The sequence below is a fragment of the Colwellia sp. KS18-150 genome (assembly GCF_057551365.1).
Genome location: NZ_BAAJMC010000001.1, coordinates 1 through 115,343 on the forward strand (window position 1 = coordinate 1; position 115,343 = coordinate 115,343).

The window sequence follows — 115,343 nt, forward strand, 5'->3', positions numbered from 1 at the left end:
AAAGTGGAGCGTGTCCACTTTATCGGGGGAAGATCACAAATAACAGTTGGTTTTTGCTCCTTCGTCGCTTATTTTAGCTAAGCATTTATGCGCCCATTAGTAAGGCGTTATTTATAGTTCTTCTGGCTTGTTTTAATAAAACTCATAAAACCTTAAGCCTCTTATTTTAATTGACTTTGTTGACTTAAATGACCTACCTGTTATTTATTTGGCATGACTACATTATGTCTACATGCAAAATAACCAAGTCTTTTTGTAGACAAGCTTGTACTTCCCGACAAAGGAAAAGCTTTTTATCGTGACTCCGAACTAAAAGGTTTTGCTGTTCGTGTCACTCAATGTGGGAGTAAAGTGTTTGTCTTAGAGAAACACATCAACCTAAAACTCAAACGAATAATCCTTGGGCGCTATCCTGAGAACAGCGTTGAAATTGCACGTAAAGAAGCGCTTAAATATCTAGGTGAGCTAGCAACAGGAATTAATCCTATTGCTAAACGTAAAGACCAACTAATCAATCTTGCCTTTGATGCTTCATTTGATACCGAAACAGGTGCATGCAAATTAGGTTTTTGTGATGGAAATATTATTCAAACCAGTAAAGACTTAATGTTTAAAGATCAGAGAATACTAACGCGGTTTTTTAATTGGCGCTTAGAAAAAGAAAACGTAGTTTGTGATAACTTGGAGCTCTGTAAATAACTGTACTAATTACGTTTTGCTACACGACAATATTCTATAAGGCTATGTGCAACAATTGACTAAATCCACATCTGATCTAGTGAGCTACAACCCTTCATTATTTTACTATGGTTATGGTATTATCTACCTTTTTTAGTTTAATGCTCAAGGTTTTAAATGCTTAATGTTGCCAAGAAAGAAAGTGATTTGAATAAAATATTCACTTTATTGTCAAAAAAAAATTATATAAAAGCAAAATCCATTTCTGAAAGAAAACTCAAAAAAGAACCTGGTAATGTGGATTTATTACACGCTTTAGGTGTATCACTTTTTCATTTAAATAGAAGTGAAGAAGCCATCTTATATCTTAAAAAAGCCATTCGTATTAATGAAAGTCGATCAGATATACTTAATAGCCTAGCTCAGATTTATAGAAAAACCGATAAAGTTAGAGCAACAGAGTATCTTGAAAAAGCAGTCGAACTAAACCCGTCTCCTGTTTATTTGAGTGATTTAGCAACAGTGCAATCTCAATTAGGCTTTTCGAGTAAAGCTATCGTTACGGTTAAAAGAAGCCTAATGATAGATAATACCTATCAAGCAGGTTGGAAGTTACTATGTCAATTATTGTTAGATAATGATCATTTTTTAGAGTGTTTAGAATATGTGGAAAATATACCGAAGAACGATAAAGACTATTATAAGATTTCTCTTGATTCGCATATTGAATTAAATAATTATTCACAAGTAATAGAGTTACTAAACTCATTATTACTCATGCCAAATCTACCTGATAGTTATCTAGTTTTTGCGATTGAAACATTGATTAAATTGGGCGATGAAGAAAGGGCAAAAAAAATATTCGTTACGTCAACTTCAACTAAACTAAAAAATATTTTGCATTTAAAGCTGCGATTGGAAGAGTTATCAGAAGGAGAGCTACTTCAAATAGAGAAAAGAGTCTTAGGTCTTATCGATACAGAAAATGTAAATTCTCATCTCCTTTTCAGTTTAGCTAATTTATATAAAAAAAATGACAGAGCAAAATGGATTTATTTTTTGGATCTTGCTAATAAGAAAAATAAGTTTGTTTATAATGAAAACGAAACTCTTTCATGGTTTGATAGAGCAACAGATGCATTACAAAAGCAGATAATATCTTCGACAAAGATAAAATCATCAGTACCAATATTTATAGTAGGTATGCCTCGTTCAGGTACTACCTTAACTGAGAGTATTTTAGGAGCTCATTCCAATTGTTTTGCATGTGGAGAGTCAAACGCATTACAAATAGCTTTTAACAAGTTTCACACAAATAAAGATTTCATTGACGAAAATAGGCTTTGGGAATTTATTGATTTATTGGAAGATAATAAAGAATTAGATTTGTCCCCAATTGCATTGCATTATTTAAAGTTAATAAGAAAGCATGACAATCAAGCTAATCATTTAATTGATAAAATGCCTCATAACTTTGTTTACACTGCACTATTACCCAGTTTATTTCCCCATGCAAAATTTATTCATGTAATTCGAAATCCAATAGCTAATATTCTATCAATATTTGAACAAAACTTTGAAAGTTTTCATAGTTACGGTAGCGATTTGTCAACTTTGGTTAAGTACTATAAAAAGTATCAAGAATATATGGAGTCTTCATTAAAGCTTGTTTCAAATGATTGTGTTTATTCCTTACAATATGAAAGTTTGGTAGAAAATACTGAAGATGAAGTTCGAAAGTTGCTCGATTATTGTAATTTGCCCTTCGAACAATCCTGCTTGGAGTTCAATAAGCACAAACGAGTGGTTAAAACAGCAAGTGCAATGCAAATACGAGAAGCTATTTATAAAACGTCTTTAAAGCCTTGGAAAGGCTTAGAAGAAGAGTTAAGTCTAGTGTTGGATGCTTTTCCTAGTTCAATTGAATAATTTAGTTCTTTTTGAAATTAACTTGTTAAAGCTGTGTGCTAATAATACTTTTGTCGCGCTAAAATAAGTGCACAAGAGAAACTCTGAGCAACATGAAGAATAACTTTTTGCAATAATAAGTTGGTTGTTTTACATTTAACCCCATACTTTAGCCAATTACTGCATAGCCTGTTCTTTTTAAGTTATCGTTTACAATAAAAGCCGTCAACTTCATAGTGCATTGAAGTTAAAGGGGTAAATCAATGCGCCTGTATGGTTAGTTTTTATAAACACTAAATATTCAGGAGGAAGTATCTTGCTCACAGATAAAATTTTAAAACTTAAAAAACCTTTAATATTTATTGCGCTGCTTTTTTTTCTATTGATTGATTATCAGTTAATTAATTCAATTTTCTTTAAAAAAGAACTTGATGTTATGTATATTCAAAGTGAATTGAGTTTTGGAACAATCTCTAATATAAGCATGTTTATTGTTATTAATTTATTAGTATTATTTTTTATTATTCTACTTCTAAAAAAGAAGTAATATTCCCATTATCAGGGGATAAGGTTTTAATTATGGCAAAGCTCTTATTGCCAATATTAATTATATTTTTCTTTAGTGGTTGTAGTACGACTAAAGAGAAAGAGCCTCAAGGTTTTGCGATTACATCTTTTTCTCAAGGAAAAATGAAAAAAATAGATGATGAATATCTAATTTATGAAGAAAGAAAAGAAATGAATTATGGTATAGAAAATATAACAAGGCAATTAAACGAAAATAAAGCAGTTGGCTTTTTGCTCATGCCTTGTTAATTTTAGCTAGCAATCTTTCGCCCATTATTAGGACGTTTGTAGCACGAAGGATTCGTGAATATGAGTAAACAAAAAGCATTTTGGTCAATATGGATATTCTTTACTTTTTTCGTCGTAATATTTTTTTACTCTGTGGGTGAGTTAGAGCAAATGGATTTTGGTAAATCTTTAATTTTAACCGCTATTCCTTTAATTGTTGCTTTTCCAATTTATCGCTGGGTAAAAAGCAATGATGACTTTAGCTAACTAGCCACATAACAAACACTCAAGCGAGACTATGAAGTTATCTAATTAGAAAATAATAAAATGTCCTTTAATGTGGGCGTATACGCAAAGGAGTTTGCATGAAGCTTTACCCGGTGAATATCGTTATTTTAACCGCCTTATTTTCAACCTCATGTGCAACCAATAGCGGGAGAGAGGTTTCTTGCAATTTTAGTTCGGGTGCGCAATATAGTGAGCATGATAGAGAGAAATCTTTTTCTGAAAACTTATTTAATGATTTATTTACGGGGCTTTTCAATATAGCTATTCAAGGCACACACCGTGCAGTATCACCAGATACCTATGACTCGTGTAAAAAAGCTAAAAAAGATATTAATACTTGTATTGATTCTGACGGAAACAGTAAAGAAAACTGTAAGTTAACACAATAAAGTATATTGAAATAATGGGTGTAATAAGCGCTTAAACAAGGATAAAGTGCATTGGCTTTGGTTCCTTTACTTGCGTATCAGTCAACTGTTTTTGCCTCTTATAGGGGTGTTGGTAACCTCACGTTCGGAGTGAATAAACTATGAAATGTTCTGTCTATATAGCAACAAGTGTTGATGGTTATATTGCAACCTCAGATGGTAGTGTTGATTGGCTGCATGGCGCTGGTAATTCTGAAGCTGATATGTCTATAAACCCAGACATGGGATTTAATAACTTTATCAGTAGTGTTGACTGTATGATCATGGGAAGAAAATGTATGGAAGCCATTTCATCATTTAACTTGTCAGCGGAACAATGGCCGTATGGTGACAAAAAAATTTATGTATTAAGTAAAACTCTCACAACTCCGCCTGAAAATCTTATGGGCAAGGTTGAAATCTATTCTGGTGATATACCACCGCTACTTGAGCTCCTTGAGCGTACTGGCTTCAAACATGCGTACATAGATGGTGGTACAACAATTACTTCTTTTATTAACCTCAAACTTATCGACGAAATGACAATAACCCAAGCTCCAATCATTCTCGGCGGTGGTATACCTCTTTTTGGTAAAATCACAAATCCGTTTAAATTGGTAAGTGCTGAGTCTGTAGCATTTCCAAATGAGTTTGTTCAAATTAAGTACAAGGTAGATTATTCATAACAAGTGGCTTGAAACGGTAATAACAGTTGGTTTTTGTTTCTTCGTCGCGTATTTTAACCCATTTTAATTTGCCCATTTTTAGGGCTTAGCATACAGGATAATATCAGTGATAGAACGCAAGCGTGGTGTTTATAATGGACGTAATAAGTCCTCTGCATATAAAGATTTAGTGTGGACTGTAGCAACATCGTCAGACACCTCTTTAGATATTAAAGGGCAAACTAGGTTAACTTTAGACACCATTCAAGATAACCTGATTGAACTGGGTAGCGATAAAACTCGAATAGTATCTGCTCAAGTTTATATTGCTGATATGAATGATAAACCAGCGATGGATTTAGTCTGGTGTGAATGGTTTGGCGAAAACCCTCAAGATTGGCCACAACGCGCTTGTTTAGGTGTGAGCCTTGAAGGCGATGTATTAATTGAGATAACAGTCACAGCTGTGCGTTAATGCACTGAAAGTGACTGCTTAAAAGCTAAAGTACGGCTAACACATTTGAGCTTATTAAGATTTACCTGTTAACAATGACTATTAATTTGGTGGATATGGAAACTTCTAAATACGTAAATGAAGATGGTTTTTGGATGCATTGCGAAGTAGCAAGCCTACTCATTAATGAGCTTGGTATTAACCCACACACAAAACATCATATAAGAGGTGCGGTGAGGGAGGCTTCAAATAAAGCGACAGATCAAAAAGGATCTGGAAAGAATATAGCATCATCAATAAGTCAGTCAGCACACACTCAAATTTTAAACGGCATAACGAAAGGGCTTGTGTTAGAGCACGTAGTACCAATAAGTTATATAAATAAATGTGTTTTAAGTTTAAACGATGTAACAAAAGAGAGTGTAGGTCGAGTTATACAAAAATGGACTACTCTGTCTGTAATCACGGTACAAGAGCATCAAAAGTTGAGTGACTTAAAACTTAATAAGGAAATGCCTTTAGATTGGGATGGCGTAAATAAATTTTCTAGATATGAAAAGGCAAATATTGAGTTAATAAACATTAGCTATAAATCTGCAATGAAAAACCCTAAACAAATCACTCAATACTTAAGTTGAGCCTGACTTCCCTCAGCTAAACAAACTCTCGGCAAATCAATGAAACATCTTTATCACTCAGCGTTTCCTTGGTTAACCCACAAAATATTCCTGTTGCTGTTTTTTGGTTAAATTTGCAGTTGCTACACACACCAAAAGCACTTCTGCCTGTGGTATTTTGGTAATTCTTTAATATTTGAGCCAACAAATCGGCAGTTTCTTGCTGACTTATATCCGGCAAGCCAGAAATAGCATCACTAAATTTTTTAGGCGGGCATGTTCGTGATAAAAATTGCTGACCTTGAGCTGTTACTTTTAAATGAGTTATGCGCTTATCGGTTTTGTCTTTCTCTCGGGCAATAAGCGCTTTGCTTTCTAGTATTTTTAATGACTGTGAGACAGTGCCTTTAGTTAACCCTAAAAACTCAGTGACTGCTAACGTGGTGTCAGAATAACGATTGCAAGTTGATAAGTAATACAAGGCCTCTTGTTGCACAGGTTGCAAACCTAGCTCTTGCCCTTCTGCACGTGTTTCTTGACGAAGTAAATTCGCCAGTCGTTCAATTAGGTTAAATAATTCATCGTTCATAAAACGATAGTATCGAGTCAAAACATATTTGACAAGTAAATATTTCTCGTGTTTAAATAAATATAGTTTCGATACGAAACTATATTTATTAAACTACTCGGAGAAAGCAATGAAAAGATCAAATCCCGTTATCGCCACAGTTTTAACTGGGCTATTAACAACATTATTATTTGCAAGTTATAGCCATGCCCACAATAAACATCAAGGTCACATTCAGGCGGCTGAGTCAGCTAAAGTAAGTGCAGAATTCGATATAGTGCACGCAAAAGTCACTACTCAAGGTTCGCATATTGTTTTCCAACAAGTAGTAAAAGGAGAAGTGGGCACTAAAATCCCTACCGCTAACGGGCAATTGGCGGGGGCAAATGTTTATAGCTATGTTTGGCCTACGTCATTAAATAGTAGCGCTGTTGGCTTTGAAGCGGATCAAGGCATATTAGCGTTGGCGCTAACCATTCATCCTGACTTTGATGATACCCCTTTATACGATGAAGATAATGACGGTAACAAAACCAATGATGGTGATAAATGGCATAGCCATTGGGTGGTGTTAGTACCCGACAATGCCTGTGGTGATGGCGCTTTAAAAGTAAAAGATATTGAAGCGGGCACTTCGCCAAAGTTGCCGATTACTTGGCCAGAGTTACCAATATTTATCGACAGTCCGGGATTTGACTTTTCTTTAGAGGAATCAGAAGTTTTAGTCAAAGTACCACTTTCTGCCATAGGTTTTCATGATGATTTCTCATTCGATGGTGTAACTGCCGGTTTGAGAGTTAATCAACAAGTACATGCACCACTACTTTGTGTCAGTGAGGTATTTGATATTGCCTCTGGAGATTTAAGTTTACCGGGCAAAAGCCAATAATTTTAAACACTATAATTGAGGAAATAATCATGCAAATTCACGTTTATGATACCCATGTTCATACTACGGCGGGTGACTATGTACATTTCGATGTGCTGGTTAACGACGAGAATGTCAGCCTAGTAAAGCAATACGCGCAGCATTATTTAGAAAGCTTAGGGATTGAAGTTAATAATATTAAACAAAGTCGCTGCAATTTTTGTCATAGTGAAGTGGCTAACCCTGAGGTTCAAGATAATATAGTAACTAAAGGGCACAGTATTATTCGTTTAAAATAACCAATAAAGATAGATGATTAATGAGCAGGAGATAGCTTTTTACACTCATCATAATGTTAAAAACTTTTATCGCTTATCGTTGTAAAACCGTACCTTAAGTCGATGATTTGGCGTATCAATAGCGATAAAAGTTATGCTATGGTTATGCCTTACTAGCCTAGGTTTTTGGTAATTAACAAATTAACTAAGACCCTGGCTTTTAGCTAACTCACTATGATGACTAGTTACTCAGGGAGTCATTGTGATGAAAGTTTTTTTTAAAGGGAGGAGGTATAAATGGATTTATCCAAAATTACGGATAATGGCGAAATTCGGAAATATATTAGCTTGTTATACTCCGAACTTTTTGATCAAGATGCCGTTCCTTCTGAAGCTGTATTTGACAATATCTTCTCGCAACTGAAAGATCCGAATAATAGTCACGATGCTTACTCCTTAAAGAAAAACAATGAAACCGTAGCGTTTTTTACTTTGAGTGAATCCTTTTCGATATTTGCCCACGGAAAATATGGGATTATTAATGAATTGTGGGTAAATAAAAACTTTAGATCGACAGGTGTAGGAAAAACGGTCATTCAAGAGATACTTAATATTGCTACTCAAAGGGGGTGGAAAAGAGTAGATGTTTCAGCTCCCGCTGATGAGAAATGGGATAGAACTTTTAATTTTTACCAAAAAAGCGGCTTTACTTTTACAGGAAGAAAATTAAAGGTTTGCTTGTAATGAAAAGACGAAAGATACTTTAGTAGTAACTTTTTCGTTAAGCTACATTAACCAAACAATTAGTTACCTCTTTGTGGGTAAAAATTTAAAGGAATATTTTATGAAATTATGGATAATATCATTATTGTTAATTATATCTGCGTGTACCTATTCAGGTGGGGGTAGTGCTGTAAATCAGCAAGATTGCTCTCAAGTACAAAGAGAATGTGTCAGTGGCGTTTATAGTGAATGGTTTCAAGCAAATAATGAGATAGCTTGTACTTGCTCATGATAACCATCATTTTAAAGGCGAATTAATACAGTTAGCTGCATTGTTACTTTGCAGCTTAATTTTAGTCTCCCGTCATTAGGTTGATTAGCTTGTGTTGTTAGATATGAGTAAACTTCTCAACGGGCCTTGTATGCCATTAATGGCTAGGTAAACTTAAATGGATATTCGAACCATATCTTGGCAACAAACAATCCCACTTCGTCACCGTGTATTATGGCCTAGCAAGCCTCCAGAATTTTGCCATATTGAAGGTGATTCAGCAGGCGTACATTTTGGTGTATTCATCAATGAAGCGCTTGTTTGTGTTGCGTCTGTCTATGTTGAAAAGCATAAAGCTCGTTTGAGAAAATTTGCTACCGATAAGCAATTTCAAAGCCAAGGTATAGGCTCAAAACTGCTAACACATATGATAAATTATTTTAAAGATTCACCCATTAAATATTTTTGGTGTGATGCTAGAGAAACAGCAGTAGGTTTTTATCAGCGTTTTGGTATGACTCAGTGTGGAGAACGGTTTTACAAAGCAGATATCGCTTATTTCAAAATGGAAGTTGCCTTATAATCTCTGGTGCAAGCATACCCATACTGGTTGACTTAACACCCCTCGTTGTTAAATTTTCCAACCGTTATTTACCCATTCAAGGAGTATATTTAAATGCCTCATGTAGAAATTAAGTATTCTAATAATTTGGATTTAGATACCAAAGAAGTTTTTGATGTTATTGAGGGAATTATTAACAAAAAAGACGCTAGTGCAGGCGAATGTAAATCAAGAGCTTACCCTTGCGCTGAGTATAAATACACTCACATTCTGGTGACGATATCGTTATTAACTAAGCCTCATAGAGATCAAGAGTTCACGTTACAATTAAGCAGTGAGCTTGAGCAAGCCATTAAACTTCACCTCAAACAAAGTTTATATTTTTCATTAAATATTGAATACAGCCTCGCTTATTACACAACAAACATTCATCGTGTCGATGGCGATTTACTCGATGACATCCATAGTTAGCATTTATAAGAAAGCAATAATAGTGCGTTTAGCTAGTGCAGATAACCGTTTATTATTGCTCTAGTATTGCTTCTTTCGTTCAATTAGTTTTTACTTGTAATATAAGTAGTTAGTTATTAATAAAGGAAACAGAATGGGATATGGTTATTTGGCTTTGGCAATTGTTTCAGAAGTTATTGCAACATTTGCTCTAAAGGAATCTGATGGCTTTACACATTCAACCTCTAGCACTATCTGTGTGATTGGCTATATAGCGGCATTCTATTTTTTATCATTAGTGTTAAAAACAGTTCCTGTAGGCATCGCCTATGCTATTTGGGCGGGCATGGGGATTTTTTTAATTGCATCAATTAGCGCTATTATATACAAGCAAATACCTGATATCCCAGCAATAATTGGTATGTTATTAATATTGTCAGGTGTTGTAGTTATCAATGTATTTTCAAACACAGCCAGTCATTAAACGTTTTAAAGCACAGTAGTCATGCCAAAATACCGGTGCTTTCCTGCGCATTTTTGTAATGTTAGTTTTTGTTACACATTGAAGTCGTTTTTGGGCATTATTTTATGTTAACTTTGATCGTCGCTAATTACGGGTTGAGTCATGAATAATTTACAAAAAATAGGTGGTATTGCCGCACTTTTAGAAGCTGCTATTTATATATCAGCGTTTGTTTTTTTTGGTGCTTTTTGGGAATACCCAATCAATGCAGATAATACACAAAAACTTACTTTTCTTACTCATCATCACGCAATTTTATCGATAGTTAATTTAACTATGTATGTTGTCTTTGGTATCTTTTTAGCTGTATTAGTTTTAGCTATTCATCAACGTCTCAAGACCAAGGCGCCTCACTTATCCGAAATAGCTTCTGTCTTTGGTATTATTTGGGTTGGTCTTGTCATTGCAAGCGGCATGATTGCCACGGTAGGTTTGGGTGCAGTAATCGAGCTGTCAGGACAAAATACAGAGCAAGCAATGACGCTATGGCGGGTGATTAATACTATCGTTGAGGGGCTTGGCGGGGGCAATGAAATTGTTGGTGGCTTATGGGTTCTTTTACTAAGTGCCGCAAGTATAAAAATTAATGAGTTTTCTAAATCGTTAAACTATTTCGGTCTCTTTATTGGTGTTGTTGGTATTCTTACCGTTTACCCTGCTGACATACTGACTGAGATATTTGGTTTAACTCAAATCATATGGTTCTCATGGTTAGGGGGATTTATGGTTGCGAACAGTAAAGTTAATTAGAGCATTATACGTAAAACCTTGTGTTTGTAATCCCACTTTATCAACAGAAAAGCACGAGATATAATTGACGCAGCCCTTTTATTCGGTGTTAATTTTCAGTGTTACCCGCAATAAAGACAGCCCAAAGATGGATTATTTTATATGCGCATTAAAGAAATATGCGACTCCAATGGACGAGCACGAATAAGATAATACTAGATCTTTGTATGATTATTAATGCTATTTTGGCTGTACTTGGTTTGGACATTCTTTAGCTGTGTTCATACTTGGCGCTATTGGAACGCACCTTGCCCATAGGGAGTGGCTAATGCTTGCTGTGCTTCTATCATAGCCCTAATTGCCTTTTGGCGTGGTTGGCAGGGTCGAGAAGAGGTTGATAGTAAATCTAAAAGGTCAATTAACATAGATTAAAAAGTTAGCCTTTGCTTGTGCATGAGCCTTTTAATCGAACAACCAATATGCTCGTATATTACAACAAGACAACGATATTGCACTTACCAGTACTTCATCTAGTAAAGGTAAAGTAGTTAAATTGCTTTATATGCTGAAAATAATGATAAACATGTGGGAAATGTGTTTGTTGGGTGGTGATTTAAACACCTTTAGCATTTATGTTATATTTGAGTATAATAATCATACTTACTTTATATACGGATATTGTTTACAACTTATGCACAATATTTTTCAATATGTGATCAAGAAAAGTTTCGTCAAATTATTTTCTATTTCTCTAATTGCTATATCTACTCAAGTATCTGCGGATTCTACTTATGTTGGGCTTGATTACAGTATGGCTGATATAGATCTCGCTAGTAATAATGCCAGACCTAGTGCTATCGGTATACGTGCAGGTGTTAGCAATAATAATATGGCATTTGAAGCACAGTATTTAAGAGGAAACACCGATAGTCTTTACCGTATGGAATTCGATTTAGAACAAAGTACTGCGTTATATTTTGTTATGCAATCAGACATCAGAGAGGGTTTCGGCATGGATGTTTCTATAGGTTATGCTATGACCGAAATGACAGTTTCAGGTCCAGAAGAAACCTATAATGGCTCCGATCATTATAATGGGTTTTCGTGGGGAATATCTATGCATCAACAAATCCCTTATTTTGAACAGGCTAGTGTCAGGCTTGGCTATCAATCACTTTACCAAGATAGTCATATCGAAATTACCAACATCTCCCTTGGTTTTACCTATAACTTTTAATCACTTTTTAAACTGGTATGTTCATGAACTCAATGAAAAATTTATCTAAAGTAGTATTGGTGAGTTTAGTTAGCACCATTTCCTTATTAACTGGTTGTGATTCTGACAATAACTCTGCAGAACTTGCCAGAGCGGTAGAATTAGAAAGCCAACGAGCACTAGGCACCATAATTGAAACAGTCACTATTGTTAATGATCAAATACGTTTAATAGCCGGCGAAACACATCAGTTGAGTGCAACAGGTATAGATAGTAATGGTGAAACTAGAGATGTAACCGATGAGCTAATTTGGACGTCAAGTGATAGTAATATTGCCAAGGTAAGTAGTAGTGGTTTAGTGACTGCTGTAGAAAACTCGGATGTTGACCAGGGTAGGGTAATTATTACAGGCACTACCATTAATGATATTTTTTCTGAAGGTGAAATCTCTGTAAGCGATGTTGCTGTCAGTGCTATAACATTAAAACAAACTTCGCCGGAAACTGGCGATATTAATACTTGTATTAATGCCAGTGTTTCTGGAGATGTCAGCTATTTAGATGGTTATATCGCGTTGAATACAGTAAAAGATATGAGCTTTACTCTCGATAAAGATAGTACTGCAACTATCAGTGGTGAGGGCATTTTATATACTTCGGCGGAGGGTATAGAAAGCACTACCATAACAGCAACAATTGATAATGTTAGCACTCAATTGAACGTAACAGCTAATTCTGAAAATTTAGATAATATTAGGGTATTTCTTGAAGATGAAGATGAGGAAATTAGTACTATCACTTTAAACATTGGTGACCGTGTACAGTTTTTTGCTCAAGCCGAGCTTATTGAAAGTGTATCAGAAGATACTTACGATATTGGCTCAAGTGTTAATTGGTTGCAATATGATACAGATATACTGGGCATTACTGAAACAACCGATGAGAATGAAGATTTTGAGAGTGACTATGATTATAACTTTAAAGGTACAGTGTTAGCACTTACAAAAGGTATTACTGAGCTCTCGGCAAGTTGTGGTGGCATTGAAAATAATATTATTGTTATTGTAGAAGGTGATGCTGAACTGGAAAGTATACAAATAACTGATGCAGATGAAGAGATTGTTGATAATAGCATTATTATAAGCCCATTAGATACTATTGAAATCACACTAACCGCTTTATATGGCAGTACACCAACGAGTCTAAACATAACTGAGTTTTCTAGTTGGGAAATAATTGGTGATGATATTGTTACACTCGAACTCATTAATTTTGGAACTAGTGAAGCTTATTATGAACTTACCAGCACTTCATCTAGTGAAGGTAGTGTAGTTATATTAGCTACTTACAAAGACATAATTACCAGCCTTTCTATTGAAATAGAAGAGTAGTGTTTACCCTGCTGACATACTGACTGAGATATTTGGTTTAACTCAAATCATATGGTTCTCATGGTTAGGTTTGGTTATGCTCAAGGGTAAATAATATATTCGTTAACAGAATAAAGGCGAGATATTTGATTACTTTGAGAGCCTTTTATCTTCAGAATCACTTTTAAGCTGGGCATTAGGTGATTAAATGGATCCATTAGAACAAGCTAATAATTACAACCAAATAGCTAGCCACTGGGCTAGTAATAGCTTTAATCGCGATAATGGTATTGCACAGCATAAACGGGCTTTGCAATGGGTTGAGAATAAAGAAAACGCAATTGATATAGGTTGTGGTAGTAGTGGCCGTATTATCGATGTCTTGTTAAATGATGGTTTTTTGGTGGAAGGTTTAGATTTTTCCATCGAAATGCTAAATATTGCTCGGCAACAGCACCCTGATCTTCAGTTTTATCATGCGGATATTTGCCAGTGGAGTTTTCCTAAAAAGTATGACTTTATTTCTGCATGGGATAGTGTCTGGCACGCTCCGTTAGCAGAGCAAGAAAATATACTCAGGAAACTCTGTCATGCTTTAGCCCCAAAAGGGATTTTAATTTATACCAGTGGTGCGGTGGATGAGCCTGGTGATGGCAGTAATGAATTTCTTGGTCAAGCGCTTTATCATGCCGCTATAGGTATACCTGCAATATTAACTATTATTAATGAATGTAATTGTATTTGCAGGCATTTAGAAAATGATGATTGGCCTAATCGTCATTTGTATCTGATCATTCAGCGTAAAGACACCTGATTAAAGAAGACAATAGATTCTCGCCTATATGAGGTGCGATATCCTTAGGAGGAATCAATGGTGATTATCAAGTTTAATGTTTTTGGTAAATCAATGTCGGTTCTTAAAAAAGATAATGAATGGCAACTGTATAATGAATCAGATACTGGAATTCGCTCTCGGGTTTATGATGTTGTCATCCCATCAGATTTAGATGTTACAGAGCTGGATACTTACCTTGATGATATTTATCATGAATATTCATCAGATAAGCACCCTAACGTTATTAAAATCAGTTAGGTGATAGCAACTTAGCGCACACCTAGCGTTAACTAGCCTCAACTTGGGAGAAGAGGTTGCTACATATACTGTTCAAAAAATGCCACAACACTGCTTTCTGCTTTTTCTTGGTCATGCTGCCATAGTCGGGTATGACGACCACCTTCTGCCTGCCAGAATAACTTGGGCTCTTTAGCTGCAGCATATAAGCGTTCGCCATGACTAAAATCAACCGTTTCATCGGCTGTACCATGCATTATGTATACTGGGCGAGGAGATATCTGACCGATATAGGTTTCTGGGTTTATTTCATCGCTGTCTAAATCACCACGCCATTCAAAAAGTGTTTCTACGACTGGCATTAATGGGTATTTAGGCATGCCATGCATCTTTTCGGCTTGCTCAGTTAATACGTCCATACTATGTGCATAACCGCCGCTAAATACACCTACTTTAACACGCGGGTCTTTTGCCATGACGATAATGCCGGTGGCGGCTCCCATCGAAAAGCCCATTAAACCAATTTCTTCTATGCCCTTATCTTTTTCCAAATAGGTTAAGGCGGCGGTAACATCTTTTTTCTCATGGTAACTCATGGTGGAGATGATATTAGGCTCTTGGCGAGGGTGACGCATATCAAACGCCAATACATTATAACCAGCAGCGAGTAAGGGTTTTGCGTAACGCATGCCCTCAGTGCGATCAGCGCCACGGCCATGAACTAATAATATCGCTTTTTTAGTGTCTTCGCCTGTGGTCGCCATATACCAACCGGGTAAAGTTAAGCCGTCCTCACTGGTAAAAGAGACATCTTCAAAGCTAATGTCTTGTGTGCTCGGGTCACCACAAAACACATAGTGCTCTTGATTACATTCATAAATACCAAGTTGTAATATAACCGATGAAAAATACCAACCGGCAGCCAATATAAGTGAGAATGAAATCACAATAAGAGACAAGAATAGTTTTTTTAACATAATTACTTTACCGTTAAGTGAGTGTAAGTGTTTATACGGATTAACATCATCATTAAAATATTGTTGATGATGAATTTTTAGCTAACTCTGCAAATTGTGGTGTACGTTTTTCAGCTTTTGCTTTAAATGATTCCATCATATCGTTTTGCGGTTGATACATACCGCTTTGCCAAACCGACATATAATTTAAGCTATCAGCAACGGAATGATCGCGGGCGTAGTTAATCATTTCTTTACAGCCAGCTACCGCTAAAGGAGAGCGCTCAGCAATTTCTTTCGCTATGTCCATCACAGCACTTAACATAGTGTTGTGATCTTCAAATACTTTATTGACTAAACCCGCTTCCATTGCTTCTTGAGCAAACATTCTGCGGCCGGTATACGCTAACTCTTTGACTAAGCCCATTTGAATGATTTTTGGTAAGCGTTGTAACGTGCCTAAATCTGCAGTCATGCCTAGTTTAGTTTCTTCAATACTAAAAAAGGCATCACTGGTGCAATATCGACAGTCAGCAGCGCTGATCATATCTACTGCGCCACCAATACAGCCACCTTGAATAGCCATTAGTACCGGCATTCTCACTTGCTCTAAGGCATTGAAACAAGCTTGTAGCTGTAACACTAAGCGACGTAGTTTTTCATGCTTACGGCCGAGTTCAAGCTCTTCGTCGTCGCTATTATGAGTAAATACCGATAAATCCATACCGGCACAAAAATGCTTGCCTGTTGATGAAATAACAATGACACGCGCGGCGGATTCGTTATTTATTTCATGAATCACTTGTGGAAATTCTTGCCAAAAGTCGAGATTCATAGCGTTAAATTCATCAGCACGATTTAGCTTAATGTGTGCAATTTTATCTACCACTTCCAGCGTTATCGTTTTATAGCAAGCATTGTTACTCATTCGTTATCCTATATTTTTATAATTTGATTGGTGTCGGCTTCTATGGCGCTATCTAGCGCAGACAATATTGCTTGGCGTTCTTTCAATTTAGTGCCATGGTGGGCTGCAAAATTCAACGTTTGCATTTGCTTAGCAACGGCTTGTGCTGTTTCTATTAACTGTGCAGGTTCAACAACTTTATCTAGAAAACCCGCCGCTATGGCGTCTTCAGGTGAATAGAGCTCAGCATTGATTACAGAGCGAGTTAAGTAATTTCTAGGAATACGGTTACGGGCTATTTCTATGCCAGCATTGTGCATAGTCATACCAATGGCAACTTCATTTAAGCCTATTTTAAATTTGCCAGCACAGCCAATGCGATAATCACAACTTAACAATAAGAAAGCGCCTTTAGCGATGGCGTGGCCACTACAAGCAGCAATGATAGGTGTTGGGAAAGACAGTAATCTTCGAGATAATTTAGAGCCCAAGGTTACTAAGCCAATAGCAGCTTCAGGACTTTCTTTCATGGTGTTAAGGTCAAAACCGCCCGATAATATACCCGGCTGGCCAGTGAATATCACCACGGCTTGGTTTTTCTCGGCGTCGTCTAACGCAGTGTTTACTTCTTCTATCACCTGATGAGAAATGGCATTTACTTTGCCATTATTGAGTGTAATGGTATGTACGTTATCGTTTATTTCTACACTAATTGTTTCCATAGTTTTACCTAATTCTCTGTTGCTAGTTTTTAATGCTAAGGTAGCTATCCGTGAGCCATTGCCACTTGATACGCTTTTCTTTGCTGGATGTTACTAAGATAGTTGTTAATACAGGGTTTGTCATCGATAAGTTGTAGGCTATGGGCAAATTCTAAGATGATTGTCATCATAATATCTGCTGCGGTAAATGTGTCTGCGGCAAAATAGTTTTGCTTTGCTAAAGTTTGTTCAATGTAGTTAAAGTCTACAGCGATTTCTTTGGCAATATAACGATCTAGCGGCTTAGTGCCATCTCGTGATTCCATTTTCATCAATAAACTTGCGATGACAGGTAATGCTAAAGAACCTTCGGCAAAATGTAACCATTCTAGATATTGATAATAGTGATGCTCACTATTCAATGGCCTCAATTTACACTCAGTGTTTTTATTCAATAAATACTCTGTGATAGCCCCTGATTCGCAAAGGGTGATGTCGCCATCGACAATAACAGGCGCTTTGGCAAGAGGGTGTATTTCACGCAAGCTTTGAGGGGCTAAATTGGTTACTGGATCACGCTCGTGAATCACTAATTCATATGGCATATTAAGCTCTTCTAGCAACCAAATAACTCTTTTAGAACGTGACTTTTTTAAATGATGAACCGTTATCATTAGCTGTATTCCTTAATTTTTATTATTCACCAGTGATTCTTGATTCACTGATAATTGGGCTGATTTATTATTTGCAGCGGCATTGAATTTACCTTTGAAAAACCGAACAAGAATGCCGGCAGTAAAGAACATGATTAAGGTATAAATAGCTGGTGCGAACGACATTTTATAGTTCGCTAATAGTGTTAATGCCATAAACATAGACAAGGTACTATTTTGCAAGCCGACTTCCATGGTAATTGAAGTTCTTTGGGCTAAAGATAAACCAAACCATTTACTTGAGTAATAGCCTAACGCCATAGTGGAAATATTTAGTAACAAGGCAACAGGCCCTGTGGCAATAAAGGCGGTTAAGACAATGTTTTGCTGGATGTAAGTTAAAAAGATAATTAAAAGTGTTAAAAATAAAATGCCAAATTTAGAGACGTAAGTTTTAGAGTTATCGGCAAATTTAGGGAAGTAACGCTTGATCAACATACCAATACCAATAGGCACTATGGTTAACTTCATTAAACTTATCATGGTGGGGATAATAGGTAATTCAAAACCATTACCTTCGCCCATAAAGTGCACCATAGATAAATTGAGTATTACGGGAATACTAAAAACTGTGAGTAAACTGGCCACTGCCGTCATTGTTACCGATAACGCGACATCACCTTTTGCTAAATGTGAAAATAAATTTGAGGTTGTTCCCCCAGGGCACAGAACCAACAACATAACACCCACCGCATATTCAGGCTCCAGCGGCATAATATTGGCGAGTACAAAGCCAATAATTGGTAGGAAAATAAGCTGATTAACTAAGCCAATACTGACTGCTTTTGGGTAAGTTAATACTCTTTTAAAATCATTTACAACAAGAGACAAGCCCATACCCATCATGATTAAGAAAATACAAATGGGGATGATCTGTGTATTAACTAAGGTGACTAGCTCTACATTTTGCATAGTTTACTCACTTGTTATGGTTTTATTAAAAACGGTTGTTATAAAGAGACTATTTGCCCCACTGACGCATCGGCTTTTCCTGATAATACTTGTTGATATATTGAGGCTAAATGCTCTTTATTAGTAGTGTGCGCAATAGACAATATTGAGCGACAAAATTGAATATAGCCTTGCAACGAAGTACCTATTTTAGCCATGGCAGCACCAGTACCCCACTCAACGCTACGTTTTCTTAGTTGTGTTGGAGCAAAAAAGAACACGGGTTTAGCGCCAGGCAGAGGCTCATTAGTAACAATATCATTGTGATGAGTAACGCCTATTCGACACGAGTAGCGTATTTGCTCACCAAAATGGTGATGGATAGATGATAAAGCCGTTTGGCTGCCCGCCATATCAACCACGATTGATGGAATACTGCCATCAAGGTGTACTATGTCTTCATAGCTGACTACTTTTTCATAACAACCAAGTGATTGAACAAAGGCCTTATTGGCTGCAGAAGTAATGCCTATGGCAGCTTGCTCGCCTCGCTCTAAAATGGCAAAAGCTAGGGCGATACTGGTTTTACTTGATGCGCTAGTAATTAGGTATTGCTGAGCATTGAAATATTGATTGTCATACATAAAATCATCCACAAGCCACGAAGTGGTAAATAAACCACGTAGCAATATTTCAAAATCTTCGTTATTAGCCTGATAGAAAGGATTTTTGCTAATGCGTTCGTAAGTAGAATATAACGGTGACTGCTCAAGTCGATTAGGACTGATATCAGAGAATTTACTTAAAGATTGTCGCCCCGCTAATATTTTAAAATGAGTCGCCATGGGCATAAAACCCCATACTCTTTCACCTACTTGAATATGTTCACAGTTTGAAGCCACAACGTCGGCATATCCCATGGCGGGTAATCGCCCCCATTCCTCTTGTTCAAGTGTGTTTTCAGTAGGGAAAAATTGCCAGTAACCTAGCTCATCACCGGCAATACCATAACTGATATTATTCGCGGTAAGGGCAAATTTACTGACTTTAAGTAACACTTCTTCATCCTTAAGTGCTTTGGGAATAGTTAAAGGTACAATACGAGTTTTACCAAGATTATTTTTCGCCACTTCAAAGGCGATTGCTTGGTTAGTGGGAGTGTCAACTGTCGTCATAATGAACCTTTATTTTTATTGTTTTTGTAAATCAGGCTTAATTACCTGAATTTGGCTTAATAAATGAAGCAATTGCCTGATTGACCTCATCGGCTTGTTCATGGTGTAACCAATGACTTGCTTGTGGAAAACGGATAATGCTGCAATCGGCCACATACTGTTCAACACCATCAAGCACTTCGTTAACGAATGCTTTGTCTTGCTCTCCCCAGAGTATGAGGGTGGGGCAATCAATACGGATATTAGGAATAGTAATTTCTGAGCTAGCTTTTAAAGGGCTGTTTTGCTGTGGTGTTTTGTTACTTAGTTTTTGATCATCAGAACGGCTTTGTTCATTTTTGGCTAGTTGCGGCATTGCTCGATAATATTGCAACATGCCTTTAATGGCACCGGGTTGGCTCCATATTTGGCGATATTTGTCTTTTGCTTTTTCGGTAAAAACATCATCGCGGACACTCACTAACATTTTCTCGCTTAGATATTGATAGTTATTTTTTGACAGTAAGTCCTCAGCATCATTGTTAATAAACTCATGAATATAGGCACTCTTTTTAGCTTGAATGGGGTTGTTGAGCATTTCACGAGTAAAAGTGCTGGGATGTGCGGCATTAAGGATCACAAGTTTGTTAATTAACTGTGGGTGGAATGCTGCCAATGGCCATGCGATGGCGCCGCCCCAGTCATGAGCAATTAAGTACACTTTTTGATTTGGACTGATTGTGGCGATAAATTTGGCTAAAACGCTAATTAAATTAGGAACGCTATAAAAGTGTAAATCGGTTGGTTTATCACTTAAATTATAACCGGGTAGATCAGGTGCGATAACACGGAAATCATTAGAAAAGCATTCTAATTGTTGTTGCCATGTGCCCCAATATTCAGGAAAACCATGCAAAAAAACTAGCGTCGATACATCACCCTTGCTGACTGATTCGCAACCTGAGTCAACATAATGAATATTTATGCCATCAAGGTTCGTGTATTTATGCGCGAGCTTCATTATTAGTTTTACTGACGACTAATTAAAAAAAGCGACAGCACTGTCTAGTGTTGCTCGATCAGTTTTAGTCTTATTAATAGCGGCATCATTATCAGCGTAACCAAATGACATACCAAATAAAATACCGCGCTCATCAGGTAAGTTTAATATTTTTCTAACGGGGTCTGGAAATTGCCCTAAAGCGCCTTGCATACAGTTATCTATGCCTTGTTCTTTTAACAGCAATGAAAGTGTTTGCGCGTAAATACCTAAATCAACGGCGCCCATGATGTCTAAGTATTTATCCATTGTGAAAAATACTGCATAAGGAGCATCAAAAAATTGCCAGTTACGGACCATAGACATTTGACGGGCTTTTTTGTCTTCTCTAGCAACACCGATTGAGCTATACAAAGCATTGGCTGAGCCAAACTGACGCTCTCGGTGAATACCTTCATATTGTGGTAACCAATTAAAGTCAGGATTGGGCTTACCGCCACTCATTAGCGTTTGCATAAACTCTGTTTTGAGTGATTCTTGCGTTTCCCCTGAAACAACACAAATTTGCCAAGGCTGAACATTACAGTTTGACGGGGAAAGTTGAGCACTCGAAAAAACTTCAGTGAGGGTACTTTCAGGAATTTTTTTATCTAAAAATGCACGAATAGAGACACGATTTTTAAGTAGTTGTTCAACAGACATAATTATCCTTTTTTTATTGTGTAGGTTTAGCTCTGTTTTAGAGGTGTTCTCAAACAGGTATCTGATGATTTATATCTTTTATAATATCGATGCTATCTGGACGTATTGAATTTAACCAATGAATAATGCTTATAGGTATCTATAAGTATTTTAAATAGTGTTGGTTGTTTTTATCGCGTTATCGTTTTTATAAGGAGTAGTGACAAGAAGAAAGCTCTTATTTCATGCAGGCAGATCACAGACCGTGGAAAAACAATCTCGGAAAACTGACAAGGCGACATTATCTTGCAAACTATAATATTTTAGAATTGTGGGTCATAAGTATTATTCATTTGGATAATGGTTGTAAGTAACTTAGCATTTATACATTAATCAATTTAGTTGGAGAAAGGTAAATGCCTGAGTACAAAGCCCCGGTGCGAGATATTAAGTTTGTAATGCAAGAGTTGCTTAATTGTGAGAGTCATTACCAACGATTAGGCTATGAAGATGCAAGCCTTGATATGATTGACGCAATTATTGGTGAAGCGGCTAAACTCGCCGAGCAAGTTGTTGCGCCATTAAATCAAACGGGTGATCAACAAGGTTGTAGTTGGGATGATGGCGTGGTTACTACTCCGGATGGCTTCAAAGCCGCTTACGACCAATATGTTGAAGGTGGTTGGCCAACAATCTCGCAATCAACAGACTTTGGTGGTCAGGGTTTACCTCACTCATTAAATATTACTGTGGGTGAAATGTTTTCATCGGCAAATCACAGCTTTGCTATGTACCCAGGATTAAGCCATGGTGCATTGGCTACGATTGAAGCCCATGGTAGTGACTTACAAAAGCAACAATTTATGCCTGAATTAGTTGCTGGCACATGGACAGGCACCATGTGTTTAACTGAGCCTCATTGTGGTACTGATTTAGGCATGCTGCGTACTAAAGCAGAGAAAAATGCTGATGGTAGTTACTCATTAACAGGGACAAAAATCTTTATCTCTGCTGGTGAGCATGATTTATCAGGCAACATTGTGCATATTGTTATTGCCAGAATTCCTGGTGCACCGGCGGGTAATAAAGGTATTTCATTATTTATTGTTCCTAAATTTAATGTCAATGACGATGGTTCTATTGCGGAGCGTAATGGGGTGAGCTGTGGCTCTATCGAACATAAAATGGGGATCAATGCTAATGCTACGTGTGTGATTAACTTTGACGGCGCTAAAGGTTACCTGATTGGTGAAGAAAATCGTGGCCTTATGTGTATGTTCACTTTTATGAATGCAGCACGTATTGGTGTAGCGAGTGAAAGTACTGCTGCAGCTGAAGCTTCTTTTCAAGGTGCATTAGCCTACGCGAAAGATCGCTTGCAAATGCGTTCTATTAGCGGTGTTAAAAACCCTGATGGACCTGCAGATCCTATTATTGTTCATCCTGATGTACGTCGAATGTTGTTAACACAAAAGTCTGTTGCTGAAGGGGGGCGAGCACTGGTTAGTTACCTTGCGCAATTAGTAGATATCGGTCATGCAGAAAAAGATGAGGCGATAAAAGCTGATGCAGACACTAAACTGGCTTTATTAACACCAATAGCGAAAGCTTTCTTATCTGAGCTAGCTTTTGAATCTACCAGTCATGGTGTACAAGTTTTTGGTGGTCATGGCTTTATTAAAGAGTGGGGCATGGAACAACTAATGCGTGATACGAAAATTAGTTGTATATATGAAGGCACCACAGGTATTCAGGCGTTGGATTTATTAGCTCGTAAGATCCTTGGTACTCAAGGAGAAATACTCAAACCTTTTGCTAATGATATGAAAAGCTTTTGCCAAGAAAATTTTGATACCCCTGAAATGGCCGAGTTTATTAAACCTATTATGGCTTACGCGAAAGAGTGGCAAGAGCTTACTGTGGCAATTGGCGCTAAAGCGCAGAAGAATCCAGATGAGATTGGTGGCGCTTCAGTCGACTACTTAATGTATTCAGGTTACGTCACTTTAGCCTTTATCTGGGCAAAAATGGCGAAAGTCGCTTTTGATAAAATAGCAGCAGGTATTGAAGATACAGCTTTTTACCAAGCTAAAATTAAAACCGCTCAGTTTTACATGCAACGTATGTTACCTAGAGCTAAAGGTCATGCTGCTTGTATTGATAATGGTGCAAGTTCGATGATGTCACTTAGCAGCGAAGAATTTTCCTTTTAGCTAGGGCGAACGATAGACATTAGCTAATGTCGTTCTCTATCCATAAAAGAACAACACAACTTAATTACCTATCTATATCAACCACAATCAGTTTCCTGCTTGTGGTTTTAGCTGTTTTTCTCTTTTTAAATTGCTGATTCAGTAGAGGTGCCGTCAGTAAACTGCGTATTAACTACTTGTTAACCGTACTGCAACGTAAACTATTATTTATTTGAATAGTTATTAATAAGAATTATTCATTGGTTTAATTTGTGAACAAGATTTAGCATGAATTAGTCGGGTAATATGGTGAATAAATAACCATAGTAGCAATGCTTGAGCAAAAAGAGCGCAAAAGCGCCAAAGAATTATAAAAATTATAGTGATAAATGTTAGTACGCAATGGGGAATTATATGAACAATAAGTTTAAATTATTTAAGCACTCTTTAATTACATTATCAGTTGTAGGGGCGCTAGGCTCTACAGCTTACGCTCAAGAAGAAGCAACCAGCGGGGCAGCTGAAGAAGAAGCCGTAGAACGCATTATGGTAACCGCTTCTAAACGACTAAAAGGCTTACAAGAATCTCCGGTGGCCATCACAGTGGTGAGCGGTGTTGATATCGAACAAAGTAAGGTCATGGATATTAATGATCTACAAACGTTGGTACCAACACTCAGAGTAACACCGCTTCAACGCTCTACTAATACTAACTTCTCTATTCGTGGTTTCGGTAACGGTACAAATAATACTGGTATTGAGCCTTCTGTTGGTGTTTTCATTGATGGTGTATATCGCTCTCGTGCCGCTGCTCAAATTGGTGACTTACCAAGACTTCAGCAAATAGAAGTTTTAAGTGGCCCGCAAAGTACGCTATTTGGTAAAAACGCTTCTGCAGGTGTTATCAGTGTTCGCACTGCAGCACCTTCTCATGATTTAGAAGGAAAAATTGAAGCCGGTTTAGGTAACTATAATCAACAACAAATGAAAGGTTATATATCAGGTGGCGTAACTGATAACTTAGCCTTAAGCTTTTCTGGTGGCTTTAACACTCGAGACGGTTATACCGAGAGTGTCGTTGGTTTGGATGAGCTTAATAATAGCGATCGCTGGAATATTCGTGGTCAAGCGCTATATGAGCCGACAGATGATGTTACGGTGAGATTTATAGCTGATTACAGTGAAATTGATGAAGCATGTTGTACTGTTGCCGATATTATTAATGGTCCAACTACAGCCGCTGTTCAGGCATTAGGCGGAACAGTACTTAGTGACGAAGACCCGTTTATTTATAAGTCAGCATTAAATGTTAATCCAGATAATACTGTTGAAGATGGTGGTATATCTGTGCAAGTGGATGTTGATTTTGATGGTTACTATTTGACTTCAATTACCGCTTTTAGAAATAACGAATCAGGTTATTACAGCGATGTTGATTACACCTCGTTAGATATTTTACGCGAAGGTGGCCATACAGAAATTGATACCTTCACCCAAGAGTTTCGTTTAACGTCTACTGACATTCAAACCTTAGAGTGGATGATTGGTGCCTATATTTTCCAAGAAGACGTGACCACAGGTGATACATTGACGTATGGCAAAGACATGAGAAATTATTTTGATGTCTTAATGGCTGCTGGTGGCGCCCCAGGTTTGTTAGGTTCTGTTGAGGGGGTTTATGGTATTGATAATGGTACCTTCTTCCAATCAGATACCATGGTTAATTCTGAATTTGATCAAAGTAATACTGCGTATTCAATTTTTGCTAACTTTGATTATCATATTACTGATCAGTTAACGGCAATTTTTGGTGCAAGTTATACCAATGATGAAAAAGACCTGAAAATTACACAAACGAATACTGATGTATTCTCGGGCATGGATTTAGATACCGAGTTAACTCTTTTTGGTGTGCCAATTGGTATGTTGCCTCCACTTGCTCCGGCAGTACCGACGTTAAAAGGCTTACAGTTTTTACCACCTATGCTTGAACTACCAAATTCGGTGGAAGAAGACAGCACGTCTGATAGTAAAACAACCTGGTCAATGCGTTTAGCGTATGAAGTGAATAACAATATTAACTTATTTGCTTCTGCTGCAACTGGCTTTAAAGCAACATCTTGGAATTTATCTCGTTACTCTAGCCCGTTTATGGCAGATCAAGCGGCAATAGAAAGTGCAGGTATTGCTGAGCCTAATCAGGTTTATGGTGGCCGTTATGCTAAGCCAGAAGAGGCTATGGTTTATGAACTAGGTATGAAAGCGCGTTTTTCTCAAGGTGCGTTTAATATCACAATATTTGATCAAACCATTGAAGAATTTCAATCGTCAATATTTATTGGTACCGGTTATGTGTTAGCTAATGCAGGTAAACAAAGTACCAAAGGTATTGAATTTGATTCAGTATATAATCCAACAGAAAACTGGTCATTCAGTTTAGCGGGTACTTTCCTTGACCCAGTTTACGACTCATTCGTTGGTGCATCTGGCTTAGACGGACCGGTAGATTTGTCAGGCGAACAACCGGCAGGCATACATGAGCAAAGTATTACCGCAGGTATCGCTTATAACTTTGAATTTGATAATGGCGCTTATGGTTATGTGCGCACTGATTATTTATATGAAAGCGAAGTACATATTGTTGAAAATGTTCCTGAGTCTATTACTCGTGAAGTTAATTCAGTAAATGCTAGTGCGGGCTTAACGTTTGACAATGGCGTAAGTGTACAACTTTGGGTGAGAAACTTGACCAATGATGAGTACTTCTTATCGTCTTTCCCACCACCGATTCAAGCAGGTAGTTTCAATGGTTACCCTAACCAACCTCGTACTTACGGCGCGACAGTGTCTTATGAGTTTTAAGAGCGCGGTTATCTAACGATCGTTTGGTTTGTTGCTACTCTAGCGGTAGCGCATTCTTGCTTGGCCACTATTATTGTGAAATTAACTCACAATAACAGTGGCCTTTTTTATGGAGAGCTGTTTGTGGGGGGCAATAATGAGAAACACGATATGCGATAACCCATCGAGCAATTAATTTACAATGATTTGTAACTACGCATTATGTTTGAGCTTATCAATCAGCAAATAAGATTACGTCTAATGGTTGCTTGACCAGAAAGTCGATCTAAATTCATGAGTAAAAATCACGCCACTAACGTTCACTTTGATACGAAACTATACGTTCAACCATAGATTAAAATATGAACTTTTGATGATAATTTCTGTCAATGAGTCGTTAAGTCTGAATATTCACTGTTAAATAATATTTATGCTTTTACCTTATTGGTTTAACTTTCTTAATACGCTAGAAAAATCAAATTTATAGTCCGCTATGTCAGCTTGATGGGATAAGGTAAATTGCCTAAAATCCACCTTGCTCCAGTCTGGTTTATTCAGCAATACTTGATAGTTATCAATATTGTTCCGATCTATTAGTTGTAATTCAAAAGAAGGTGACTTGCTGGCATTAATAAAGGCTGGTTTATCATTGTTATGATCGTATATTTTGACTAAAGCCCATGCTGTTTGCATAAAATGGCCACCGACACTAGCAGTGTAGCGGTTTTCTTTGATTGCTTGTAATGCTTCAGTAGCCCAGTCAAAACCTCCAACAAACAAGTCCTTGTTAATTATTTTTCCTTGTTGTTCTGCTATATCTACTACACCTAATGCCATTATGTCTGCGGCAGCCCAAACGATTGATATATTACTATAACGCTTTAATAAGCCATTAAATTTATCAGCGGCCAATTTCCTTTCCCAGTGAGCATTAACAATTTGAGCTAGAACAAAGTTACGACTTTGTTGTTCAAGTTCTGTAATCAGTCCAGCATTACGATCACTTGATTGACCACTAAAGTCACCTGTAATTCCTAGTACATTAAAACTATCGGTAATAGGTTGATTATTATTACTTGCCTTAAATAATGAATTAGCGAGTAATTGCCCCGCCTTTTTATTATCATGATAAATTTCCCCTAACCAGAATTTAAACTTACCTCCGGGATGTCCCAAATCTAAATTTACATCAGTGAAAACCGTTTTTTCTATTGTAACGAAAGGAATGTTTGCTTGTTCTAGTTTGGTAAATGTATCCTGTACTGTGCCATCAAAAGGTAAAAATATTATGTAATCTGGCTTAGTCTCTTGTTTGATTATTTGGTTGATCACCTGCTTTTGAAGTAGTCGGTGACCACCACTGTTATAAATTGTCAATTGGATATTGAGATCATTTGCCGCAGATATTGCGACTTGATTGACTCGTTGCCAGAAAGGACTGTCATCTATGGTTGGGTTGATAAAAGCTACTTCTATACAATAAACTGAGTATGTATGCATTATGGCGAAAAGAAATAGAATTTTTTTCATTGTTATTTATCAATACTTTTGAGATATATTTTACAGTATAGTTTAAAATCACGATAGTGAATCTGATGGATAACCTAAGAGCTGAAGTGTTGTTATTGATTCAACTAGCCTCCCTTTAACCGACAGAAATGTTCAGGTTGCATACATCAGATGGTGACTGTTTTCTAATTGAGTTTGAACAGTTCACAATAATTATGCCTTATACTAACTGACCAGAATAGAAATGCATAAAAAACAAATAATGAAATACCTCTTTTTGTATCAAAGTGACAATTTCTTAGTTTGTCTTTGATAGGCAATTTAATACTTCTTTAAAGCTCTATTTTTACGTTCAATAATCGGCAACTATGAGCTTAAACTTGCCCCACAAATGAGCAAGAAGCTTCAGTTAGTATTGCCCTGAGACATTCATGGATTCACAAAAGCTAATGACGGCTATGGGCTAGCAGTTGACGCAACGAACAACCTGTAGCTAGCGTCAGCTTAGCGCACTTAGTTGCTTTTGACGAAAAATTATCATTATTTTCTACAGCTCAGGAAATCATTGAACAAACCTTGTCCCTATTTATGGTGACTTACATTGTAATTAATAGTGCTTTAAAGAAGCTCATCAGCAATGGCTAAGAGTTTATTTCGCATCCAGTTATTGACAGGATCATGCTCGGCTTGTTTATGCCAGTACATGTGCACTGGCAGCAAGGGTACTTCAAAAGGTAAAGGCACTACGCAAACGGGCATTTGATCTTTTAATAGATTGGCGTAAGCATTTGGCATAGTGAGTAACATGTCACAACGACTAATGACGCTAGTGGCGGCAAAGTAATGTTCGCACTGTAAAGCGACTTTTCGAGCAACACCATGTTTTGCCAAGGCCATATCAACTATGTCTACTTTTGAATCTTTTAGAGTGACGACGGCGTGTGATGCTTCAATATAGCGCTTTAAGGTCATATCTTTGAGGATTGGGTGTCCTTGTCGGCATATTAATGAGAAATGTTCATTACACACCAGAGTACTGGAGATATTACTGCTGGTGGGCGTTAGCATATCAATAACTATGTCTAAATCTTGTTGCTCTAATGATTTTTCCATGTCTACGCGGGATACTTGTCGACTATTGATGGTGATATTGGGGGTATTTTGTATTAAGTCAGTGATGAGCGTTGGAAAGAAGATGGACTCTAAAATATCACGAAAACCGAATTTAATAACACGTTGATGAGCACTGATATCAAATGCTTGATTATCCGACAAGGTAGACTCAAGCACCGCTAGAGATTCAATGACTTGTGGGATGATTTTTTGACATAACGAAGAGGGCACCATTTTACGGCCATGGCGTATAAATAACTCGTCTTCAAACTTGTCACGTAACCTAGAAAGCGCATGGCTGACAGCGGGTTGGGTCAAGTGTAACTTACTCGCGGCGGCAGTTATTGACCCTTCTTGATAAACAGTTTTTAACACTAAAAATAAATTAAAATCAATTTTACCATGCATCATATTAATATATGCCCATTAGTTAACATCACTTTTATTTATTTTAGGAGTTATTAGACTAAAGTCAATTAGTCCTTTGGAAGATGAAAAGATGAGTAATGATTTAAAAGAGCAAGCAAAGCGTATGACCATAGGCAGTGATAAGTTCACCATTCCTATGCCGCCAACTTTTAATAACCTACAAGCGCAGCAGCAATATGAGAAACAACGTCTCGCTGCTGGCTTTCGTGTTTTTGCATTGCATGGCTTTGATGAAGGTTTAGCAGGACATATAACTCAACGTGATTGTATTGATACCGAGACTTTTTGGGTGAATCCTGTCGGGATGCATTTTGCTCACATCAAAGCCTCTGATTTAGTGCGTGTGGATCACCAAGGCAATATTGTTGAAGGAAACTCAGCTATCAATAATGCTGCTTTTGCCATTCATTCTCGAATTCATATGGCGCGTCCTGATGTCAATGCGGTGGCTCATGCTCATACGCAATATGGCCGAGCATTTTCAGCATTAGGAGAGTTACTAAAACCCATTTCACAAGACGCCTGCGTGTTTTATGAAAATCACAGTGTGTTTGACGTATTTACTGGCGTAGTCGCTGAGCTTGACGAAGGCGATATGATTGCTGAGTCATTAGGTACAAAAGCTGCCGTTATTTTACAAAACCATGGTTTATTAACCGTAGGGAAATCACTTGATGCCGCCGTTGCTAACTTTGCTATGATGGATAGTTGCTGCCATAGTCAGTTATTGGCACAAGCTGCAGGTGAATTAAAGTTAATTAGTCATGACATTGCCATAAAAACGCGTAGTGCTAATGGCTCAGATTTGGTTACTTGGGGAAATTTTCAGCCCTTGTATCAAGTAGTGTCAGCACAAGATAACAGCTTTTTAGATTAGTTTAGTCGAACGACAACAAGCGCACTGCAAATGAAAATATTATAAAGATAAGTAGAGGTAATGATGGTAGCAAAAATAGATATAACTACGGTGCAAACAAATGCCGATATGGCCAAAGCCGACGCCACAAGCATTACGACCGAACAGTTACCTAATTCTATCTATGACGCTATTGTTAGTTCTGCAGAGCGCTTTCCTGACAAAACCGCTATTCGTTATATTCTCGATGGTGACTGTATTGGGCCCAAACAAATCCCATTCGCTAAAAAAGCCATTCATCAATTATTGAAAATGGTAAAAGGGAAGTCGTTTGCAGCGCCTTATCGAGAAATTAATTATCGAGAAATTGCCCAATCGGTTACCAAAGTCAGTAATGCCTTACATGCATTTGGTCTTGGCCGAAAAGATGTCACCTCGATTATTTTGCCTAATTTTCCAGAAATGTATTTTTCTTTATGGGGAGCTGGCACTACAGGCATTGCAAATCCAATTAACCCATTACTTGAAGCAAATATTATTAAAGAAATAATCACCACCGCAGGCAGTAAAGTGTTAATTGCTTTAGGGCCTGTCCCGGGTAGTGATATTTGGCAAAAAACATTACAAATAAAAGATGAAATACCCTCACTTGAAGCTGTGATTAGTTTATTTGGTGATGACATTCCCGTCTCTGAGACGAATAAAGTACCGGTATATAGCTTTGAAAAACTACTCGCCAAACAAAGTGGCCAGCAGTTAAAAGCGAGTAAACCTTGCCTGCAAGATATCTGTTCGTATTTTCATACTGGCGGTACAACCGGTCTGCCAAAGTTAGCAAAACACTTACACCTAAACGAGCTTACTAATGCCGGGCAAATGAATATCGTTTCTCCTATGGCTCATGACGATACTTTACTGATTGGCTTGCCGATATTTCATGTTAATGCTGCTATTACAGGATTGGCTTCGGTGATGTTGGGCTCTACTATTTTATTAACTGGCCCCTCTGGATTTAGAGGTAAGCATATTATTAAGAACTTATTAACTATTCTTGATAACTTTAATGTCGCTTTCATGACGGCAGTTCCGACAGTGTATGCGGGTTTGTTACAACATTTATCTAGTGAAGGCATTACGCCTAAACGTCCCAAAAATATGAAGTTAGCCATTTGTGGTGCGGCGCCTCTATCACCAGACTTACAAACAAAGTTTATTAAGCAAACTAATATCAATTTAGTTGAAGGTTATGGCTCTACGGAAGGAACCGCTGTAACTACTATCATGCCAGTGAATTCAGTCGCCACAGAAACAGCCGTTGGAATAACCATTCCCGGTATGGCATTGCATATAGGTGACATCGACGAACATGGACAATTAAAGCAGTTGTGTGAAGAAGGAGAGGTGGGTGAAATTTTGATTGCGGGTAATAATGTTTTCCCAGGTTATGTTGATGAACAGCACAATAAAAATTTATGGGTAAATGTGCCATCAGGTGAAAAAATGGTGCGTACCGGTGATCTGGGTAAAGTAGACAAACATGGCTATTTATCATTATGTGGCCGTCAAAAAGAACTGATTATTCGTGGTGGTCATAATATTGATCCAAAAATGATTGAAGATGTCGCCGCGGCTCACCCAGACGTTTTATTAGCCGCAGCTGTACCTCGCCCTGATGGTTATTCTGGCGAATTACCTGTTTTGTATGTCACCTTAGTTGAAAACAGCACAACGACCGTTACTGAGCTCGACGTCTTTATGAAAGATAATGTACCTGAGCGGGCGGCTATGCCTAAAATGATCAATATTATTGAAGAAATGCCGCTAACAGCTGTGGGTAAAATGTTTAAACCTGCCTTGGTGTGTGAAGAAATCAAGCAAGTTATAAATATTGCCCTAGCAACTCAGTTTACGAAGCAACAGCTTCAAATCGACGTAGAGCCGGATAAAAAACGCGGCATTGTCGCCACTATCAAAATAGCTTGTGCAGATGAAGTGAATACTCAAGCGACCGTAAAAGCACTATTAGCTGATTATGCTTTTTATTACCAAGTAGTGTGTAGCGAGAATATAGTGTCGGAGGCGGTTTAAAATGGAAGCCTCAATATTTACAGAAGTTTTATTGCCCATAGCCCTAGCACTAATCATGTTCGGCATGGGGTTAAGCTTAACGGTTCAAGATTTTACTCGGCTAGGTAAAGCACCTATAGCCATTGGTGTCGGATTATTAGGGCAAATAATTTTAATGCCATTAGTCGCTTTTGGTATTTGTGTCTTATTTGAATTAGACACTGCTTTGGCGGTTGGTTTGATGATCTTGGCGGCTTGTCCTGGCGGCACTATGTCAAATGTTTGTAGCCAATTGGCAAAAGCTAATTTAGCTTTGTCGGTGAGTTTAACCGGTATTGCCACTATGATATGTGTTTTCTCAACACCGTTTATTATTCAATTCTCGGTTCAGTATTTTGCTGGCGAGCAAGCAATCGCATTTTCTTTATTGCAAACAGCATTGGGATTATTTGTCGTTACTTTGGTACCGGTAATTATTGGCATTTGTTGTCGGCACTATGCGCAGTCATTGGCCATTAAAACGGAAGTGTATTTTAGAAGATTTTCGTTATTTTTTATGGTTGCTATGATTATCGCACTGGTGATTAAAGAACGTGATCTCTTGGTTAGCTCTTTTGAGCAGGTATTCTTTGCTTGTATCGCCTTAAATTTTATTTCAATTATTATGGGGTTACTATTGGCTAAAACGTTCAGCTTATCTTTTGTAGATTCGTTAACCTTGGGAATTGAAGTGGGTATTCAAAATGCTACCTTAGCTATTTTAATTGCGATTAGCTTTTTAAACGCGCCAGAATTTGCGGTATCAGCAGGGGTTTATGGTCTTGCAATGTTCATCGGGCCAATGTTGTTAGTACTTTGGGCTAAAACAGTGCGAAATAATAAACAAAACGCAGAGGTTGCTACGAGCTAAACACTCTTTGCACTGCTTTTCGTAACCATACTAAGGCATCGTCTTGTTCGGTATTTTGATGCCAGTATAAATTGGTAGACACACTGGGTACGCTATAAGGTATCGGACGAATAACTAAATCATCATCAAGCAGTTTTTTAGCGATCAGCGAAGGTAGGGTGAGTAAATATTGCGAGCCTTTAAGTAACTCTTTAGCGGTTTGATAACTTTGACAACGAATATCCACCGAACGATTAATGCCTTGTTGTAAAAAAGAAAAATCTTCTACTACTACACCCGTAGCGCGATTTGAAACGGCAATATGTTTTGCCAGTAAATAGTTTTCTTGGCTAATGTTATTTACTTGCTGATGCTGCTTACTTAATAAAATACTAAACTCATCACTTGACAGATTTAAATGTTTAATGGGCGTTTTTAGCGGTAAGGCAATATCAATAGCAATATCTATTTGGTTAGTGGCTAATAATCTCGACATATCCTCACGTTGGAACTTACTACTAATTAACTTCGCATTTGGCGCCTCTAAAGTTAATATTTTTTGTAATTTGGGTAATACCAGCGACTCATAGGCTTCATGAGTGGCTAGCTTAAAAGTTTGCCCGGTGCGTGATAAATCAAAATCACCACAGGCTTGTAAAATTTGCCGTAACTTCTCTAAGGTATCTAACAGTTGCGGCGCCATACGCTGACAAGCAGGGGTAGGTTGCATCACTTGCCCTTGTCGGGTGAATAACTCATCGTTAAGTACAATACGCAAACGCTTCATCGCATGACTTACCGCAGAAGGGCTAATAAAGAGGATTTTGGCGGCTAAACTCATATTGCGCTCTTGATAAATACACTCAAAAACCTTAAGCAAATTAAAGTCTAATTGGTGAACTTTTTTAGCTTCAATCATGGTGGCTTGTCACTTATATCTATTGTGAATTTGATTCATGGTATGTTAGCAATATATTTCACTTAATTCATCATTGAACATGTTTTATGATGAATTATCACTGCATGACAATGCAATCTATCCTAGTTAGAGAAATACTATGAACTTTGAACCTAGTGCTAAAAGCCAAGATTACTTAACCCGACTGAAAGCCTTTATGGATGAACATGTTTATCCTATTGAGGAAGACATTTTAGCTGAAAATAAACGTCTGAATGAGTCGCCAGACTGGCGCACGTGGCAAGTTCCTTCTCAAATAGAGCCATTAAAAGCAAAAGCACAACAGGCAGGGTTGTGGAATTTATTTTTACCTGATTCAGATTTGGCACAAGGGTTAACGTGTTTAGAGTATGCACCGTTAGCAGAGCAAACGGGTCGTAGTTTAATCGCGCCTGAAATCTTTAACTGTAATGCTCCCGATACCGGCAATATGGAAGTGCTATATCATTTTGGTAACGAAGCACAAAAAGCGCAATGGTTAACGCCATTATTAGCGGGTGAGATACGTTCAGTATTTGGTATGACAGAGCCAGATGTCGCTTCATCTGATGCCACTAACATGGAGGCCACTATAAAAGTAGACGGAGATGACCTCATTCTAAATGGCACCAAGTGGTGGAGTACAGGTTTAGGGCATCCGAATGCAAAAGTTGCCATTTTTATGGGCTTATCAAATCCAGAAAATGATAAACACAGTCAGCATTCGATGGTGATAGTGCCACTAGACACACAAGGGGTAACGATAAAACGCATGTTAACTGCTTGTGGTGATTACGATGCACCGTTTGGTCATGGCGAAATGGTATTCACTGATGTACGTGTACCGAAAGAAAACTTAATTATGGGTTTAGGCAAAGGCTTTGCTATCGCCCAAGGTCGCTTAGGACCAGGACGTATTCATCACTGTATGCGTGCGATTGGCGCGGCTGAGCGCTCACTTGAAATTATGATCAAACGCGGCTTATCACGTACTGCGTTTGGCAAACCATTAATTAAACTGGGTGGAAATTTAGAGCGAGTCGCACAAGCGAGAATGGCGATAGATCAAGCTCGGTTACTTACCTTACATGCGGCGTGGAAAATAGATACTCAAGGGGTAAAACACGCCATGACTGAAATATCGAGTATCAAAGTAGTGGTGCCGAATATGCTACAGCAAGTGTCTGATATGGCAATACAAATGCTTGGTGGCGCAGGTGTCAGTTCAGATTTTCCTGTGGCTTCTTTCAATGCCATGGGCCGAATTTTACGCCTAGCTGATGGCCCTGATGAAGTGCATATGGGTATGGTTTCTCGCCTTGAATTGAAAAAATATACCTAACAATAAGTGATGACCATGAAAACACGATTATTGATCACAGGTGGCGCGACAGGTTTAGGAAAATCAATGGCCTTAGCGTGGGCAGAAAATCATCCTTCAGAGATAAATATTTGTATTGCCGATATTAACCAAGAACGTGGTGATGCAACGGTAGCTGAGCTGAAAGCGCTTGGCGCTGAGGCTTTCTACGCCCATTGTGATATTACTCAGCAAAAAGATATCGACAAGCTGCGTGCTGAAATACTAGCGAAATGGCAAGGACTCGATATTGTTATTAACAATGCTGGCGTTGCTTCAGGTGGTTCATTAGTTGGGGAAAATATTGCTCAGTGGCAATGGGTGTTAGACATCAACTTGTTGGGCATGGTGCGGGTCAGTCAAACTTTCTATCCTGATTTTAAAGCGCAAGGTCATGGTTATTTCATTAATATTGCTTCACAAGCTGGCTTGACGCCTATTCCGTTTATGAATAGTTATAACGCGGTTAAAGCTGCGGTAGTGGGATTTTCAGAAACCATGAAGCTGGAAATGGCGTTTGATAACATTGATGTTAGTGTGGTTTGTCCAAGCTTTTTTAAAACCAATTTAGATGAGTCGATGCGTACCAGTGAGCCGGCAATGAAAAAAATGTTAGCTCGAGCGTTTGATAAATCAGACCTTAGTGCAGAACAAGTCGCAACTAGCATCTATCAGCAAGCACAGCAGCGGCGGTTTTTAATACTGACGCATAAGTTGGGTAAGCAAGCTTTTCTTATGAAGAAGTTGCTACCGACAGCAATGTACATCAAAAGCATGTTAAAGAAGACTAAGCAAATGAAGCGTTTGCGTGAGACCAAATAAGGTAAATATGAGTAGTAAATTATTAGATCAAGCTAAACAAGTTCGTAGCGGTGAAGAATTAGATATTAAAGCGGTACATCATTGGCTACAAGCGCATATAGCAGACTTATCCGTTATGATGCCTACCGTTACCCAGTACGCTGGCGGTGCGTCTAACTGGACTTATTGTTTAGATTACCCTGAACAATCGCTTATTTTGCGCCGAGGCCCTGAAGGCACTAAAGCCAAAGGCGCCCATGATATGGGACGTGAATATCGTTTACAGGATTCCCTTCGCCCAGTATATAACTATGTACCTGAAATGAAGGCGTTCTGTGAAGATGAAACGGTTATTGGTACCGACTTTTATGTTATGGAAAAACTCACTGGCATCATCCCACGTAAAAACTTACCGAAAGGGTTATCGGTAACGCCAGCGCAAACAAAGCAACTGTGTGAAAACGTGTTAGATTGTTTAGTTGAGCTTCATCAAGTTGATTATAAAAAAGCTGGTTTAAGTCATTTAGGTAAGGGCGAAGGTTACACAAAGCGGCAAATTCAAGGTTGGAGTGAGCGCTATACAAAGGCTAAAACTTGGAACGTGCCGTCGGGTCAATTTGTCATGAAGTGGTTAGCTGAGAATATGCCTGCTAAAGAGCGCATTTGTATTACTCATAATGACTTTCGATTTGATAATGTTGTACTTGATGCTAACGACTATACCAAGGTATTGGGAGTGTTAGATTGGGAGTTAGCGACGCTTGGTGACCCGTTAATGGATTTAGGTAACACCTTAGCTTATTGGGTTGAGCCGGGAGATGATTTTTTAGCGCAATCTACAAGGCGTCAACCCACCCATTTAGCAGGTATGTTAACCCGAAAAGAAGTTGTCGCTTATTACTGTAAAAAAATGAATATTACCGTGGATGATTTTACTTTTTATGAGGTCTATGGCTTATTTCGTTTAGCGGGCATTGTGCAGCAAATATATTATCGATATCACCATAAACAAACTAACAATCCAGCCTTTAAACATTTCTGGGTATTTGTGCATTATTTATTGCATCGATGCAAAAAAGCCATCAAGCAACAAGGCAAACATTAACAAGGAAAGTAGTAATGACAGTGATTTATTTAATTAGGCATGGACAAGCGAGTGTCAGCGCTGATGATTACGATCAATTATCTAATAAAGGTATTGCTCAGGCGAAACTATTAGGGCCGTATTTACAAAAAAAAGTACCGTTGCCCACTAGCATAGTGACCGGTGCTATGGCGCGGCATAAACAAACGGCTGATAATAGCTTAGCTGCTTTTGCTTTACCGTCAGAAGTAATGTCGGTGCCTCGTCATGAAGATAACCGCTGGAATGAATATGATCATCAAAATATTCTCAAAGTCTCTAATGCTGAGCTGGCAACACCGACGAATATCAAGCAATACTTAGCGACGAAAGACAATCCTGCTGAGGCGTTTAAAGCGCTGTTTATCAATGCGGTAGAACAATGGATGCAAAGTGAAGAGTCTGGGCAATATAGTGAGTCATTCGCATACTTCTCACAAAGGATCATTGCCGCGTTAACGCAAATCGTTGCACAAACCCCAAAAGGTAATGTTATTGTTTATACCTCGGGCGGCCCTATAGGCCTTATTGTTTGTCATATATTGGGGTTACCCCTAACGCGGTTTATGGACATTAACTGGAATTTAGTGAATGGTGGTATTACTAAAATTATTACCCAAGGAAAAGAGCGTAAATTGATACTTTCTACCCTTAACGAACATGATGTTTTTGAGCAAGGGATGGAGAAAGAGTTTCTGACCTATACCTAGGTTTTTAAAAAGTAAAACACGATAAAAATAATTAACAAATTACTGGAAAACAACATGACACGTCAAAATATATTAATTACTGGAGCAAGCTCTGGGCTAGGTAAGGGTATGGCCATTCAGTTTGCCAAGCAAGGTCGTAATTTAGCGCTTTGTGCTCGCCGTATTGAAAACCTTGAAACGTTAAAGGAAGAGCTTGAACAAATTAATCCCAGTATTACTGTGGTAATAAAAACCCTTGATGTAAATGACCATACTGCCGTTTTTGAAGTGTTTAACGCCTTTAAAGAAGAATTAGGCAGTATTGATAGAGTGATTATTAATGCAGGTATGGGAAAAGGTGCCTCAATCGGTACTGGCTATTTTCATGCGAATAAACAAACGGCAGAAACCAACTTTATTGCGGCTATTGCACAAGCAGAAGCGGCGATGGAAATTTTTAGGGCGCAAAATAGTGGTCACCTTGTCACTATTTCATCAATCAGTGCTGTGCGCGGTTTTAGACGAGCCATGACAGTATACGCAGCGACGAAAGCTGCGATCACTTCACTCACTGAAGGTATTCGCATTGACGTAATGGACACACCAATAAAAGTAAGCTGTGTTCATCCTGGTTTTATTCGCAGTGAAATTAACGAAAAAGTAAAAACTGTGCCCTTTATTGTTGATACTGAAACTGGCTGTAAAGCGCTAGTAAAAGCGATTAATCAAGAAAAAGCCAACAGCTTTGTACCCAGCTGGCCTTGGGCTATTTTACATTGGTTCTTACGTATTGCCCCTTTGAGTACCTTGAAAAAAATGAGTTAGTTTTGAGGCGTAATGATAGTAGATCGCTATCTAATACCTGTCATGCGTTTTAACGTTTCATCTTTATCGATGAAATGATGTTTGATTGCCCCAGCCGCATGCAATACGGATAATGCGATCAACGCATAGGCGATATATTCATGTATAAGGCCGGCGATATCTGCTTGATTAGTAAATAGCTCGCCTAGTGAAGGTACGCTAAACCAATTGAATACTTCGATAGCGCGATTATCTGCTGTAGATATTAAATAGCCACTGAACATTAAAATAATCAGCAATGTGTAAATGGCAATATGGGCAACTTTTGAGGCTACTTTTACCGCTGGACTATGGCTAGCAAGTGGCTTAGGAACTGGCTGTGTTACTCGCCATATAAGTCTAAAGAGGGTTGCTATTAATAATAAAATACCAACACTTTTATGCCAATAAGGTGCGGTTTTATACCATGCACTATAATAGCTAAGATCAACCATCCAAAAGCCGACAGCAAATAAACCAATCACAGCAATTGCCGATAGCCAGTGTAAGGTTTTGCTAATGAAGCCATAGCTTGTTTCAGTATTATTCCACATAGGTTTTCTCAAAATTTCAGTAATAAGGACATTATAAATAACCTATCTTAGGCAATACATACTCGTTTAAGTAAAGGGTAGTTGCAAATATTGAAATCATTAGGCTATGAAATGTAGCAAAACGCCCACGTTAAGTGGGCGTCATTATAATTTATATCACAATGAGTTTATTGACGAATACCTTCAATATGTAACTCAAGATCAACTTTACCAAAATCCATTTTGAAGCCAAAATCTCCCATCGAGATTGAAGTAGTACCGCTAAAGCCTAGACGGTAGCCGCCCCATGGGTCATCACCTTCACCTTTTTTTACTGCATCAATAACGAGTGTTTTAGTAACACCGTGTAAGGTGAAGTCACCTGTGATGGCTAATTTACCATTACCTTTATCTTCAACTTTAGTTGAAGTAAAAGTGGCAGTACCAAATTTAGAGGCGTCTAAAAAGTCATCAGAGCGTAAATGCTTATCGCGCTCAGCATGGTTAGAATCAACACTAGTGGTGTCAATTGACACGTTAATTTTTGAAGCGGCAATATTTGCTTCATCGTAGGAGAAGTTACCACTAAAAGTATTAAAACGACCCGTTAGTGTACTAAAGCCCATATGACTAGTGCTAAAGTTAATTGAAGCATGAGCGCCTTGAGTATCAATAGCGTAATCAGCAGCGAAAGCAGGTGTTAACATGGTGGTAGACAATAATGCCGTAGCAATTAATAATTTTTTCATTTTTCTTCCTAAATGTTTGGTTTATTGCCAATAAGCGGCGTTATGTAATTGCATGTATAGTATCAATATAGCTTAATGCAATAAATGACAAACAAGTAAATGATAATTGCATTTAATGTAACAATTGATGAGTAAATTAGTGGCCAATCGTTTATGTTATGGTTGTGCTCGCTAAAAGTTACCCTTAAGGTTGTGTAACAATTCTTATTTTCTGTATGGATAATTACTTATAATGCAACAATATGATTTGATTGCTTTACGCAGCTTTATCACTGTGGTGGATACAGGTAGCTTTAACCAAGCCGCTGAACAGTTAATGGCTAGTACTGCTGCAGTAAGTCGGCGAATTTCCAGTTTAGAAACGGCTTTAGGGGTGAGATTACTTAACCGGACCACCAGAAAAGTTGATTTAACAGAGTCGGGTAAGCAATTTTATCATGATGTCATCAATGTTTTTCATTCCCTTGAAGAAGCGGAAGAGCGTCTTCTGCAAGGACGTGAAACGATTAAAGGTACTCTGCGAATTGCAACAGGGTTAAGTTTTGGTATGACATGCTTGTCACCCCTTTTACCCGCATTTATGAAACAACACCCAGAGCTTGAAATACAACTGCAGCTTGAAGAGGGGACTACAGATTTAGTCGCCGAAAGTATTGATGTCGCCTTGCGAATTGGCGAACTAAAAGACTCGTCACTAGTGGCTACACGGATTGCAGATATACCGTTAAATTTTGTTGCCTCTCCTGAATACATTGAGCAGCATGGTGAGCCGAAAACGCCGGAAGATTTAGTCCACCATAATTGTTTACGATACAATGCTGCCAGTAATCGCTATAGTTATGTGTTCAACCGAGATAATATCCAACAGAACATAGATGTGAGCGGCAGTTTATCAACCAATAATGGTGAAGTGTTAAGAGAAGCTGCTATCAATGGTATTGGTATCACCTTGATGCCGGTCTTTATTATCAAAGAAGCTATGGAAAAAGGTCAGCTTAAAGTAATTCTGTCTGAGTATTCACCCCAGCCTTTTGGTTTATATGCGGTTAAACTATCGCGAAAATTCACACCTGCTAAGGTAAATACCTTTATTGAATATTTAAAGAGCAACCTTGATAACAATGGTTTGTTAGCTAAATAAACGTATTTTCACAGGATGGTTTTGTCGATCACATACCCTACTAAGTGCAATAATTAGTTTTTATAAACGCCTTTTCTACGAACAATTTGTTCTCGCCCTTTTAAGTTTACCTTGTATTGCAATTTGCAACTTAGCTATTCTTTAAATGCAAAATAAGCAGGTAAATATTATTTTCTATTAACTGTTACCTATAGAATTAATCAGGTAATCAGTACCTTATATCATCATCCTCCCTCTGGTACAGCAATTGCAAATATCTGTTATCTGCGCATGATTATTGTGATTAGTAGTTAGTCAACATTCACAAATTATCATAACGTTCACTTATTTTGTAAGGGGTATCTGAGATGCTTACTGAAAAAAAAGTCCTGATAGTTGATGATGAAGAAGGTGTAAGGCATGCACTGATTCGAGGTATAAAGCGTAAGTTTAATCAGTCTAATATGCACGTTTCTATTGTTGAGGCATGTAATGGTGAAGAAGCGATTGCACTGGCCAATGATACTGAACCAGATCTCATTTTAATGGATATTCGCATGCCTGTGATGAATGGCTTAAAAGCATGTCGTATATTGCGAAGTGACAGTAAATTTGCGGCAACAAAAATCATCATTCTCACCTGCGAAATCACAGAAGAAAGTGAAGGCTTACTTTCAGGTGCAGATGACTATGTGATTAAACCTTTTGATATTAAAACCTTGTTAATTCGTATCGAACGAGGTTTGTGTCAGCCTGCTATTGCTGCTCAAGTGAACATGACAGATTCATTTGGCGCAATATCCAAAGAATGCTTTTTCCAAACTTGTTTACAGTATGAAATTGCGCGAGCAAAACGCTTTCAGCATTCATTAAGTTTTATCTTGTTGCGAATCTCTACTGGTGATTTCGAGGCAATAGAGTCCTCTATTGAAGGGCAATTAATTCAAGTCTTGATGCGACGAACTTCAGATAAAGTGATTCACTGGGGTAAGCAAACTTTTGCTATTTTACTCACCGAAACCGACGCGAATGATGCCACACTCGTTGCAAAAAACATTACTGAGCAACTTGAAAATAAACCTCTGCTGCTTCGAGCATTTATCGGTATTGCTAATTTAGAAGATACCTTATGCGATGACTTAATTGGTAATGCCGAGTCCTCATTACGGGAGTCTGTACGTACCGGTAATATTATTTTGAATCGTCTAGCGGTTTGTTAAGGGTATTTACCAATTGAGAGAGTTGTTATGAGGATAGTTTTGTTTTTATTGATGCTATTTTTAGCCCCGAGTAATGCCAAGGTGACTGATAATTTACGTTGGAGTATAGATGCAAGTGCACGATTTAATAACAATATTGCTGCAGATAACAAAAGTGCTATTTATGCGTTGGGCTTAGATACTCATAAGGTATTCACTGCAAGTGACGGCGACATTGGCTATGCGGTAGGGCAATTTTATTTTACCAAATTATCCAATCAAACACCTGTACCTTGGTTATTTGACTCTGAAGATGATAGCCGGCTAATTATTAGAGAAGCGCATGTAAATTACACAGATACGTCTATCTGGATGCCAAATATAAGGCTAGGGCATTTCACTTTACCCTTTGGCTTAGAAGAAAGTATAGACACCAATGGTCGTTTACTAGATTATCATCACGGAAAAAACTTAGGCACTAAACTGGATTGGGGCTTGGGGTTAAATAAAGTACTTAAGCATGTTGAATACAATGTGAGCTATACATTGGGCGGGAAGGATAAAGCGAAATCAATTGATGGTTCATATGCCGTTACAGGACGAATTGGCACCTTAAGTCATCATAACTTTGTCTTTGGTTTATCTCTTTTGCAGGCAAAAATAGATCAAGTAACAAGAAAACGCGCTTCTATTGACTGGCAGTATTATTACGGAACATGGGGGTTACTTGGCGAGATTGCATTGGGAGAAGAAAAGCAACAAGAATCAGCCTGGCAAAGTGAACAGTATTATTTGCTGGAGCTAAATAAAACCGCCATCAGTGAGCAATTAAAAGTGTATGGGCAATTAGTGATAACCGACAAAGAAAAAGCGGTTAATACTGAGAAAATAATGAATATTGGTGCTAGCTATCAAATTAATGGCCAGCTCGAATTTAGTTTATCGAGTCGTAAACAAATCAGCTCCCCTGAATCCAGTGTTAAACAGGACCTTTTCAGGGCTCAATTAAGATATAGGTTCTAATATGAAAGCTATCACACTATTTTTATTACTCATGTCGTTATCTCAGGTAGTTAACGCGATAGCCTATTGCTCTTTACGGGATCCTGTTGCCCAAATTGCGCAATTATTTCCACATAAAACTAACCAACTCTCCATTGTGAAAGAGGTTAATGAAGACACCAGGCAAAGTGTCAAGCAAGCTTTGCCAAGTAATGATTTGCATTTTAGTGAATTAGGGCAGCATACTTTATATGTAGCAATGGAAGCAGGCGAAGCCCTTGGTTATATCCATGTGCGCTCAGAGCAAAGTGAATGGGGCTTGGTTGAGATTGTTTGGGCGCTTGATAAACACCTAACTATAATTGATTTCGCTTTTCAGCGTTGTCGTAGCCCTAAAAAGGCAATAATTGAAGATGAACAGTTTAAAAGTATGTTTATCGGTCAAGATTTTCAATCATTAAAAGCATTGCTAAATAGTGATGGTGTATCTGTAAACCATAATGAGTTTATAGCGGCAAAAAAGGCACCAGAGCTTGCTAACGTAGTGATGAGATGTGCTTTGAAAACCTTGTTAATTACTGATTTACTTTGGCGAGATGAATTGCAAAAAATCAAACATAAATAAATTTTTAACTTAATAACAGTGAGTAAGGGATGAGGATATCGAATTGTAATCAGTTACTAGCTATATCAACACTACTTTCAGGTGTCATTATTTTTACAACACTTTGGGGGCAATATCAAAAAGTTGAAACCTTATCGAGAAACCATTTTGAATCTCGTTTATTGGTGCAAACGATCGATCACCTTTTTACCATGTCGCAAACTTGGCTAACGACGCAAGATTTATTGTTCTCAGATAGGCAAACCTATTTAGCCAAAGGTATTAACGAGCAATCAAGTCAATTGTTGCAGTTACTAGACAGTGTTGAGAGCAAAGTCGTAGATGAAACTAGTCTTAAAGTTATAGGGCAATTAATTAGTGCGATACAACGAAATGATGCGATTGTTAGTTCTTTTACTCAATTATCAAAAGAGAATATCTTTGTGTGGCAAGAGCAGGTTGCAGCATCTGATCATGTCACCACTGAATATGTGGCAAACTTAGAAAAAATTTATGCTCAGTTATCTTCAAAAAGCAATGACTTAGCTTCGAAATTAAACAGTCAAAACCGATCGTTAAGTATCTTAACTTGGCTGTTAATCGTTCTCTATTTAGTGATTATTTTGGCCTTAGTCACTTGGGTTAGTAAATATATTGTTAAGCCGATAGAAAATATCACAGAACTTGCTCAACAAGCGATTCACAATGGCAGCTCTCTAGAGTTTAGGCAGACCAATGCACCGAAAGAGATTATTAATTTATCTACAGCCATACAGCAGTTTACTCAGCATATCACCATTGAAAAGCAAAAGACCGAACAAGAGCATCTAAACGTAATAAGTGTTAACGAAAAGATCAGCACCATTATGGGTACCATTCCTTGTACTCTACTACTACTTGATGAACAAGGAATCATCACTGAGTGTAATAGCGAAGCAGAAAAATTATTCCTTGCCGTAAAGTCGGATATTATTGCCCAGCCCGTTAGTGAGTTTTTACCAACCTTGGCGACAATTGAGGGTGAGTTTGATGCAGAGTCGGCTTTAAACAACATGGAAGAGTCATTGTTATCGCCAAAATTTGAAAACCCTCATATTGAATTTTCAGGTCGTAAAATCACGTTAGAGTCAGGGGTTAATTATCTCATTACTATTAGTGATATTAATGAGCGAAAGCATAGTCAAAAAGCGTTGTCAGCCCTTAATGAGCAATTAATGAATGCCGAAAAGCTAGCGTCAATAGGTCAGTTATCAGCGGGTATTGCCCATGAAATTAATAACCCTGTAGGCTTTATACGCAGCAATCTAGATATTTTAAAAGACTACTTTATTCCTATCGTTTCTTACATAAAGTTGGCGAATAGCCATAATGAAAATACCCGTGTTAAAGAGTTATATGAGGAGCAAGACTTAGCGTATATCGTTGATGATATAGAGCCTTTAATTACTTCTACTTTAGACGGAGCTGCGCGGGTAAGTAAAATTATTAAAGATTTAGGCAATTACGCTCATGTGGATAATAAAGACCCTGAGTTGGTCGATATTGATAACTTGGTGGAGCAAAGCTTAACTTTAGTCGCCAACGAATTGAAATATAAAGTCGAGATTAACAAGTCTTTAGAGGCGAATGTACAAGTGCTCGGTTTTTCTCAAAAATTATTGCAGGTTTTTATTAATATGCTGGTAAATGCCTCTCATGCGATTGAAAATAAAGGCAATGTATTCATTCAGTCTTGTGTGTGTGATGGTGAAGTGAAATTGAGCTTTCAAGATGATGGCTCAGGAATTTCTCAGCTTAATCTTAAACATATTTTCGACCCATTTTTTACCACTAAGCCTGTAGGTAAAGGCACAGGTTTAGGGCTACATATAGTTAGATCAATCATTGATGATCATCAAGGGCGTATTGACGTTAGCTCAGTTATTTCTCAAGGCACAAAATTTGATATTTATTTACCTATCCACCAAAAATAAGTAGAGTTAATTATAGCGAAAATGGTTATTTATAGCGGAGTATTCATTGGTTGACGCAAGTGTTTGGATTCAATTAGGGGTTATCAGTATTTACGGCGCTAGCTTAGATGCAGACTCACATTGTCATCATGCAATACAAATCATCTGGCCGGAAAGTCATTCTGTTTGTCGCATTAATGGTGGCAATATTAATGGCCCAGTCATTATTGATTCGAATATTGAGCATCAATTACAGATGTCGGGGGGATGGGTATTATTGGTTGAGCCAAAAAGCTTATTAGGAGAAACGCTCGTTTCACGGTTAGCTGGCAACGCTTATCGAAGCTTCGAACTAGCCCCTTTTTCTAGCGAGAACAAGCCCTCTCAAAAAGACGATTTAGCCTTCTTGCTTGCACCTTTGTTTAAGGCGTTGAGCTTAAGTCAGCACTCAATTAGCGTTAATGCTAGTCAGGTAAAAGATCAACGTATCGGACAGTTAATCGCAAAACTAGATTTTTGCTTACAGGGAGATTGTCTCAAACCTGCAAGTTGGCGAGCAAGTGATGTCGCTAGTCAATTAGCCTTATCTGAAAGTCGTTTTCTCCACCTGTTTAAGGATGAATTAGAGATACCTTGGCGACCATACCTATTATGGCGACGGATGATATGTGCGCTACAAGCAATGGTTATAGGTGACTCGGCTACCAATGCGGCATACAAGTCAGGGTTTTCCGACAGCGCTCATTTAAGTCGCACCTTCAAGAAAACTTTTGGTATGACGATTAGGCAGGCTCAGGCTTTATTTAGTAAAACTTAGCTTAGCTAACTTAACACTAGGTTAGCTAGTTCATTCAATTTATCTTATTACAGAGAAACTATTCTAGGCTTATGACAACAACATAAGCTTAGGTTTCCTATGACAACACAACCAACAGAATATTTACAAACAACTTCAATGCTGGACTTTAACCATCCCGATATTCAACATTTAATTACTCAACGACAATGGCGAAGTTTGTCGGAGTATGAGGCGATTGGAGAAATTTATCACTTCGTACGAGATGAAATAACCTTCGGCTATAACCGTGATGATCGTTTATCAGCGAGTCAAGTGCTGCAAGATGGTTATGGTCAATGTAATACCAAAGGCACTTTATTAATGGCCTTACTCAGGGCTGTAGGTATATCAACTCGTTTTCATGGTTTCACTATTTTTAATACCTTACAGCGCGGCGCTATTCCCAATTATTTATTTTTCTTTGCACCTGAGCGAATTATCCATAGTTGGGTAGAAGTATACCATGAAGGGCAGTGGCTAAATTTAGAAGGATACATTATCGATAAAGCCTATTTAACAAAAATACAGCAAAGTTTTGCTCAGAAAAATAAAGGTTTTTCTGGCTATGGCATCGCGACTAAATGTTTGCTCAATCCTGATATTGATTGGCGAGGGAAAGATACTTATATTCAAAGTGAAGGCATTGCCGATGACTTTGGTGAATATAGTCAGCCTGATAATTTCTATCAAAATTATGGTAGCAATTTATCCGGTCTTAAAAAAATACTCTTTCGTTTTGTGATACGCCATTTAATGAATACCAACGTTAAAAATATTCGTGCTCATGGGATTAGTTAGCAAGAGAGCCTTAATAAAAAGCCTGAACTCTTGTTCAGGCTTTTGTGTTTTCAATCGCTGTTAAATTTCAACCGCTAGTGAGTTACTTTTACTTCAGAGAATGTCGCTTCGTAAATATCTGTTGAGCTTTCATTCGGCTTTTCCTGCGGGTATAGACCTGCTTTAAAATAGAAATCGGCATTTTTCCAGTCGTTACTTAATTCATTACCAAAAGTAATGGTTTCTGTTACGCCACCAGCAGAAAGCTCAATGCCTGAATCTGTCATTTTTATGGTGTAACTCCAAAAGTCAGAAGAATCAACATACCCTAAATAAACGTTATTAGGAGTCGAACTGTCAGGACTTTGATTATAAATAACACGAACAGGTTTACTGTCACCTTCCCAATGTAGTTTGATTGTTGCATAACTTATATCATGACCATGAATTTGACCCACCACAACTTTAGTGGTGTCGGCATTGAAGTCATCGATGCGAACCGTAGCTGTTAAGGTGTGATCGCCGCCATATGACCAGTTTGCTTCACTAGTGGTTCCACAAGGAGTCCAGTCATATAATTCTCGTAACTCAGAGCGAATGTATGAAGTATTTGGTGTTTTACCATCTAAGTTCATTGGTACTTTAAAGTGTAAACCTTCGCTGTCTGACCAGAAATAATCATTAGCTAAATCAGTATCAAAGGTGTCATCTGTACAGCCACTTGGTTGGATCTCTGCAGCGCTACTCGTATTACCATCACCGTAATAGGTATCACCGTTTACAGGCATGGTAACTTTCCATCCATCCCAGTCAAAGCCAGTCGTTGGACTTGTTTCTTTACTTAACTCAAGCCAATTAATGTTAAAGTCGCTACCAGTAACATCAATGCGTAAAATGTGGTTACCAGCAGTTAAGTTACCTAAATCAACCGTCTTTGTTGTCCATGTTTGCCAGTTTCCGGTATTGCCAACACTAACATTACCTTTTTCACTACCATCAACCGACAGTGTAAAAGCGCCGGTTGATTTTGATGAAGCAACACGGATATCAGCAGTATAAGTACCTGAACTTGTAACGCTAATTGGGTACTCTAACCATTCGCTAGATTTTATCCAACCGACATTATAGCCGCCACCATCGTCTGTCGTCGCTTGCACATCGACATCGTCACTGCGATATGCTTTACCAGCATTACCAGAGGTCGTGTCATAGTAGTCATCATAATTTTCAGCTTCAATGATGCCAGGAACACTGGTATAAACCGTAGAGCCACCATCAATAAATTCTACATCGGTAATGCTATTCCAAGTGTTTGAGCTATTACCATAGCCTTGAATTCGAAAATATCGAGCTGATGTATCACCAGCAAAAGTAAAGGTTTCTAAACCAGTAGTATTGCCGGCACTGCCACCACCTGATTTATCAACTAAGGTTGTCCAGCTCGAGGCATTATCAGAGCTTTGTATTTTGAAATAAGTATTGCGCTCATTGCCTTTATAAAAGGCGATATTTAACGCACTTAAACTAGTCGCAGAACCAAAATCATATTGCAACCACTGACTGCCATCATTGCCATTAGCAGACCAACGCGTACTAAATGTTGGGTCGTTATCAATGGTATTGGCAGCGATATTACCATCATTACCGTTATCAGATATCGATGTTGGAGTTGCGGCAATTGAGTAGCTACTGAAAGTAATTGCCGTTGTAGCTAAGGCAAATTTGAGATGTTTGTTGATATTTTTATTCATCATATCCTCATTATAATTATTGTTGTTAACTTGATATTTTTATCAAAAGTCAAAAGAGTTTAAAGCTTTAAATATGAAACACAAACCCTTTGGTAATACCAATATTTTTTGTGTTATTTGTTATTGGTTACCCAATTAACGGTAGTGTATATTTTTGGTAAATACAAATAAATTACCTGAGTTTCTAACACGAACATACTCGTACGATAATTAACGTTACTGTTTGTGTTTGTTTTTATTGGTTTTGTTGTGTTTATTGTTTTTGGTTATATTATAGTAGTGAGTATTGATACAAATGTTAAATTTAAGATTTTTAGTTGATTTATATATTTTTTTGGTAAACCAATTTGCTTGTTCTGTCTATTGGGTTTTATTTTATGGTTACCCAATTTGTCTTGCTTTAACCTGTCAGGATTTAGGTAATAAATAACTTATATAAGTTTCATTTGTCTGAGAAGAATTTACTGGTACAGTAGTGGTAGTTTAATTTTAATGGATTGATTTAATGAAAATTTATGAAACTCGTACTGCGCCTAATCCTCGTCGAGTGCGCATCTTTCTTGCTGAAAAAGGTATAGATATTGAGTATGTGCAGTTAGATATACTAGCGGGTGAAAACCTAACATCAGCAATCAAAACCAAAAACCCCACCACTAAAGTGCCCTTTTTAGAATTAGATGATGGTAGTTGTATTGGAGAAACTGTCGCTATTTGTCGTTATTTTGAAGAAAATCATGCGGAAAATCCATTAATGGGGCGTACCGCACTAGAAAAATCTCAAGTGGAAATGTGGCAGCGACAAGTTGAATTTTATTTTATGTTACCCATTGGTATGTGTTTTCAACACACCAGTGGCTATTTTAAAGACAGAATGACACCTGTAGAAGAGTGGGGAGTTGAGTCAGGTAAAAATGCGTTAAACTACCTAACGGAACTAAATGAGCACCTTGCCCATTCCACTTATTTAGTTGGTGATTATTTTAGTATTGCTGATATTACCTTGTTATGTGCAATAGATTTTGCTCGCGTTGTTAAAATCCGCCCTAGTGATGAACTCACACATTTATTAGCATGGTATGAGAAAGTCTCTGCACGACAAAGCTATAGCGCTTAGACTGATAAGTTTATTTTTAAGGAATAAATATGATTGATTTATATACGGCAGCTACGCCAAATGGTTGGAAAGCCTCGGTGGCTTTAGAAGAAATGGCACTTGATTATAAGGTACATGCTATTGACTTAATGAGTGGAGAGCAAAAATCAGCTGAGTTTTTGCAGCTTTGCCCTAACGGCAGAATTCCTGCAATAGTCGATCGAAGTAATGATGATTTTTCGGTATTTGAAACTGGTGCAATCATGGTATACCTTGCTGAAAAGTCAGGTAAATACTTACCCAAAGATCAAAAAGGTCGATCACAAGTGATGCAATGGTTGATGTTTCAAATGAGTGGTATTGGGCCTATGATGGGGCAAGCGAATGTGTTTTATCGTTACTTTCCTGAAAAAATTCAACCGGTGATCGACCGTTATCAAAATGAAGTGAAAAGATTGTTTTCAGTATTGGATAAACAACTTCTCGACAGTGAATACTTAACGGCGGAATATTCTATTGCCGATATGGCTAATTGGTGCTGGGTACATACACATGATTGGTCAGGCGTCAGTTTAGACGAATACCCGCACCTAACTCGCTGGGTTGAGTCGATTGCTAAACGACCTGCGGTACAAAAAGGAATTCTAATTCCAGAGCCTATCAATGTCGACAAAGAAGCCTTTATTAAAGGGGCTAGAAATATCGTGACTAAATAACCTTTTAGTCGAATTATCAATTATTCATTGAAAGTGTTTTTAGTTTTACTGACTTATGTACACTAATTAAAAAAGCTAGCATGTAGCCTTTTTCTAGGTGAGTTTTATCAATGCTACTTTTTAGACGTATTATAACCATAGTGTTTGTTAGTTTTTTATTTGCCTCATTTGCTAAAGCAAGTGATGAGCATGTTTCATCAATCGTGGTGCAAGCTGATGAAATACAATGGGGGTATTTAAATCCACTGCGTGGTGATAAAAGTCCTGCAGCAGCAGATTTGTGGGGGGATAGAAGTAAAAACCAAGCCACAGGTATGCTAGTAAAATTTAATAAGAGCTTTTCTTCACCGCCACATATTCACAATATTTCTTACCGTGGCATCGTTATAGATGGTTTTATGCATAATGACGATCCAAAGGCTGCAACGACTTGGATGCCTGTGGGATCTTTTTGGACACAACCTGCGGGTGAAAATCATATTACTGCGGCTGATGGCCAAAGCAATATGATTTATTTAGAAATTGATAGTGGCCCGTATTTAGTTAAACCAACCACTGAACAGTTTGATAATGGTGAGCGAGCAATTAATCTTGATAAGAGTAACCTTGTTTGGCTGAGCCAAGATGATGTTAGGTTTGTTAACGTTAGTGACGTTGAGGTTACTCCACTTTGGGGCAGTACCAAGCCTAATGAATTAGGCGGCATGTTAGTTAAGTTACCTGCAGGGTTTAAAGGCTTTATTAACTCGAAAGGTAAAGAATTTCGTGCTGTGGTGATTAAAGGGCAAGTTACTTATCAATCGACAGAAGTTCTTCAGCCTAAAAAGTTATCGCCAGGCAGTTACTTCAGTTCAGTAACAGCCTTCACTCACCAATTAAATAGTCGTGAAGAAGCTCTGGTTTATATTCGCACCACGGGTAAATTTAAAGTGCAGCTGGATTAAGCCGCTTGGTCAAATAAAAGACTAAACATCCTTTAAGAACGAGGTAAACTTGAATCGATTACACCTGATTAGGGTTTACTAAGTCATTAAAGACAATAAATATTAACACTAAGCTTAATACAATCAAAAATAGCGACAACCATTTACCCCAGCTCATATTTTTACTTGCCGCACGCCAATATTTACCTTGTGGATTTGGCTCATTTCTATCAACTTTTGCGACTCTCATGCCATATAGGTAGGTACCTGTTACGGCTAAAGTGCTTAAAATAACGCCAAAAATGAAATATATAATTTTTGAGGGCATTCCAGCAAATGTGCCGAAATGAAGTGGATCTGCTGCTTCAGAAATGCGTGCATGAATAGATAAATCTTCCCCTCGATTTAGTACTAATTGTTCTCCAGAGTATGGATTAAAGCTAATCATGTTAGCTCTAGGCCTCACTAAGATGGTATTTGCTTGGCCTTGAAAAATTATACCTGCTCCGTTTCTTTGGCCCAGAACTACCTTCTGTATTTTAAGCTCGGGAAATTGTAACCTTGTTGTAGCAAGCATTTTATTAAATACTGCCACACTTGGCATTTTTACTTCAGTGTGTATTTGTTGTTCTTGTTGGCTAAGCTGAGGTTGTACTTTTCCTCGGTCTGGATAGCTAGCTTTTAGTCCTAACACTTCGACTAAATACCAGAGACCAGTTATAGAGAGGACTATAATTAACCATATACTCCAAACTCCCAATAAACGATGCATGTCGGCCCAGAAAAATTTTCGGTGATTTCGACGAGGCATTCTAAAAAAACCACGCCACCATTGCCTATATACAACAAAACTAGTGAGCAAAGAGAGCACCATGAGTATTGCAACGGTACTGACAATGGGAACACCTATTTTAGTGGGCAACATTAAATGGCGATGTACCATCCTAAAAAAACGTTGCCAGTTATACCAACGGCCGTCACCTAAATATTCACCGGTACTCGGGTGGAAAAAATTGCGATGAAAACTATCTTCGGTTTGATAAAAAACTAATTCGGCACTAAACCAAGGATCTAGTGGTGCTTGAATATGTAACAACCTTTTATTAGGGTGCTTGGCTTTTGCTTGCTGATAAATAGCTGACCAATCGGTATTATCAACTGTAGCGCTATCCACACGTAATGCAGGATTTGTCAGCCAGTCTATTTCATGAGAAAGAACAGCTAAGGTGCCAGTAATTAGAATAAAACAAATAAAGATAGAAATTTTAATTCCTACCCAACTGTGTAGTTTAAACCATTTTGCTCTATTCATTGTTTGCTCAAGTTTGGATGCTAAGCTTGGGTTAAGAAAATAATAAAGGCCCTTGATATAGGGCCGTTATTAATTAACTTGGAAGCTATTATTCAAAGTGATAAGTAACAGCCAAACCAAACTGACGCGGTGCACCACCTCGAACTGAGACACTTCCATCGCTAGCGGCGGAGTTCATTTGTAGATAAAACTTGTCAGTTAAGTTAGTAACATATGCGTCGATTACAAAGTTTTCAGCTTCATAACCGGCTTTTAAGTTAACTAAGGTGCGTGCGTTCAATTCCGTTGTATTGCTAAAATCTGCCCACATGCTGTCTTGATAGTTGATATTCCCACTGACATATATGGCTTCTGTTAAATAGACACGAGCACCAATGGCGGCTGTTAGATCCGGTGAGTATACAAAGTCTTTACCGCTTAAATCACCTTCAGTTGAGCTAATAAAGTCAGTAAATTCAGTATGAGCATAACCTGTACTTGCAAAAATACTGACATCATCAGTTAATGTGTAATGAAATTCTGCTTCCACACCATAAATTTCTGATTCACCGGCGTTAACCGTTAAGCAGTTGTAAATATTGTCAGGAGCACACTGAGTGACTTGTTGATCGGTCCAATCACCATAATAAGCATTTGCATTAAACACAAGATCACCATTTAGCCATAATGAACGATAGGCTATTTCAAAGTTGTCCAAATACTCAGGAGCATATTCGCTTTGCTCTCCCACTAAGTTAAGTTCAGCACCACCTGCGCGATAGCCTTGTTTGTAAAAAGCACTTAATGACATATCATCATTGATATCATAAGTAATACCAACTTGTGGTAAAAAGGCATCGTATTCTGCATTACGTTCAGGGTACTGAGTAGTCGTAAGTTGTGAGTTCAAAGCGGCATTAACTTGGCTGACACCACCTTGAATAACAGGCCCTAAACCAGCGCCAGGGTAAAGAAGGTCGGCTAAGGCGCCTGCTTCAACAGGATCAGGAAGCTCACTGCCTTCGGCTAAGGTATTTGAAGAATTGGATAATGAGTCTTGTGTTTCATTATCATAACGAAATCCTGCCGATAAGGTTAAATGAGGGGATAATTTATAATCCCATTCAGTAAAAATGGCATAGTTTGTCGTTTTTTGTTCAAAAGGTGTCAGCGTATTAACTTCTAATACACTCGGGTAGAAAGCGAGTAAGGTATCGGGTACACCAACATCTGCGGGAGAGATATTCGTTAACGCGCGTGTATCGTTAAATAACTCTACTTCGGTGTAATATAGACCAAAAACACCTTGCAATGTATCTGAGCTATAGCTTAATCGTAATTCTTGTGCCCAGCTTTTATCTTGCGCATTTCTGCTACGATAGGCGTTGCCACCTTCAGGGCCCTCATCATCATCGTCAAGTCGATAATAATCACCATCGATAAAGGAAGTGATTGCGTTTAAGTTAAAAGATTGATTGATTTGGTAATCAAGGTTAAGTGAGCCGGTGGTGGCTTCATAATCTTCATCGGCAGCGATATTTGCGCTACTGGTGTAGCTATCTTCTGGTTGTAAGTCAGCACGATAAATATCTTGTCCACGTTTGGTTTTAGCATGACCTAAAGTTAAATTAGCAGTAAAGTCTTCACTAAATTCAACATAGTATTGGGCACGAAGATTGGTATTTTCACGGGCATCAAATTCATCATCAGCTAAAGTGACATTGTTGATGTAACCATCAGTTTTATAAACTTGCCCCGAAAGGCGTAAAGCAGAGTTATCGGTAATGACTATATTTGCCATACCTGAGCCCGTTTGTGAGCCATAATTTCCTAGCTCTACTTTAACGCTCGCGAGATTTTGATCAAGCTCTGGGCGTTTACTTTTCACAACCATTGCACCAACAAGTGCATTTCGACCAACATTGGTAGATTGTGGGCCACGTAAAATTTCAACTTGCTCAATATCCCATAAATCTTTTGGATTAAAACGAGTTGAGTAACCCGTGTAAGCTACGTTATCTATATACAAGGTACCTAACGCACCATCACCGCCACCCGTGGATGCTGAATTTTGTGAAATACCGCGTAAACCGAATGATTCACCGCCACCTAGAGTAAAAGCATTTGGGGTTATATCAAGTAAATCGCTGTACTGAACCACAGGCATATGATCAATCGCGTCGCTAGTTATCACGGAAACACTTTCTTTGGTATTTTGCAGTGAACGCTCAATTTGTTGGCCTGTAACCGTAATGGTTTCTATATCATGCTCTTCAGGTGTTTTGTCTGCGGCTAAAGTCAATTGACTACTGGTTGAAATTAAAGTTGCCAATGCAATCTTAGATAAGGTGAAGTGTTTCATGGGTACTGCCTTTATTAATATTATTAATAGTAAATTTTTGGCAGAAGTTTACATGATAATGCTATTGATAACAATTATCATTACTGTTGGTTTGGTGTATGAAATTGATGGGTTGTTATTTCGGGTTGCTCTATTGTTAACTAGGGAAATTGAAAGAGAAGTAGGGTAATGCAAATAAATAACCAAACAATCCCGAAAGGTGAATAGACCCTTGAGATTGTTTGGTTTTTAAAAGACTAAATTAGCGCTATATATCTTGGCGAATCAAGTAGTCAAAAGCGCCTAACGCTGAAGTGGCGCCACTGCCCATAGCAATGATGATTTGCTTGTACGGGCTGTCGGTAACATCGCCTGCAGCAAAAACACCTGCCATTGAAGTTTCACCTGTCGCACTAGTGATAATCTCACCTCGATTGGTTAATTCAATACTGCCTTGTAAAAATTCACTGTTGGGCATTAAACCAATTTGTACAAAAATTCCCGCTAAGGCTAGGCTATGATTTTCACCCGTACTTCTATCGGTATAGCTTAGACTAGTTACGCGTTTTCCGTCACCAATAACCTCAGTGGTCTGCGCTTGAGTAATAATGGTGATATTGCTTAAAGACTGCGCCTTTTTCACTAACACTTCATCAGCACGTAAAGTATCAGCAAATTCTAAAACAGTAACATGCTCAACTATGCCGGCTAAATCAATGGCTGCTTCAATACCTGAGTTACCGCCACCGATTACTGCAACAGGTTTACCTTTAAATAACGGGCCGTCACAGTGTGGGCAATAAGCCACGCCTTTACCGCGATATCCTTGCTCACCCGGTACATTCATTTCTCTCCAACGAGCACCTGTCGCTAAGACGACTGATTTACTTTTTAATAGCGCGCCATTTTCTAGTGAAATTTCAACCAAACCGGTTTCTTCATTGCGCTTTATGCTGCTCGCCTTATTGTTATTCATAATATCAACATCGTAATCGCGAACATGCTCCTCTAAACTGGCTACCAGTTTAGGGCCTTCCGTGGCTTTAACTGAAATAAAGTTCTCAATGGCCATGGTATCGCTTACTTGACCACCAAAGCGATCGGCGACTAAGCCAGTATTAATGCCTTTACGTGCTGCATAAATGGCTGCCGCTGCACCTGCTGGCCCGCCGCCAACCACTAAAAAGTCAAAGTTATCTTTTTCGGCTAGCGCTTCGGCTTGGCGCTTACTGGCGCCACTATCTACCTTGTTCAAAATTTCAGTTAAAGAGATACGTCCTTGGCTGAAAGGCTGATCATTTAAATATACCGTTGGTACTGCCATGACATCACGATCGAAGACTTCCGTTTGGAATAATGAACCATCTATCATGACGTGTTTAATTTGTGGATTGATGGCCGCCATCATATTCAGTGCCTGAACCACTTCAGGACAGTTTTGGCAGCTTAATGAAATATAGGTTTCAAACTGATATTCACCTTCAAGGTTACGTACTTGTTCAATAACTTCTGCGTCAATTTTTAAAGGGTGTGAGCCACTGTGTAATAGTGCCATCACTAAAGAAGTGAACTCGTGCCCCATAGGAATACCGGCAAAACGCATTTCGCTATTAGTTGCCACACCGCGTACTAGCATTGAAGGCACGCGTTCACTGTCATCATCGCCTGCTACTACTGTTACTAAAGGAGATAGCTGCGCGATTTGTGTTACTAAATTGCTTAACTCTTTACCCTTTAAGCTTTCATCGGTAAAGGTAACTAGCTCGACGGGGGTTTTCAAATTTTGTAAATAACTCTTTAATTGTGCTTGTAAATTAGTGTCTAACATAATGACCTCTGCGGATAATAGGAAAAAGTAAGGAGACGTTGCCACAACAAAAGCTGTGGCAATAACTTCAAATTAAGTTGGGGTTAGATTTTGCCAACTAGGTCTAAAGAAGGTGCTAATGTTTCTGCACCTGGCTGCCATGCAGCTGGACATACTTCACCGTCATGTTCAGCAACATATTGAGCTGCTTTGATTTTACGTAATAATTCTGATGCGCTACGGCCAATACCTAGGTCATGTACTTCAGCAATTTTGATTTCGCCTTCAGGGTTAACAACAAATGTACCGCGAAGTGCTAAACCATCTTCTTCAATCATGACACCGAAGTTGCGCGTAATTTCACCAGTTGGGTCACCAATCATTGGGTAATTAATTTTGTTAATCGTATCTGAAGCATCATGCCAAGCTTTATGTGTGAAGTGTGTGTCAGTAGATACTGAGTAAACTTCAACGCCCATGGCTTGTAGCTCTGCATAGTGGTCTGCCATATCGCCTAGCTCAGTTGGACAAACGAAAGTGAAATCAGCAGGGTAAAAGAAAAATACTGACCATTTGTCGGCAATATCTTTTTCGCTTACTTCAACAAAATCGCCATTGTGAAAAGCAGTTGCATTAAAAGGTTGTACTGTAGTATTGATAATTGATTGGTTCATGATGAACTCCCGTTAATTAAAAGTTAGTTTCTTAAAGACGGGATAATAATAAAATGAACCGCTGTATTTGTATAATCGATAGTTGTTATTGTATTGATAGGTTTTGTCTATTTATGTGTTTTTCTTTGGGGTTTGTAAATTATATGTTTGCAAGTTTCACTTCACGCACTCGAAGCAACGCTTGTGAGAATGCTGTAATCAGCGGCTCTTTACCTACTTGCCGGTGAGAGATTAAGGTGATGTGCCTTTGGTATTTTTCTCCTTCAATCGGTAATACTTTGATATTACTAGCTATTTCATTTAGCCCATCCCAAATGGGCATTAATGATACTCCCATCTCACGTTTTACCATCAGAACAATCGATTCCAAGGCATCAATCTCGCATACTGATTTAGTATGAATATTATTATCAACTAAATACGAGTCGGCTATCGCTCCTCCCCAAGCTAAACGATCATATTGAATATAAGGCTTTGACAATAAAGACTCATTAATGCCCAGTTCGTTAGTTTGACTGCAGATAAAGCCAAGTTGCTCAGCGTATAAAGGGCTAAATTTCAAATACTTTGGAGGGATAAATGGCGGTGTAACAATGATAATTATATCTAGTTTTTTTGCTATAAGTTGCTGATATAAATGAGCAGAGGTTCCAGGCACTATTTGTAGACTTAGTTTGGGCGTATTTACCGTTAAATACTGTATGGCACTAGGAAGCAATCCGGTAAGCACAGTTGAAATAGCTCCCACTTTCAACTCTCCAGTCAAACCCGTTTCGTCTAAGTCACCTTGTAAAGCATCAACTTCTTTGATTATCCGTTTTAACCTAGGTAACACCTGCAAACATTCTGCGGTGGGCTTGGCGCTATGTCCTTCACGGCTAAGTAATTGGCACTGCAATGTTATTTCTAAAGCCTTTATTCTTTGGCTGACAGCAGCAGGCGTCAAGAGTTGATTTCTGGCGGCAGCAGCAATAGAGCCTGTATCAACTACTTCGATTAAGCTTGATATAAAACGGATATCCATAATAATTTCTTATGGTGAAAGTAAGTATAAGATAGTATTACTTTTGATGATTGATTGCTATTTTATGCAAAGTAATATTAATATTTAATTGGGTTAACCATGCAACAGACCATCTTTCATTTAGCAATAAATGTTACCGACTTAACAAAGGCATGTGCTTTTTATGGCGATTTACTTGGGGCACAACAAGGAAGGCGCACAGATACTTGGGTTGACTTTAACTTTTTTGGGCATCAATTATCCTTACATATTGGTTTACCATTAACTTCATCCTTTACAGGGAAAGTGGATGGCATTGCTGTACCTATGCCGCACTTTGGTATTATTCTTCCTCTAAATACTTGGAATACAATGGCTGAAAAACTAATGAGCGCAAATATGGAATTTATTATCCCACCAACACAACGTTTCAAAAATACCTCTGGTGAGCAAAACACTATGTTTTTTATTGACCCTTTTGGCAATCCAATAGAATTTAAGAGTTTTGTGGATATTAATGAGGTTTTTAAACCATGAAAAATATTGTGTTTATTAGTGAGCTAGAAAAGAGCATTGAAAAACAATGGTTGGTTTTACTACAAAAGAGTTTAATCAATGAAACGATATTGTTGCCTAAGCAAATCAGTGACTCTCATGCTAAAGACATCGATATTGCCATTGTTGCCAACCCAAACCCTAAAGATTTAGCTAGGTTTCCTAATTTAGTTTGGATACAAAGTTTATGGGCTGGGGTAGAGCGATTAATCAGTGAACTCCCTAATTCACCGGTGAAAATAGTCAGGCTAGTTGATCCTCAATTGGCAAAATCGATGGCTGAGTCAGTGCTTTGCTGGACTTTGTATTTACAACGAAACATACCTGAATATGCCTTACAGCAACAAGAAAAACGATGGAATCAATTACCTTGTATATCATCTAAACAGCTTCGAGTGAGTGTACTCGGTGCCGGTAAGCTTGGTATGGCGGCTTTAGAGGCGCTTAGTCATTTAGATTACCAATTAATTTGTTGGAGTCGAAGTTCAAAGCAGCTTAGCGGCATTAAAAATTACACCGGCTCTAGTGGTTTGCAAACAATGCTTAGCCAAACTGATATTTTAATCAACTTATTACCGCTAACATCCCACACTCATCATTTGCTTGATAACAAATTATTAAGCAAGCTTCCCAAGGGAGCAAAGCTAATAAATTTCTCACGCGGTGGTGTGATTGAAACTAAAGGGCTGTTAACCTTATTAGGTAATGGCCATTTATCTCATGCTGTTCTCGATGTATTTGAAGAAGAGCCTTTATCATCTAATAATCCTATTTGGTCTCATCCAAATATCACTGTGCTACCGCACATATCAGCGCCAACTAATATCACCTCAGCAGTTAACCTTGTTACCCAAAACATAAACATGTATCGTGAAAAGAATATTATTCCTGAGTCTGTCGATTTAAAAGCAGGATATTAAGTAATATAAGACTATAGGGGCGGAGACATTCTTTCCTGAATACTAACTAACCTTTTCGCCTAAAGTTTTCGATGATTTACATAAACGAATTTAGTTAAGCTCATTGCTCTAGTTGATACGGGTCTACCAAACGTGAATTTTGAGCTTATCAATTCTATTATTAAGTGTAATGATTAGCAGGTTTTCTTTAGGTGGTTTGAACAATTAAGAACAACTGCCTGCCTCAAAGTAGCCTTCGCTAGTTTCTGATATGGTTGTAATGGAATAAGGTCCAACAAAAGCAAGCTCTTCTCCACTACCTTTAGCATAGTAATGATACAGGAAATTATAATACCAGTAGGTGGCACGCCTAGGTGATGCATTATAGTGGGTGGTATTGTAAGTGGTATATTCTTTACACTCCCAGGCCGTACCACAAACAAGATCACTACCACTACAGTTTTGGTCAATGCCATCACCACAAATTTCAATAGCTCCAGGGTTTATGCCTGCATCATTATCATTACAGTCACTAATTGCATTATATGTATCACCATCCAAGTCAATCGGACTAGAAATATTTATTCGACGATTATTATCAAAGAACCATTGAGTAACATAATTGGGGTAGTCTACTTTAGTATTGACAAAATACCCTGTATTACCACCATTACCTGAAGGCCAATCATGACCCATTCCACTGATTGATATTTTTGATATACGAGGCCCTTCATTATCAGAAAAGATAACTTTTGTCCCACCTGTCGCAATGGATGTTGCAGTACTCTCGTTTGTAGCTTCATAAACCTTGGCCATAATATCGGCCCCTGTATTATTAAACTCTGGGGCTACTGTTGGATCAGAGTTTCCATGAATTGTTGAGTAAATTTGTGTGTTCAAATCTGAAGCATGAGTTCCTGCTAAATTTTGACAAGATGCTGCCTGGCTTGATGTCGAGTAATTCCACGGAACGCTAGTATACTGATATGATGTCGTACCAAGCCCAGGTCCTGCTGAAGAACCAACACCAGCAAAAATATCAGGAGCAAGACAAGCGATTACGTTTGCTTGACCACCACCGGATGAAAAGCCAGTAATATAAACCTGGTTAGGATCAATATTTAACGCTGAACGACTTATCAATTCATTCGCTAAGGCAATAATCTCATTATTAAATTTATTTGTCCGCGAATGATTACTGCCATAATAATCCCAGCAACTATAACCTGAAGCTCCATTACCAGGCACGTCAGGAAGGGCGACAATCATACCGAACTGATCTGCTGTTGGCTTCCAGTCGGCATAATATTTCATATCAGTGTTACTCATTTGACAGCCATGTAGGTTTATCATCAACGCTCGTTTATTATTCAATACCGGCGTTGTTGTTGGAGTATATATGTGTACGGAATCCATTCCTGATAAATAGCTTTCTGTTGACCAAGTCCCCGCTAATGTTTGATATGTAAACAAAGTAAATATCGAAGAGATAATATACAAACCAGTTTTGAGGGCTCTAGACCCCATTTGAATAGAGTTTTTCATAATATAGTCACCTTTTTAATTAAAGTTATATGGACCTATTGGGCTGTTAGAAAATGAAATCCAACCCACAGCCGCTGTTAGATTTCACTTACATTTGTAGAGAACGCTTCATTTTTATACAAGTAACTTTTTGGCAACAGTATGTATCTTTTTTATCAACAACGACTCTGCTTTAATAGCACTGTTTTCTGTATGAATAATGAAGCAGAGTGAAATTTCAAAAGGAGAATCAAAATCTAAGATTCTGATATTATTGTATTTATTTAAGCTTTTGTTGAGGTTTATTTGAATGTGGGTGATAAAAATATCATCCATACTGATTAATTCGTCTCCTTATTTATGGCATTTTTTTGTGTTGACTAAAATTGAACGCCTTGGTGTTTATAAGTCACTTGAGCGCTTTGGACGAACGCGGTAAAAATTAACCATTATCAAAATACAAATGATTTTAAGTAATGGTCGAATCGATGTTAACTAATGTAAATACTTCAAAAGCACCAATTGAACAGCTACCAATGGCTAGTCAACAATATGCTAACGATAACGTTTCAGAAACAGCATATGCATCTACCTCTGGCCTTGATGATAGCGCTAAAGAAGTGCTTAGTTTTATTCATTCGTTACCTCCTGTTTATGAATTAAATTTACAAGCAGTTAGAAAGCACAGGTTAAACCCCTTTGAACACCCTGCTGTTGACGATGTTACTAGACAAGATTTAACAATCCCTTGTAAAACACATGATTTACCGGCAAGAATTTATCGCCCTAGCAATAAGGAAAATGAAATATTACCGGCTTTAATTTATTTTCATGGCGGCGGTTTTGTCTTAGGGGATATAGAGAGTTACGATAAAATGCTCGCTCAACTTTGCAGCCAATCACAATTAGTGATTATTTCGGTTGCATATCGTTTAGCCCCAGAAACTATGTTTCCAGGTGCTGTTGAAGATGCACAGGAGTCTGCAGATTGGATTGCAGCACATGCTGACTTTTTGAAGATAAACAGTAAAAGAATAGCAATCGGTGGAGATAGTGCTGGAGCAAACCTAGCAACAGGTTATTGCTTATTAAATAAAGAACGACATGATTTTAAAGCTTATTTTCAATTACTTATTTATCCTTCCATTATAGGAAATGACACCTCTGAAAGTCGTCAATTGTTTTCTGAAAACCTACTGCTTACAAAAACATTACTTAAATGGTTTCATCAACAATATATCAGTGAGGAACAGGAGAATGATCCTCGCTTTAATGTTATGAAATCTAATGATTTTAGTGGGATTCCTCCAGCATTTGTTATGACTTGCGGTTTTGACCCCCTAAGAGATGAGGGACAGCTTTATGCCTCAAAGCTTAATGAGAGTGATGTTCCAGTAAAGCATTCATGTTACACGGATATGTTTCATGGTTTCATAAATTTCGGCAGCCTTAAACAGGCTAAATGTGCCATAGCTGAATGCGCAATAACTCTTAAAAGAGTAATGAACTTACAATAATAAAATAGAACTTTAGATATAATTATAACTATATAAACGGGGAAAAAGATGAAAAACGTTCAATTTTCAACAAGACGTAAATTACTTGCGATTTCAATATCAATAGCATTTAGTAATATGGCTTTTGCAGAGGAATCGAGTACTGAAGAAGATAAAGTGGAGAAAATTACTGTAACAGGTTCTTACATAAAAAGAACACAAGCAGATGCCGCAGAGCCTGTTCAAGTATTAGATCATAACTTTATTCAATCCACGGGAGCAACTACGGTTTCTGAGTTAATTGGTAAATTAGCCATTAGCTCAGGTGCTGAAAACCAAGCGGATTCCTTCTCACAAGCATCTACCCAAGGAACAGGTAATGTAAATTTACGAGGATTAGGATTGAGCTCTACCCTAGTATTAATTAATGGTCGACGTCAAACGATGTCCGGTGCAATTACAAATGATGGCAGTGTATTTGTTGATATTAGCCATATTCCAATTGATGCAGTAGAGCAAATAGAAGTGTTAAAAGAAGGTGCTGCGTCAACTTATGGTTCAGATGCTATAGCTGGCGTTGTTAACTTTATATTACGTAAAGACTTTGAAGGGTTAGAAATTACTGCTGGTGTGAGTAAAGTAACAGATGGTGATCAACAAGATACAGAAGTAGGTTTTCTATGGGGTGCTGAATTTGATAATACTTACGTTACTATTTCAGGTCATTATTTAGATAGAACACCGTTAACTATTGCTGATAGGCCCGAGCTAGGAGATGTTGCTTTTAGTTCATTAGGGAACTCTTTTTTACTCTTAGGGGATGCGGTAGTTGCAGATGGAGCTTATGAGGGTACTTATGGGGCGTATGAAAATGTTCCCGATCCTACTTGTTTAGATGATAGTTTAGGTTTAATTGTGCCTCAAGCATATGGTTCAAGATGTGGTTTCAATTATGGTCCAATTTATAATTTAGTAAATACAGAAACTCAAGCACAATTATACTCTAATATTAGCCATGATTTTGATAATGGTAATGAGCTATATATAGATCTAAGTTGGAGTTCTAATGAGGTTAAGGATAATCCTCAATCACCGAGTTATCCAGATTTAACTTTTCCTTACATTGCTCCTGGCGCATCGGGTAACCCCTTTAATGTTGGTCTTGTTTGGTTAGGTCGGCCATTAGGAGCTGATCATGATCCAGCTTTAGCACCTCGTGAAAATGATACAATCCGTACATCGCTAAATTTAGTGGGTAGCTTTGATAATGGTTGGGGTTGGGATACAGCCTTAACTTATAGTAAAAACACTTATACCCAATATCAGCAAGATCAATTGAAATCAAGATTAGTGGCAGCACTTTCCGGTGTTGGTGGACCAAATAACGATGAACTATTTAATCCTTTTGATCGCTCTAGTTTGAGCCAATCTGTGATTGATGATTTTACTTATATGACGGAATCTAAAAAAACTACTGACTTGTTAGTGTTAGATGCTGTAATTGATGGTGAGTTATACGAATTACCTGCTGGAACTGTAGGCTTTGCCGCCGGTATGCAAGTGAGAAATGAAAGCTTTAAAGTTGAAACAGATGATGTTTTTGAAATTAAATTTGATGAGAATGGCACGCCTATACCAGTTGATTTGATTTTTTTACAAGGTTTATCTGAAGTCGATGAAGATAGGGTTTCGTTTGCTATGTTTGCTGAGAGTGTCATTCCAGTTTCCGATACTATAGAAGTCAAAGCCGCGCTACGCTATGAAAAGTTAGAAAATGATTCAAGTATTGATCCTAAAATTGCAGTGCGCTGGCAAATATCAGATCAATGGATTTTACGTGCGTCTGCAAGTACTGCTTTTAGAGAAGCATCTTTATCACAGAAAAATGCCTCTTCAGCAGTAATTACCAGCATTACCGACTACGACACTGACGGAACACCAAAATCAAGTGCTTTTGTTGGTGTAATAGCAACAGGTAACGAGGATTTGAAACCTGAACAGTCTGAAAATTACAATATAGGTTTTATCTATAAACCCATCAACGATTTAGATTTTAAACTAGATTACTGGCGTATTGACTATACGGATATGATTACAGTGGAAAATGCGCAGGGTAAATTGATTGATGATCCAAATGGCGAAGACATCATTCGAACTGATGCCGGTTTTTTACAATCAGTTAAAGTCGATTATTTTAATTCCTCTGCAGTAAATGTTGAAGGTATCGATTTCGAGTCGACATGGAATATTTCAGATCAATTTAATTTAGCCTTTAACGCCTCACATTTTATTTCTTATGAAATTACTAAAGAAAATGGTGAAGTAGTAGAGGCGGCTGGTTCATTTAATACAGATAACTTTGCTCGCTCTATGCCTGAGACTAAAGGTACTTTGCACTTTAATTGGGTAGGTGAAAATCAAAGAGCTTCTGTGAATGTTAACTATGTATCAAGCTATGAAACGGGAGTTGATGTCTCGTCCTTACCTAATGAGAGCTCAATGGTAGAGTCTTTTACTACTATTGATACTCAATATTCAGCTAATTTTGGAATAACAGAAGACAGCGAAGCAGTATTTACTATAGGTGTTAAAAACCTACTTGATGAATTGCCACCACGTGCATATATTGCTGTTGGCAGTCTCAGCTATGACCCAAAACAGCATAATCCTCTAGGGCGTGTTATTTACGCTAAAGTAAAATTCGCATTCTAAATAGCCCTCAACTTTGTAAAACTTAAAAGAGGGGGCGCTCCCCTCTTTTTAAATAAGAAGAAAAATATGTCTTTTATTTTTAGTACCACAAAATCAATTGTTAATGAGCTTAATGCAACTTCTCAATTAGGCAGTTATTGCGAAAAACTAAATATTAGTAAAGTGTTATTAGTTACAGATCCCGGAATAATTAAATTAGGTTTAGAAAACAAAATTATTGCCAGTTTAAAAAGTGCGTCAATTGATTATGTATTATTTGCTGAAGTTCAAGTTGATCCACCAGTAGAAATTATTGAGAAAGCAATAGTATATGCTAAAAATAATTCGATTGATGGTGTAATCGGTTTAGGAGGAGGGAGCTCATTAGATACCGCTAAGTTAATCGCTTCACTCGTTGATTCAGACCAAACATTAAGCGACGCGTTTGGAGTAGATAAGTTAACTAATTCAAGATTACCTCTAATACAAGTACCTACAACGGCAGGGACGGGGTCAGAAGTTACCCCTATCTCAATAGTTACCACAGGTGAAGCAATGAAAATGGGAATAGTCTCTAATGTTTTATTACCTGATATTGCTTTGTTAGATGCAACGTTAACACTTAAGTTACCATCGCATATTACTGCCGCTACCGGTATTGATGCGATGGTACATGCGATTGAAGCTTATACAAGTTTAATCAAAAAAAATATTTATTCTGATATGCTTGCCATTGAAGCCTTGAAACTTATGTCTAAGCATATTCAAGTAGCTGTAAATCAAGGAGAAGACTTAGAAGCTCGGAGTAACATGATGTTAGGTGCAACCTTAGCTGGGCAAGCTTTTGCTAATGCGCCTGTTGCTGCAATTCATGCACTTGCATACCCACTAGGGGGGCATTATCACATTCCACATGGACTTAGTAATTCTTTAGTTCTTCCCCATGTGATGCGATTCAATATTTCTGCTGCTGCAAAGTTATATGCCGAAATAGCTGAAGTTCTCATCCCAGAAAAGTGCGATTCGTTAGTGTTTATTGAAGAAAAAGCGGAGGCTCTTATTCAATATTTAGAATGTTTAATTGATAACTTGGGGCTTCCAACAAGTTTAGAAAGTTTCGGAATAGAGAAAAGCAGCTTAGAAATGTTAGCCAAAGATGCAATGAAACAAGAACGATTACTGGTCAACAACCCTAGACCGATGAATGAGCAAGATATATTAGCAATTTATCTTGCTGCATATTAATTATTATAGGGGCTGAGGATAGCTATATGACAGACAAAACAATTAATCAAAACAGTTACCATGAAAAGGGCGAATCAAGAAAAAACTTTTATACCGCCTATTTGATTTTCATCTTATTACTAGCTTATACCTTTTCATTTATCGATAGACAAATTTTAAGTTTACTTGTTGAACCGATGAAACGTGACTTAGATATTAGCGATACCCAAATGAGTTTATTACAAGGCCTTTCTTTTGCCTTATTTTATACCATTATGGGTTTACCCTTAGGTCGATTAGCTGATAGTAAAAGTCGTAGAGGAATTATTGCAGGGTCGATCTTTTTATGGAGTTTAATGACAGCTGCATGTGGCTTAGCTAAAAGTTACTGGTCATTATTTTTTGCACGCATGGGTGTGGGTGTGGGTGAAGCAGGTTTGTCACCTGCCGCCTATTCGTTGATTGCTGATAGTGTCGAAAAAAAGCACCTAGCTAAAGCGATTAGCATATATACAATGGGAATTTACCTAGGTGGCGGTTTAGCACTTATTGTTGGTGGCATGGTGATTCAATGGGCAGCTGAATTTTCTACAATTTCGTTACCCATTATTGGTGAAATATACTCATGGCAAGCCGTGTTTCTTGCAGTCGGCTTACCTGGAATATTATTAGCTCCTTTACTATTTACTTTAAAAGAGCCTAAGCGTACAAAAGAGCAAGCTGAAGTAGTGCCTGTTTCCGATGTAGTCAATTACTTGAAGAACAACAAGAAAACGGTGTTGCTGCATAACTTTGGAGCTGCGCTTGCCTCAATTGCAGGATATGGTGCTTTAGCTTGGGTGCCTAGTTATCTCATTCGTGTTCATGGTATGTCTGGCGGAGATGTTGGCTTAGCATTTGGTTTAATTGTGCTGTTTTGTGGTGCTGGTGGGGTTCTTACTGGCGGTGCAATTGCAGATAGACTTTTTAAAAAAGGGCAAGTAGATGCTAAAATACGTGTTGCTATGTGGGCAATGATAATTGGCATTATTCCAACGCTAATCTACCCTGTAATTTCTAGCTTAACTTTAGTCTTAGTGTTTCTAGGTATATCTACATTTTTCACTAATTTTATGATGGGTCTTGGTCCCGCAGCTATTCAAGAAGTTGTACCTAGTAATATGCGAGGTCAATTCAGCGCGTTATACTTGTTTATTGTTAATTTGATAGGTTTAGGACTTGGTCCTACTCTAGTTGCTTTATCTACAGATTATATTTTCGGCTCCCCTGAAGATGTTGGATATTCTTTATTATTTATTACAAGTATTGCAATGGCAGGCTCGGCACTATTGTTGAAACAGTGTTTGCCTAATTACCGTAATACGATGAATTCATTAGAGATATCACCTAAAACATAATTTACCCTTTAGTCACAATTAAATAATTAGTTTTAATTGTGACTCTTTTACAAATATCAAATGGAATACTAATGCTTACTTTACATGATCCTTCATTACTAAAAAAACAACTATTTATTAATGGCGAATGGGTCGATGGAGACTCAAACCACACTTTTTCAGTTTTTAATCCCGCTACAGGTGCCGAAATATGTCAGTTAGCGAGTGCAGGTAAAAGCGAGACACGTTATGCCATAACATGTGCCAAAAATGCGATGCAAAATTGGCAACAAAAAACAGCAAAACAACGCGCGGTAATATTGAAGTATTGGTATGATTTAATTATTGAAAATATTGATGATTTAGCTGCTATTCTCACGGCTGAACAAGGTAAACCCTTAGTGGAAGCAAAAGGAGAGATCCTTTATGGTGCATCATATATAGAATGGTTTGCTGAAGAAGGGAAGCGAATTTATGGCGATGTCATTCCAAATACTAACCCTACTCAACGATTACTAACCATTAAGCAGCCTATAGGTGTTGTTGCTGCCATTACACCGTGGAATTTTCCTAATGCAATGATTACGCGTAAAGTGGCACCAGCATTAGCCGCAGGGTGCGCCGTTATTGTTAAACCAGCAGAATCTACACCATTAAGTGCATTAGCATTAGCTGAATTAGCCCTGCGAGCGGGTCTTCCTAAGGGTTTATTTTCTATAGTCGTTGGTATTAACGCAGAAGAAATAGGAAAAGAATTAACAGAAAATAAAACTGTTAGGAAACTCTCTTTTACTGGCTCAACGAAGATTGGTAAGTTATTAATGAAGCAATGTGCTGATACCGTTAAAAAAACTTCTATGGAGCTCGGTGGAAATGCTCCATTTATAGTCTTTGATGATGCGGATATAGAGCAAGCAGTACAGGGAGCAATTGCCTCTAAATTTAGAAATGCCGGACAAACTTGTGTTTGTGCTAACCGTTTCTTAGTACATAGTGCTATTTTTCAAGAGTTCTCAGATCAGATGGTTGCACAAACTAAAAAACTTATTGTAGGTAACGGTGTTAATGATAAAGTTTCGATGGGCCCTTTGATAAACAAAAGTGCAGTCGAAAATGTTGATAGCATGGTGAAAGAAGCTACGGAAAAGGGTGCTAAAATAATATTAGGTGGTGCAAATCCAAGTTTAGGTGAATGTTATTATCCACCCACAATTCTGACTGATGTAACACCTCAAATGCGAGTATTTACAGAAGAGATCTTTGGTCCCATTGCACCAATTTTTTCTTTTGATACTGAAGAAGAAGCGCTTGAATTAGCTAATGCTACGGAAGCGGGGTTAGCCTCTTATTTATATACACAAAATTATTCTAGAATCTGGCGATTTGCAGAACAATTAGAAAATGGCATTGTTGGTATTAATGAGGGTATTATATCAACTGAAGTGGCCCCTTTTGGTGGCATTAAACAATCGGGGAATGGTCGTGAAGGATCGAAGTATGGTCTTGAAGATTATATAGAAATTAAATATCTTTGTCTGGGAGGCATTGAGCATTAAATAACTAAGTCATGGTAACTTTTAACTAAAATTGGTTTGCTAATATATCGCTTTAGGAAATTAAAATGACAATTTAATATCATGATGTTACGGTAATTAATAGTTGAAAATAGACGAAAACTTTTCAACTATTACTTTAATACTAGGTTAGGAGTTTTATGTCTAAACGATTACCACCTTTAAATACGCTTTGGGTATTCCTTGCCGCTTCACGCTTATTAAGTTTCACAAAAGCTGCTGATGAACTTTTTATCACTCGATCTGCCGTCAGTCGACAAATTAAAAATCTGGAAGATTATTTCGGATTTCAATTATTTGAACGCCACAAAGTTGGCTTAGAACTCACAGAGCAAGGGTTGATTTATGCTAACTCAATTTCTGGTATTTTTGCAGATTTAAAAGTGGCAACTAATGAATTACATCATGGTACTGAAGAAATGAAAATTAAACTAGGTATCTCTGCTACGCTAAATTCCACTTGGCTAATGAGTAAACTTTACAAACTTGAAGAAGCTCATCCCGATTTAATCCTCTCCTTTTTTACCAATAACTTTGATACCTTGGATGACTCTATTGATTTTTCAGGTGAACACATGGATGCGGCAATTCGTTTAGGAAAAGGGGATTGGGTTGGTTGTCAAAGCGATAAGTTAATTGATATATATTTTCAGCCAGTGTGTGCTCCCTCATTATTAGATGAGGCATTTAACAAAAATGAGATAAGCAGTTTGGCCACATATAATTGGTTGCATTATAACCATTTACCTAACTTATGGAGCCAATGGCTTTCAAAAACTAGCTCGCCATCCTTAACAACATGCAAGAGGAATATTGTTTTTGATAATGTTGCGGTTGCAACTCAAGCTGCTGTTGATGGGTTAGGAATAATTCCTATGTATAGACCTCTAGCAGATCCTCTATTAGACGAAGGGAAGCTTGTTGTTGCGCATGATTATATGGCGTTAAAGGAAGAATCATACTATTTCGTATGTCCTGAAACTTATGAAAATGATCAGGCAATTAATATTTTTCGCAATTGGATCATTAAAGAATCTCAAAAATCACAGAAAGAGTGGCAACAAAAAGTTATGCCGTAGCTACCAAATAGCTTTATGTTGAAAAGATTTTACTGATTGTTTCTCTGACATTAGCCACTATAGTGCGTACACATAACATACGTGAATAATTAGGACGTATGAGCAGTGATATTTCTCTTATGGGTTGTGGTGCTTCAAATTGGCGATAAGTGATATTGTCGTGTTCATTTTGATTTTGTATGGCCAAAGCGGGCAGTAAAGTTATGCCTTGGTTGCTAGCCACCATATAGCGTAGCGTTTCCAAACTGGTGGCTTGAAAACTATTATCCTCATTGGCACCTGCGGCAAAGCAATAACCCATTGCTTGATCTTTTAGGCAATGACCATCGGCGAGGGTAAGAATTTTTTCCCCTTGTAGATCGATGAGTTCGAGCTTTTCTTTGGCAGCTAACTGATAGTTTTTAGGCGTGGCGAGTACAAGTGGCTCATTAAATAGGTGATAACTTTCAAAAGCTGCCATTTCATCGAGGTAGGGCAATATTAATATATCAAGCTTGCCACTATCTAATTCTTCTAACAGTATTTTGGTTTGGTTTTCGTGCAAGAAGAAATTAATCTCAGGTAATGCCTTATTGAGGGAAGCCATGATGTGGGGTAATAAATAAGGGGCAAGTGTTGGGATCATGCCTATGTGTAAATCACCCGACAAGGGATCTAGCAAGGCTTTTGCTGACATTTCAAAATCGCTAGCGGCGCGTAGTACTTTACGGGCATCTTTCACTAGTTGCAGGCCAGCAGGGGTAAGCAATACATTTTTACGATGACGCTCAACTAGCTGTAAGCCTAATTGTTCTTCCAACTTGATAAGCTGGCCACTTAAGGTGGGTTGGCTGACAAAACACGACTCTGCCGCTTTACCAAAATGTTTATGGGTATCAATGGCGTCAAGGTATTCTAAGTCGCGTAGTTTTATCATGGTAGTCGCTTTGTCCTAACGGTGTTTTCTGTTTACTTTATTACTAGCGTTTATTTCTAAGCCTTTTGGCAATTAAGGTAAATGGCTGCCAGTAAATATTTAATAAGGTCGAATGATCTAGGTTTTTATGCTCTAAACCAAAAGTGATCTCTTTAACACTAGACGCTAAGTTATGACAATTAAATAGCCTGTCCCAAATAGCTAAGGCCGTACCAAAATTAGAGTGATGGTACCTTGGCTGGTTACTGTGATGTAGCTGATGCTGAGCAGGGCTAAGCCACCATTTTTCAATAGTATCACCAAAGCTTAGCCTGATATGGCTATGTCTTAAATTTGAGCCAAAAAAATTAAATAGGAACACGAATACATTAGCGCCAAGAATGTCCATCATTTTTAACGTTGGACCAAAAAAGTAGTAACAAATACCAACCACTACACCTTGAGTGATAGCCATGCGGCAGGCATAAAGGTAGCTTTCTACTGGATGTGAACGGTATATAGTAAAGGGTGTTAGTACGGTGGCAGAGTGATGAACTTTATGAAATTCCCATAAATATGGAATTCTATGTAGTAAATAATGCAAGGCGAAGCGGGTGAAATCATCAACCAAAAATAAAAACACGGTGAAAATAAGTGTAATAGTGCCTATGGGTAATTCGATAAAGTTAGGTTCGCCAAAAACAAATTCAAGCCCTGATGTGATGCCAAGGGCCAGTGGTGCCATGGTAAATATTATTAGTGGAAACAAGGCCGCTTTGATTAATTTGTTGAGAACTAATAATGCGTAGTCGTGCTTTGCAGAAGTGGCAGTATAGATTTTTTTAGGAAAAAGATAAGAAAAAAAACCTTGAACAGAGCGACTTTGATAGCTCATCCAATAGACAGGAAGGGCTAATAGCATAGCCGAAGCAATATAAATCCAAAAAATCCGTTTATTGGCATCAGTAAAATAGGTTAATAACTCGGTTAAGTTAATAGATAAAAAATCTAGCATAAAGGTGACTAAAATACGGATTTAAAGGCAGCATAATCGAGATGATTTACTGCCTTGAATGTTGCAATGATGAATAAGTATTAAAAACTATATTTATATCCTATCTGTAATTGCTGCGGTTTACTAGGGCGAGCACCGTACGGGCGGCGGCTAACAATTTCTTGCTCGTCTAGTAGGTTATCAATTTTCAGGTAAACTATGCCGAACTCACCAAAGTTATAGTTAGCTGAGGCATCAAGTACGATATAAGCGTCAGTTGAAACACCTGATAAGGTCACATCATCACCAGAAGCTTCTAACATGGTATCAATGTAGCGGGCAATGATATTTACTTCCCATGAATCCCCTAATAAACCAGTACTCAATGTTAGCTGGTTTTCAGGTAAGTAAGGTAATTCGTCACCTTTAGTGATTGTACCCCACATTGGAAAGTCTGACTCAAAGCTTGATTTAAACTCTGAAGAAGTAAAAGTATAAACTACAGAGAGTGGAATCTCTAAACCATTACTTAATTCGAAGTTATGCTTTGCGGTGAATTCAATACCTAATACATCGACTTCACCGCCATTAAATTCTTCATCCAAACTGTCTGAACAACTGGCTGCCGCAGAAAAAGTACAACTTTCTTTTAAGTTTTTAATGTCATTGAAGAAGCCGACAATTTCAACCTGGCTATTACCGCTATTATAACGACCACCAATTTCATAATTAATGCTATTTTCAATGTCTATTTCAGGACTTTCTTTTGGGCTTGTTGGAATAAAACCTTCATGAACCCCAAAAAATAGCCCTGCATTTTCACTTAATGTGTAAAAGCCACTAACACTAGGTAACCAAATACTATTGTCTTTTTTCAACCAGTCATCTTCTTGACCGACGGTTTTATTTTGATATAAAGAGTCAAAATATTCACCGCGAATACCAAAGGTTAAATCAAGTTTGTCTAGGGTCATTGTATCTTGCAAAAATACCGCTAAGGCATCGGTTTCTTCAAGGTTGGTGGTTGTGGCAACTGTTTCTGAGCCGTCACTCACTAATATAGCTGACTGCATTAAATAAGCATCTTCAGTATGGAAACGCTTAATTTGATCTTGGTGGAAACGCACACCCGTATTTATTTTGTGTTTTAAGCCAAATAAAGTTACTGAAGTGTGTAATTCACTTTGAATACCTTGTGAGAAGTATTCGCGGTAATTGTCACCTAATATTATTTTCTCATATTCTTTTTGGGTATCACGTTGACCTGTTAGCACTTGGTAGAATTGAGCATTAACCTCATCATCAGGGTTTGCTAAGATTTCTTGCAAATCACGATGAACAATACCGTTTTTAAAGCCATTAACTTTGTACCAAGAACGCTCAAAATCATTACGGTAAATACGTGTGGTAATATCAAAATTATCTTGACCAATGTAATGAGTAAGCTGTAGCTGTTGATGTTGCCAGTCCATTAAATCATTTTGACTCGCGACATATCGACGATTTGGGTTGTTAGCAAAATCTTCATCCGTTAAGCCTAAATAGGTTTCATTGGAGAGTTCGTCAGAAATGGCATACTTTAATTCAACTAACTGGCTCGTACCATTTGAGCTCAAGTCATACTGCAATTTAACCATAACATCGTTTTTTTCAAAACCAGTGTCACCGCCACCATCAAGCTCTTTAAAGCCAGCTGCTTCAAGGTGAGTTGCTTCGATTAAATAACCAAAGTTACCGTTAGTATTACCATAGTGGGCTTTAGCTTTGCCAAAACCATCACTGCCTAGGGCTAGTTCAATTGCTCCTTCACTGTCTTCTGGTACTTGGCGAGTGGTCATATTCAAGGCGCCGGCCACGGTATTCGGACCGTATTTAATTGCTGAAGGACCTTTAAAAACCTCTAGCGAGGTCATTTTACTCATCATTGGGAAATAGTAAGCGGCTGGTGCTGAATAAGGAGCAGGACCGATTAATACACCATCTTCCATAACAGATATTTTTTTACTTCTCTCTGGTGTTGCACCACGAAAGCCGATGTTTGGTCTTAAACCATAGCCATCTTCTTCACGGATATTAATACCAGGTACGCTGTAAAGAATTCGGTTAATATCATCGAAGTTAAACTTTTCTAATTCAACTTCGCCAATTAAGGTCGCGGATCCCGCTTCTTTTCTTAACTTATCACTATGACCAATGATTTGTAGTCTTTCGGTTAATTCTGTTGCAGCGCTATCTATTATGTCATCTAATGGTTTTTCATTGGCATTTGCGATATTAACTACACTGGCGGCTAGAATTGATAAAAAGTATTTATTTAATTGTGCAGACATTAATCGTTATCTCCCGCTGAAGTTTGCGGTAATTCCAGGGCAAGACTATTGATAAAGTCAACTTTGAGTTTATCAGTCACTTTTTTCACCTCTGCGTGAGTTTGTTCAACCGTTTCAGGGTTGTTTGCTAAGGCTTCTGCTAATGTTTGTTCATAAGCATTGATTGTTGCAATGGCGTTAGTTACATCTGCTGTCATGGTATTGGCGGTGTCTTCATCACCCACATCATTTAGGTATTCAACAAAACCAAGTCCTTCTTCACCTGTGAGTAATTTCTCGAAGCCAATTAAGTTATTGAGAATATTGGCTAATGAGTTAGCACTGTATTTTGATTCCACAGCTTCAGGGCAGGCTTGAGATCCACACGCATTGGCAACTAACCCAAGTGGCTCAGCTAACTTGCCATCTTTAGTTGAAGAATCAAGGTAAAACATAACATCACTGATGCGGTTAACAGCATCATGCTCAGTGGCAAATTCACTATCAACACTGCCTGCTTGTTTTAATTTGGCAGCGTAACCATCATCAGCTAACCATAAATCGACCAAAATCTCAGCATTGTTGTTTATGTCGTTAGCGACTTCACTGGCAAAATTACAGCGAGCAAGTTTTTGCTCAGGCTCTGTTAAATTGTCCCAATTTGGTGGCGCGCTATTTGCCTCACAACTGTGGGCTAATGTTGAATTAAATAATAAATACTCTAACGCAGCTAAGCCCTTTCTAGAAGCAGTGCGTGTAGTTATGTCATAGGGTTTGCCGTTAATAATGGTGTTATTTAAGAAATGAACTACATCAGTATCAACACCACAGCTATTAATGGTTGGCCAAGAGTATATTTTATTACGTAATGAACCATCGTCATCTTGCAAGGGGCCAAGTAGCATTAATTCTGCCTGTTGCCATAAATCCATGGTGGCACGCCACTGGTCTTGTGTTGTTTGAAGCGCAGCGGATAGTGCTGCCTGCTCTATCTCTTGATTTTGAAATGCTTGTTCAGCAATACAGTACTCAGTTACTGCTGTGGTTTGCAGTTGAGTTTGACTTGCAAAGCTTTCAAAAGTTGGTGTGATAACATTATCTGTTAACGCGGTAACCATAGCGAGTTGATTAAACTCAGTATCGGTATCTTTAGTTTGATCGTAACCTTCACCTGCTGTTGAGCTGGTTTCTTGGTTACAGCCTAGTAACGTTAAGCAACTTGCTGCGGTAATTGTTAATATTTTTTTTCTTAAATGAAACACAAAAATAAACCCTTAAGACGACGAAAGCTTGAACTATTGCTAGTTCAAGCTTAATACATTATCAATAATTTAAGCTATTGATACATTACCAGTTTTCTACGTTATCCGCATCAAAAGATAATGCGGCTTCAATGATGTCTCTGGCTGTCATTAGATCTGCTTGGTATGCAGTAACATTTTCAGCAGTATCTAGTACCGGCTTATCAGCAATTAACGTATGAATTTCTTCAAAATCTGCATCTGATATTTTTGTATAAGGACTAAACTGTAATCCTAATGCAAAGCCTTTTAATTCAGAATAATGTTTCGCTAAATCAGCATAGTTAAAATCGTCAGTGCCAAAGTTTGCTAAATCAGCATAGGTATCATTAATATAATGAACTACTGTAGCAGCTATCGCTTTTTCCCAACCGTCAACAGCGATGTCACGTTGCTCAAGTAAAGCGGTCATTTGCTCATCGGTTAAGTCCATACCAGCATTTTCGTTGATGATATTACGACCAACTAGAAAAGCTTCCATGATATCTTTAGTGAAATCAGTTGGTGCGGCGCCACTTGCTGTGCCACGGTCACGTTTTGCAGCATTAGCGGCATTACCTAAAATAACTTCAGAAGTTAAGTCATATAGTCCGTCACCATCAGTGTCATGCATACCGTTCCAATCACTGCGACCGTCTTCGTCAGAGCTTACTTTAGCTGAAATTTCATTGTCATTGTAGGCTAGGTAATCACGTGTTGCGCCAAAATAACCAAAGCCTTCATCAAATTGATGTTCTAGTTTTGAATAAGCTTTTGTGCCACCATCTTGTGAGATATTGTCGGTAGTTAAACCTTTGCCGTCCGTATCTTCACCTAGGTAGTCACCAGTAGATTGTGAGTATGTGATACCCATCAATAGGAATTTTTGGATTAATTGCTTAAGATCAGTACCATCTTCGTTTAGGTATACTTCTGAAATATCATCACCAGTGACTGATTGACGAACGACACCATTTAAGTGTTGCTCAGCGTTATCAGCCAATTGACCAAAAAATACATCAATTAGCTCAGTTGGTGTGATCGAACCTTTAACACCCCAACCGGCAAAATCACCACCATTCCAGTCTTTTTCTTGACCACCAGCATCATTACCAGCTAATTTATCTTCTAAATTTTTATGGCTACTTGAAATATCTGCGATGAACACTTGTTTAGTATCATCGATGAAGGTAATTGGGAAGTTATCATATTGATCTTCTGTAGTACGGAAATATTTATCTAGTTGAGCAATGACTGCATCACGAGTGGTAAGGGTGCCATCGTCTAAATCTGCTTCTAATTGATTACCAATGTAATTATTTAATTCTGCAATTAACACGTGGCGAGCTGTTTGGCCGCTATATGAAACTGCTGAATCGCCATCAATAAATTGGCTGTTAAAAGTATAAGTATCTAATAAATCGGTAACTTCAATGGTTAATGCTTTTGAGAAGGTATTAGATTCGCTATCCGTTACGGTTACGTTAACATCAATAGATTGTACTGTTTCAAAATCTAAAGCCGTTTCAGCGGCAAGTGATAACTCACTACCCGAAATAGCAAAACGTTCATCATCAATGGTATAAGTAAATGTATCACCACTGTCAGCATCAGTAGCAGAAAGCGTACCGATAACACCGGCAACTGTGTTTTCTTCTACAGCAGCATTACTTAGAGTAATATCCGTAGGAGCCGTATTAGGTGTAACACCACCATTATCATCGTTATCGCTACTAGAGCTGCCACAGGCAGATAAGGTTGTAATAATTGCTAGCGCTAGTGCATTTTTCTTCAGATTCATTACTTCACCATTAAATTGTAAATTTTGTAAATGTTATTGAACTTTTTTTATCGGCGCTATTCTAAGCGATTTTTTTAGTAATGTAAATGACATTGGTTATCATTTACATTGTTTTTATAATTAACTTATTTAATAGTAGAATAAGACATTAATAATCACAAAAATTATGATTATTAATTTTTGTTGGATTGCTGATAGTTGTTTTTAAAGGATTTTAGTGTAAATGTTTGATGTGAAGAAAGAATGTAATTACCTGGGTTACACTATCACTTTAAATTTACAGATCACACGAAAAGGGTTACAATCGTTAAAAAATTGTTAATCTATTTAGGGTGGACCCATGGAAATTGATTTAGAAAAAATAGAACATTATCTACAAATGGTTGGTGAAATGAGCTTGCAGTTTGGTATCAAGTTTATTTTAGCGGTTGTTGTATATTTAGTTGGTAAATGGTTAATCAATAAAACCTTGAATTTAGTTGAGTTAGGGTTGAGAAAAAAACAAGTTGAAGTAACGTTACATCAATTTTTGATCAGTATTTCTCGCACTTTCCTAAAAGCTATTCAAATTATCATCTTTGCTTCGATGATAGGTATCGAAACTACATCGTTGATTGCTATTTTAGGTGCAGCAGGCTTAGCTATTGGTTTAGCGCTACAAGGCAGCTTGGCAAACTTTGCTGGCGGAGTACTTATTTTATTATTCCGTCCATTCAAAAAGGGTGATGTCATTGAAGCACAAGGCTACCTTGGTGGCGTTGAAGAAATTCAAATCTTCAATACTATTTTAAAAACTCCAGATAATCAGCGCGTTATTATTCCTAATGGCCCGTTATCAAATGGTTGTATTAAAAATATTAATATTGAAGGTACGCGACGTGTGGATTTTGTTTTTGGTATTGGTTATGACGATGATGTGGCAAAAGCGAAAGCTATCTTGATGTCACTGGTTGAAGCCGATGAAAGAACTTTAACTACAACGCCTGCCGATATTTGGTTAGGTGAGCACGGTGATAGCTCTATCAACTTATATCTACGCCCTTGGGTTAACTCTGATGATTACTGGCCTTACTATTTCGATATGATGGAAAAAGTTAAAGCTGCTTTTGATAAAGAAAGTATTAGCATCCCATATCCACAACGTGATGTGCATCTTCATCAAGTTGCTAACTAAAAGCCCTTGTAGTTAACATCTGAATAAAGCCCTACCATTATCGTAGGGCTTTTTTATTTATCACGTTTACAAGTTAGAAAACTTTGGAAATATTTGATTTCTACCGGCATTTTTTGCTTGGTATAAAAACTTGTCAGCATTGTTAATCACCTCGTCAATGCTTTGTTCTATGGCGAACTGCTCAATCCCCATACTGACGGTAACTGTAATCGAACTACCTTTGTCATTAAGCAATGGCCGTTGCAGTTTTTCTTGAATTTTCTCGGCAATGACATTGGCATTACTCGCCAGAGTTTGAGGTAAAATGAAGAGGAACTCTTCCCCTCCCCAACGCGCTATACAATCTTGGTCTCGGATACTTTGAGTGAATAATTGTGCAAGTGCTGTGAGTACTTGATCTCCGACATTATGTCCATAAAGATCATTGATATTTTTAAAATGATCAACATCACATAAGATAATCGTGAGTGGCTCTTCGTTACGTTTAGCTCTCGCTTGCTCATGCTTTAAAATGGCAAGAGCACCACGACGGTTTGTTAAGTCCGTTAATGGGTCAAAATTAGCTAGTTGTTGGTATTTTTTACTAAGTTCTAATGTGTGCTGATACGATTTATCTCTAGAGTATTCATACAAGGCGGATAAAAAGGTAATGGTTAGAAATGAGTATAATAATCTTAGTTTAAACTCAATGGTGTATACCGCATGCTCAATAATATTTATTGGCATAAACATGATAAGACTAATAATGACTACAAAAATGGCGATATCGATTAAACCACGCCTCAAGCCATGGATAAAAACAGATACCGGAGCAACGATATAGACCCACAAGGGCCCAGTTTTCTCAACACCACCGGTAAATACAAGGTAAAACATTAAAAGATAGAGGGAGTACAAAACAATAGCAGAGCTGAGCTTAACGTTATTGAATTTTTTATAAGCGTAATAGCCCAAAGCATAGATAAAACTTGCAGTAAATAAAGCAGCGGATAAAACTAAGTTATTATTAAGCAAGCCAAGAATACCCATAGAAGCGGTAATTGACATACCTACCAAGGCAAATAGCCCCACGACATGGGATTGGTGAAAAACTTCATTTTCTATGCTTGCTATTATAGGTTTTTCTTGCAAAAGTTCGCCTTTTTTAATGCTAATAATGGTTAGTAAAATACTTATAACAATTTAGCATGCCACATAACTAACCACACTCATTGATTGTTGTATATTCAATATTACTTTAAGCACTACATAATTATAACTAAAACAACTATTGCACGGTTCATTATGTCGAGGAGCTATAGTAAAACGACAGCTTGGTTTAAAGGTATAAATAGAGGGGATTTCTATTTTCACTACATACCCTAGTATCTTAAAATATACGCGGTATACTTAAGTTAATTGTTATTTAAAATCAAAATTAAGTTATTTTCCTACGATGAAAAAGACTCTCTACTCTTTCACTTTGTCTACTGTAATCCTAGCTATCTCTTCAAGCTCTCAGGCATCACCATCCAATTCATCATCAACAGGAGCTACTGCTGAACACAATGCTTGGTTGATGGAAAAATATAGTGAGCAGCACAACGCCTTGATCCCCGTAGTTGCGGTTGCCGATATGTTTTACGCGTGTAATAAAGAGCGAAACGTAGACTCAGCTAAGTATCAGTTAGCAGAGTTAATTACTAAAGTAGATAGAAATCAATTGGCTGAAAAGTTAGCACTTTGCTTAGGTGATGATGATATGCAATCTGATGTTGCCCTTAATTTTGGTTTATTAGGCTGTTTTCATGAACAGTTAGCTCATTTACCTGCGGTAGAGCGTCAACAAAAAATGGCTTTAGTGGAAAAAGCTATTTTGTCTTTATCTCGAAGTGAGCGCAAAAAAAGCTTTACTCAATGTGTTACTGAACAAGCAATCCATTATCTACAATAAATACAGTTATTTAAATATATAGGCTATAGTCATAAATTGTAACAAATAGCGTGAAACATTTACCATTGGTTCTTTTTAATATGTATGTATTTCGCTTATAGTTGCTGTAACTTTATATGTGAACCCTAAACCTTGTGAGAATAATAATATGACCCAAGAAACTCAAAAAATACTAGTCGTCGATGATGATATGCGTTTGCGATCATTGTTAGAGCGTTACTTAGTCGAACAAGGCTTTGCGGTAAGAAGTGCTGCAAACTCTGATCAGATGGATAGATTACTTGAGCGAGAAAACTTTCATTTGTTGGTACTCGATTTAATGTTACCGGGTGAAGATGGCCTTTCTATTTGTCGTCGTTTACGTCAGCAAAACAACAATATGCCTATTGTTATGCTAACTGCTAAAGGTGATGAAGTAGACCGTATTATAGGTTTAGAAATTGGCGCAGATGATTATATGCCAAAACCTTTTAATCCAAGAGAGTTATTAGCGCGAATAAAAGCGGTATTGCGTCGTCGAGTTCAAGAGGCACCAGGCGCTCCATCTTTAGAAGAAAACAATATTACTTTTGGTGAATATCAACTTAATTTAGCGACTCGTGAAATGGTAAAAGGTGATATTAGCATGCCTTTAACAAGTGGCGAGTTTGCCGTATTAAAAGCGTTAGTCACTCACCCAAGAGAGCCATTATCACGTGATAAATTAATGAATCTAGCTCGTGGTCGTGATTATTCAGCACTTGAGCGTAGTATTGATGTGCAAGTATCTAGATTACGCAGAATGTTAGAAAAAGATCCTGCTAAGCCTCGTTATTTACAAACGGTTTGGGGCTTGGGCTATGTTTTTGTACCTGACGGTGCTACCGTTTAACGACTATTCTCTGAAGTTTCCTACATGAAAATTTTGCCCCGTAGTGCCTTTGGGCAAACTGTATTATTAATTGGCTTTTTGCTTTTTGTTAATCAGGTTGTCTCATACATTTCTTTTGCATTGTATGTCATTGAGCCAAACCAGCAGCAAATTAATCAGTTGCTGGCTAAGCAAGTGCGTGTGGTTTTTATTGACATTAAAGATGCCCAATTAAGCCCTAAAATGGCAGAAGCTTTTCATCGTGAAACAGGAATTGGTGTTTACAGAGAAAAAGATGCGCTTAATTTAGGCTTAGCTGCTGCGGGATATTACCCATATCGTAGTGAACAAATGTCGGAACTATTAGGAGGACCTGCCGAGGTTCGCATCTCACAAGGAGACGAATACCTGTTTTGGATTCGGCCACCACAAGCACCTAATTTATGGATTAAAATCCCTTTATTAGGCTTAGAAGAAGCTAATTTTTCACCCCTTATATTCTTTCTTGGCATTATCGGAGTACTGAGTGTTGCTGGTGGTTGGCTGTTTGTACGGCAATTAAATAGGCCGCTAAAATCATTACAAAGAGCAGCACAAGACGTAGGTCGAGGAGACTTCCCAGAGCCCTTAACAGAGCATGGTACTTCTGAAATCATGGCGGTAACTCAAGCCTTTAACCATATGTCTAAAGGTATTAAGCAACTTGAGGATGATCGAAATTTATTGATGGCTGGTATTTCGCACGACTTACGTACGCCTTTAACACGCATTCGATTAGCCAGTGAAATGATGTCTGAGCTTGATGACTACCTAAAAGAAGGGATAGAAAATGATATTGATGATATGAATAATATCATCGATCAATTTATAGATTATATTCGTCATGACTCTAAAGATAAGGCTGAACTTGGCGATTTAAACATTTTAGTGGAAGAAGTCTTGAATGTTGAAACGCCTAGCGACAGAAAGATTCAGTTTATTGCTGGTGATTGCCCTAAAATTCCACTACGTCATGTGGCCATTAAACGAGCTTTAGCAAATTTAATTCAAAATGCTATCCGTTATACTGATGGAGATATAGACGTATTTACCGGACTTGATAAAGATAAAGGCTGCGCATATTTTATCGTTAGTGATCAAGGGGGAGGTATCCCTGATGCGGATATTGAACGTTTATTCCAACCTTTCACCCAAGGTGATAAAGCTCGGGGAACTGAAGGTAGCGGTTTAGGTTTAGCTATTATTAAACGTATTGTTGATACACACGGTGGCTGTGTAGAATTATCCAATAAGGCGGCTGGCGGCCTGCAAGCCAAGGTCTGCTTACCACTAACATTTAACTAAGTTGTGTCGCACGCATATCACTCTGCACCATGTTTTGCTCATACCAAGTTATCGCGCTTTTGATGACAGCTGAAAACTCTTTGACAACTTTAGCATTGATCTCGTTTTCAAGATGAATATTGTATTTAGTGTTTTCACTTTTTGAATGATGGCTAAATACTTCAATTATGTTGTGGGCAATTTCATCAGCTCGGATATCTAAAGCTAATACCTCTGCAGTGTTTTGCATCGAACCTCTAGGGTCTGCTAAAAGTTGCTGGAAATCGTGTATTAAAGACTGCTCTGTTTTCATTTTGCTTTTTGCTTTACCTAAAAGAGAATATTGTAATGAATAAGTGATAAGTATAGTTCGAGCAACTTGATGCATTACATCCCCTGTTAACTTTTCGATATTCATCAGTACAGGTTTATATTCCGGCTCTTCTTTAAGTAAATGGGCTAATAACTTGTAGGTAAAGGCGATTCTTTCTCTGCCTCCTCTAAGAACGGCAATCAAGTATTGTCTAGGTGACATAACCATAAAGGCAGCGCGTGAACATTCACTGGTCGAAAGTAAATCTGGCAGTATATTGTTTACCCAGTTTGATGGTTTTATGATTGCTACTTCGTTATCGTGCCAAGTCTTTTGTAGTTGTTGATTAACCAAAGCAACGAGCATTTTCCATATTTTTTTGTCAGTAAAATACATATGACTTTCAGCTTTCAAGGTCGCTAAATCAATTAATACTTGAGGCTCCTGATAAGAGAACACTTTATTTGGTGTCGCACATGCTTTAGCTAATAAGGTCGAGCCGCAAAATGATAAATGAAAAATATAGCGGTTAACCTGTTGTGTGTTGATTTCGTTTTTATATAACTTGAGGACATCAAATATGCCAACGCGGTAAATAGTTTGATCTGTACTTAATTGACTTCTGCCATCAATGAAAGCTGCTGAAGATAAAACCTCTTTAGTTGTTTTTAAATAGAGTAAACTGGCAGTGGATGACTCTATTTGATAAAGAAAATATTGCGGGTTATAGATAACGTTTTCAGGCGCGAGGGTAATTTCTTGATAACTTTTCATTATTATTATGCTGATCGTTTCATGGTGACAAGCATAATTAACTAAATTAATAAGTCGGTGTATTTACAAACAGAAGGGATATGAAATGTTTTAATAATTAACTAGGTACGCTATTCCTTTACAAGACAACATATCATGGCAACTACCATTTGATTCTTGAAAACAAGAATCAAAGACAAAGCCATTACCACCAAGCTGCTGAGTTTTAATTTTTAATTTGTCAATTAGATAACTTTTAGTGCTACCAATATTACTCGCACGGCCTTGGCAGTATTCTCCTGACACAAGGCCTAAATTTACCGTATCTAATTGCCATATTTCGTTGCGAGTATATTCATCAACAACACCACTTTGAAGAGTATCTTGTGCTTTTTGGGTGATGTAAGGTTTAACATTGTGGTTAACAAATATACTTGAACAGCTTGTTAACAATAGTAAACTGATGCATAAACTAGTCGTTCTTATAGTCATTTATCGCTCCTTTTGGTATTTTTAGGTTTTCTTTTTAGTATTCCCTGTTTTAGCAATAAAGGCTCATCTTGGGAATATAGAAAGTTAACGTCCTTGTTATTTTTATAACTAATTGAATATTATTATATCAAAATAAGGTAAAACTTATGGCCAGTCAATGAGTGCTTTTTATACAAAAAAGCCATATGTAAATATTACACATGGCTTTTATCGTTTTATTGTTTAGGTGGTTGCTAAAGCTGAGGACCTGCTTCAACTAATGATTTACCGTTATCAGTATCGGTGAACTTATCAAAATTGTTAACGAAACGGTTAGCTAAATCAACCGCTTTATTATGCCAATCACTTGGGTCTGAATAAGTGTTTCTTGGATCTAAAATACCGTCTTCAACGCCATCAATAACATTAGGCACTTCAAGATTAAACATTGGTACTACTGTTGTTTCAGCGTCATCAATTGAACCATCTAAAATGGCATCTATAATGGCACGTGTTGCTTTAATTGAGATACGTTTTCCTGTGCCATTCCAGCCAGTATTTACTAAGTAAGCCTCTGCACCAGCATCCGTCATACGCTTACGTAATACTTCAGCGTATTGCGTTGGGTGCAAACTTAAGAAAGCGGCACCAAAACAACTTGAGAAAGTAGGCGTTGGCTCTGTAATACCACGCTCAGTACCAGCTAGCTTAGCGGTAAAGCCAGATAAGAAGTAATACTCAGTTTGCTCAGGCGTTAATTTAGCGACTGGTGGTAATACACCAAATGCATCAGCAGTTAAGAAAATAACTTTTTTAGCATGGCCGGCACGAGAAACGGGCTTCACGATATTATCAATGTGATGAATTGGATATGACACACGTGTATTTTCAGTGCGTGAGTTATCATCAAAATCAATAGTACCGTCTTCTGCAACCGTAACATTTTCTAATAAAGCATCACGGCGAATGGCGTTGTAGATATCTGGTTCATTTTCTTTGCTTAACTTAATAGTTTTAGCATAGCAGCCACCTTCAAAGTTAAAGACACCATTATCATCCCAACCGTGTTCATCATCACCAATTAATTCACGTTTAGGATCTGTTGAAAGCGTTGTTTTACCTGTACCAGATAAACCAAAGAATACGGCAACATCACCTTCTTTACCCACGTTAGCACTACAGTGCATTGAGGCAATACCCTTAAGAGGCAGAAGGTAGTTCATCATAGAGAACATGCCTTTTTTCATTTCGCCGCCGTACCAGGTACCACCAATTAATTGGATTTTTTCAGTTAAGTTAAATGCGACAAAGTTCTCAGAATTTAAGCCTTGTTCTTGCCAGTTTGGATTAGTGGTTTTAGCACCGTTCATTACTACGAAATCAGGCTGGTAAGTTTTCAGCTCTTCATCAGTTGGGCGAATGAACATGTTTTTTACAAAATGTGCTTGCCATGCCACTTCAGTAATGAAGCGTACTTTCAAGCGAGTGTCGTCATTTGCGCCACAAAAAGTATCTACTACAAACAAACGCTTACCAGAAAGCTGGGTAGTCACTAAACCTTTTAGCTCAGACCAAGTTTCTTGGCTCATGGCTTTGTTATCATTCTTACCTTGATCAGACCACCAAACCGTATCACGGGTAACATCATCACGAACAATGTATTTGTCTTTAGGAGAGCGACCGGTAAATATTCCTGTATCTACATTGACTGCGCCTAGCTCTGTGACGACACCTTTGTCAAAGCCTTCTAGGCCAGCTTTAGTCTCTTCACTAAAAAGTAACTCATATGATGGGTTGTAAACAACTTCAGATACATGGTTAATGCCGTATTGTGACAAATCAATTGAGTTTTCTTGGGCGGTCATAGCAAATTTACTCCTAAGGTATGACAAATATTTAATATGGTTAAGTGTAGCTTCAAGTTGAAATAAGCACTAAAAGTTTTCAGGGCGCCATTCTAGGGCAATAATATACAAAACGAAAGTAAAATATAGTATAAGTTGAAAGTTTTCAGAATAACCGACATAAGTGGTGGGAATAGTGGGTTATTTGATGTTTGTAATTTTACAACAATAACTGGGTTAAGGGCTGTGGGAAAGGAGAGGATTGACACTCTTTGAAGTAATAAATATCCAAAAGAGTGTCAAATAACAGTTTTTATAAAAATCTGAAAGTAAATAACTAGTGGTTTTGTTTCGAAGTGAAACTTTTTAAGTCGTCAGCATAAAAATCATAAACGGTTAAACAATATTCACAAGTCATGGATATTTTTCCTTGTTCATCTAAAATTGCCGTTAATTCAGTCGCCTCAACTTGCGAAATTGCCGCTAAACATTTGTCATTTGAACAACCACAATGATAACTCACTTGTTGTGGCTCGAATATGCTGACTTTTTCTTGATGGTATAATCGATAAAGTAACGCTTGTGCTTCTAAAGAGAAAACTTCATCAGCTTTAATCGTATTTGTCAGCTGAACTAAGTGCTCGAAATCATCTTGTTGTTGAGTTTTGTTTTCAGCACTGCCATCACCGTCAGGTAATAGTTGCACTAAACTACCGCCCACTTGTTGTTTTTCGTCATCACAAAAAAGCCAAATTTTAGTGGCAATTTGCTCTGAGACTTCAAAGTAGTGAGCTAAACAATTAGCTAAATTATCATGCTTAAGTGCGACAACACCTTGATAAGGTTCGCCTTCGGTTGGTCGAATGGTAATGACCATAGTCCCTTTACCAATTAACTCCAGCAAAGTGGCTTCATTCGTTATAGTGGCAGCTTGTCTAGCAATCCCTCGCATTTTTTGGTTGTTATCGCCATTAACAGATAGATAACCGACAGGGCCATCACCCTGTAGTTGTACCGTAATTTCACCCTCGAATTTCAATGTCGCAGTAAGCAAACAAGTCGCCGCTAGTAGCTCACCTAGTAATTGGCGAACAGCCAGTGGGTAATTATGATTATTAATAATACTTTGATAACTTTTACTTAATTGTACTAGCTCGCCTCGAGCATGCATGTCGTCAAATAAGTAGCGATTTAATTCATCAGTTTTGGTCATGTCTAATTGCGACATAAAAAGAGTCCTGTAATTGGGCTATGCCCTGATTGTGCCTAAAAGAAGTATCAGGCTATTATAGTTGTTCAGTAGTTACGCAGCAATGAATTATCGAACAGGATATGAAAGGAAAAACAGCTTTCCTATGGTGAAAATGGAATTTGAGGTTAACTTCTCTAATAGTTAAAGTACAAAATTAAAACTAGATACGTTCTTTAAACTCTCGTAATTTTCTTCGCTGTTTTTTATCGGGTTTACCGTCAGAAGCAGGGCTTAAAAGAATGCCTTGTTTGCGGGCAAGGCTATTTTTTTCACGTATTTCAATGCTTTTATCACTTTCTTGATATAAGGTTTGTGCAAAAGTAGCATCACGACGTTTGTCGGCAATGGCAATAATAGTGACTTCTTTCTCATCAAAACCTTGCCTGATTTTAATCAGATCACCTATAACAACCGCTTTTCCAGATTTAGTTCGTTGACCATTATAAAAAACCTTACCGCCATCAATCATTTGTTTAGCGATAGCACGAGTCTTATAAAACCGCGCTGCCCATAGCCATTTATCTAAACGAGTAGAGAGTAAGTCAATTGAACTTTCTTTGTTTGTTGTTGCCATAAAAGAGTGATTTCGTCGATTTGTTTCTATAAAGTAGCCTGTTCAGAGCAAGTAGAAAAATAGCATGCTTTATCAATGACTGGCTATTATTTTGTAAATAATAAATAAAAAGTGATTACATCGCTTGTTGCTAAGCTTGGGGTCAAGTATTATCAGTAGCTTGCACGATAAAGAAATACTTAAATAATCGAGTTCTTAGCTTTGCATTATGGTCCGCTATAACACGTAGCAACATTAAGTAATTATAACAAAATAATAGAAAGATTAATGGCTTTAACCAATACTTTGACATCCATTTCCTCCTTGTGGGTAAAACTACCGCAACAAAAAATAGCTCAAGCAATAAGTTTACTATTGCTTGTCTATATAGCTTTTGTCGCCGCCAAAATTACTTGGTTAATGGTACCGCAACAGCAAGCAATTAATAGCGGAGCTTCTAAAACCACCGCTTTCAAAAAGCAAGTGGCGAGCAGTTATAATTTATCTGCATTACAAGCGCTAAATTTATTTGGTCAATATAATGAGGAAGTGGAAGAAGTTGTTGAGCAAGTGCAAAATGCTCCTCAAACTAGACTGCAGTTGGTTTTATCTGCTGCAGTAGCAAGCGACAGTGTTGAAACTGCTGCGGCAATTATTGAATATAAAGGCAAGCAAGAAACCTATGGTATTGGTGATATTATTATCGGAACGCGCGCTAGTCTAGAACAAGTATTGATTGATAGAGTTATTATTAAACAATCAGGTCGCCTAGAAACCTTAATGCTTGATGGCGCAGATTATAACCAACCGGCTAAAAGTATTGTTGCTAATAACCGACCTAGCAGCCCCGCTAAGCCTGATATAAAAGCAGCAGGTGCAGATCCTAAAGAAGTAAATATAGTCGATCAGCGCTTAAATAAAGAATTAAGTCGAAATGCGGTACAACTAAGACAAGATTTAAGTAATGACCCAGGTAAAATCACAGATTACTTACGTATTACACCAGCACGGAAAGGCGGCAAGATCATTGGTTACCGTTTATCGCCAGGCAAAAAGCCTGAGTTTTTTAAGTTGTCAGGTCTCAAAGCGGGTGATGTGGCAGTGCAAATGAATGGTCACGATTTACTAGTGCCTTTAGAGGCAGCACAAGCGATGTCAGCTTTAAAAACAGAACGTGACATATCATTATTAGTTGATCGAAATAGCGAATTGGTAGAAATATTATTTAGCATTGATTAACTGTCATTAAAAAATATTAGCATTATGAAACTACTTAGTAGTATGTATATTAAATAAAAGCAATAAGGAATTTTTCATGAGCACCACCTTAAACGTTACTATGGATAAGCAGCTTACCCATATGTTTAAGCACCTCAAACAACTTAGCGCAACACTTGTTGTCGCACTTGTTTTTAGTGGCATTTTTTCAGTGGGGCAGGCAAGTGCAGCTCAATACTCTCCTAACTTTAAAGGCACTGAAGTTACTGAATTTGTCAATATTGTCGGTAAGAACCTGAAAAAAACAATGATTGTTGACCCTAATGTGCGGGGCAAAGTTAATGTACGTAGTTATGATTTACTTTCTGAAGAGCAATACTATCAATTTTTCTTAAATGTATTGGAAGTCTACGGTTTTGCTGCCGTAGAAATGGACAGTAACATTATAAAGATCATCCGAAATAAGGATGCAAAAACTTCTTCAATCCCAGTAGTTGGCAGTCACAGCACTATCCTTGGCGATGAAATGGTCACTCGAATTGTCGAAGTAAAAAATGTTACAGTTCGCGAATTGGTGCCATTATTACGCCAATTATCAGATCAAGCTGGTGGTGGTAACGTCACTAACTACGACCCTGCTAATGTCATTATGCTGACAGGTACTGCTGCTACGGTAAATCGATTAGTTAAAATAATTGAGCGTGTTGATAGAGCGGGTGATCAAGATGTAGAAATTATTAAATTACAATATGCCTCTGCGGGTGAGATTGTTCGTATTATCGAAGCCATGAATAAGCCAAGTGGCGGTAAAGCAGGACAACCTACTTTCTTAATCCCTAAAATTGTAGCTGACGATCGCTCAAATAGCGTTATTGTTAGTGGCGAAGTGCAAGCACGTGAGCGTGTTAGTCGCTTAGTTAAACGTTTAGATAGTGAATTAGAAACCAGCGGTAATACGCGCATTTATTATTTAAAATACGCGAAAGCTGAAGACTTGGTTAAAGTACTGCAAGGCGTAAGTAAAACTATCGCCTCTGAAGAAAATTCAACTAAAACTAAAAGTAAGAGTAATTCTAAAACAGATACCAGTATTGAAGCGCATGAATCAACCAATACCCTTGTTATTACAGGGCAACCAGACATGTTGCGATCGCTTGAATCTGTTATTCGTCAATTAGATGTTCCGCGAGCACAAGTACATATCGAAGCCATTATTGTTGAAGTGTATGAAACCGACGGCGTGAGCTTAGGCGTGCAGTGGTACAGTGAGTCGGGTGGTTTTACTCAATTTACTAACAGTTCAGCGAGTATTTCTTCTGTTGCCGCAGGTGTTGTTGCTGCTGAAGGTGAAGAAGGTACGACGGTAACAACTATTGATTCAAATGGTAACCCTGTTGTTACCGAAAACCCAGCAACAGATGGAGACTATACACTACTAGCGCAGGTACTTGGCAGTGTGAGTGGTGGTATGTTTGGTATTATGCAAAATGATTGGGGTGCTATTGTAAATGCCGTAAGTACCGACACTAACTCGAATATATTAGCAACGCCGAGTATTACCACCTTAGACAATGAAGAAGCTTATTTCTTAGTGGGCCAAGAAGTACCGGTAATAACGGGTTCTTCAACAGGTAGTAATAATTCAAATCCATTCCAAACAGTAGATCGTCAAGAAGTGGGGATTAAATTATTAGTTACCCCGCAAATTAATGAGGGCAACGGTGTACAGTTAACCATTGAGCAAGAAGTTTCCTCTGTCAGTGGCGCAACTGGCGTCGATATTTCCATTAATAAACGTGAAATTAAAACCACAGTGATGGTGGAAAGTGGTGCCACGGTTATTTTAGGCGGCCTAATTGACGACGATGTTCAAGAGAGTATCCAAAAGGTACCTTTATTGGGGGATATTCCAATTCTTGGGCATTTATTTAAGTCCACATCAAGTAGCACGCGTAAACGTAATTTAATGGTGTTTTTAAAGCCGACCATTATTACTGATGCAGAAGTAATGAATGCTATGGCAAAAGAGAAGTATAACTTTATTCGTGCTGATGAGCTTCGTAAGCAAGAAGAAGGTTTATCACTGATGAGTGATGATAAGTTACCTATCCTGCCTGAATGGCAAGATGATTTGTCATTACCACCATCATTTAGTGACTACCAAGACTCTGTGCAAGAAGATAAAAAAATTGAACAACAAAAAAAGCTATTAGATGAGAATAACAACTAATGGCTGAGTTAGAGCTTGATCAATTAAGCGAATCACAAGACAAAGAACAAGCATTGTTACAAGAGCCAGTAATAACTCATGATGAGCAAGAGATGAACGCCACTGCTTGGCGATTACCTTTTGCTTTTGCTAAACGTTATAGCGTATTACTGAGTTTGCAAGATAGTGGTTATGTTTTACATTGTGTTGCGGATTTAAGTCTTGATACCTTGGTTGAAGTGCGCCGAATTATCAAGGCCCCTTTTAGTATCGATATTCAAGACCCCAATACATTTGAACTATTATTAACAGAAGCCTATCAACGCGATTCTTCTGAAGCACAGCAAATGATGGAAGATATCGGTAATGAGGTAGATTTATATTCACTTGCTGATGAAATGGTAGAAAGCGAAGATTTACTTGAGAATGAAGATGATGCCCCGATCATCAAATTAATCAATGCAATGCTCAGCGAAGCCATCAAAGAAAGCGCCAGTGATATTCACATTGAAACTTTTGAAAGTGCACTGCAAATTCGTTTTCGGGTCGACGGTGTATTACGTGAAGTATTAAAACCAAATCGTAAATTAGCTTCCTTACTAGTATCGCGTATTAAGGTTATGGCAAAACTGGATATAGCTGAAAAGCGTATTCCACAAGATGGCCGTATTTCTCTTCGCATTGGTGGTCGAGCAGTTGATGTTCGTGTATCTACCATGCCAACGGGTCATGGCGAGCGAGTCGTGTTGCGTTTATTAGATAAAAACTCTGCCCGTTTAGATCTTGAAGACTTAGGGATGACAGATGCTAATCGTCACTTATTCAGCCAACTCATTGAAAAACCTCATGGCATCATCTTGGTTACCGGCCCAACAGGCTCAGGTAAAAGTACCACCTTGTACGCAGGCTTGACGCAAATAGATGCCAGAGAACGTAATATTTTAACGGTAGAAGATCCTATTGAGTATGCGATTGAAGGGATAGGGCAAACTCAGGTCAATACCAAAGTTGATATGACTTTTGCTCGAGGTTTACGTGCCATTTTACGTCAAGATCCTGATGTGGTGATGGTGGGTGAAATTCGTGATTTAGAAACTGCACAAATTGGTGTTCAAGCAAGTTTAACGGGGCATTTAGTATTATCTACCTTGCATACTAACACTGCTGCCGGCGCTATAACTCGAATGGAAGATATGGGCGTCGAACCCTTTTTATTATCATCGAGTTTACTCGGAGTGTTAGCTCAGCGACTAGTACGTACTCTTTGTCCACATTGTCGAGAAAGTCATCTTCCGGATGAAGAAGAGTGTGCTCTTTTAGCTTTACCCAATGATAACAAACGCGTTATCTATCGCGCCATTGGCTGCGGTGAGTGTAACTTTAAAGGTTATAAAGGTCGTACCGGTATTCATGAGCTGTTAGTGGTTGATGATAAGGTGAGAGAAATTATTCATAATGGTCATGGCGAGCAGGCGATAGAGAAATATATTCGCCAAAATACCGCCTCTATTAGACGTGATGGTTTTGACAAAGTAATGACTGGGCAAACAACCCTTGAAGAAGTCTTACGAGTAACCCGAGAAGACTAATGGCTGCTTTTGATTATCAGGCCGTAGATAGCCGTGGAAAAACTAAAAAAGGGGTCATTGAAGGTGACACACCAAGGCAAGTACGTGGATTATTACGCGAACAAGGCCTGATGCCTATTGAAGTTGTCGCAACACTAGCTGGTGCTAAAAAAGGTAAAGCAACTGGCGGCAGTACTTCTCAAGCGAACAAAGGTAAAGTCTCTGCAGCTGAGCTAGCATTGATGACTCGCCAACTCGCGACATTAGTTGAATCTGGCTTACCTCTTGAAGAGTCATTAATGGCAGTTGCTGAGCAAGGTGAAAAAAATCGTATCAAAAGTATGATCATGGGAGTTCGAACCAAGGTTACTGAAGGTTATGGCTTGGCAGAGAGTATGGGGGAATTCCCAAAAGTCTTTAACCGCTTGTATCGCGCTATGGTTGCCGCGGGTGAAAAATCCGGACACTTAGATAAAGTGTTGAATCGTTTAGCTGATTATACCGAGCAACGAGAACAAATGCGCTCTCAAATCATTCAGGCTTTGGTATATCCCATTATCATGACAATAGTCGCCGTCGGTGTTATTGCGATATTATTAACGAAAGTTGTACCGCAAATTGTCGGTCAATTTGAACATATGGGAACAAATCTCCCTAAAACCACACAGTTTTTAATCGCCAGTAGTGAGTTTCTACAAGCTTATGGTTTGGTGTTGGTCTTGGTTGTTGCCGGCCTTTTCTTGATCTTTTCGCAATTGATGAAAAAGCCTAAGTTTCAATTAGCTTATCATCGCAGGGTAATTACTTTGCCCGGTATTGGTAAGGTGGCAAAAGGTATCAATACGGCGCGATTTGCTCGCACATTAAGTATTTTAAATGCCAGTGCAGTGCCTTTACTCGAAAGTATGAAAATATCAGGGGAGGTATTAGATAACCTCTTTATTAAACAAGAAATTAAAGCCGCAGGCGATAAAGTTAGAGAAGGGGCGAGTTTACGTATGTCACTTGAGCAAACAAAATTGTTTCCGCCTATGATGCTGCATATGATTGCTAGTGGTGAAAAAAGTGGCCAACTTGAGCATATGTTAGGACGTGCGGCAGATAACCAAGACAGAGAGTTTGAGGCATTAGTTAATATATCCTTGAAAGCTTTTGAACCAGCATTAATGGTGGTTATGGCCTGTATTGTTCTCTTTATTGTGGTGGCAATATTAGAGCCAATTTTACAATTGAATACCCTTGTCGGTGGTTAACTTTGTCATACTAAAGCAAAAACATAATACGTTATTCGCTTTATCAGAACGTGTTGAAAAATTATCGTAGTAAATAGAAATTAGGAATGAAGAAATGAAGAGACAAAAAGCTCAAGGTTTTACCTTACTCGAAGTAATGGTTGTTATCGTTATTTTAGGGATTTTAGCCAGTATGGTTGTGCCTAACTTAATGGGGAGCCAAGAGCGAGCTAGTATGCAAAAAGCGGTGCAAGATATTGGCGCTTTAGAGAATGCTCTTACTCAATATAAAATGGATAATTATGATTACCCAAGCACAGAACAAGGCTTAGAAGCCTTAATCGAAGAAACTGATATTGAGCCGTTGCCACGTCGTTTCCTTTCGGGTGGATACATTAAGCGTTTACCTAAAGATCCATGGGGCGGTGAGTATTACTTATTGAACCCAGGTGAAAATAGTAAGATGGATGTTTTTACCGCTGGACCTGACGGTGAAGTGGGTACGGATGATGATATAGGTAATTGGAACTTAGGCGACTACCAATAGTCAGAGCTCACTTTATTAGCGAAAGAGCCTTAACTCATTGTAAATACCATGAAAAATAACCTCCAACACTTCAAAGAAACAAAAGGATTCACCTTAATTGAAGTGATGGTAGTTATCGCCTTAATTGGTATTATTGCAACCATGGTTCAGTTTACATTTTCAGGTAAACGACCTGATGATGTGTTAAAAGAAGCGAGCTTTCGTTTTAGCGGTATTTTTGAGAATGCAGCGAATTATGGTTTGCTTAATAATATTGAGCTAGGGCTGTATGTTAAAGATAATAGCTATCAATTTCTTGGTTATGACGGTGAAAAGTGGACCGAAATACCTGAGCAAGACTGGCTAGCCATTCAAGAAATGCCTGAAGGTGTTGAGTTAACACTAACGTTAGACGACTTACCAATCGAAGAGCCTTTGTTATTTGATTCAGCTGTATTCACCGAGCGCTCAAATGAATACCTCTCTTTTGATGATATAGAAGCAAAAAAAGAAAAACAAATTACCCCGCAAGTGTACATCTTGTCCGGGGGAGAAATTACTCCTTTCAGTCTTACTTTTCACTTTGGTGAAGAGTCTATGTTTGATGATGAGTTAACGGATTTAGCGTATCGAGTCACCGGGATATATACCATTCCTCTAACGATTGAAGGGCCGGTATTAGACAATGAGTGATAAGAAAAAACTGCAAGGATTTACGTTAATAGAAGTCATGTTAGCCATGGCAGTTTTTGCTATCGCAGGTTTAGCCTTGCTTAGCGCAGCAAGTAATAATGCCCAAAATATGGGCTATTTAGAAGATAAAATGTTTGCCAGTTGGGTTGCTTCTAATCAACTGGTTGCTGCTAGTTTAGATAAAAAATGGCCACCTAAAAACAATGTCAAAGGCGACGTTGAATTAGCGGGCAGACAATGGTTTTGGCATAAAAAAGTTCAAGAAACTACAGATAAAGATATGCGCGCTATCGTGATGGAAGTTCGCTTAGATGAAGATGAAAAGTTGCCGCTGAGTAGTTTGACAACTTATGTATCTAAGGTCGAAGAATGAACTTTCCTTCTAAAGCAAGTGGCAGATATTTTATTGCTAATAAGGGCTTTACTTTACTCGAAGTTTTAATTGCTATTGCGATTTTTTCTATAATAAGTTTATCGAGTTTTACGGTTTTTGATGTTGTTCTTAAAGGGGATGGAACCTCGAAAGAACGTAGTAAACGTCAAAATGAATTACAGCGTGCATTTATCATTATTGAAAGAGATCTTGGTCAAATGGCGCAGCGCTCTGTCAGAGTAAATGGTGAAGCGCCATCAGAACGATTTATACAAGCTGCTACCGATGTTGTTGATGGAGAATTAGCATTAGCTTTTGTCAGGCTTGGTTGGACAAACCCTGGCTTATTATTACCCCGAAGTGATGTGCAAGCGGTGGCCTATCAAATAAATGAAGAAACGTTACAACGACTTCATTATAATTTCGTCGATGCTGTTGGTGGGGAAGAGCCTAAAATTCGACCGCTACTTTCAGATGTAACCAGTGTAGTTTTTCAATATTATGATGGCTCAAAATGGCAAAATAATTGGAACAAAAACTCCCTGCCCATGGCTGTTGCTATTGAAATTGAAACCAATGATTTTGGGCTTATTCGTCGTCAATTTTTAGTGCCGGGTGTAGACAGTAGCGTTAACAATGATAACTCAGGGTTAAGTGATTGATGATTGGCATGACTAACTTTAAGAAGCAACAAGGTGTCGCATTAATTACTGTTATGCTCATTGTTGCTTTATGTGTCGTTATCGCCAGTCAAATGACCAGTCGCTTACAAATGCAAATGCAACGTAGCGCTAATACTAGTTTTAACCAGCAAGCATATTGGTACGCGATGGGGGCAGAAGCCTTCACAAAAAGAGTACTAATTACAGCGTTTAAAACCGATGAAGAGGTGACTCACCTAGGTCAGATTTGGGCGCAAGATGAAACAACCTATCCGGTAGATTTTGGTGAAATTACCGGTGAAATTAAAGATTTACAAAGTTGCTTAAACTTAAACGCATTGCGAGCGCCATTAAGTAATAACAGTACAGGTGGAGGCAATACGAGTGGTGGCAGTACTAGTAGTTCTGATAGCAGCGGTGAAACAGAAAAAGGTACATCAGGTAAGGGCAAGAATTCAGGGGCGAGAAACACTAAAGTACCTGCTAGGTTAGCACTTGAAATATTAATTACTAACCTACAGCTTGAAGGTATCTCACAATTTGAAGCAGAGTCTATGGCTGATGCGTTAACCGATTGGTTGGATGAAGACAGTCGCATCAGTAGCGCAGGAGGCGCTGAGGATGATGATTATGCCTCACGAGAATTTCCCTACTTAGCAGCGAATAGTTACTTAGCCAGCGTAAATGAATTAAGAGTTGTGGAGCATTTTACGCCAGCAGTAATCAACGCATTAAAACCTTTTGTTTGTGTTATTCCTGCAAGTGATAAACATGAAATAAATATAAATACACTAGATGCAGAGCAACCAGAGTTATTACAGGCATTACTCGATTCAACCCTTGAAGAAGCGGAGCAAATATTAAGTGCTCGCGGCGAGGAAGGTTTTGAAACCATCAGTGAATTTCATAATATCCCTGAGTTTGTTAGCTTAGCAAGTAGTGATGAGAGAAAAGATCAGTTTGTAGTTGATAGCGAATACTTTACACTTAAAGCAAGTACTAACTTTAATGACAGCTATTTCGCTTTAAACTCAGTAATGAAAGTAACAAATAATAAATATATTGATGTGATAAGTCGCACCATAGGACGCAATTAATGGCCGAAACTTTATATATACGCTTAGGCAGCAAAGAAGATGATGAGATATCTTGGCTGATTTTTAGTGATGCTGAGCAAGAAATTATTGCTAGCGGTACACTCGCTAATGCAGAGCAATTAATTGATTTAACAGATAAAGCAGCACAGCGTGTTGTTAAGGTATTTGTACCTGGCTGTGATGTTACTTTAAAGCAATTAACCGTACCTACTAAGTCAGCACGTGCTATGCGCGCAGCTGTTCCTTATATGTTAGAAGATGAGTTGGCGCAAGATGTCGAATCATTGTTTTTCGCTTATGCTGACTTGAGTGAAGATACCTCGGGTAATAATTGTTTTATTGCCCTTGTTGCCCATGAACAAATACAAAACTGGTTATCTTGGCTTCAGCTAGCTGATATTAAAACTAAGAGTTTGCAAGTTGATGTACTTGCTATGCCATTGTTGCCAGAGCAGTGGAGTGCTATATCCATACCAGGAAAAAGCCAATCAACAGAGCAGATCATTGTTCGTCAAGATAGATGGCAGGGCTTTGTTTTAGATCATGACGCTTGGGAATTTGCTGCGAATAACCTCTATAGCAAACTAAATAAATCGCCCAAAGAAACATCGCCCTCAGATAGCGATGAAGTAATGGATGAGCAACCGAACATTACCGCCTATTCATCATTACCCCATAGTGAGCAGTTGTCAGTGAACTCTGCTGGTGAAGAATTACCTCTAGCTTTGTTAGCTCAGCACAGTCAAAACATGCGCTTTAATCTTTTACAAGGTCAGTACAAGGTAAAAGAACAGCACTCTAATGTGTTAAAAAACTGGTTGTGGGCTGCTGGTATCGCTGCTTGTGCCTTATTACTCAATGTTGGTTATAAAAGTGCGCAATTATGGCAATTAACGGCGCAACAAGAACAAGTAGAAGCAAAAATTATCGCACGTTATAAAAAAGCATTTCCACAAGCAAAGAAAGTGCGCATTGGTACAATAAAGTCGCAATTAAACAGAAAAATTGCTGAATTAGGCGGAGCGAGTGATAGTGATGGTTTTTTAGCTATGCTTTCGAAAGTGCAGCCCGCTTTTGCTAAAGTGCCTAATTTGAAACCAGAATCTTTAAAGTTTGATGGTAAACGCCAAGAGCTGCGTTTACAGGCGATTGCAAGTGATTACCAACACTTTGAACAATTTAAAAATGCCTTAAATGCTGCAAATTTGAAAGTGAAACAGGGTGCTCAAAATAATCAAGGAGAGCAAATTACCGGCTCGTATAGTATTAGTCCTGATGATAGCCGTAATGCTAGCAGCAATAGTAAGGAGCGCTCATAATGAATCAATCGTCAATAAAGCAATGGTGGCAACAACTTAATTTACGTGAGCAACGACTAGTCATGGCAATGGGCTCTGCTATAGGTGTTTTTCTCGTTTATACGTTGTTTTGGCAACCTCTTAATAACAATTTAAGCAATGCAGAAAAGAAATTAACTAGCCGGCAAGAATTACTTACTTGGGTTGATGAAAATGCTGCGCGATATCAAAGTATTAAGCCGAATGGAGTGACGAAAAAATCATCGGGTAGTCTGTCGAGTATTATCAATCGCACTGCTAACCAGTATCGGTTAACTATTACTCGTATGCAGCCTCAAGGAGACAGTTTACAAGTATGGTTGGACACAGCTCCTTTTACCGAACTGTTATTCTGGTTAGAGCATTTAGCGAATAAAGAAGGTTTACAAGTACAAGCTATAGATCTAGCGAGTAGTGATAAAGCAGGTGAGGTACGTGTGCGCCGACTGCAATTAACTAAGCAATAGATTCAGCAAAGTAACTCAATATCAAACAAGTTAAATACATAATAAATTAATTAAAAAGCAGAGAAATAAATGAAGAAGAAGTTTGCTATTGCAGCAATTTTTTTAGCTACCTATGTAGTGTTTTTAATCGCAACCTTGCCAAGTACTGCTGTGTTAAAACATATCAGTTTACCTAAGCATATCGCCTTGTCAGGTGTATCTGGAACCGTATGGCATACTCAAATTGAGCAGCTATCTGTGGGCAAAACATTGGTTCAAAACTTGGATCTAGATTTAAGTTTTTTCTCATTGTTAACTTTAGCACCTAAGTTTGATATCACTTTTGGTGATCCATTGCTATCAGGTGCAGAAGGAAAATTAATGTTAGCCATTTCCAGCCAAGAAATGGTAATCACGGATTTAACGGTTTTTGTCAGAGCCAATGAAGTGGCGCAACAAATTAGTTTACCTCTGCCTTTATCCGCTCAGGGTGAAGTTGAATTACAATTAACACAAGCCAGTATTGATTTACAAAATTATCAATGTTTAACGGCTATGGGTAATGTTAATTGGGGTAAAGCTGGAGTCGTGGCGTTAGAGCAAAATATAAAGTTAGGTCAATTTAATGCTGATATTAATTGTGAGGATGGTGTACTCGCCTTGCTATTGTCACCAAAGAATGACCTAGGCTTAACTTTTAGTGCCTACGTTCGCCAAGGTGGCAAGATATCAGGCACGGGTTATTTAACACCGGGTAGTAAATTTCCACGTGAATTGGAGCAAGCTTTGCCGTTCTTAGGTAATAAGGATGCTCAGGGTCGTTATCGACTATCATTCTAACGAATTGGATTAGCCAAAATATCTTTGGTTAATAAACGATAGTCAGAAATGGAATTAAAACCTTCAATGGTATTACTTGGTTTTTGGCTGTCAGGATTCTCTACTGCTAAAATATGTCCAATACCATAACGTTTAGCCGATTTTAAAACTGGCAAACTATCATCAACAAATAAAGTGTTATTTAGCTCAAAACCTTGTTTGGCTTGTAATTTTTTCCAGAGTAATTGCGACTCTTTAACTACGCCAAATTCATGAGTAGAGTATAAAACATCAAAATACTTATCTAATTGAGTACGCTCTATCTTTAGTGATAATGCATCAGGGTGAGCATTAGTCACTAAAATCACTTCTCTGCCACTTTGCTTTAAAGCTGTTAAAAACTCATCGGCATCTTGACGTAATTGTATTAAATGTTGCACTTCTCGTTTAAGAAGCGGGATAGGCATTTGAGTAAATTCGCTCCAATAATCTAAACAATACCATTCAATAGTGCCTGTTAGCTCTTGATAGTGTCCAATTAATTTATGTTTCGCTTCTTCAATACTCATGCCGTGCTTTTGCGCATAACGAGCGGGAAAATATTCAAGCCAAAAGTGATTGTCGAAGTGTAAATCTAAGATGGTACCGTCCATGTCGAGTAAAACAGTAGAAATTTGTGACCAATTGAGCATTTAGAGGTTCCATAGTGGCTATTTATCATGTCATTATAACGTTATGTAGAATGAATTACTCAAGCTTATGTCAGGGAAAAATCAGTTACCTAAAATTAATGATCAGAAAAAAGTCGCCAGTAGCCGTTTATTTGCCATTGAGCAGCTTGATTTAACATTTAGCAACGGTGAGCAACGTCAATATGAACGTATGATAGGCACTGGTCGTGGCGCTGTTATGATTGTACCAATGCTTGACGCTAATACCTTGTTATTGGTCCGTGAGTATTGTGCGGGTACACATAGTTATGAACTGGGTTTTCCAAAAGGGCTAATTGATGCTGGAGAAAGTCCTGAAGAAGCCGCAAATAGAGAGCTTCAAGAAGAAATATTTTACGGTACTCAACACTTACAACACCTTTCTCAAATGATGATGGCACCAGCATTTTTTAATGCAAAAATGGATGTGTTTATTGCGAGTGATTTATATCCAGCGAAACTTGTTGGTGATGAGCCAGAGCCATTAGAAGTTGTACCTTGGCCGTTAGAAAACTATAAAGAATTACTACAACAGCATGATTTTAAGGAAGCGCGAAGTGTTGCCGCTTTAATGCTAACAGTGGATTATTTTAAGGTTTAAGGAATATCATGAGTGACGAAAAACTGCTAAATATCGCAATAGAAAGTGCTAAGAAAGCGGGTGTCGAGGTGATGAAATATTATCGAGACAAAAGCTTCACAGCTGAGCTTAAAGAAGATGAAAGCCCGGTAACGAGTGCTGATATTGCCGCGAATGATATTTTAATGGATTGTTTACAAACCCTAACACCAGATATCCCTATTATTTCAGAAGAGGTTGGTGCTTTACCATTAGCTCAGCGTCAAGCTTGGTCCAGATACTGGCTCCTTGACCCTATTGACGGTACTGGGGAGTTTATTATTGGTAGTGGCGATTTTGCCGTTAATATTGCACTAGTTGAAAATGGTTGGCCAAGTATTGGAGTAATTCATGCACCAGATCATCACTTAACTTATTATGCTCAAAATAATTTAGGTGCCTTTAAAGAATGCGCTATCAGCCAAAGTAGTACTAGTAATCAAATTTATGTTGCCGATTATGACCAACAGCGTCCTATAAAAGTGGCTATTAGTAAAAGGCAGCGTATTGACTTAATGGGACAATACTTAAATGATGAGTTTGATTATGATCATATCGCTTTAGGTAGTTGCTCTTTAAAAAACTGCTTGATTGCTGAAGGTGGTGCTGATTGCTATTTACGTGTCGGGGTCACAGGAGAATGGGATACTGGTGCTAGTCAATGTATTCTTGAGCAAGCGGGCGGCACTATCATTGATAGTGAATTTAACCCTTTAAGTTATAACAAACGTGAGAGCTTACTTAACCCTGACTTTGTCAGTTTAGGTAATCAAAATATTCCTTGGCAGCAAGTAATTAAAGCTCATAGGAAGGTCTACGATGACTCACTATAGACTAAAGTATTCAAGCTAAGTATCTTTGCATATGGTATTAATAGAACGATTTATGTACAAATAGTTAAAGCAACGCCCTTAGTCTAATATTGAATTTTTGTCGTCGGAGGTATCATGGATAACATTCATGGTGAAGTGAAACTTCATCTGCAAGGTAGTATTGTCATGGCAAAACTAACTGGCTCATTTAATGAAGAGGGTGCTAAGAGATATACCTCAAGTGTGAAAAAACTGATTGAGGGCTTTCAAGGAGAGCCCTTTTCAATGTTGATCAATAATCTTGATTTAGAAGGGGGCACGCCTGAAGCGTACCAAGAGTTGGAAAACTATAACTCTTGGTTAAACACTCAATGTTTAATTGCTAAGGCGATGGTGCAATCAGACATTGCCACAGAACTTATCAATAAATTATCGCCTTCTCAATTGCAGCAAAATGGTAAAAGCTTTAAGAGTGTTGCAGATGCTCTACATTGGCTTGATACTGTTGAAGAATAAGTTGCGATGAAACGCTACTCTTGCGGCTCTTGTTGATTAAACTGCTCAGCTGGCAAGATATTTACGCTCTCATGAAGCTCTGAATAGACTAATACCGCACTACCTTGTTCGAGTTGTTGTTTTATCTGCGATACCTTATCTTTTTTGCTGGCATCAATTGCGCCGTAATCCGTTCCTTCCCGTAAAATATATTCTTCAATAATCGCTGTTAAAGTATCACTGTTGAGCTGTTCTAATGGAATTATCATTTGATTACTGCTTTTTAATTAAATAGTCTGCTAAAAAATCGGGTACTCGTTTTTCTAACCAATATTTGGGTTTGAATGGGTTGTTTCCGTAAATAAAACCAACATGTCCACCATGCTGGGAAACTTCAAAAGTTAAATGCTTAGGCAATGTTTGTTTAGGTAACGAGCACTGATGGTTTAAAAATGGATCATCGGCTGAATGCACGAAAAGGCAAGGTTGTTTGATTGTTTTTAATACCGTCTTACCACTCGATTGTTGATAATAGTGTTCAGCATTACTAAAACCGTTTAGTGGTGCTGTGATTTGCTCATCAAAATCATAAATCGTATTAATTTCAGCTAGTTGATCTGGTTTGATATGACTGATTATTTTTTTACCAATCTTCTCTAACGTACTGTCTTTTAACATTTGCAGTAAATATTTTTGATAGATACGAGAAAATCCCTGATTAATCCTAGCACTACAACTGGCTAAGTCGAGTGGCGCACAAATAACCGCTGCAGCTTTATAAGGATTGTTAGGTACTTGAGCTAGGTATTGCGTTAAAACATTGCCACCGAGTGAAAAACCCAGAACTGAGAAAATGCATTGTTGATAACGAGCAATAAGATGCTCTGTTAAATACATAATGTCTCGGGTATCGCCAGAATGGTAAGAGCTAGCTTGTCTGTTTTGTTTACTACCACAGCCTCGAAAATGCATCAATACGGCTATCCAACCACGTGCTTTAATGGCTGTTAACATACCTTTTATATAATGACTGTCTTTAGAGCCCGCAAGGCCATGTAAGAGCACCACAATAGGTTTAGTATTATTTTTTTTAGGTTGTTCTGTCCAAGCAAGTTCAATAAAGTCCCCATCGGGAAGCTCTAAAGTTTCTAGGTTAGTCATCAAACGCTGTTTACGACGAAAAAATTTAGCCGCTAAGGTTTGAAAGTGAGGATTAGTTAGCCACCAAGCCGGCTTGAATTTACTGGCAGAATACATGTTTTACTATTTTATTGTCGCTGGTAATAAGAAGAAGGATTGTATGATAAAGCGCTTGTTTAGGCTATAAGAAATAGATATTAGACTCGCTGGTTTACTAATAACCCTTTACGAGACTCTTCATCTTTCTTACTAATAATCGCGGCTTGTAAAACTACTTCTGTTTCTTGCTGCTTTGAACTAACTTGAGCAAAATCGGTATCTTCAATTCTTGAGCGCGCAGCACTTACATGTACAACGCTAGTTTCATAGGTATTTACTTGGCTTGATAAGGCATTCGAATCAGCACCTAATGTAGTTGCCGAGTCGCTAACAATAGCAAAAGCATTATCAATTGCCGCTTGTGTGCTTGTTGGATCATTCGCATCAAGACCAGAAAGGAAATTATTTTGGCCGAGTACTTCGCTAGCTAAAGCATTTACTTGCTCAGTCAGTTGGTCTAATTCACCTTGAATAGCATCATTGCTACTTAATGGATTGGCGGATTGAATAGATAATACACTGGCGCGTTGCAAACTGTCATTAATAGCGGATAAGCCACCCGACTGTTCGTTGTTGCTGTTAATCCTATCTTGGCTATTTACACTTAACTGCTTATTTTGGTTAATATCAGCAGTTAATCGGTTCGTGACTTGTAAACCTGCAGCATCATCACTCGCACTATTAATGCGCTTAGCGGAGGCCTGTTTTTCAGCTTCTTCTTCGCGATCTTTTACTTGCTGCTCAATAAAGCTTAAAGAGGTGGATGTTTGGTTTATCGACAGTGTCATAGCTATACCTTACAGTGAAGTCACCATAGTCGATACATCAATTGATATAGTGACTAATGGGTAAAAGTATAGCAAAGGCGCCCGATTTTCGCTCAAATTACAAGCGAATTAATTCTACTTCTTATCTTCTTGAATATGCTTGATAAAGTAGAACACATAGAAAACGCAGATAGCTAAAACAATGGCTAAACCACCGAAGGAAAACATGACGACAGGATCGTTAGCTAGCATAGAGAAAAAGTTCATAATTGACTCCTTATAATTAAACTAGGGTTATTATAAGGAGTCTCGCAAAGTGGGAAGGTGATTTAGATCAATAGACGTTTTTATTTTCGGCCATTTTTGCTTTTAATTTCTCTTGTTCCATGATTTTTTTGTATATTTGATTGGCTTTTTCATAGCCACTTTCTTTTTTTACCGAGGATAATTGACGCTCATCAAGAATAAGGCTTTTCTCAGCATTAGGGTAACCATTCCAGGCGGCGATGGTATTCCACACATATGACATTTCAGTACTTTTTTCTACGCCTTTTCCTTCGCTATATAGTAACGCTAAATTATACTGAGCTAGTGCGTAATTTTGATTTGCAGCAGCTTGATACCAACGAGAAGCTTTAAAATCATCTTGCTTGACTCCCGTACCATTGGCATACATTACCGCTAAATTAAATTGGGCACTGGCGAGCTCTTTTTTGGCTGCTTTAAAAGTTAACTGATAAGCTTTCTTTAAATCTTGTTTGACTAGTTTTCCTTCGGTATAGATTAACGCTAGCTCGAACTGTGCATCAGAGTAGTTTTGCGCTGCAGATAATTGAAATAATTCTAAGGCTTTCATGCCATCTTTTGGTACGCCAAAACCTTCTTTATATACAACCCCCATTTGATATTGAGCTGGGGCATATCCTTCAGCCACAAGAGGCCTAAATTGTTCAATAGCGGCGATAAATTCACCTCTATTTAACTCATATATACCTAATTCCAAGTCATTTGCTTGGCTTAAGAATGAAAAACTGCTCAGTAATAAAAAAACCAATACTATTATTTTTGTATGCATAATTTGTTCTCATTTAGTTTTTGAATAACGTCAACTATAGTGTAGCTTAAATTGACGGAATTATTTATCTAACCTGAATTCCTCTTAGTCGAGGTTTAAGAGTTGAACTTGGTTTTATTCGTTAGCTGCCATTATTTCTTCAATTTGTTCGGCTAACTCTAACCAAAGCATTTCATTTTCTTCTAATTTATCTTTTAAGCTACCTTGTAGCTTGAGGTTTTCAGTTAGCTCTCTTTTACGTTCGCTTTGATATATACCACTATCGCTGAGCAACTCTTCTACACTAGCCAATTCGGTTTGCCATTGATGAATTTTCTTTTCTAATTGATCGGCTTTTTTACGAAGGGGAGCGGATTTTTTTCGTAGTTCAGCTTGTTGCTGTCGTAATTGTTTTTTATCTAAGCCTTTATCCGTAACAGTTGAACTACTTTTATTACTACTGACAGATTGTTTTTTATCATCATTTAACCATTGTTGATAATCATCTATATCGCCACTAAAATCACTTACTTTACCATTGGCGACTAAATAGAATTCATCAACACAAGACTCGAGTAAAAATCTATCATGGGCAATTAAAATGATGGCACCACTGAAATCTTGAAGTGCCATGACTAACGCTTGACGCATTTCTAAATCTAGGTGGTTAGTTGGTTCATCAAGTAGTAATAATTGAGGCTTTTCTAAGACTATTAAGGCCAATACCAATCGCGCTTTCTCGCCCCCTGACATAGTATCAACTTTGTCTAAGGCTTGATCGCCACTAAAGCCAAATCGACCTAAAAAACTTCTAGCTTGAGGCTCGCCTAAGCTTGGTTTAGCACGAATAATATGATCTACAGGGCTAGAGCCAAAGTGTAATTGTTCAAGTTGATGCTGAGAAAAATAACCTATTTTTAATTCTTGGGCGCAATACCTATCACCACTAAGTAGCGCAATATCACCAGCTAGAGATTTGATCAATGTTGATTTACCTGCACCATTTCTCCCTAACAAACCGATGCGACTGCCAGGAACGAGTGTTAAACCAACATCATCAAGGATAATTGTTTCAGCGCCATAACCACACTGACTTTCAGTTAACGATAATAACGGATAAGGCAGACTTTCAGGTTCTTCAAAGCTGAAAGTAAACTGACTATCAACGTGTGCTGGTGCTAAATTAGGCAACTTTTCTAGACGTTTTAATCGGCTTTGTGCTTGTTTCGCTTTACTCGCTTTTGCGCGAAATCTATCAACAAAAGCGGTTAAATGAGCCGCTTCTTTTTGTTGCTTTTGGTACTGCACTTCTTGTTGAGCCAAATGCTCTGCTCTTTGCCGTTCAAAAGCGGTATAATTGCCGCTGTAAAGTTTAGCTCGTTGGTGTTCAATATGCAGTATTTGGCCGATAACTGTATCAAGAAAATCTCGATCATGAGAAATCAATACTAATGTACCTGTGAAGCGTTTTAACCAACGTTGCAACCAAATAACAGCATCTAAATCTAAATGGTTGGTAGGTTCATCCAGTAATAATAAATCAGCACGACTGATTAATGCTTGCGCCAAATTTAAACGCATGCGCCAACCGCCAGAGAAGTCTTTTACTGGACTTGCTAATTGATGCTGTAAAAAACCTAAACCGTGCAGTAACTCACCGGCTCGTGCTGGTAAGCTATAGCCGTTAATGGCATCTATTTTATTAATTAAAATAGCTTCTAAATTACCATTTTCACTAGTGCGTGCTTGTTCAAGTTGTTGTTCAAGTTGACGAAATTCTCTATCACCATCAATAACATAGTCTAAAGCAGACTGCTCAAGTGCTGGCGTTTCCTGTTTTACGGTCGCTATGTCCCAACTACTTGGCATGCTCAAATCACCAGCATCTGGAGATAAGTCTCCTAAAAGTGCTGCGAAGAGTGAGGATTTACCACAACCATTACTTCCCACTAGACCCACTTTGTGGTTTGGATGAATGGTGAAGCTTGATGCCTTAATGAGGTTTTTTGCTCCTCTATCTAAGCTTAAATCGGTTGCAGTGATCAAGAAAATACCCTAAATATGAAAGATGAAAAAATTAACCCCTTATTGTCGCTTTTCCTTGGGGGGGAGTTCAAGGTAAAATAACGTAAATAAACTATATTTTCCCTGATGAGATAATTACTGTGAAAAAGAGAGTGAAAAAAAGATTTATTGCTGGTGCCACATGTCCTAAATGTAATGCTAAAGACACCATGGCACTGACTAAAGAAGATGGTGTTGAGAAAGTTACCTGTGTTAGCTGTGGTGAACAAATGACTCAAAGTGAGCCGCAAGTAGATGAAGTGGTGCGTCAGCATGAACAAGTGATTGGCGTGTTTAAACCTTAAATATACTGTCTTTGAAGGTGAACACACCACTATTCGAACATTTTATGCACAAAGTAGAGTTTTATTAACTTGCATGCTATGTTAATAAACCGTAACTATGAATTCACAAGGAGAGAGACATGATAGTTCGTATATCAATGATATTTTTATTTATATTCGGTGCAAGTGCTTGTACCAATACTCAGGATTATGAGGAAGATTTAAGTGCTTGGGTAGGCCATAATATGGTTGAATTAGTTGATGCTTGGGGCTATCCAGAAAGCTCTTTTCAATCAGAGCAAGGTAATACTGTTTATGTTTATCGTCGATTAAACTCATACTCTAGACCTAATTGGTCAGCAGCAATTCACTCACCCATTAATTCACCTGCAGGCTCTAGCGTTTCCACTGGTGGAGGATATATTACTAATTCTAGTGATGTTCAAGGCAACCGTTTAACAAACCATTATTGGTGCCAAACGTCTTTTGAAGTCGATGAAAGCAATGTTATTACCCAATGGAATTTCGAGGGGAATAAGTGTCAAATTAACATTCATCAAACTAAAGAAAGCTGATGAATATTAATTTCAATAACGTTTAATTCATTTAATAATGCGGTGGTGGCGGCTCAATTTCATCTTTATTAGACGATAAGCTGCCAGCATCTTTTAATCGATTAGCCACCAATTGAATTTGCTCTTTTAATTCCGCTATTTGTACCTGATGTATCGCCAACTCTTCACTGAGTTGTTCAATAACATCATCTTGGAAAAGGTTGCGAGACTCTAGTGCGTCGATGCGTTCTTCAAGAATGCTGATGGTGTTTTCGGTAGTTTTTTGTGGTGACATTTAATTTACTTTCTTGGGGATTTGCCATAATTCAGCATAGCCCGAAGAGCTTTCGGTTAATAGAGTATTATTATCGCTAAAAGCTAGGCTATACACAACTGCGCCGGTGGGTCTTTTAGCTTCTTTTGGTGTTACATGCCAGCTTGCAGTACGTTTACCTGTGTTTAAATCCCATAAACTGACTTTACTACTAGCAGCGCCTGTAACGAGTGTTTTGCCATCGGGAGAGAAACGTGCCGAACTAAACACTTCATGGCGCTTAGTCCCTTTTAATGTTGTGACAAGTTTACCTGTTTTTAAATCCCAAATGTGTGCAGATCTCATACTATCGGCTGAAAAAGCAAAGCGACCTAATGGGTCTAGCGCGACCTTAGACACTCGACTAGTGTGATTAAATTGATAAATAACTTGTCCTGAATTGGTATCCCACACATAAGCGATAAAGTCATTGGCACCAGATATGGCTACTCTGCCATTTGGCATCATATCGACACTATTTATTTTTTCTTTATGCCCTAAAAACTCTAAGCGACGTCCAGTATCTACTGCAACATGAACGACAGTACCATTACCTTTGCCAATGAGTATGTAGTCACCATTGTTACTGACGGCAATATCACGAATATTTGATTCGCGAACTTTCCAATAACCTTCAGATTGACCTGTTTTCATATTCCATAAAGCAAAATTTTCACGACTTGCTGTTAGTGCATGGCTGTTAGTATCACTAATATCGATAGCTAAAACTAAATTATCACTGTTATTCTGTTTTTGACTCCATTGATACGTTAAGGCATTTTTTTCTATATCCCAGACGCTGATCCCATGATGAATGGAAGAGATAACACTCCATTTACCATCGTTTGAGATATCTCCAGCATAACTACCTTCTACAGCGTGTTCAAAACGTTGTAATGGTTTCTCTGATGCAGGGCTACAAGCAACGACAAATAAAGCAAGGGCAAAGGGTTTTAACACTCCCATTAAAGTGCAAAATTGACTTTTTTTATTTTTTGAATAATTAAGCGACATATTTATACTTTTTTATCTTGGCATTTCTTGTTAGTTCTAGTTAGTATAAGGCGTTTTTTAATTTTGTTTAGTGATTTTTTTACTAAATAAGAATCAAGCTATGGATTGGGGAGTTCTCCAATTGTGATTTGTTAACGGAGATATAAATGAAATTTTTTAAACCCACATTAGTGGCTGTTGCATTACTTAGTGTTGCTGCTTGTCAAGAAAGTACTAAAGAAGAAGCGGCTAGCGTTGATAGCCAAGCGGCGGTTTTAGAAACTGAAACGCAAAAACAAGCATATGGCTTAGGTGCATATATTGGCATGAATATGCAACGTAACTTAGTTGAACAAGAGAAACTAGGTGTTGTTTTAGAAAAAGAATTAATTATACGCGGATTTGTTGAAAGCATTAATGATAAAGCGACTCTAGAACAAGAAGAGATTCAAGCATTATTAATGAGCTTAGAGCAAACCATGAAAACTAAACAGCAAGAAGCCGCGGTATTAGCTTCTGAAGCAAGTTTAGCTGAAGGTCAAAAATTCTTAGACGATAATGCGGCGAAAGAAGGCGTTACCGTGACTGATTCTGGTATTCAGTATGTAGTTATTACTGAAGCTGAAGGTGAAAAGCCAGCAGCAACTGACACAGTAACCGTTCATTATAAAGGTACTTTCTTAAATGGAGAGACTTTTGATAGCTCTTATGATCGTGGTGAGCCAGCAGTTTTCCCACTTAACCGCGTGATTAAAGGATGGACCGAAGGCGTTCAACTAATGTCTGTTGGGTCAAAGTATAAGTTCACTATCCCATCTGATTTAGCATACGGACCAAATGGCAACCCGCCACGTATCCCTGGAAACTCGGTATTAGAGTTTGAAATTGAATTATTAGAAATTCAAAAACCTGAGCCAGCTCCAGAAGTAGGCGAGCAGCCTTCTGCTGAGAAGTAAATAGGCCCTAGTTACCCTTTAAGGTAATCAGTTTAAGGAAAGCCATTGGCATTAAGTTGCTAATGGCTTTTTTGTTCAATTCAGGTGATGTATTTCGATGCTATGATGTAATTCATTAGCATCAATGCACGGTATTAATCCGATTGGTATAAAATACTATGAAAAAACTCCTTATTATCGGTTGGGTATGGCCTGAGCCAAATTCATCAGCGGCAGGTAGTCGCATGCTGCAATTAATTCAATTGTTTCAACAACAAAGTTATCAAGTTACCTTTGCTTGTACGGCGCTCAGAACCGAGCATATGGTTGACTTAATAGGCATTGATATTGATTGTGTTGATATTAAGTTAAATTGCGAAAGCTTTGATGAATTTGCTGCGGCATTACAGCCAGATGTAGTTATGTTTGATCGCTTTATGATGGAAGAACAATTTGGTTGGCGGATAACTGAGCAATGTCCTAACGCATTACGGCTATTAGATACCGAAGATTTATTTTGTTTACGTCATGCAAGACACGATGCACATAAAAAGAATACAACTATTTGTGAAGAGGATTTATTGACTTCAGAATTAGCTAAACGTGAAATTGCCGCTATTTTTCGTTGCGATATTTCGATCATGATCTCACCAAAAGAAATAGAGATATTAACGCGCGTATTCAAAGTTGATGAAAGTTTATTATATTACCTACCATTTATTTTTGAAGCTAAGCAATTTAAGAAAACTAACCCGTCTCGTGAGCAGCGAAATGGTTTTATATCTATTGGTAACTTTCGTCATCCCCCTAACTGGGATTCAGTACTGTGGTTAAAACAACAGATCTGGCCGCTAATTCGCAAGCAATTACCCGACGCTGAAATTTCAATCTGTGGTGCATATCCTCCACCTAAAGTGACAGATTTGCATGATGAAAAGTCAGGTTTTTTAGTGAAAGGTTGGGTGGATAATGCCGAACATGCTATGCAGTCAGCACGTGTATGTTTAGCACCATTGCGTTTTGGCGCTGGCATCAAAGGAAAACTCGCTGAAGCTATGTTATGTGCGACTCCGTCGGTAACTACCGATGTTGGCTCAGAAGGCATGGAAACACATTTAGCATGGCCAGGGTTAATTGCGAACACCAGTCAGGATATAGCAGATGCTGCGGTTAACGTTTATCTGGATGCGGAGAGTTGGCAGAATTATAGTGATTTAGGTCCTGAAAATGCGCAGCAGTTATTTGATAAAGAACAACATCTTGCTGATTTTTCGCTTAAGATAACTACACTTTTATCAAGTTTAAACAAGCATAGACAGGGTAATTTTATTGGTGCTATGTTGAATCATCATCATCACAAAAGCACTAAGTATATGGCACAATGGATTGCGGCGAAAAACAAACTTGATTAATTCCAATCTTACTAACTAAGTGAACATTTCTATTAGTTAAAGTAGTTCACCACATTAATGAAACGGGTATAAGTTTATTTTTGTATGAGCTTACAATGATGCTTGTAATATTTTGGTTAAACGTTTCGAAGCTAAGAGCAGTTGTTGCTCCATTACCTGTTGATGTGTCGTTAAGTAATCGTCTGGTAAATTAACTTTTTGTGTAGGCTTTTGACAAGTTTCTTGAGCATCCATCTGACAATAGTGAAAATCAGCCCCTTTAACGAGTTGAAAAGATTCATCAGCCCATTGCCAAACTTGGTTGGGCTGCCAATTCGGCACTGAAATATTAGGCCATCTTGTTGCTATTAAGGTTAACCATTTGCTTTTACTTTGTTTACCTCGATACAAAATACAGTCATCCCAGTACCAATGTAAGTTGCTGCACTTAGTTGATAAATGACTTAATTTAACTTGGTTTCCTCCTAAATCACTAGCGAAGCTGACATGTAGAGGTTGATGTATATCTCCTAACCAATGAGATAGAAATAATAATGCTTGGGTTTGTTGCCAGCCATTAGCGCCAACTTTTAATAATTGCTGATGTGTTAAAATAGCCTGTGGCAGGCAGTTTTCTTTACAGTCGTTAGCCTTAATCTTGCCATGATTTCTCGGCACATTCATATAATGCCAACTCGCATATTGGGTAAATTTTTCAACACGCTTGATTGCATCAGCCCAAGTACAGGCATTGGCAAAGGTGATTGCTTTGCCTTTTTTCTGGTAGGTGTAATGATTTATTAAATCTTGATGGTTTTTTGGAATTTGAGTCAGTAATTGTTGAAGCTTTGCTTGCTGTTTGCTCGCTAAATTATCAAAGGCTAATTGACAGACAACTTGATGACCAAGCTTACCTAAGGCAAAGCTTGGAGAGCTGATGAATAGCATGGCAAGCATCAATATTAAATACCCAAATAACGATTTCATCATATTGACTTACTCAACAAAAATTTGCATCTCATCGCCAATTTGTTTGCGCATTTCCATTAATCTTACCGCAGTATCATGCTGTTTTTTATCCGCTTCTGTTTCAGGAGCCCATTGTGGTACTTGTTCAGATTGACCGTTTTGATCAACCGCAACCATGATCACAATGCAGTGTGTTGTTAAACGGCGATTAAGGGATTTAGGGTCACAAGCGTTAACTTCTAAAGCAATATGCATTGAAGAGTTACCGGTATAAATTACCTTAGCTTCAACTTCAACCAAACTGCCAACGTGAATTGGAGCAACAAAACGTATG

113 protein-coding genes and 1 pseudogene (1 of these 114 running past the window's edge) are annotated in these 115,343 nt (G+C 38.0%); 71 read left to right on the forward strand and 43 right to left on the reverse strand.

From position 1 onward, the window contains the following. Positions 1-297: 297 nt before the first annotated feature. From AC27IF_RS00005 to AC27IF_RS00040, 8 genes and pseudogenes are all read left to right on the forward strand, one after another. Positions 298-699 (forward strand): annotated as a pseudogene (locus AC27IF_RS00005) (Arm DNA-binding domain-containing protein); the annotation flags it as partial. A gap of 156 nt (positions 700-855) precedes the next feature. Then, a complete protein-coding gene (locus tag AC27IF_RS00010; protein ID WP_487050932.1) occupies positions 856-2,607 on the forward strand; it encodes a tetratricopeptide repeat-containing sulfotransferase family protein in 1,752 nt (583 codons plus the stop codon). A gap of 558 nt (positions 2,608-3,165) precedes the next feature. Then, positions 3,166-3,402, forward strand: coding sequence for a hypothetical protein (locus tag AC27IF_RS00015; RefSeq protein ID WP_487050933.1), 237 nt, complete (start codon positions 3,166-3,168; stop codon positions 3,400-3,402). 60 nt (positions 3,403-3,462) lie between these two features. Continuing rightward, positions 3,463-3,648, forward strand: coding sequence for a hypothetical protein (locus tag AC27IF_RS00020; RefSeq protein WP_487050934.1), 186 nt, complete (start codon positions 3,463-3,465; stop codon positions 3,646-3,648). Between the two features lie 98 nt (positions 3,649-3,746). Then, a complete protein-coding gene (locus AC27IF_RS00025; protein ID WP_487050935.1) occupies positions 3,747-4,058 on the forward strand; it encodes a hypothetical protein in 312 nt (103 codons plus the stop codon). A 140-nt stretch (positions 4,059-4,198) separates the two neighbouring features. After that, complete coding sequence (locus AC27IF_RS00030; RefSeq protein ID WP_487050936.1) at positions 4,199-4,762, forward strand: dihydrofolate reductase family protein; 564 nt, start codon at positions 4,199-4,201, stop codon at positions 4,760-4,762. 106 nt (positions 4,763-4,868) lie between these two features. Beyond that, positions 4,869-5,216, forward strand: coding sequence for a RidA family protein (locus AC27IF_RS00035; RefSeq protein WP_487050937.1), 348 nt, complete (start codon positions 4,869-4,871; stop codon positions 5,214-5,216). A 95-nt stretch (positions 5,217-5,311) separates the two neighbouring features. Further along, entirely contained in the window at positions 5,312-5,833 is a 522-nt protein-coding gene (locus tag AC27IF_RS00040) for a hypothetical protein (RefSeq protein WP_487050938.1), read from the forward strand. A gap of 16 nt (positions 5,834-5,849) precedes the next feature. Here the strand turns inward: AC27IF_RS00040 and AC27IF_RS00045 are convergent, their stop codons facing one another. Then, on the reverse strand, positions 5,850-6,401 hold the full coding sequence (locus tag AC27IF_RS00045) for a MarR family winged helix-turn-helix transcriptional regulator (protein ID WP_487050939.1): 552 nt from the start codon (positions 6,399-6,401) through the stop codon (positions 5,850-5,852). Between the two features lie 109 nt (positions 6,402-6,510). Between AC27IF_RS00045 and AC27IF_RS00050 the strand changes: the two genes are divergently transcribed. The 12 genes from AC27IF_RS00050 to AC27IF_RS00105 all read left to right on the forward strand — a co-directional run bounded on the left by AC27IF_RS00050 (position 6,511) and on the right by AC27IF_RS00105 (position 14,463). Continuing rightward, positions 6,511-7,269 carry a hypothetical protein gene (locus tag AC27IF_RS00050; RefSeq protein ID WP_487050940.1) on the forward strand — a complete coding sequence of 253 codons (759 nt, stop codon included), beginning with the start codon at positions 6,511-6,513 and terminating at the stop codon, positions 7,267-7,269. Between the two features lie 29 nt (positions 7,270-7,298). Next, entirely contained in the window at positions 7,299-7,547 is a 249-nt protein-coding gene (locus tag AC27IF_RS00055; protein ID WP_487050941.1) for a DUF2024 family protein, read from the forward strand. Between the two features lie 276 nt (positions 7,548-7,823). Then, positions 7,824-8,270 carry a GNAT family N-acetyltransferase gene (locus tag AC27IF_RS00060; RefSeq protein WP_487050942.1) on the forward strand — a complete coding sequence of 149 codons (447 nt, stop codon included), beginning with the start codon at positions 7,824-7,826 and terminating at the stop codon, positions 8,268-8,270. A gap of 100 nt (positions 8,271-8,370) precedes the next feature. Then, positions 8,371-8,541 (forward strand): hypothetical protein, encoded by a 171-nt coding sequence (locus tag AC27IF_RS00065; protein WP_487050943.1) that lies wholly within the window; start codon positions 8,371-8,373, stop codon positions 8,539-8,541. A 157-nt stretch (positions 8,542-8,698) separates the two neighbouring features. Then, positions 8,699-9,103, forward strand: a complete 405-nt coding sequence (locus tag AC27IF_RS00070) for a GNAT family N-acetyltransferase (RefSeq protein ID WP_487050944.1) — start codon at positions 8,699-8,701, stop codon at positions 9,101-9,103. 93 nt (positions 9,104-9,196) lie between these two features. Further along, positions 9,197-9,553, forward strand: coding sequence for a tautomerase family protein (locus tag AC27IF_RS00075; protein ID WP_487050945.1), 357 nt, complete (start codon positions 9,197-9,199; stop codon positions 9,551-9,553). A 133-nt stretch (positions 9,554-9,686) separates the two neighbouring features. Beyond that, positions 9,687-10,016: a DMT family transporter gene (locus tag AC27IF_RS00080; protein ID WP_487050947.1), complete on the forward strand. Its 330-nt coding sequence runs from the start codon at positions 9,687-9,689 to the stop codon at positions 10,014-10,016. A gap of 141 nt (positions 10,017-10,157) precedes the next feature. Beyond that, entirely contained in the window at positions 10,158-10,805 is a 648-nt protein-coding gene (locus AC27IF_RS00085) for a hypothetical protein (RefSeq protein WP_487050949.1), read from the forward strand. A 670-nt stretch (positions 10,806-11,475) separates the two neighbouring features. Beyond that, positions 11,476-12,021, forward strand: a complete 546-nt coding sequence (locus AC27IF_RS00090; RefSeq protein ID WP_487050951.1) for an outer membrane beta-barrel protein — start codon at positions 11,476-11,478, stop codon at positions 12,019-12,021. 32 nt (positions 12,022-12,053) lie between these two features. Then, positions 12,054-13,391: an Ig-like domain-containing protein gene (locus AC27IF_RS00095; RefSeq protein WP_487050953.1), complete on the forward strand. Its 1,338-nt coding sequence runs from the start codon at positions 12,054-12,056 to the stop codon at positions 13,389-13,391. A gap of 187 nt (positions 13,392-13,578) precedes the next feature. Further along, the gene (locus tag AC27IF_RS00100) at positions 13,579-14,184 is read left to right on the forward strand and encodes a class I SAM-dependent methyltransferase (RefSeq protein WP_487050955.1); all 606 of its coding nucleotides are present in this window, start codon (positions 13,579-13,581) and stop codon (positions 14,182-14,184) included. A gap of 57 nt (positions 14,185-14,241) precedes the next feature. Next, positions 14,242-14,463, forward strand: coding sequence for a DUF7661 family protein (locus AC27IF_RS00105; RefSeq protein ID WP_487050957.1), 222 nt, complete (start codon positions 14,242-14,244; stop codon positions 14,461-14,463). A gap of 59 nt (positions 14,464-14,522) precedes the next feature. Here AC27IF_RS00105 and AC27IF_RS00110 read toward each other — a convergent pair whose 3' ends face one another. The 8 genes from AC27IF_RS00110 to AC27IF_RS00145 are packed head-to-tail and all read right to left on the reverse strand — an operon-like array spanning position 14,523 to position 21,466. After that, positions 14,523-15,419 (reverse strand): alpha/beta hydrolase, encoded by an 897-nt coding sequence (locus tag AC27IF_RS00110; protein WP_487050959.1) that lies wholly within the window; start codon positions 15,417-15,419, stop codon positions 14,523-14,525. Positions 15,420-15,471: 52 nt separating this feature from the next. Beyond that, the gene (locus tag AC27IF_RS00115) at positions 15,472-16,326 is read right to left on the reverse strand and encodes a crotonase/enoyl-CoA hydratase family protein (protein ID WP_487050961.1); all 855 of its coding nucleotides are present in this window, start codon (positions 16,324-16,326) and stop codon (positions 15,472-15,474) included. An 8-nt stretch (positions 16,327-16,334) separates the two neighbouring features. Continuing rightward, positions 16,335-17,027 (reverse strand): crotonase/enoyl-CoA hydratase family protein, encoded by a 693-nt coding sequence (locus AC27IF_RS00120; RefSeq protein WP_487050963.1) that lies wholly within the window; start codon positions 17,025-17,027, stop codon positions 16,335-16,337. Positions 17,028-17,071: 44 nt separating this feature from the next. Continuing rightward, positions 17,072-17,680 carry a glutathione S-transferase family protein gene (locus AC27IF_RS00125; RefSeq protein ID WP_487050965.1) on the reverse strand — a complete coding sequence of 203 codons (609 nt, stop codon included), beginning with the start codon at positions 17,678-17,680 and terminating at the stop codon, positions 17,072-17,074. A 12-nt stretch (positions 17,681-17,692) separates the two neighbouring features. Next, the gene (locus tag AC27IF_RS00130; RefSeq protein WP_487050967.1) at positions 17,693-18,631 is read right to left on the reverse strand and encodes a bile acid:sodium symporter family protein; all 939 of its coding nucleotides are present in this window, start codon (positions 18,629-18,631) and stop codon (positions 17,693-17,695) included. Positions 18,632-18,669: 38 nt separating this feature from the next. Further along, the gene (locus tag AC27IF_RS00135; protein ID WP_487050969.1) at positions 18,670-19,785 is read right to left on the reverse strand and encodes a DUF2855 family protein; all 1,116 of its coding nucleotides are present in this window, start codon (positions 19,783-19,785) and stop codon (positions 18,670-18,672) included. Positions 19,786-19,822: 37 nt separating this feature from the next. Beyond that, a complete protein-coding gene (locus AC27IF_RS00140) occupies positions 19,823-20,785 on the reverse strand; it encodes an alpha/beta fold hydrolase (protein ID WP_487050971.1) in 963 nt (320 codons plus the stop codon). Positions 20,786-20,803: 18 nt separating this feature from the next. Further along, positions 20,804-21,466, reverse strand: a complete 663-nt coding sequence (locus AC27IF_RS00145; protein ID WP_487050973.1) for a nitroreductase — start codon at positions 21,464-21,466, stop codon at positions 20,804-20,806. Positions 21,467-21,861: 395 nt separating this feature from the next. On the opposite strand from AC27IF_RS00145, the gene AC27IF_RS00150 reads away from it, so the two are divergent. Next, positions 21,862-23,658: an acyl-CoA dehydrogenase C-terminal domain-containing protein gene (locus tag AC27IF_RS00150; RefSeq protein WP_487050975.1), complete on the forward strand. Its 1,797-nt coding sequence runs from the start codon at positions 21,862-21,864 to the stop codon at positions 23,656-23,658. Positions 23,659-24,051: 393 nt separating this feature from the next. Further along, a complete protein-coding gene (locus AC27IF_RS00155) occupies positions 24,052-26,499 on the forward strand; it encodes a TonB-dependent receptor (RefSeq protein ID WP_487050977.1) in 2,448 nt (815 codons plus the stop codon). Positions 26,500-26,919: 420 nt separating this feature from the next. Here the strand turns inward: AC27IF_RS00155 and AC27IF_RS00160 are convergent, their stop codons facing one another. Both AC27IF_RS00160 and AC27IF_RS00165 read right to left on the reverse strand, forming a co-directional pair. Further along, positions 26,920-28,008 carry an ABC transporter substrate-binding protein gene (locus tag AC27IF_RS00160; protein WP_487050979.1) on the reverse strand — a complete coding sequence of 363 codons (1,089 nt, stop codon included), beginning with the start codon at positions 28,006-28,008 and terminating at the stop codon, positions 26,920-26,922. A gap of 597 nt (positions 28,009-28,605) precedes the next feature. After that, positions 28,606-29,511 carry a LysR family transcriptional regulator gene (locus AC27IF_RS00165; protein WP_487050981.1) on the reverse strand — a complete coding sequence of 302 codons (906 nt, stop codon included), beginning with the start codon at positions 29,509-29,511 and terminating at the stop codon, positions 28,606-28,608. 88 nt (positions 29,512-29,599) lie between these two features. Between AC27IF_RS00165 and AC27IF_RS00170 the strand changes: the two genes are divergently transcribed. The 3 genes from AC27IF_RS00170 to AC27IF_RS00180 are packed head-to-tail and all read left to right on the forward strand — an operon-like array spanning position 29,600 to position 33,362. Then, positions 29,600-30,406, forward strand: a complete 807-nt coding sequence (locus AC27IF_RS00170) for a class II aldolase/adducin family protein (protein ID WP_487050983.1) — start codon at positions 29,600-29,602, stop codon at positions 30,404-30,406. Positions 30,407-30,466: 60 nt separating this feature from the next. Beyond that, on the forward strand, positions 30,467-32,473 hold the full coding sequence (locus AC27IF_RS00175) for an AMP-binding protein (RefSeq protein WP_487050985.1): 2,007 nt from the start codon (positions 30,467-30,469) through the stop codon (positions 32,471-32,473). A gap of 1 nt (position 32,474) precedes the next feature. Continuing rightward, positions 32,475-33,362 (forward strand): bile acid:sodium symporter family protein, encoded by an 888-nt coding sequence (locus AC27IF_RS00180; RefSeq protein ID WP_487050987.1) that lies wholly within the window; start codon positions 32,475-32,477, stop codon positions 33,360-33,362. Here the strand turns inward: AC27IF_RS00180 and AC27IF_RS00185 are convergent. Further along, the gene (locus AC27IF_RS00185) at positions 33,352-34,260 is read right to left on the reverse strand and encodes a LysR family transcriptional regulator (RefSeq protein WP_487050989.1); all 909 of its coding nucleotides are present in this window, start codon (positions 34,258-34,260) and stop codon (positions 33,352-33,354) included. The two genes, AC27IF_RS00180 and AC27IF_RS00185, sit on opposite strands and share 11 nt — an antisense overlap. Positions 34,261-34,399: 139 nt before the next feature. Between AC27IF_RS00185 and AC27IF_RS00190 the strand changes: the two genes are divergently transcribed. Genes AC27IF_RS00190 through AC27IF_RS00210 form a run of 5 tightly spaced genes read left to right on the forward strand, consistent with a single transcriptional unit; the run spans position 34,400 to position 39,076 of the window. Beyond that, positions 34,400-35,620: an acyl-CoA dehydrogenase family protein gene (locus tag AC27IF_RS00190; RefSeq protein WP_487050991.1), complete on the forward strand. Its 1,221-nt coding sequence runs from the start codon at positions 34,400-34,402 to the stop codon at positions 35,618-35,620. 15 nt (positions 35,621-35,635) lie between these two features. Continuing rightward, positions 35,636-36,460 (forward strand): SDR family oxidoreductase, encoded by an 825-nt coding sequence (locus AC27IF_RS00195; protein ID WP_487050993.1) that lies wholly within the window; start codon positions 35,636-35,638, stop codon positions 36,458-36,460. 7 nt (positions 36,461-36,467) lie between these two features. Next, positions 36,468-37,544, forward strand: a complete 1,077-nt coding sequence (locus AC27IF_RS00200; protein WP_487050995.1) for a phosphotransferase family protein — start codon at positions 36,468-36,470, stop codon at positions 37,542-37,544. Between the two features lie 14 nt (positions 37,545-37,558). Continuing rightward, a complete protein-coding gene (locus AC27IF_RS00205; RefSeq protein ID WP_487050997.1) occupies positions 37,559-38,272 on the forward strand; it encodes a histidine phosphatase family protein in 714 nt (237 codons plus the stop codon). A gap of 54 nt (positions 38,273-38,326) precedes the next feature. Next, a complete protein-coding gene (locus AC27IF_RS00210; protein WP_487050999.1) occupies positions 38,327-39,076 on the forward strand; it encodes an SDR family oxidoreductase in 750 nt (249 codons plus the stop codon). A gap of 26 nt (positions 39,077-39,102) precedes the next feature. On the opposite strand, the gene AC27IF_RS00215 is transcribed toward AC27IF_RS00210, so the two are convergent. Next, the gene (locus AC27IF_RS00215; protein WP_487051001.1) at positions 39,103-39,648 is read right to left on the reverse strand and encodes a cytochrome b; all 546 of its coding nucleotides are present in this window, start codon (positions 39,646-39,648) and stop codon (positions 39,103-39,105) included. A 167-nt stretch (positions 39,649-39,815) separates the two neighbouring features. After that, the gene (locus AC27IF_RS00220; RefSeq protein ID WP_487051003.1) at positions 39,816-40,376 is read right to left on the reverse strand and encodes a YceI family protein; all 561 of its coding nucleotides are present in this window, start codon (positions 40,374-40,376) and stop codon (positions 39,816-39,818) included. Positions 40,377-40,608: 232 nt separating this feature from the next. Here AC27IF_RS00220 and AC27IF_RS00225 point away from each other — a divergent pair, with 232 nt between their 5' ends. The 7 genes from AC27IF_RS00225 to AC27IF_RS00255 all read left to right on the forward strand — a co-directional run bounded on the left by AC27IF_RS00225 (position 40,609) and on the right by AC27IF_RS00255 (position 47,889). Then, on the forward strand, positions 40,609-41,517 hold the full coding sequence (locus AC27IF_RS00225) for a LysR family transcriptional regulator (protein ID WP_487051005.1): 909 nt from the start codon (positions 40,609-40,611) through the stop codon (positions 41,515-41,517). Positions 41,518-41,864: 347 nt separating this feature from the next. Further along, a complete protein-coding gene (locus tag AC27IF_RS00230) occupies positions 41,865-42,716 on the forward strand; it encodes a response regulator (RefSeq protein ID WP_487051007.1) in 852 nt (283 codons plus the stop codon). 27 nt (positions 42,717-42,743) lie between these two features. After that, positions 42,744-43,718, forward strand: a complete 975-nt coding sequence (locus tag AC27IF_RS00235) for a hypothetical protein (RefSeq protein ID WP_487051009.1) — start codon at positions 42,744-42,746, stop codon at positions 43,716-43,718. A gap of 1 nt (position 43,719) precedes the next feature. Further along, a complete protein-coding gene (locus AC27IF_RS00240) occupies positions 43,720-44,322 on the forward strand; it encodes a hypothetical protein (RefSeq protein ID WP_487051011.1) in 603 nt (200 codons plus the stop codon). A 29-nt stretch (positions 44,323-44,351) separates the two neighbouring features. Further along, complete coding sequence (locus AC27IF_RS00245) at positions 44,352-46,274, forward strand: PAS domain-containing sensor histidine kinase (RefSeq protein WP_487051013.1); 1,923 nt, start codon at positions 44,352-44,354, stop codon at positions 46,272-46,274. Between the two features lie 46 nt (positions 46,275-46,320). Next, positions 46,321-47,070 carry a helix-turn-helix transcriptional regulator gene (locus tag AC27IF_RS00250; protein ID WP_487051015.1) on the forward strand — a complete coding sequence of 250 codons (750 nt, stop codon included), beginning with the start codon at positions 46,321-46,323 and terminating at the stop codon, positions 47,068-47,070. Positions 47,071-47,169: 99 nt separating this feature from the next. Then, on the forward strand, positions 47,170-47,889 hold the full coding sequence (locus AC27IF_RS00255; RefSeq protein ID WP_487051017.1) for a transglutaminase-like domain-containing protein: 720 nt from the start codon (positions 47,170-47,172) through the stop codon (positions 47,887-47,889). A 74-nt stretch (positions 47,890-47,963) separates the two neighbouring features. Here AC27IF_RS00255 and AC27IF_RS00260 read toward each other — a convergent pair whose 3' ends face one another. After that, positions 47,964-49,622 carry a polysaccharide lyase family 7 protein gene (locus tag AC27IF_RS00260; RefSeq protein WP_487051019.1) on the reverse strand — a complete coding sequence of 553 codons (1,659 nt, stop codon included), beginning with the start codon at positions 49,620-49,622 and terminating at the stop codon, positions 47,964-47,966. Positions 49,623-50,124: 502 nt separating this feature from the next. On the opposite strand from AC27IF_RS00260, the gene AC27IF_RS00265 reads away from it, so the two are divergent. The 3 genes from AC27IF_RS00265 to AC27IF_RS00275 all read left to right on the forward strand — a co-directional run bounded on the left by AC27IF_RS00265 (position 50,125) and on the right by AC27IF_RS00275 (position 52,372). After that, entirely contained in the window at positions 50,125-50,733 is a 609-nt protein-coding gene (locus AC27IF_RS00265; protein ID WP_487051021.1) for a glutathione S-transferase family protein, read from the forward strand. 29 nt (positions 50,734-50,762) lie between these two features. Beyond that, on the forward strand, positions 50,763-51,428 hold the full coding sequence (locus AC27IF_RS00270) for a glutathione S-transferase family protein (protein ID WP_487051023.1): 666 nt from the start codon (positions 50,763-50,765) through the stop codon (positions 51,426-51,428). A gap of 110 nt (positions 51,429-51,538) precedes the next feature. Continuing rightward, positions 51,539-52,372: a DUF4437 domain-containing protein gene (locus tag AC27IF_RS00275; RefSeq protein WP_487051025.1), complete on the forward strand. Its 834-nt coding sequence runs from the start codon at positions 51,539-51,541 to the stop codon at positions 52,370-52,372. 58 nt (positions 52,373-52,430) lie between these two features. Here the strand turns inward: AC27IF_RS00275 and AC27IF_RS00280 are convergent, their stop codons facing one another. The 5 genes from AC27IF_RS00280 to AC27IF_RS00300 form a co-directional block, all read right to left on the reverse strand. Further along, on the reverse strand, positions 52,431-53,663 hold the full coding sequence (locus AC27IF_RS00280) for a PepSY-associated TM helix domain-containing protein (RefSeq protein ID WP_487051027.1): 1,233 nt from the start codon (positions 53,661-53,663) through the stop codon (positions 52,431-52,433). An 88-nt stretch (positions 53,664-53,751) separates the two neighbouring features. Further along, positions 53,752-56,004 carry a TonB-dependent receptor gene (locus AC27IF_RS00285; protein ID WP_487051029.1) on the reverse strand — a complete coding sequence of 751 codons (2,253 nt, stop codon included), beginning with the start codon at positions 56,002-56,004 and terminating at the stop codon, positions 53,752-53,754. A 247-nt stretch (positions 56,005-56,251) separates the two neighbouring features. Beyond that, positions 56,252-57,811, reverse strand: a complete 1,560-nt coding sequence (gene ahpF, locus AC27IF_RS00290) for an alkyl hydroperoxide reductase subunit F (RefSeq protein WP_487051031.1) — start codon at positions 57,809-57,811, stop codon at positions 56,252-56,254. 83 nt (positions 57,812-57,894) lie between these two features. Continuing rightward, the gene (gene ahpC, locus AC27IF_RS00295) at positions 57,895-58,464 is read right to left on the reverse strand and encodes an alkyl hydroperoxide reductase subunit C (protein ID WP_487051033.1); all 570 of its coding nucleotides are present in this window, start codon (positions 58,462-58,464) and stop codon (positions 57,895-57,897) included. A gap of 139 nt (positions 58,465-58,603) precedes the next feature. Further along, positions 58,604-59,488, reverse strand: a complete 885-nt coding sequence (locus AC27IF_RS00300; RefSeq protein WP_487051035.1) for a LysR substrate-binding domain-containing protein — start codon at positions 59,486-59,488, stop codon at positions 58,604-58,606. A 99-nt stretch (positions 59,489-59,587) separates the two neighbouring features. On the opposite strand from AC27IF_RS00300, the gene AC27IF_RS00305 reads away from it, so the two are divergent. Beyond that, complete coding sequence (locus tag AC27IF_RS00305; protein ID WP_487051037.1) at positions 59,588-60,004, forward strand: VOC family protein; 417 nt, start codon at positions 59,588-59,590, stop codon at positions 60,002-60,004. Further along, entirely contained in the window at positions 60,001-60,942 is a 942-nt protein-coding gene (locus AC27IF_RS00310; protein ID WP_487051039.1) for a 2-hydroxyacid dehydrogenase, read from the forward strand. Before AC27IF_RS00305 ends, AC27IF_RS00310 begins: the two co-directional genes overlap by 4 nt. Positions 60,943-61,146: 204 nt before the next feature. On the opposite strand, the gene AC27IF_RS00315 is transcribed toward AC27IF_RS00310, so the two are convergent. After that, a complete protein-coding gene (locus AC27IF_RS00315) occupies positions 61,147-62,466 on the reverse strand; it encodes an extracellular catalytic domain type 1 short-chain-length polyhydroxyalkanoate depolymerase (RefSeq protein WP_487051041.1) in 1,320 nt (439 codons plus the stop codon). Between the two features lie 467 nt (positions 62,467-62,933). On the opposite strand from AC27IF_RS00315, the gene AC27IF_RS00320 reads away from it, so the two are divergent. The 6 genes from AC27IF_RS00320 (at position 62,934) to AC27IF_RS00345 (ending at position 71,885) form a co-directional block, all read left to right on the forward strand. Beyond that, positions 62,934-63,962 (forward strand): alpha/beta hydrolase, encoded by a 1,029-nt coding sequence (locus tag AC27IF_RS00320; RefSeq protein WP_487051043.1) that lies wholly within the window; start codon positions 62,934-62,936, stop codon positions 63,960-63,962. A gap of 48 nt (positions 63,963-64,010) precedes the next feature. Next, on the forward strand, positions 64,011-66,653 hold the full coding sequence (locus AC27IF_RS00325) for a TonB-dependent receptor plug domain-containing protein (protein ID WP_487051045.1): 2,643 nt from the start codon (positions 64,011-64,013) through the stop codon (positions 66,651-66,653). 66 nt (positions 66,654-66,719) lie between these two features. Next, positions 66,720-67,877, forward strand: coding sequence for an iron-containing alcohol dehydrogenase (locus AC27IF_RS00330; RefSeq protein ID WP_487051047.1), 1,158 nt, complete (start codon positions 66,720-66,722; stop codon positions 67,875-67,877). Positions 67,878-67,903: 26 nt separating this feature from the next. Then, entirely contained in the window at positions 67,904-69,253 is a 1,350-nt protein-coding gene (locus tag AC27IF_RS00335; RefSeq protein WP_487051049.1) for a spinster family MFS transporter, read from the forward strand. A gap of 71 nt (positions 69,254-69,324) precedes the next feature. Next, entirely contained in the window at positions 69,325-70,788 is a 1,464-nt protein-coding gene (locus AC27IF_RS00340) for an NAD-dependent succinate-semialdehyde dehydrogenase (RefSeq protein ID WP_487051051.1), read from the forward strand. A gap of 158 nt (positions 70,789-70,946) precedes the next feature. Next, a complete protein-coding gene (locus AC27IF_RS00345; RefSeq protein WP_487051053.1) occupies positions 70,947-71,885 on the forward strand; it encodes a LysR family transcriptional regulator in 939 nt (312 codons plus the stop codon). A 13-nt stretch (positions 71,886-71,898) separates the two neighbouring features. Here the strand turns inward: AC27IF_RS00345 and oxyR are convergent, their stop codons facing one another. The 5 genes from oxyR to AC27IF_RS00370 all read right to left on the reverse strand — a co-directional run bounded on the left by oxyR (position 71,899) and on the right by AC27IF_RS00370 (position 79,164). Next, the gene (gene oxyR, locus AC27IF_RS00350; protein ID WP_487051054.1) at positions 71,899-72,801 is read right to left on the reverse strand and encodes a DNA-binding transcriptional regulator OxyR; all 903 of its coding nucleotides are present in this window, start codon (positions 72,799-72,801) and stop codon (positions 71,899-71,901) included. A 43-nt stretch (positions 72,802-72,844) separates the two neighbouring features. After that, positions 72,845-73,795 carry a sterol desaturase family protein gene (locus AC27IF_RS00355; RefSeq protein ID WP_487051055.1) on the reverse strand — a complete coding sequence of 317 codons (951 nt, stop codon included), beginning with the start codon at positions 73,793-73,795 and terminating at the stop codon, positions 72,845-72,847. Between the two features lie 80 nt (positions 73,796-73,875). Then, entirely contained in the window at positions 73,876-76,104 is a 2,229-nt protein-coding gene (locus AC27IF_RS00360; protein ID WP_487051056.1) for a TonB-dependent receptor family protein, read from the reverse strand. Continuing rightward, positions 76,104-77,345: an imelysin family protein gene (locus AC27IF_RS00365; protein ID WP_487051057.1), complete on the reverse strand. Its 1,242-nt coding sequence runs from the start codon at positions 77,343-77,345 to the stop codon at positions 76,104-76,106. Before AC27IF_RS00365 ends, AC27IF_RS00360 begins: the two co-directional genes overlap by 1 nt. Positions 77,346-77,430: 85 nt before the next feature. After that, positions 77,431-79,164, reverse strand: a complete 1,734-nt coding sequence (locus tag AC27IF_RS00370; protein WP_487051058.1) for a DUF4856 domain-containing protein — start codon at positions 79,162-79,164, stop codon at positions 77,431-77,433. A gap of 340 nt (positions 79,165-79,504) precedes the next feature. Between AC27IF_RS00370 and AC27IF_RS00375 the strand changes: the two genes are divergently transcribed. Continuing rightward, positions 79,505-80,338 (forward strand): mechanosensitive ion channel family protein, encoded by an 834-nt coding sequence (locus AC27IF_RS00375; RefSeq protein ID WP_487051059.1) that lies wholly within the window; start codon positions 79,505-79,507, stop codon positions 80,336-80,338. A 66-nt stretch (positions 80,339-80,404) separates the two neighbouring features. Here AC27IF_RS00375 and AC27IF_RS00380 read toward each other — a convergent pair whose 3' ends face one another. Then, positions 80,405-81,469, reverse strand: a complete 1,065-nt coding sequence (locus AC27IF_RS00380; RefSeq protein ID WP_487051060.1) for a GGDEF domain-containing protein — start codon at positions 81,467-81,469, stop codon at positions 80,405-80,407. A gap of 304 nt (positions 81,470-81,773) precedes the next feature. Between AC27IF_RS00380 and AC27IF_RS00385 the strand changes: the two genes are divergently transcribed. The 3 genes from AC27IF_RS00385 (at position 81,774) to envZ (ending at position 84,465) form a co-directional block, all read left to right on the forward strand. Next, positions 81,774-82,271, forward strand: coding sequence for a hypothetical protein (locus AC27IF_RS00385; RefSeq protein WP_487051061.1), 498 nt, complete (start codon positions 81,774-81,776; stop codon positions 82,269-82,271). Positions 82,272-82,419: 148 nt separating this feature from the next. After that, positions 82,420-83,142 carry an osmolarity response regulator transcription factor OmpR gene (gene ompR / locus AC27IF_RS00390; protein ID WP_487051062.1) on the forward strand — a complete coding sequence of 241 codons (723 nt, stop codon included), beginning with the start codon at positions 82,420-82,422 and terminating at the stop codon, positions 83,140-83,142. Positions 83,143-83,166: 24 nt separating this feature from the next. Then, positions 83,167-84,465: a two-component system sensor histidine kinase EnvZ gene (gene envZ / locus AC27IF_RS00395; protein ID WP_487051063.1), complete on the forward strand. Its 1,299-nt coding sequence runs from the start codon at positions 83,167-83,169 to the stop codon at positions 84,463-84,465. On the opposite strand, the gene AC27IF_RS00400 is transcribed toward envZ, so the two are convergent. The 5 genes from AC27IF_RS00400 to hslR all read right to left on the reverse strand — a co-directional run bounded on the left by AC27IF_RS00400 (position 84,458) and on the right by hslR (position 89,651). Further along, a complete protein-coding gene (locus AC27IF_RS00400) occupies positions 84,458-85,531 on the reverse strand; it encodes a hypothetical protein (RefSeq protein WP_487051064.1) in 1,074 nt (357 codons plus the stop codon). The two genes, envZ and AC27IF_RS00400, sit on opposite strands and share 8 nt — an antisense overlap. A 90-nt stretch (positions 85,532-85,621) precedes the next feature. Then, the gene (locus tag AC27IF_RS00405) at positions 85,622-86,002 is read right to left on the reverse strand and encodes a hypothetical protein (protein ID WP_487051066.1); all 381 of its coding nucleotides are present in this window, start codon (positions 86,000-86,002) and stop codon (positions 85,622-85,624) included. Between the two features lie 233 nt (positions 86,003-86,235). Next, positions 86,236-87,846 carry a phosphoenolpyruvate carboxykinase (ATP) gene (pckA, locus tag AC27IF_RS00410; RefSeq protein ID WP_487051068.1) on the reverse strand — a complete coding sequence of 537 codons (1,611 nt, stop codon included), beginning with the start codon at positions 87,844-87,846 and terminating at the stop codon, positions 86,236-86,238. Between the two features lie 316 nt (positions 87,847-88,162). Then, the gene (hslO, locus tag AC27IF_RS00415; RefSeq protein WP_487052189.1) at positions 88,163-89,038 is read right to left on the reverse strand and encodes an Hsp33 family molecular chaperone HslO; all 876 of its coding nucleotides are present in this window, start codon (positions 89,036-89,038) and stop codon (positions 88,163-88,165) included. 199 nt (positions 89,039-89,237) lie between these two features. Continuing rightward, positions 89,238-89,651: a ribosome-associated heat shock protein Hsp15 gene (hslR, locus tag AC27IF_RS00420; RefSeq protein ID WP_487051070.1), complete on the reverse strand. Its 414-nt coding sequence runs from the start codon at positions 89,649-89,651 to the stop codon at positions 89,238-89,240. A 267-nt stretch (positions 89,652-89,918) separates the two neighbouring features. Between hslR and gspC the strand changes: the two genes are divergently transcribed. The 12 genes from gspC (at position 89,919) to AC27IF_RS00480 (ending at position 101,831) form a co-directional block, all read left to right on the forward strand. Next, positions 89,919-90,869: a type II secretion system protein GspC gene (gene gspC / locus AC27IF_RS00425; RefSeq protein ID WP_487051072.1), complete on the forward strand. Its 951-nt coding sequence runs from the start codon at positions 89,919-89,921 to the stop codon at positions 90,867-90,869. A 76-nt stretch (positions 90,870-90,945) separates the two neighbouring features. After that, the gene (gene gspD, locus AC27IF_RS00430; RefSeq protein WP_487051074.1) at positions 90,946-93,078 is read left to right on the forward strand and encodes a type II secretion system secretin GspD; all 2,133 of its coding nucleotides are present in this window, start codon (positions 90,946-90,948) and stop codon (positions 93,076-93,078) included. Between the two features lie 92 nt (positions 93,079-93,170). Further along, complete coding sequence (gene gspE / locus AC27IF_RS00435) at positions 93,171-94,646, forward strand: type II secretion system ATPase GspE (protein WP_487052191.1); 1,476 nt, start codon at positions 93,171-93,173, stop codon at positions 94,644-94,646. After that, entirely contained in the window at positions 94,646-95,878 is a 1,233-nt protein-coding gene (gspF, locus tag AC27IF_RS00440) for a type II secretion system inner membrane protein GspF (protein WP_487051076.1), read from the forward strand. Before gspE ends, gspF begins: the two co-directional genes overlap by 1 nt. A 94-nt stretch (positions 95,879-95,972) precedes the next feature. Further along, entirely contained in the window at positions 95,973-96,404 is a 432-nt protein-coding gene (gene gspG, locus AC27IF_RS00445; protein ID WP_487051078.1) for a type II secretion system major pseudopilin GspG, read from the forward strand. A gap of 48 nt (positions 96,405-96,452) precedes the next feature. Further along, positions 96,453-97,076: a type II secretion system minor pseudopilin GspH gene (gene gspH / locus AC27IF_RS00450; RefSeq protein ID WP_487051080.1), complete on the forward strand. Its 624-nt coding sequence runs from the start codon at positions 96,453-96,455 to the stop codon at positions 97,074-97,076. Continuing rightward, complete coding sequence (gspI, locus tag AC27IF_RS00455; RefSeq protein WP_487051082.1) at positions 97,069-97,449, forward strand: type II secretion system minor pseudopilin GspI; 381 nt, start codon at positions 97,069-97,071, stop codon at positions 97,447-97,449. Before gspH ends, gspI begins: the two co-directional genes overlap by 8 nt. Further along, on the forward strand, positions 97,446-98,111 hold the full coding sequence (gene gspJ, locus AC27IF_RS00460; protein ID WP_487051084.1) for a type II secretion system minor pseudopilin GspJ: 666 nt from the start codon (positions 97,446-97,448) through the stop codon (positions 98,109-98,111). Before gspI ends, gspJ begins: the two co-directional genes overlap by 4 nt. Positions 98,112-98,119: 8 nt before the next feature. Next, positions 98,120-99,208 carry a type II secretion system minor pseudopilin GspK gene (gene gspK / locus AC27IF_RS00465; protein WP_487051086.1) on the forward strand — a complete coding sequence of 363 codons (1,089 nt, stop codon included), beginning with the start codon at positions 98,120-98,122 and terminating at the stop codon, positions 99,206-99,208. Further along, positions 99,208-100,527 carry a type II secretion system protein GspL gene (gene gspL, locus AC27IF_RS00470; RefSeq protein ID WP_487051088.1) on the forward strand — a complete coding sequence of 440 codons (1,320 nt, stop codon included), beginning with the start codon at positions 99,208-99,210 and terminating at the stop codon, positions 100,525-100,527. The genes gspK and gspL overlap by 1 nt, the downstream gene beginning before the upstream one ends. Further along, positions 100,527-101,012, forward strand: a complete 486-nt coding sequence (gspM, locus tag AC27IF_RS00475; RefSeq protein WP_487051090.1) for a type II secretion system protein GspM — start codon at positions 100,527-100,529, stop codon at positions 101,010-101,012. Before gspL ends, gspM begins: the two co-directional genes overlap by 1 nt. Positions 101,013-101,081: 69 nt before the next feature. Beyond that, complete coding sequence (locus AC27IF_RS00480; protein WP_487051092.1) at positions 101,082-101,831, forward strand: type II secretion system protein N; 750 nt, start codon at positions 101,082-101,084, stop codon at positions 101,829-101,831. On the opposite strand, the gene yrfG is transcribed toward AC27IF_RS00480, so the two are convergent. Next, complete coding sequence (yrfG, locus tag AC27IF_RS00485; RefSeq protein WP_487051094.1) at positions 101,828-102,502, reverse strand: GMP/IMP nucleotidase; 675 nt, start codon at positions 102,500-102,502, stop codon at positions 101,828-101,830. The genes AC27IF_RS00480 and yrfG overlap by 4 nt on opposite strands. Positions 102,503-102,569: 67 nt before the next feature. Here yrfG and nudE point away from each other — a divergent pair, with 67 nt between their 5' ends. The 3 genes from nudE to AC27IF_RS00500 all read left to right on the forward strand — a co-directional run bounded on the left by nudE (position 102,570) and on the right by AC27IF_RS00500 (position 104,467). Next, positions 102,570-103,121, forward strand: a complete 552-nt coding sequence (gene nudE, locus AC27IF_RS00490) for an ADP compounds hydrolase NudE (protein WP_487051096.1) — start codon at positions 102,570-102,572, stop codon at positions 103,119-103,121. An 8-nt stretch (positions 103,122-103,129) separates the two neighbouring features. Next, on the forward strand, positions 103,130-103,972 hold the full coding sequence (cysQ, locus tag AC27IF_RS00495; protein WP_487051098.1) for a 3'(2'),5'-bisphosphate nucleotidase CysQ: 843 nt from the start codon (positions 103,130-103,132) through the stop codon (positions 103,970-103,972). Positions 103,973-104,086: 114 nt separating this feature from the next. After that, entirely contained in the window at positions 104,087-104,467 is a 381-nt protein-coding gene (locus AC27IF_RS00500) for a hypothetical protein (RefSeq protein ID WP_487051100.1), read from the forward strand. A gap of 14 nt (positions 104,468-104,481) precedes the next feature. Here AC27IF_RS00500 and AC27IF_RS00505 read toward each other — a convergent pair whose 3' ends face one another. From AC27IF_RS00505 to AC27IF_RS00530, 6 genes are all read right to left on the reverse strand, one after another. Further along, complete coding sequence (locus AC27IF_RS00505; RefSeq protein WP_487051102.1) at positions 104,482-104,715, reverse strand: YheU family protein; 234 nt, start codon at positions 104,713-104,715, stop codon at positions 104,482-104,484. Between the two features lie 4 nt (positions 104,716-104,719). After that, a complete protein-coding gene (locus AC27IF_RS00510; protein ID WP_487051104.1) occupies positions 104,720-105,703 on the reverse strand; it encodes a hydrolase in 984 nt (327 codons plus the stop codon). 80 nt (positions 105,704-105,783) lie between these two features. Next, positions 105,784-106,473: a flagellin gene (locus AC27IF_RS00515; RefSeq protein ID WP_487051106.1), complete on the reverse strand. Its 690-nt coding sequence runs from the start codon at positions 106,471-106,473 to the stop codon at positions 105,784-105,786. A 114-nt stretch (positions 106,474-106,587) separates the two neighbouring features. Continuing rightward, positions 106,588-106,719 carry a hypothetical protein gene (locus AC27IF_RS00520; RefSeq protein ID WP_487051108.1) on the reverse strand — a complete coding sequence of 44 codons (132 nt, stop codon included), beginning with the start codon at positions 106,717-106,719 and terminating at the stop codon, positions 106,588-106,590. 67 nt (positions 106,720-106,786) lie between these two features. After that, positions 106,787-107,527, reverse strand: coding sequence for a tetratricopeptide repeat protein (locus AC27IF_RS00525; RefSeq protein WP_487051110.1), 741 nt, complete (start codon positions 107,525-107,527; stop codon positions 106,787-106,789). Positions 107,528-107,641: 114 nt separating this feature from the next. Beyond that, positions 107,642-109,552, reverse strand: coding sequence for an ATP-binding cassette domain-containing protein (locus AC27IF_RS00530; protein ID WP_487051111.1), 1,911 nt, complete (start codon positions 109,550-109,552; stop codon positions 107,642-107,644). Positions 109,553-109,671: 119 nt separating this feature from the next. Here AC27IF_RS00530 and AC27IF_RS00535 point away from each other — a divergent pair, with 119 nt between their 5' ends. Together AC27IF_RS00535 and AC27IF_RS00540 are read left to right on the forward strand one after the other, a co-directional pair. Beyond that, on the forward strand, positions 109,672-109,875 hold the full coding sequence (locus AC27IF_RS00535; RefSeq protein ID WP_487051113.1) for a YheV family putative zinc ribbon protein: 204 nt from the start codon (positions 109,672-109,674) through the stop codon (positions 109,873-109,875). Between the two features lie 119 nt (positions 109,876-109,994). Further along, positions 109,995-110,429, forward strand: a complete 435-nt coding sequence (locus AC27IF_RS00540) for a hypothetical protein (RefSeq protein WP_487051115.1) — start codon at positions 109,995-109,997, stop codon at positions 110,427-110,429. Positions 110,430-110,460: 31 nt separating this feature from the next. Here the strand turns inward: AC27IF_RS00540 and AC27IF_RS00545 are convergent, their stop codons facing one another. Then, a complete protein-coding gene (locus AC27IF_RS00545) occupies positions 110,461-110,703 on the reverse strand; it encodes a SlyX family protein (RefSeq protein ID WP_487051117.1) in 243 nt (80 codons plus the stop codon). Continuing rightward, positions 110,704-111,735 (reverse strand): WD40 repeat domain-containing protein, encoded by a 1,032-nt coding sequence (locus AC27IF_RS00550; protein WP_487051119.1) that lies wholly within the window; start codon positions 111,733-111,735, stop codon positions 110,704-110,706. 146 nt (positions 111,736-111,881) lie between these two features. Here AC27IF_RS00550 and AC27IF_RS00555 point away from each other — a divergent pair, with 146 nt between their 5' ends. Together AC27IF_RS00555 and AC27IF_RS00560 are read left to right on the forward strand one after the other, a co-directional pair. After that, positions 111,882-112,670 carry an FKBP-type peptidyl-prolyl cis-trans isomerase gene (locus AC27IF_RS00555; protein WP_487051121.1) on the forward strand — a complete coding sequence of 263 codons (789 nt, stop codon included), beginning with the start codon at positions 111,882-111,884 and terminating at the stop codon, positions 112,668-112,670. 158 nt (positions 112,671-112,828) lie between these two features. Beyond that, complete coding sequence (locus AC27IF_RS00560; RefSeq protein WP_487051123.1) at positions 112,829-114,061, forward strand: glycosyltransferase; 1,233 nt, start codon at positions 112,829-112,831, stop codon at positions 114,059-114,061. 90 nt (positions 114,062-114,151) lie between these two features. Here the strand turns inward: AC27IF_RS00560 and AC27IF_RS00565 are convergent, their stop codons facing one another. Both AC27IF_RS00565 and AC27IF_RS00570 read right to left on the reverse strand, forming a co-directional pair. Beyond that, the gene (locus AC27IF_RS00565) at positions 114,152-115,030 is read right to left on the reverse strand and encodes a S1/P1 nuclease (RefSeq protein WP_487051125.1); all 879 of its coding nucleotides are present in this window, start codon (positions 115,028-115,030) and stop codon (positions 114,152-114,154) included. A gap of 6 nt (positions 115,031-115,036) precedes the next feature. Further along, positions 115,037-115,343, reverse strand: the 3' portion of a protein-coding gene (locus tag AC27IF_RS00570; RefSeq protein WP_487051127.1) for an acyl-CoA thioesterase. It continues 170 nt past the right edge of the window; only the last 307 of its 477 coding nucleotides appear in the window; its start codon lies off the right edge, out of view; it ends in the stop codon at positions 115,037-115,039.

Coding starts and splice junctions, on each gene's coding strand:
- AC27IF_RS00010 (WP_487050932.1), top strand. CDS start 856: ATGCTTAATGTTGCCAAGAAAGAAAGTGATTTGAATAAAATATTCACT.
- AC27IF_RS00015 (WP_487050933.1), top strand. CDS start 3,166: ATGGCAAAGCTCTTATTGCCAATATTAATTATATTTTTCTTTAGTGGT.
- AC27IF_RS00020 (WP_487050934.1), top strand. CDS start 3,463: ATGAGTAAACAAAAAGCATTTTGGTCAATATGGATATTCTTTACTTTT.
- AC27IF_RS00025 (WP_487050935.1), top strand. CDS start 3,747: ATGAAGCTTTACCCGGTGAATATCGTTATTTTAACCGCCTTATTTTCA.
- AC27IF_RS00030 (WP_487050936.1), top strand. CDS start 4,199: ATGAAATGTTCTGTCTATATAGCAACAAGTGTTGATGGTTATATTGCA.
- AC27IF_RS00040 (WP_487050938.1), top strand. CDS start 5,312: ATGGAAACTTCTAAATACGTAAATGAAGATGGTTTTTGGATGCATTGC.
- AC27IF_RS00045 (WP_487050939.1), bottom strand. CDS start 6,401: ATGAACGATGAATTATTTAACCTAATTGAACGACTGGCGAATTTACTT.
- AC27IF_RS00050 (WP_487050940.1), top strand. CDS start 6,511: ATGAAAAGATCAAATCCCGTTATCGCCACAGTTTTAACTGGGCTATTA.
- AC27IF_RS00055 (WP_487050941.1), top strand. CDS start 7,299: ATGCAAATTCACGTTTATGATACCCATGTTCATACTACGGCGGGTGAC.
- AC27IF_RS00060 (WP_487050942.1), top strand. CDS start 7,824: ATGGATTTATCCAAAATTACGGATAATGGCGAAATTCGGAAATATATT.
- AC27IF_RS00065 (WP_487050943.1), top strand. CDS start 8,371: ATGAAATTATGGATAATATCATTATTGTTAATTATATCTGCGTGTACC.
- AC27IF_RS00070 (WP_487050944.1), top strand. CDS start 8,699: ATGGATATTCGAACCATATCTTGGCAACAAACAATCCCACTTCGTCAC.
- AC27IF_RS00075 (WP_487050945.1), top strand. CDS start 9,197: ATGCCTCATGTAGAAATTAAGTATTCTAATAATTTGGATTTAGATACC.
- AC27IF_RS00080 (WP_487050947.1), top strand. CDS start 9,687: ATGGGATATGGTTATTTGGCTTTGGCAATTGTTTCAGAAGTTATTGCA.
- AC27IF_RS00085 (WP_487050949.1), top strand. CDS start 10,158: ATGAATAATTTACAAAAAATAGGTGGTATTGCCGCACTTTTAGAAGCT.
- AC27IF_RS00090 (WP_487050951.1), top strand. CDS start 11,476: ATGCACAATATTTTTCAATATGTGATCAAGAAAAGTTTCGTCAAATTA.
- AC27IF_RS00095 (WP_487050953.1), top strand. CDS start 12,054: ATGAAAAATTTATCTAAAGTAGTATTGGTGAGTTTAGTTAGCACCATT.
- AC27IF_RS00100 (WP_487050955.1), top strand. CDS start 13,579: ATGGATCCATTAGAACAAGCTAATAATTACAACCAAATAGCTAGCCAC.
- AC27IF_RS00105 (WP_487050957.1), top strand. CDS start 14,242: ATGGTGATTATCAAGTTTAATGTTTTTGGTAAATCAATGTCGGTTCTT.
- AC27IF_RS00110 (WP_487050959.1), bottom strand. CDS start 15,419: ATGTTAAAAAAACTATTCTTGTCTCTTATTGTGATTTCATTCTCACTT.
- AC27IF_RS00115 (WP_487050961.1), bottom strand. CDS start 16,326: ATGAGTAACAATGCTTGCTATAAAACGATAACGCTGGAAGTGGTAGAT.
- AC27IF_RS00120 (WP_487050963.1), bottom strand. CDS start 17,027: ATGGAAACAATTAGTGTAGAAATAAACGATAACGTACATACCATTACA.
- AC27IF_RS00125 (WP_487050965.1), bottom strand. CDS start 17,680: ATGATAACGGTTCATCATTTAAAAAAGTCACGTTCTAAAAGAGTTATT.
- AC27IF_RS00130 (WP_487050967.1), bottom strand. CDS start 18,631: ATGCAAAATGTAGAGCTAGTCACCTTAGTTAATACACAGATCATCCCC.
- AC27IF_RS00135 (WP_487050969.1), bottom strand. CDS start 19,785: ATGACGACAGTTGACACTCCCACTAACCAAGCAATCGCCTTTGAAGTG.
- AC27IF_RS00140 (WP_487050971.1), bottom strand. CDS start 20,785: ATGAAGCTCGCGCATAAATACACGAACCTTGATGGCATAAATATTCAT.
- AC27IF_RS00145 (WP_487050973.1), bottom strand. CDS start 21,466: ATGTCTGTTGAACAACTACTTAAAAATCGTGTCTCTATTCGTGCATTT.
- AC27IF_RS00150 (WP_487050975.1), top strand. CDS start 21,862: ATGCCTGAGTACAAAGCCCCGGTGCGAGATATTAAGTTTGTAATGCAA.
- AC27IF_RS00155 (WP_487050977.1), top strand. CDS start 24,052: ATGAACAATAAGTTTAAATTATTTAAGCACTCTTTAATTACATTATCA.
- AC27IF_RS00160 (WP_487050979.1), bottom strand. CDS start 28,008: ATGAAAAAAATTCTATTTCTTTTCGCCATAATGCATACATACTCAGTT.
- AC27IF_RS00165 (WP_487050981.1), bottom strand. CDS start 29,511: ATGATGCATGGTAAAATTGATTTTAATTTATTTTTAGTGTTAAAAACT.
- AC27IF_RS00170 (WP_487050983.1), top strand. CDS start 29,600: ATGAGTAATGATTTAAAAGAGCAAGCAAAGCGTATGACCATAGGCAGT.
- AC27IF_RS00175 (WP_487050985.1), top strand. CDS start 30,467: ATGATGGTAGCAAAAATAGATATAACTACGGTGCAAACAAATGCCGAT.
- AC27IF_RS00180 (WP_487050987.1), top strand. CDS start 32,475: ATGGAAGCCTCAATATTTACAGAAGTTTTATTGCCCATAGCCCTAGCA.
- AC27IF_RS00185 (WP_487050989.1), bottom strand. CDS start 34,260: ATGATTGAAGCTAAAAAAGTTCACCAATTAGACTTTAATTTGCTTAAG.
- AC27IF_RS00190 (WP_487050991.1), top strand. CDS start 34,400: ATGAACTTTGAACCTAGTGCTAAAAGCCAAGATTACTTAACCCGACTG.
- AC27IF_RS00195 (WP_487050993.1), top strand. CDS start 35,636: ATGAAAACACGATTATTGATCACAGGTGGCGCGACAGGTTTAGGAAAA.
- AC27IF_RS00200 (WP_487050995.1), top strand. CDS start 36,468: ATGAGTAGTAAATTATTAGATCAAGCTAAACAAGTTCGTAGCGGTGAA.
- AC27IF_RS00205 (WP_487050997.1), top strand. CDS start 37,559: ATGACAGTGATTTATTTAATTAGGCATGGACAAGCGAGTGTCAGCGCT.
- AC27IF_RS00210 (WP_487050999.1), top strand. CDS start 38,327: ATGACACGTCAAAATATATTAATTACTGGAGCAAGCTCTGGGCTAGGT.
- AC27IF_RS00215 (WP_487051001.1), bottom strand. CDS start 39,648: ATGTGGAATAATACTGAAACAAGCTATGGCTTCATTAGCAAAACCTTA.
- AC27IF_RS00220 (WP_487051003.1), bottom strand. CDS start 40,376: ATGAAAAAATTATTAATTGCTACGGCATTATTGTCTACCACCATGTTA.
- AC27IF_RS00225 (WP_487051005.1), top strand. CDS start 40,609: ATGCAACAATATGATTTGATTGCTTTACGCAGCTTTATCACTGTGGTG.
- AC27IF_RS00230 (WP_487051007.1), top strand. CDS start 41,865: ATGCTTACTGAAAAAAAAGTCCTGATAGTTGATGATGAAGAAGGTGTA.
- AC27IF_RS00235 (WP_487051009.1), top strand. CDS start 42,744: ATGAGGATAGTTTTGTTTTTATTGATGCTATTTTTAGCCCCGAGTAAT.
- AC27IF_RS00240 (WP_487051011.1), top strand. CDS start 43,720: ATGAAAGCTATCACACTATTTTTATTACTCATGTCGTTATCTCAGGTA.
- AC27IF_RS00245 (WP_487051013.1), top strand. CDS start 44,352: ATGAGGATATCGAATTGTAATCAGTTACTAGCTATATCAACACTACTT.
- AC27IF_RS00255 (WP_487051017.1), top strand. CDS start 47,170: ATGACAACACAACCAACAGAATATTTACAAACAACTTCAATGCTGGAC.
- AC27IF_RS00260 (WP_487051019.1), bottom strand. CDS start 49,622: ATGATGAATAAAAATATCAACAAACATCTCAAATTTGCCTTAGCTACA.
- AC27IF_RS00265 (WP_487051021.1), top strand. CDS start 50,125: ATGAAAATTTATGAAACTCGTACTGCGCCTAATCCTCGTCGAGTGCGC.
- AC27IF_RS00270 (WP_487051023.1), top strand. CDS start 50,763: ATGATTGATTTATATACGGCAGCTACGCCAAATGGTTGGAAAGCCTCG.
- AC27IF_RS00275 (WP_487051025.1), top strand. CDS start 51,539: ATGCTACTTTTTAGACGTATTATAACCATAGTGTTTGTTAGTTTTTTA.
- AC27IF_RS00280 (WP_487051027.1), bottom strand. CDS start 53,663: ATGAATAGAGCAAAATGGTTTAAACTACACAGTTGGGTAGGAATTAAA.
- AC27IF_RS00285 (WP_487051029.1), bottom strand. CDS start 56,004: ATGAAACACTTCACCTTATCTAAGATTGCATTGGCAACTTTAATTTCA.
- ahpF (WP_487051031.1), bottom strand. CDS start 57,811: ATGTTAGACACTAATTTACAAGCACAATTAAAGAGTTATTTACAAAAT.
- ahpC (WP_487051033.1), bottom strand. CDS start 58,464: ATGAACCAATCAATTATCAATACTACAGTACAACCTTTTAATGCAACT.
- AC27IF_RS00300 (WP_487051035.1), bottom strand. CDS start 59,488: ATGGATATCCGTTTTATATCAAGCTTAATCGAAGTAGTTGATACAGGC.
- AC27IF_RS00305 (WP_487051037.1), top strand. CDS start 59,588: ATGCAACAGACCATCTTTCATTTAGCAATAAATGTTACCGACTTAACA.
- AC27IF_RS00310 (WP_487051039.1), top strand. CDS start 60,001: ATGAAAAATATTGTGTTTATTAGTGAGCTAGAAAAGAGCATTGAAAAA.
- AC27IF_RS00315 (WP_487051041.1), bottom strand. CDS start 62,466: ATGAAAAACTCTATTCAAATGGGGTCTAGAGCCCTCAAAACTGGTTTG.
- AC27IF_RS00320 (WP_487051043.1), top strand. CDS start 62,934: ATGTTAACTAATGTAAATACTTCAAAAGCACCAATTGAACAGCTACCA.
- AC27IF_RS00325 (WP_487051045.1), top strand. CDS start 64,011: ATGAAAAACGTTCAATTTTCAACAAGACGTAAATTACTTGCGATTTCA.
- AC27IF_RS00330 (WP_487051047.1), top strand. CDS start 66,720: ATGTCTTTTATTTTTAGTACCACAAAATCAATTGTTAATGAGCTTAAT.
- AC27IF_RS00335 (WP_487051049.1), top strand. CDS start 67,904: ATGACAGACAAAACAATTAATCAAAACAGTTACCATGAAAAGGGCGAA.
- AC27IF_RS00340 (WP_487051051.1), top strand. CDS start 69,325: ATGCTTACTTTACATGATCCTTCATTACTAAAAAAACAACTATTTATT.
- AC27IF_RS00345 (WP_487051053.1), top strand. CDS start 70,947: ATGTCTAAACGATTACCACCTTTAAATACGCTTTGGGTATTCCTTGCC.
- oxyR (WP_487051054.1), bottom strand. CDS start 72,801: ATGATAAAACTACGCGACTTAGAATACCTTGACGCCATTGATACCCAT.
- AC27IF_RS00355 (WP_487051055.1), bottom strand. CDS start 73,795: ATGCTAGATTTTTTATCTATTAACTTAACCGAGTTATTAACCTATTTT.
- AC27IF_RS00360 (WP_487051056.1), bottom strand. CDS start 76,104: ATGTCTGCACAATTAAATAAATACTTTTTATCAATTCTAGCCGCCAGT.
- AC27IF_RS00370 (WP_487051058.1), bottom strand. CDS start 79,164: ATGAATCTGAAGAAAAATGCACTAGCGCTAGCAATTATTACAACCTTA.
- AC27IF_RS00375 (WP_487051059.1), top strand. CDS start 79,505: ATGGAAATTGATTTAGAAAAAATAGAACATTATCTACAAATGGTTGGT.
- AC27IF_RS00385 (WP_487051061.1), top strand. CDS start 81,774: ATGAAAAAGACTCTCTACTCTTTCACTTTGTCTACTGTAATCCTAGCT.
- ompR (WP_487051062.1), top strand. CDS start 82,420: ATGACCCAAGAAACTCAAAAAATACTAGTCGTCGATGATGATATGCGT.
- envZ (WP_487051063.1), top strand. CDS start 83,167: ATGAAAATTTTGCCCCGTAGTGCCTTTGGGCAAACTGTATTATTAATT.
- AC27IF_RS00400 (WP_487051064.1), bottom strand. CDS start 85,531: ATGAAAAGTTATCAAGAAATTACCCTCGCGCCTGAAAACGTTATCTAT.
- AC27IF_RS00405 (WP_487051066.1), bottom strand. CDS start 86,002: ATGACTATAAGAACGACTAGTTTATGCATCAGTTTACTATTGTTAACA.
- pckA (WP_487051068.1), bottom strand. CDS start 87,846: ATGACCGCCCAAGAAAACTCAATTGATTTGTCACAATACGGCATTAAC.
- hslO (WP_487052189.1), bottom strand. CDS start 89,038: ATGACCAAAACTGATGAATTAAATCGCTACTTATTTGACGACATGCAT.
- hslR (WP_487051070.1), bottom strand. CDS start 89,651: ATGGCAACAACAAACAAAGAAAGTTCAATTGACTTACTCTCTACTCGT.
- gspC (WP_487051072.1), top strand. CDS start 89,919: ATGGCTTTAACCAATACTTTGACATCCATTTCCTCCTTGTGGGTAAAA.
- gspD (WP_487051074.1), top strand. CDS start 90,946: ATGAGCACCACCTTAAACGTTACTATGGATAAGCAGCTTACCCATATG.
- gspE (WP_487052191.1), top strand. CDS start 93,171: ATGAACGCCACTGCTTGGCGATTACCTTTTGCTTTTGCTAAACGTTAT.
- gspF (WP_487051076.1), top strand. CDS start 94,646: ATGGCTGCTTTTGATTATCAGGCCGTAGATAGCCGTGGAAAAACTAAA.
- gspG (WP_487051078.1), top strand. CDS start 95,973: ATGAAGAGACAAAAAGCTCAAGGTTTTACCTTACTCGAAGTAATGGTT.
- gspH (WP_487051080.1), top strand. CDS start 96,453: ATGAAAAATAACCTCCAACACTTCAAAGAAACAAAAGGATTCACCTTA.
- gspI (WP_487051082.1), top strand. CDS start 97,069: ATGAGTGATAAGAAAAAACTGCAAGGATTTACGTTAATAGAAGTCATG.
- gspJ (WP_487051084.1), top strand. CDS start 97,446: ATGAACTTTCCTTCTAAAGCAAGTGGCAGATATTTTATTGCTAATAAG.
- gspK (WP_487051086.1), top strand. CDS start 98,120: ATGACTAACTTTAAGAAGCAACAAGGTGTCGCATTAATTACTGTTATG.
- gspL (WP_487051088.1), top strand. CDS start 99,208: ATGGCCGAAACTTTATATATACGCTTAGGCAGCAAAGAAGATGATGAG.
- gspM (WP_487051090.1), top strand. CDS start 100,527: ATGAATCAATCGTCAATAAAGCAATGGTGGCAACAACTTAATTTACGT.
- AC27IF_RS00480 (WP_487051092.1), top strand. CDS start 101,082: ATGAAGAAGAAGTTTGCTATTGCAGCAATTTTTTTAGCTACCTATGTA.
- yrfG (WP_487051094.1), bottom strand. CDS start 102,502: ATGCTCAATTGGTCACAAATTTCTACTGTTTTACTCGACATGGACGGT.
- nudE (WP_487051096.1), top strand. CDS start 102,570: ATGTCAGGGAAAAATCAGTTACCTAAAATTAATGATCAGAAAAAAGTC.
- cysQ (WP_487051098.1), top strand. CDS start 103,130: ATGAGTGACGAAAAACTGCTAAATATCGCAATAGAAAGTGCTAAGAAA.
- AC27IF_RS00500 (WP_487051100.1), top strand. CDS start 104,087: ATGGATAACATTCATGGTGAAGTGAAACTTCATCTGCAAGGTAGTATT.
- AC27IF_RS00505 (WP_487051102.1), bottom strand. CDS start 104,715: ATGATAATTCCATTAGAACAGCTCAACAGTGATACTTTAACAGCGATT.
- AC27IF_RS00510 (WP_487051104.1), bottom strand. CDS start 105,703: ATGTATTCTGCCAGTAAATTCAAGCCGGCTTGGTGGCTAACTAATCCT.
- AC27IF_RS00515 (WP_487051106.1), bottom strand. CDS start 106,473: ATGACACTGTCGATAAACCAAACATCCACCTCTTTAAGCTTTATTGAG.
- AC27IF_RS00520 (WP_487051108.1), bottom strand. CDS start 106,719: ATGAACTTTTTCTCTATGCTAGCTAACGATCCTGTCGTCATGTTTTCC.
- AC27IF_RS00525 (WP_487051110.1), bottom strand. CDS start 107,527: ATGCATACAAAAATAATAGTATTGGTTTTTTTATTACTGAGCAGTTTT.
- AC27IF_RS00540 (WP_487051115.1), top strand. CDS start 109,995: ATGATAGTTCGTATATCAATGATATTTTTATTTATATTCGGTGCAAGT.
- AC27IF_RS00545 (WP_487051117.1), bottom strand. CDS start 110,703: ATGTCACCACAAAAAACTACCGAAAACACCATCAGCATTCTTGAAGAA.
- AC27IF_RS00550 (WP_487051119.1), bottom strand. CDS start 111,735: ATGTCGCTTAATTATTCAAAAAATAAAAAAAGTCAATTTTGCACTTTA.
- AC27IF_RS00555 (WP_487051121.1), top strand. CDS start 111,882: ATGAAATTTTTTAAACCCACATTAGTGGCTGTTGCATTACTTAGTGTT.
- AC27IF_RS00560 (WP_487051123.1), top strand. CDS start 112,829: ATGAAAAAACTCCTTATTATCGGTTGGGTATGGCCTGAGCCAAATTCA.
- AC27IF_RS00565 (WP_487051125.1), bottom strand. CDS start 115,030: ATGATGAAATCGTTATTTGGGTATTTAATATTGATGCTTGCCATGCTA.